118 protein-coding genes and 1 pseudogene (1 of these 119 cut by a window edge) are annotated in these 109,583 nt (G+C 63.9%); 67 read left to right on the top strand and 52 right to left on the bottom strand.

Annotated elements, in window-relative coordinates; all coding sequences use genetic code 11:
- Positions 1-296: the beginning of an EAL domain-containing protein gene (locus P9273_RS13775; RefSeq protein ID WP_278049397.1), read on the bottom strand. It extends 565 nt beyond the left edge of the window; only the first 296 of its 861 coding nucleotides appear in the window; the start codon lies at positions 294-296; the stop codon falls past the left edge of the window.
- Entirely contained in the window at positions 293-1,192 is a 900-nt protein-coding gene (locus P9273_RS13770; RefSeq protein ID WP_278049396.1) for an EAL domain-containing protein, read from the bottom strand. The genes P9273_RS13775 and P9273_RS13770 overlap by 4 nt, the downstream gene beginning before the upstream one ends.
- Before the next feature lie 219 nt (positions 1,193-1,411).
- Here P9273_RS13770 and P9273_RS13765 point away from each other — a divergent pair, with 219 nt between their 5' ends.
- Positions 1,412-2,614 (top strand): pyridoxal phosphate-dependent aminotransferase, encoded by a 1,203-nt coding sequence (locus P9273_RS13765; protein ID WP_278049395.1) that lies wholly within the window; start codon positions 1,412-1,414, stop codon positions 2,612-2,614.
- Positions 2,615-2,671: 57 nt separating this feature from the next.
- Here P9273_RS13765 and P9273_RS13760 read toward each other — a convergent pair whose 3' ends face one another.
- Complete coding sequence (locus tag P9273_RS13760; RefSeq protein ID WP_040996759.1) at positions 2,672-3,067, bottom strand: (R)-mandelonitrile lyase; 396 nt, start codon at positions 3,065-3,067, stop codon at positions 2,672-2,674.
- A gap of 292 nt (positions 3,068-3,359) precedes the next feature.
- Between P9273_RS13760 and P9273_RS13755 the strand changes: the two genes are divergently transcribed.
- The 3 genes and pseudogenes from P9273_RS13755 (at position 3,360) to P9273_RS13745 (ending at position 8,347) form a co-directional block, all read left to right on the top strand.
- Positions 3,360-4,889 carry a putative bifunctional diguanylate cyclase/phosphodiesterase gene (locus tag P9273_RS13755; protein WP_278049394.1) on the top strand — a complete coding sequence of 510 codons (1,530 nt, stop codon included), beginning with the start codon at positions 3,360-3,362 and terminating at the stop codon, positions 4,887-4,889.
- A 220-nt stretch (positions 4,890-5,109) separates the two neighbouring features.
- Positions 5,110-7,158, top strand: a complete 2,049-nt coding sequence (locus tag P9273_RS13750; protein WP_278049393.1) for an elongation factor G — start codon at positions 5,110-5,112, stop codon at positions 7,156-7,158.
- Positions 7,159-7,847: 689 nt separating this feature from the next.
- A pseudogene (locus P9273_RS13745) lies at positions 7,848-8,347 on the top strand (methyltransferase family protein).
- 28 nt (positions 8,348-8,375) lie between these two features.
- On the opposite strand, the gene P9273_RS13740 reads toward P9273_RS13745, so the two are convergent.
- Positions 8,376-9,272, bottom strand: coding sequence for a LysR family transcriptional regulator (locus tag P9273_RS13740; RefSeq protein WP_040996765.1), 897 nt, complete (start codon positions 9,270-9,272; stop codon positions 8,376-8,378).
- Between the two features lie 72 nt (positions 9,273-9,344).
- Positions 9,345-10,319: a thioredoxin-disulfide reductase gene (gene trxB / locus P9273_RS13735; protein ID WP_278049392.1), complete on the bottom strand. Its 975-nt coding sequence runs from the start codon at positions 10,317-10,319 to the stop codon at positions 9,345-9,347.
- A gap of 274 nt (positions 10,320-10,593) precedes the next feature.
- Between trxB and P9273_RS13730 the strand changes: the two genes are divergently transcribed.
- Positions 10,594-11,070 carry an Lrp/AsnC family transcriptional regulator gene (locus tag P9273_RS13730; RefSeq protein WP_278049391.1) on the top strand — a complete coding sequence of 159 codons (477 nt, stop codon included), beginning with the start codon at positions 10,594-10,596 and terminating at the stop codon, positions 11,068-11,070.
- A 68-nt stretch (positions 11,071-11,138) separates the two neighbouring features.
- On the opposite strand, the gene P9273_RS13725 is transcribed toward P9273_RS13730, so the two are convergent.
- The 3 genes from P9273_RS13725 to rfaE1 are packed head-to-tail and all read right to left on the bottom strand — an operon-like array spanning position 11,139 to position 13,825.
- Positions 11,139-11,768, bottom strand: coding sequence for a D-glycero-alpha-D-manno-heptose-1,7-bisphosphate 7-phosphatase (locus P9273_RS13725; protein WP_278049390.1), 630 nt, complete (start codon positions 11,766-11,768; stop codon positions 11,139-11,141).
- Complete coding sequence (locus P9273_RS13720; protein WP_040996773.1) at positions 11,761-12,333, bottom strand: D-sedoheptulose-7-phosphate isomerase; 573 nt, start codon at positions 12,331-12,333, stop codon at positions 11,761-11,763. Before P9273_RS13720 ends, P9273_RS13725 begins: the two co-directional genes overlap by 8 nt.
- A gap of 7 nt (positions 12,334-12,340) precedes the next feature.
- Positions 12,341-13,825 carry a D-glycero-beta-D-manno-heptose-7-phosphate kinase gene (gene rfaE1, locus P9273_RS13715; RefSeq protein ID WP_278049389.1) on the bottom strand — a complete coding sequence of 495 codons (1,485 nt, stop codon included), beginning with the start codon at positions 13,823-13,825 and terminating at the stop codon, positions 12,341-12,343.
- Between the two features lie 263 nt (positions 13,826-14,088).
- Here rfaE1 and rfaD point away from each other — a divergent pair, with 263 nt between their 5' ends.
- From rfaD to waaC, 3 genes are read left to right on the top strand one after another with little or no spacing between them, the layout of a single operon-like run.
- Positions 14,089-15,039 carry an ADP-glyceromanno-heptose 6-epimerase gene (rfaD, locus tag P9273_RS13710; RefSeq protein WP_278049388.1) on the top strand — a complete coding sequence of 317 codons (951 nt, stop codon included), beginning with the start codon at positions 14,089-14,091 and terminating at the stop codon, positions 15,037-15,039.
- Entirely contained in the window at positions 15,012-16,019 is a 1,008-nt protein-coding gene (gene waaF, locus P9273_RS13705; protein ID WP_278049387.1) for a lipopolysaccharide heptosyltransferase II, read from the top strand. Before rfaD ends, waaF begins: the two co-directional genes overlap by 28 nt.
- Entirely contained in the window at positions 16,016-17,011 is a 996-nt protein-coding gene (waaC, locus tag P9273_RS13700) for a lipopolysaccharide heptosyltransferase I (protein WP_278049386.1), read from the top strand. Before waaF ends, waaC begins: the two co-directional genes overlap by 4 nt.
- On the opposite strand, the gene greA is transcribed toward waaC, so the two are convergent.
- Positions 17,004-17,477: a transcription elongation factor GreA gene (gene greA / locus P9273_RS13695; RefSeq protein WP_040996779.1), complete on the bottom strand. Its 474-nt coding sequence runs from the start codon at positions 17,475-17,477 to the stop codon at positions 17,004-17,006. The two genes, waaC and greA, sit on opposite strands and share 8 nt — an antisense overlap.
- Before the next feature lie 258 nt (positions 17,478-17,735).
- Positions 17,736-18,272, bottom strand: coding sequence for a tetratricopeptide repeat protein (locus P9273_RS13690; protein WP_278049385.1), 537 nt, complete (start codon positions 18,270-18,272; stop codon positions 17,736-17,738).
- A gap of 180 nt (positions 18,273-18,452) precedes the next feature.
- On the opposite strand from P9273_RS13690, the gene P9273_RS13685 reads away from it, so the two are divergent.
- The 4 genes from P9273_RS13685 to P9273_RS13670 all read left to right on the top strand — a co-directional run bounded on the left by P9273_RS13685 (position 18,453) and on the right by P9273_RS13670 (position 21,795).
- Positions 18,453-18,878, top strand: a complete 426-nt coding sequence (locus P9273_RS13685) for a DUF3775 domain-containing protein (RefSeq protein WP_278049384.1) — start codon at positions 18,453-18,455, stop codon at positions 18,876-18,878.
- Positions 18,879-18,953: 75 nt separating this feature from the next.
- Positions 18,954-20,000 carry an extensin-like domain-containing protein gene (locus P9273_RS13680; protein WP_278049383.1) on the top strand — a complete coding sequence of 349 codons (1,047 nt, stop codon included), beginning with the start codon at positions 18,954-18,956 and terminating at the stop codon, positions 19,998-20,000.
- A gap of 138 nt (positions 20,001-20,138) precedes the next feature.
- The gene (locus P9273_RS13675) at positions 20,139-20,966 is read left to right on the top strand and encodes an extensin-like domain-containing protein (protein ID WP_278049382.1); all 828 of its coding nucleotides are present in this window, start codon (positions 20,139-20,141) and stop codon (positions 20,964-20,966) included.
- A 121-nt stretch (positions 20,967-21,087) separates the two neighbouring features.
- Positions 21,088-21,795: an LssY C-terminal domain-containing protein gene (locus P9273_RS13670; RefSeq protein ID WP_278049381.1), complete on the top strand. Its 708-nt coding sequence runs from the start codon at positions 21,088-21,090 to the stop codon at positions 21,793-21,795.
- 15 nt (positions 21,796-21,810) lie between these two features.
- On the opposite strand, the gene P9273_RS13665 is transcribed toward P9273_RS13670, so the two are convergent.
- Entirely contained in the window at positions 21,811-22,347 is a 537-nt protein-coding gene (locus P9273_RS13665) for a zinc-dependent alcohol dehydrogenase family protein (RefSeq protein WP_278049380.1), read from the bottom strand.
- Between the two features lie 51 nt (positions 22,348-22,398).
- On the opposite strand from P9273_RS13665, the gene P9273_RS13660 reads away from it, so the two are divergent.
- Both P9273_RS13660 and P9273_RS13655 read left to right on the top strand, forming a co-directional pair.
- Positions 22,399-22,875, top strand: coding sequence for a LysR substrate-binding domain-containing protein (locus P9273_RS13660; RefSeq protein ID WP_278049379.1), 477 nt, complete (start codon positions 22,399-22,401; stop codon positions 22,873-22,875).
- A gap of 75 nt (positions 22,876-22,950) precedes the next feature.
- Complete coding sequence (locus P9273_RS13655; protein WP_040996788.1) at positions 22,951-24,261, top strand: hemolysin family protein; 1,311 nt, start codon at positions 22,951-22,953, stop codon at positions 24,259-24,261.
- A 46-nt stretch (positions 24,262-24,307) separates the two neighbouring features.
- On the opposite strand, the gene P9273_RS13650 is transcribed toward P9273_RS13655, so the two are convergent.
- Entirely contained in the window at positions 24,308-24,736 is a 429-nt protein-coding gene (locus tag P9273_RS13650) for a GNAT family N-acetyltransferase (RefSeq protein WP_278049378.1), read from the bottom strand.
- 24 nt (positions 24,737-24,760) lie between these two features.
- On the opposite strand from P9273_RS13650, the gene P9273_RS13645 reads away from it, so the two are divergent.
- The 3 genes from P9273_RS13645 (at position 24,761) to P9273_RS13635 (ending at position 25,770) form a co-directional block, all read left to right on the top strand.
- Complete coding sequence (locus P9273_RS13645) at positions 24,761-25,225, top strand: gamma-glutamylcyclotransferase family protein (RefSeq protein WP_278049377.1); 465 nt, start codon at positions 24,761-24,763, stop codon at positions 25,223-25,225.
- A 49-nt stretch (positions 25,226-25,274) separates the two neighbouring features.
- The gene (locus tag P9273_RS13640; protein ID WP_278049376.1) at positions 25,275-25,448 is read left to right on the top strand and encodes a hypothetical protein; all 174 of its coding nucleotides are present in this window, start codon (positions 25,275-25,277) and stop codon (positions 25,446-25,448) included.
- A gap of 127 nt (positions 25,449-25,575) precedes the next feature.
- On the top strand, positions 25,576-25,770 hold the full coding sequence (locus tag P9273_RS13635; protein WP_278049375.1) for a hypothetical protein: 195 nt from the start codon (positions 25,576-25,578) through the stop codon (positions 25,768-25,770).
- A gap of 722 nt (positions 25,771-26,492) precedes the next feature.
- Here P9273_RS13635 and P9273_RS32280 read toward each other — a convergent pair.
- The 3 genes from P9273_RS32280 to P9273_RS13620 all read right to left on the bottom strand — a co-directional run bounded on the left by P9273_RS32280 (position 26,493) and on the right by P9273_RS13620 (position 28,108).
- Positions 26,493-26,825 carry a hypothetical protein gene (locus P9273_RS32280; protein ID WP_336619388.1) on the bottom strand — a complete coding sequence of 111 codons (333 nt, stop codon included), beginning with the start codon at positions 26,823-26,825 and terminating at the stop codon, positions 26,493-26,495.
- A gap of 81 nt (positions 26,826-26,906) precedes the next feature.
- Positions 26,907-27,308 carry an avidin/streptavidin family protein gene (locus P9273_RS13625; RefSeq protein WP_278049373.1) on the bottom strand — a complete coding sequence of 134 codons (402 nt, stop codon included), beginning with the start codon at positions 27,306-27,308 and terminating at the stop codon, positions 26,907-26,909.
- 194 nt (positions 27,309-27,502) lie between these two features.
- The gene (locus tag P9273_RS13620) at positions 27,503-28,108 is read right to left on the bottom strand and encodes an NADPH-dependent FMN reductase (protein ID WP_278049372.1); all 606 of its coding nucleotides are present in this window, start codon (positions 28,106-28,108) and stop codon (positions 27,503-27,505) included.
- 90 nt (positions 28,109-28,198) lie between these two features.
- Here P9273_RS13620 and P9273_RS13615 point away from each other — a divergent pair, with 90 nt between their 5' ends.
- A complete protein-coding gene (locus P9273_RS13615) occupies positions 28,199-28,567 on the top strand; it encodes a winged helix-turn-helix transcriptional regulator (protein ID WP_040996799.1) in 369 nt (122 codons plus the stop codon).
- A 169-nt stretch (positions 28,568-28,736) separates the two neighbouring features.
- Here P9273_RS13615 and P9273_RS13610 read toward each other — a convergent pair whose 3' ends face one another.
- Both P9273_RS13610 and P9273_RS13605 read right to left on the bottom strand, forming a co-directional pair.
- Entirely contained in the window at positions 28,737-28,940 is a 204-nt protein-coding gene (locus P9273_RS13610) for a hypothetical protein (protein ID WP_278049371.1), read from the bottom strand.
- Between the two features lie 113 nt (positions 28,941-29,053).
- A complete protein-coding gene (locus P9273_RS13605; protein ID WP_040996801.1) occupies positions 29,054-29,449 on the bottom strand; it encodes an acyl-CoA thioesterase in 396 nt (131 codons plus the stop codon).
- Between the two features lie 189 nt (positions 29,450-29,638).
- On the opposite strand from P9273_RS13605, the gene P9273_RS13600 reads away from it, so the two are divergent.
- From P9273_RS13600 to P9273_RS13590, 3 genes are read left to right on the top strand one after another with little or no spacing between them, the layout of a single operon-like run.
- Entirely contained in the window at positions 29,639-31,255 is a 1,617-nt protein-coding gene (locus tag P9273_RS13600) for a GMC family oxidoreductase (protein ID WP_278049370.1), read from the top strand.
- Entirely contained in the window at positions 31,252-32,463 is a 1,212-nt protein-coding gene (locus P9273_RS13595; RefSeq protein WP_278049369.1) for a mandelate racemase/muconate lactonizing enzyme family protein, read from the top strand. Before P9273_RS13600 ends, P9273_RS13595 begins: the two co-directional genes overlap by 4 nt.
- Positions 32,460-33,383, top strand: coding sequence for an NAD(P)-dependent oxidoreductase (locus P9273_RS13590; protein ID WP_278049368.1), 924 nt, complete (start codon positions 32,460-32,462; stop codon positions 33,381-33,383). The genes P9273_RS13595 and P9273_RS13590 overlap by 4 nt, the downstream gene beginning before the upstream one ends.
- A gap of 72 nt (positions 33,384-33,455) precedes the next feature.
- Here the strand turns inward: P9273_RS13590 and P9273_RS13585 are convergent, their stop codons facing one another.
- Entirely contained in the window at positions 33,456-34,394 is a 939-nt protein-coding gene (locus tag P9273_RS13585; RefSeq protein ID WP_278049367.1) for a diacylglycerol/lipid kinase family protein, read from the bottom strand.
- A gap of 840 nt (positions 34,395-35,234) precedes the next feature.
- On the opposite strand from P9273_RS13585, the gene P9273_RS13580 reads away from it, so the two are divergent.
- Positions 35,235-35,750: a hypothetical protein gene (locus P9273_RS13580; RefSeq protein ID WP_278049366.1), complete on the top strand. Its 516-nt coding sequence runs from the start codon at positions 35,235-35,237 to the stop codon at positions 35,748-35,750.
- 168 nt (positions 35,751-35,918) lie between these two features.
- Positions 35,919-36,401: a YegJ family protein gene (locus tag P9273_RS13575; protein WP_278049365.1), complete on the top strand. Its 483-nt coding sequence runs from the start codon at positions 35,919-35,921 to the stop codon at positions 36,399-36,401.
- Between the two features lie 3 nt (positions 36,402-36,404).
- Here the strand turns inward: P9273_RS13575 and P9273_RS13570 are convergent, their stop codons facing one another.
- Both P9273_RS13570 and P9273_RS13565 read right to left on the bottom strand, forming a co-directional pair.
- A complete protein-coding gene (locus P9273_RS13570; RefSeq protein ID WP_278049364.1) occupies positions 36,405-37,376 on the bottom strand; it encodes a DUF3137 domain-containing protein in 972 nt (323 codons plus the stop codon).
- Between the two features lie 44 nt (positions 37,377-37,420).
- Positions 37,421-38,500: a CapA family protein gene (locus P9273_RS13565; protein WP_278049363.1), complete on the bottom strand. Its 1,080-nt coding sequence runs from the start codon at positions 38,498-38,500 to the stop codon at positions 37,421-37,423.
- A gap of 138 nt (positions 38,501-38,638) precedes the next feature.
- Here P9273_RS13565 and P9273_RS13560 point away from each other — a divergent pair, with 138 nt between their 5' ends.
- On the top strand, positions 38,639-39,889 hold the full coding sequence (locus tag P9273_RS13560) for a hypothetical protein (RefSeq protein ID WP_442920220.1): 1,251 nt from the start codon (positions 38,639-38,641) through the stop codon (positions 39,887-39,889).
- Positions 39,890-39,904: 15 nt separating this feature from the next.
- Here P9273_RS13560 and P9273_RS13555 read toward each other — a convergent pair whose 3' ends face one another.
- Positions 39,905-41,059 carry a clavaminate synthase family protein gene (locus P9273_RS13555; protein ID WP_278049361.1) on the bottom strand — a complete coding sequence of 385 codons (1,155 nt, stop codon included), beginning with the start codon at positions 41,057-41,059 and terminating at the stop codon, positions 39,905-39,907.
- Between the two features lie 173 nt (positions 41,060-41,232).
- On the opposite strand from P9273_RS13555, the gene P9273_RS13550 reads away from it, so the two are divergent.
- Positions 41,233-42,159, top strand: coding sequence for a LysR substrate-binding domain-containing protein (locus tag P9273_RS13550; RefSeq protein ID WP_278049360.1), 927 nt, complete (start codon positions 41,233-41,235; stop codon positions 42,157-42,159).
- 99 nt (positions 42,160-42,258) lie between these two features.
- Positions 42,259-45,372, top strand: a complete 3,114-nt coding sequence (uvrB, locus tag P9273_RS13545; protein WP_278049359.1) for an excinuclease ABC subunit UvrB — start codon at positions 42,259-42,261, stop codon at positions 45,370-45,372.
- 96 nt (positions 45,373-45,468) lie between these two features.
- Here the strand turns inward: uvrB and P9273_RS13540 are convergent, their stop codons facing one another.
- On the bottom strand, positions 45,469-46,056 hold the full coding sequence (locus P9273_RS13540; protein ID WP_278049358.1) for a TRADD-N-associated membrane domain-containing protein: 588 nt from the start codon (positions 46,054-46,056) through the stop codon (positions 45,469-45,471).
- Positions 46,057-46,108: 52 nt separating this feature from the next.
- On the opposite strand from P9273_RS13540, the gene P9273_RS13535 reads away from it, so the two are divergent.
- The 5 genes from P9273_RS13535 (at position 46,109) to P9273_RS13515 (ending at position 48,044) form a co-directional block, all read left to right on the top strand.
- Positions 46,109-46,264 carry a hypothetical protein gene (locus tag P9273_RS13535; protein WP_278049540.1) on the top strand — a complete coding sequence of 52 codons (156 nt, stop codon included), beginning with the start codon at positions 46,109-46,111 and terminating at the stop codon, positions 46,262-46,264.
- A 100-nt stretch (positions 46,265-46,364) separates the two neighbouring features.
- Positions 46,365-46,754: a nuclear transport factor 2 family protein gene (locus P9273_RS13530; RefSeq protein WP_278049357.1), complete on the top strand. Its 390-nt coding sequence runs from the start codon at positions 46,365-46,367 to the stop codon at positions 46,752-46,754.
- A gap of 91 nt (positions 46,755-46,845) precedes the next feature.
- The gene (locus tag P9273_RS13525; protein ID WP_040996825.1) at positions 46,846-47,028 is read left to right on the top strand and encodes a hypothetical protein; all 183 of its coding nucleotides are present in this window, start codon (positions 46,846-46,848) and stop codon (positions 47,026-47,028) included.
- A gap of 146 nt (positions 47,029-47,174) precedes the next feature.
- Complete coding sequence (locus P9273_RS13520; protein WP_071034680.1) at positions 47,175-47,591, top strand: VOC family protein; 417 nt, start codon at positions 47,175-47,177, stop codon at positions 47,589-47,591.
- A gap of 99 nt (positions 47,592-47,690) precedes the next feature.
- The gene (locus P9273_RS13515) at positions 47,691-48,044 is read left to right on the top strand and encodes a DUF1428 domain-containing protein (protein ID WP_278049356.1); all 354 of its coding nucleotides are present in this window, start codon (positions 47,691-47,693) and stop codon (positions 48,042-48,044) included.
- A gap of 145 nt (positions 48,045-48,189) precedes the next feature.
- Here P9273_RS13515 and P9273_RS13510 read toward each other — a convergent pair whose 3' ends face one another.
- Together P9273_RS13510 and P9273_RS13505 are read right to left on the bottom strand one after the other, a co-directional pair.
- Positions 48,190-49,824 carry a tetratricopeptide repeat-containing sulfotransferase family protein gene (locus P9273_RS13510; protein ID WP_278049355.1) on the bottom strand — a complete coding sequence of 545 codons (1,635 nt, stop codon included), beginning with the start codon at positions 49,822-49,824 and terminating at the stop codon, positions 48,190-48,192.
- A gap of 191 nt (positions 49,825-50,015) precedes the next feature.
- Complete coding sequence (locus P9273_RS13505) at positions 50,016-50,408, bottom strand: Kazal-type serine protease inhibitor domain-containing protein (protein WP_278049354.1); 393 nt, start codon at positions 50,406-50,408, stop codon at positions 50,016-50,018.
- Between the two features lie 452 nt (positions 50,409-50,860).
- Here P9273_RS13505 and P9273_RS13500 point away from each other — a divergent pair, with 452 nt between their 5' ends.
- The 3 genes from P9273_RS13500 to P9273_RS13490 all read left to right on the top strand — a co-directional run bounded on the left by P9273_RS13500 (position 50,861) and on the right by P9273_RS13490 (position 52,163).
- Positions 50,861-51,073, top strand: coding sequence for a cold-shock protein (locus P9273_RS13500; protein WP_006202520.1), 213 nt, complete (start codon positions 50,861-50,863; stop codon positions 51,071-51,073).
- A 234-nt stretch (positions 51,074-51,307) separates the two neighbouring features.
- Positions 51,308-51,520 carry a cold-shock protein gene (locus tag P9273_RS13495; RefSeq protein ID WP_006202521.1) on the top strand — a complete coding sequence of 71 codons (213 nt, stop codon included), beginning with the start codon at positions 51,308-51,310 and terminating at the stop codon, positions 51,518-51,520.
- Positions 51,521-51,752: 232 nt separating this feature from the next.
- Entirely contained in the window at positions 51,753-52,163 is a 411-nt protein-coding gene (locus P9273_RS13490) for a BA14K family protein (protein WP_278049353.1), read from the top strand.
- 63 nt (positions 52,164-52,226) lie between these two features.
- On the opposite strand, the gene P9273_RS13485 is transcribed toward P9273_RS13490, so the two are convergent.
- The 3 genes from P9273_RS13485 to P9273_RS13475 all read right to left on the bottom strand — a co-directional run bounded on the left by P9273_RS13485 (position 52,227) and on the right by P9273_RS13475 (position 54,348).
- Positions 52,227-52,868 (bottom strand): MBL fold metallo-hydrolase, encoded by a 642-nt coding sequence (locus P9273_RS13485; protein WP_278049352.1) that lies wholly within the window; start codon positions 52,866-52,868, stop codon positions 52,227-52,229.
- A gap of 130 nt (positions 52,869-52,998) precedes the next feature.
- Positions 52,999-53,307, bottom strand: a complete 309-nt coding sequence (locus P9273_RS13480) for a hypothetical protein (RefSeq protein WP_278049351.1) — start codon at positions 53,305-53,307, stop codon at positions 52,999-53,001.
- A gap of 147 nt (positions 53,308-53,454) precedes the next feature.
- Entirely contained in the window at positions 53,455-54,348 is an 894-nt protein-coding gene (locus P9273_RS13475) for a branched-chain amino acid aminotransferase (RefSeq protein WP_278049350.1), read from the bottom strand.
- 261 nt (positions 54,349-54,609) lie between these two features.
- On the opposite strand from P9273_RS13475, the gene P9273_RS13470 reads away from it, so the two are divergent.
- From P9273_RS13470 to P9273_RS13455, 4 genes are all read left to right on the top strand, one after another.
- The gene (locus tag P9273_RS13470) at positions 54,610-55,143 is read left to right on the top strand and encodes a MarR family winged helix-turn-helix transcriptional regulator (RefSeq protein WP_040997650.1); all 534 of its coding nucleotides are present in this window, start codon (positions 54,610-54,612) and stop codon (positions 55,141-55,143) included.
- Positions 55,130-55,849 carry a response regulator gene (locus tag P9273_RS13465; RefSeq protein WP_278049349.1) on the top strand — a complete coding sequence of 240 codons (720 nt, stop codon included), beginning with the start codon at positions 55,130-55,132 and terminating at the stop codon, positions 55,847-55,849. The genes P9273_RS13470 and P9273_RS13465 overlap by 14 nt, the downstream gene beginning before the upstream one ends.
- 51 nt (positions 55,850-55,900) lie before the next feature.
- Positions 55,901-57,316: an ATP-binding protein gene (locus P9273_RS13460; RefSeq protein ID WP_278049348.1), complete on the top strand. Its 1,416-nt coding sequence runs from the start codon at positions 55,901-55,903 to the stop codon at positions 57,314-57,316.
- 287 nt (positions 57,317-57,603) lie between these two features.
- Entirely contained in the window at positions 57,604-58,626 is a 1,023-nt protein-coding gene (locus P9273_RS13455; protein WP_278049527.1) for a glycosyltransferase family 4 protein, read from the top strand.
- Between the two features lie 156 nt (positions 58,627-58,782).
- On the opposite strand, the gene P9273_RS13450 is transcribed toward P9273_RS13455, so the two are convergent.
- From P9273_RS13450 to P9273_RS13440, 3 genes are all read right to left on the bottom strand, one after another.
- Positions 58,783-59,142 carry a tRNA-binding protein gene (locus tag P9273_RS13450; RefSeq protein WP_278049347.1) on the bottom strand — a complete coding sequence of 120 codons (360 nt, stop codon included), beginning with the start codon at positions 59,140-59,142 and terminating at the stop codon, positions 58,783-58,785.
- Positions 59,143-59,151: 9 nt separating this feature from the next.
- Entirely contained in the window at positions 59,152-59,652 is a 501-nt protein-coding gene (locus tag P9273_RS13445) for a YbjN domain-containing protein (protein ID WP_040989643.1), read from the bottom strand.
- Between the two features lie 312 nt (positions 59,653-59,964).
- Entirely contained in the window at positions 59,965-60,267 is a 303-nt protein-coding gene (locus P9273_RS13440) for an accessory factor UbiK family protein (protein ID WP_040996844.1), read from the bottom strand.
- A gap of 131 nt (positions 60,268-60,398) precedes the next feature.
- On the opposite strand from P9273_RS13440, the gene lgt reads away from it, so the two are divergent.
- The 6 genes from lgt to P9273_RS13410 all read left to right on the top strand — a co-directional run bounded on the left by lgt (position 60,399) and on the right by P9273_RS13410 (position 66,144).
- Complete coding sequence (gene lgt, locus P9273_RS13435; RefSeq protein WP_278049346.1) at positions 60,399-61,253, top strand: prolipoprotein diacylglyceryl transferase; 855 nt, start codon at positions 60,399-60,401, stop codon at positions 61,251-61,253.
- Positions 61,250-62,317, top strand: a complete 1,068-nt coding sequence (locus tag P9273_RS13430) for a class I SAM-dependent methyltransferase (RefSeq protein WP_278049345.1) — start codon at positions 61,250-61,252, stop codon at positions 62,315-62,317. Before lgt ends, P9273_RS13430 begins: the two co-directional genes overlap by 4 nt.
- 88 nt (positions 62,318-62,405) lie before the next feature.
- On the top strand, positions 62,406-63,194 hold the full coding sequence (gene pgeF / locus P9273_RS13425; protein WP_278049344.1) for a peptidoglycan editing factor PgeF: 789 nt from the start codon (positions 62,406-62,408) through the stop codon (positions 63,192-63,194).
- Positions 63,194-64,345, top strand: coding sequence for a M24 family metallopeptidase (locus P9273_RS13420; RefSeq protein WP_040989654.1), 1,152 nt, complete (start codon positions 63,194-63,196; stop codon positions 64,343-64,345). The genes pgeF and P9273_RS13420 overlap by 1 nt, the downstream gene beginning before the upstream one ends.
- A 55-nt stretch (positions 64,346-64,400) precedes the next feature.
- Positions 64,401-65,024: a hypothetical protein gene (locus tag P9273_RS13415; protein ID WP_278049343.1), complete on the top strand. Its 624-nt coding sequence runs from the start codon at positions 64,401-64,403 to the stop codon at positions 65,022-65,024.
- A 184-nt stretch (positions 65,025-65,208) separates the two neighbouring features.
- Positions 65,209-66,144: a ribose-phosphate pyrophosphokinase gene (locus P9273_RS13410; protein ID WP_040989656.1), complete on the top strand. Its 936-nt coding sequence runs from the start codon at positions 65,209-65,211 to the stop codon at positions 66,142-66,144.
- On the opposite strand, the gene P9273_RS13405 is transcribed toward P9273_RS13410, so the two are convergent.
- The gene (locus P9273_RS13405; protein ID WP_278049342.1) at positions 66,141-67,025 is read right to left on the bottom strand and encodes an AraC family transcriptional regulator; all 885 of its coding nucleotides are present in this window, start codon (positions 67,023-67,025) and stop codon (positions 66,141-66,143) included. The genes P9273_RS13410 and P9273_RS13405 overlap by 4 nt on opposite strands.
- 163 nt (positions 67,026-67,188) lie before the next feature.
- Between P9273_RS13405 and P9273_RS13400 the strand changes: the two genes are divergently transcribed.
- A complete protein-coding gene (locus tag P9273_RS13400) occupies positions 67,189-68,418 on the top strand; it encodes an MFS transporter (RefSeq protein WP_278049341.1) in 1,230 nt (409 codons plus the stop codon).
- A gap of 79 nt (positions 68,419-68,497) precedes the next feature.
- Here the strand turns inward: P9273_RS13400 and P9273_RS13395 are convergent, their stop codons facing one another.
- Positions 68,498-69,355 (bottom strand): alpha/beta fold hydrolase, encoded by an 858-nt coding sequence (locus tag P9273_RS13395; RefSeq protein ID WP_278049340.1) that lies wholly within the window; start codon positions 69,353-69,355, stop codon positions 68,498-68,500.
- 149 nt (positions 69,356-69,504) lie between these two features.
- Here P9273_RS13395 and P9273_RS13390 point away from each other — a divergent pair, with 149 nt between their 5' ends.
- A complete protein-coding gene (locus tag P9273_RS13390; RefSeq protein WP_278049339.1) occupies positions 69,505-69,945 on the top strand; it encodes a MarR family winged helix-turn-helix transcriptional regulator in 441 nt (146 codons plus the stop codon).
- Positions 69,946-69,997: 52 nt separating this feature from the next.
- Here P9273_RS13390 and P9273_RS13385 read toward each other — a convergent pair whose 3' ends face one another.
- Positions 69,998-70,642 carry a glutathione S-transferase family protein gene (locus P9273_RS13385; RefSeq protein ID WP_278049338.1) on the bottom strand — a complete coding sequence of 215 codons (645 nt, stop codon included), beginning with the start codon at positions 70,640-70,642 and terminating at the stop codon, positions 69,998-70,000.
- 324 nt (positions 70,643-70,966) lie between these two features.
- On the opposite strand from P9273_RS13385, the gene P9273_RS13380 reads away from it, so the two are divergent.
- The 5 genes from P9273_RS13380 to P9273_RS13360 all read left to right on the top strand — a co-directional run bounded on the left by P9273_RS13380 (position 70,967) and on the right by P9273_RS13360 (position 74,795).
- Positions 70,967-71,611: a 50S ribosomal protein L25/general stress protein Ctc gene (locus P9273_RS13380; protein ID WP_278049337.1), complete on the top strand. Its 645-nt coding sequence runs from the start codon at positions 70,967-70,969 to the stop codon at positions 71,609-71,611.
- Between the two features lie 111 nt (positions 71,612-71,722).
- On the top strand, positions 71,723-72,445 hold the full coding sequence (gene pth / locus P9273_RS13375) for an aminoacyl-tRNA hydrolase (protein ID WP_278049336.1): 723 nt from the start codon (positions 71,723-71,725) through the stop codon (positions 72,443-72,445).
- A gap of 230 nt (positions 72,446-72,675) precedes the next feature.
- Positions 72,676-73,779 (top strand): redox-regulated ATPase YchF, encoded by a 1,104-nt coding sequence (ychF, locus tag P9273_RS13370; protein WP_278049335.1) that lies wholly within the window; start codon positions 72,676-72,678, stop codon positions 73,777-73,779.
- A 78-nt stretch (positions 73,780-73,857) separates the two neighbouring features.
- Positions 73,858-74,328, top strand: a complete 471-nt coding sequence (locus P9273_RS13365; RefSeq protein ID WP_278049526.1) for a MaoC family dehydratase — start codon at positions 73,858-73,860, stop codon at positions 74,326-74,328.
- The gene (locus tag P9273_RS13360) at positions 74,325-74,795 is read left to right on the top strand and encodes a MaoC family dehydratase (protein WP_040996866.1); all 471 of its coding nucleotides are present in this window, start codon (positions 74,325-74,327) and stop codon (positions 74,793-74,795) included. Before P9273_RS13365 ends, P9273_RS13360 begins: the two co-directional genes overlap by 4 nt.
- A 46-nt stretch (positions 74,796-74,841) precedes the next feature.
- On the opposite strand, the gene P9273_RS13355 is transcribed toward P9273_RS13360, so the two are convergent.
- The 4 genes from P9273_RS13355 to petA form a co-directional block, all read right to left on the bottom strand.
- On the bottom strand, positions 74,842-75,387 hold the full coding sequence (locus P9273_RS13355) for an adenine phosphoribosyltransferase (protein WP_040996869.1): 546 nt from the start codon (positions 75,385-75,387) through the stop codon (positions 74,842-74,844).
- 97 nt (positions 75,388-75,484) lie between these two features.
- On the bottom strand, positions 75,485-76,342 hold the full coding sequence (locus tag P9273_RS13350; protein ID WP_040996871.1) for a cytochrome c1: 858 nt from the start codon (positions 76,340-76,342) through the stop codon (positions 75,485-75,487).
- A gap of 19 nt (positions 76,343-76,361) precedes the next feature.
- Positions 76,362-77,666: a cytochrome b gene (locus P9273_RS13345; RefSeq protein WP_278049334.1), complete on the bottom strand. Its 1,305-nt coding sequence runs from the start codon at positions 77,664-77,666 to the stop codon at positions 76,362-76,364.
- A gap of 16 nt (positions 77,667-77,682) precedes the next feature.
- On the bottom strand, positions 77,683-78,243 hold the full coding sequence (gene petA / locus P9273_RS13340; protein ID WP_040996875.1) for a ubiquinol-cytochrome c reductase iron-sulfur subunit: 561 nt from the start codon (positions 78,241-78,243) through the stop codon (positions 77,683-77,685).
- A gap of 314 nt (positions 78,244-78,557) precedes the next feature.
- Between petA and P9273_RS13335 the strand changes: the two genes are divergently transcribed.
- Positions 78,558-78,902, top strand: a complete 345-nt coding sequence (locus tag P9273_RS13335) for a cupin domain-containing protein (RefSeq protein WP_278049333.1) — start codon at positions 78,558-78,560, stop codon at positions 78,900-78,902.
- 116 nt (positions 78,903-79,018) lie between these two features.
- Here P9273_RS13335 and P9273_RS13330 read toward each other — a convergent pair whose 3' ends face one another.
- The 5 genes from P9273_RS13330 to P9273_RS13310 all read right to left on the bottom strand — a co-directional run bounded on the left by P9273_RS13330 (position 79,019) and on the right by P9273_RS13310 (position 85,662).
- Entirely contained in the window at positions 79,019-79,330 is a 312-nt protein-coding gene (locus P9273_RS13330) for a DUF6665 family protein (protein WP_040996880.1), read from the bottom strand.
- A 10-nt stretch (positions 79,331-79,340) separates the two neighbouring features.
- Positions 79,341-81,224, bottom strand: coding sequence for an ABC transporter ATP-binding protein (locus tag P9273_RS13325; protein WP_278049332.1), 1,884 nt, complete (start codon positions 81,222-81,224; stop codon positions 79,341-79,343).
- Complete coding sequence (locus P9273_RS13320) at positions 81,221-83,113, bottom strand: ABC transporter ATP-binding protein (RefSeq protein ID WP_278049331.1); 1,893 nt, start codon at positions 83,111-83,113, stop codon at positions 81,221-81,223. Before P9273_RS13320 ends, P9273_RS13325 begins: the two co-directional genes overlap by 4 nt.
- A 230-nt stretch (positions 83,114-83,343) precedes the next feature.
- The gene (locus P9273_RS13315; RefSeq protein WP_278049330.1) at positions 83,344-85,218 is read right to left on the bottom strand and encodes an ABC transporter ATP-binding protein; all 1,875 of its coding nucleotides are present in this window, start codon (positions 85,216-85,218) and stop codon (positions 83,344-83,346) included.
- 9 nt (positions 85,219-85,227) lie between these two features.
- Positions 85,228-85,662 carry a hypothetical protein gene (locus P9273_RS13310; RefSeq protein ID WP_278049329.1) on the bottom strand — a complete coding sequence of 145 codons (435 nt, stop codon included), beginning with the start codon at positions 85,660-85,662 and terminating at the stop codon, positions 85,228-85,230.
- Between the two features lie 467 nt (positions 85,663-86,129).
- Here P9273_RS13310 and P9273_RS13305 point away from each other — a divergent pair, with 467 nt between their 5' ends.
- Both P9273_RS13305 and soxR read left to right on the top strand, forming a co-directional pair.
- Positions 86,130-86,591, top strand: coding sequence for a tRNA (cytidine(34)-2'-O)-methyltransferase (locus tag P9273_RS13305; protein WP_278049328.1), 462 nt, complete (start codon positions 86,130-86,132; stop codon positions 86,589-86,591).
- Between the two features lie 146 nt (positions 86,592-86,737).
- Positions 86,738-87,181: a redox-sensitive transcriptional activator SoxR gene (gene soxR, locus P9273_RS13300; RefSeq protein ID WP_040996889.1), complete on the top strand. Its 444-nt coding sequence runs from the start codon at positions 86,738-86,740 to the stop codon at positions 87,179-87,181.
- Between the two features lie 186 nt (positions 87,182-87,367).
- Here the strand turns inward: soxR and P9273_RS13295 are convergent, their stop codons facing one another.
- Positions 87,368-87,625: a hypothetical protein gene (locus tag P9273_RS13295; protein ID WP_040996891.1), complete on the bottom strand. Its 258-nt coding sequence runs from the start codon at positions 87,623-87,625 to the stop codon at positions 87,368-87,370.
- Positions 87,626-87,745: 120 nt separating this feature from the next.
- Between P9273_RS13295 and hemF the strand changes: the two genes are divergently transcribed.
- From hemF to P9273_RS13270, 5 genes are all read left to right on the top strand, one after another.
- The gene (gene hemF / locus P9273_RS13290) at positions 87,746-88,660 is read left to right on the top strand and encodes an oxygen-dependent coproporphyrinogen oxidase (protein WP_278049327.1); all 915 of its coding nucleotides are present in this window, start codon (positions 87,746-87,748) and stop codon (positions 88,658-88,660) included.
- Positions 88,661-88,918: 258 nt separating this feature from the next.
- A complete protein-coding gene (locus tag P9273_RS13285; RefSeq protein ID WP_040996896.1) occupies positions 88,919-89,179 on the top strand; it encodes a DUF1344 domain-containing protein in 261 nt (86 codons plus the stop codon).
- Positions 89,180-89,533: 354 nt separating this feature from the next.
- The gene (locus P9273_RS13280; protein WP_040989704.1) at positions 89,534-89,719 is read left to right on the top strand and encodes a DUF1059 domain-containing protein; all 186 of its coding nucleotides are present in this window, start codon (positions 89,534-89,536) and stop codon (positions 89,717-89,719) included.
- Between the two features lie 275 nt (positions 89,720-89,994).
- Complete coding sequence (locus P9273_RS13275; RefSeq protein ID WP_278049325.1) at positions 89,995-90,573, top strand: hypothetical protein; 579 nt, start codon at positions 89,995-89,997, stop codon at positions 90,571-90,573.
- Between the two features lie 78 nt (positions 90,574-90,651).
- The gene (locus P9273_RS13270) at positions 90,652-91,611 is read left to right on the top strand and encodes a S8/S53 family peptidase (protein ID WP_442920212.1); all 960 of its coding nucleotides are present in this window, start codon (positions 90,652-90,654) and stop codon (positions 91,609-91,611) included.
- 89 nt (positions 91,612-91,700) lie between these two features.
- On the opposite strand, the gene P9273_RS13265 is transcribed toward P9273_RS13270, so the two are convergent.
- From P9273_RS13265 to P9273_RS13255, 3 genes are read right to left on the bottom strand one after another with little or no spacing between them, the layout of a single operon-like run.
- Complete coding sequence (locus tag P9273_RS13265; RefSeq protein ID WP_278049324.1) at positions 91,701-92,969, bottom strand: CCA tRNA nucleotidyltransferase; 1,269 nt, start codon at positions 92,967-92,969, stop codon at positions 91,701-91,703.
- Positions 92,966-93,598 carry a CoA pyrophosphatase gene (locus tag P9273_RS13260; RefSeq protein WP_278049322.1) on the bottom strand — a complete coding sequence of 211 codons (633 nt, stop codon included), beginning with the start codon at positions 93,596-93,598 and terminating at the stop codon, positions 92,966-92,968. The genes P9273_RS13265 and P9273_RS13260 overlap by 4 nt, the downstream gene beginning before the upstream one ends.
- A 7-nt stretch (positions 93,599-93,605) precedes the next feature.
- Positions 93,606-94,256: a DUF1285 domain-containing protein gene (locus tag P9273_RS13255; protein WP_278049524.1), complete on the bottom strand. Its 651-nt coding sequence runs from the start codon at positions 94,254-94,256 to the stop codon at positions 93,606-93,608.
- A 154-nt stretch (positions 94,257-94,410) separates the two neighbouring features.
- On the opposite strand from P9273_RS13255, the gene P9273_RS13250 reads away from it, so the two are divergent.
- The 4 genes from P9273_RS13250 to P9273_RS13235 are packed head-to-tail and all read left to right on the top strand — an operon-like array spanning position 94,411 to position 101,239.
- Positions 94,411-95,415, top strand: a complete 1,005-nt coding sequence (locus P9273_RS13250; protein WP_278049321.1) for an AAA family ATPase — start codon at positions 94,411-94,413, stop codon at positions 95,413-95,415.
- Positions 95,415-96,329: a DUF58 domain-containing protein gene (locus tag P9273_RS13245; RefSeq protein ID WP_278049320.1), complete on the top strand. Its 915-nt coding sequence runs from the start codon at positions 95,415-95,417 to the stop codon at positions 96,327-96,329. Before P9273_RS13250 ends, P9273_RS13245 begins: the two co-directional genes overlap by 1 nt.
- The gene (locus tag P9273_RS13240; protein ID WP_278049319.1) at positions 96,326-99,148 is read left to right on the top strand and encodes a DUF4159 domain-containing protein; all 2,823 of its coding nucleotides are present in this window, start codon (positions 96,326-96,328) and stop codon (positions 99,146-99,148) included. The genes P9273_RS13245 and P9273_RS13240 overlap by 4 nt, the downstream gene beginning before the upstream one ends.
- A 3-nt stretch (positions 99,149-99,151) precedes the next feature.
- Positions 99,152-101,239 (top strand): hypothetical protein, encoded by a 2,088-nt coding sequence (locus tag P9273_RS13235; protein WP_278049318.1) that lies wholly within the window; start codon positions 99,152-99,154, stop codon positions 101,237-101,239.
- A 48-nt stretch (positions 101,240-101,287) separates the two neighbouring features.
- Here the strand turns inward: P9273_RS13235 and clpS are convergent, their stop codons facing one another.
- From clpS to P9273_RS13215, 4 genes are all read right to left on the bottom strand, one after another.
- Complete coding sequence (clpS, locus tag P9273_RS13230) at positions 101,288-101,593, bottom strand: ATP-dependent Clp protease adapter ClpS (RefSeq protein ID WP_040996915.1); 306 nt, start codon at positions 101,591-101,593, stop codon at positions 101,288-101,290.
- A 129-nt stretch (positions 101,594-101,722) separates the two neighbouring features.
- Positions 101,723-102,037, bottom strand: coding sequence for a hypothetical protein (locus P9273_RS13225; RefSeq protein ID WP_278049317.1), 315 nt, complete (start codon positions 102,035-102,037; stop codon positions 101,723-101,725).
- A 148-nt stretch (positions 102,038-102,185) separates the two neighbouring features.
- Positions 102,186-102,428 carry a hypothetical protein gene (locus P9273_RS13220; RefSeq protein WP_278049316.1) on the bottom strand — a complete coding sequence of 81 codons (243 nt, stop codon included), beginning with the start codon at positions 102,426-102,428 and terminating at the stop codon, positions 102,186-102,188.
- A 37-nt stretch (positions 102,429-102,465) separates the two neighbouring features.
- Positions 102,466-102,768, bottom strand: coding sequence for a hypothetical protein (locus tag P9273_RS13215; RefSeq protein WP_140746126.1), 303 nt, complete (start codon positions 102,766-102,768; stop codon positions 102,466-102,468).
- Between the two features lie 241 nt (positions 102,769-103,009).
- Here P9273_RS13215 and P9273_RS13210 point away from each other — a divergent pair, with 241 nt between their 5' ends.
- The 3 genes from P9273_RS13210 (at position 103,010) to P9273_RS13200 (ending at position 105,597) form a co-directional block, all read left to right on the top strand.
- On the top strand, positions 103,010-103,726 hold the full coding sequence (locus tag P9273_RS13210) for a response regulator (RefSeq protein WP_040996921.1): 717 nt from the start codon (positions 103,010-103,012) through the stop codon (positions 103,724-103,726).
- On the top strand, positions 103,723-105,132 hold the full coding sequence (locus P9273_RS13205) for an ATP-binding protein (protein ID WP_278049315.1): 1,410 nt from the start codon (positions 103,723-103,725) through the stop codon (positions 105,130-105,132). Before P9273_RS13210 ends, P9273_RS13205 begins: the two co-directional genes overlap by 4 nt.
- Before the next feature lie 96 nt (positions 105,133-105,228).
- Positions 105,229-105,597, top strand: coding sequence for a YciI family protein (locus tag P9273_RS13200; protein WP_278049314.1), 369 nt, complete (start codon positions 105,229-105,231; stop codon positions 105,595-105,597).
- A gap of 21 nt (positions 105,598-105,618) precedes the next feature.
- Here P9273_RS13200 and P9273_RS13195 read toward each other — a convergent pair whose 3' ends face one another.
- Positions 105,619-105,855: a hypothetical protein gene (locus P9273_RS13195; RefSeq protein ID WP_040996927.1), complete on the bottom strand. Its 237-nt coding sequence runs from the start codon at positions 105,853-105,855 to the stop codon at positions 105,619-105,621.
- A 160-nt stretch (positions 105,856-106,015) separates the two neighbouring features.
- On the opposite strand from P9273_RS13195, the gene P9273_RS13190 reads away from it, so the two are divergent.
- On the top strand, positions 106,016-108,022 hold the full coding sequence (locus P9273_RS13190; RefSeq protein WP_278049312.1) for a BTAD domain-containing putative transcriptional regulator: 2,007 nt from the start codon (positions 106,016-106,018) through the stop codon (positions 108,020-108,022).
- A 19-nt stretch (positions 108,023-108,041) separates the two neighbouring features.
- On the opposite strand, the gene P9273_RS13185 is transcribed toward P9273_RS13190, so the two are convergent.
- Positions 108,042-109,523 (bottom strand): pyridoxal phosphate-dependent decarboxylase family protein, encoded by a 1,482-nt coding sequence (locus P9273_RS13185; protein ID WP_040996931.1) that lies wholly within the window; start codon positions 109,521-109,523, stop codon positions 108,042-108,044.
- Positions 109,524-109,583 lie beyond the last annotated feature (60 nt).

Here is a 109,583-nt window from a genome sequence, read left to right as displayed (position 1 = left end):
GCGCCGATGTTGCGATAATTGCCGAGATGCAGCATCCGGCACATCGTTTCGACAAACAGCCGGTCGGACGCGGGAACGCGGTCGAAGAACATTGAGGGGGCCATGGGCTCCGCGACACGCCGCGGCTCGATCAGCCCCTCGACGGCAATCGCCCTGAGCGCCTTGCCCTCCGGCGCGAAGATCGGCTGATAGGCGCTCCACAGCCGGAACTCGCCATAGACGCCGAACTGAAGGCCGATCTCGTCGGCGAAGATCGCCTCGGCGACGTTGCGCCGCCTGTCTGGTTGTTGGCTCATGGCGCGACCTTGCGCCCGAACACTCTTGCCGGCCGCCCCTGCGGCGCCGGGGCCGGGCTTGCGGCGGCTTGCGCCTTGCTTTCTTCGGCCGAAGACTGCTGCGCGACCTTGCCGAAGAGGCGAAAGCTGGTGGGGGCAAGTTCCGGCCGGGCAAGCACATAACCTTGCACCATGGAGGCACCTGACCTCTCGGCAAGCTCCAACTGCCAGCCTTCCTCGATACCTTCGAAGACGGTGCGGATGCCCTGGTTCTCGAAGCTTTGCACCATCGCCGTCAGCAGCGCGAAGCCAGCGCCGGACTCCATCAGATGAGTGATCCAATGGGCATCGAATTTGACGATGTCGGGCTTGAGTTCCTTGATCCGGTTGATGTCTGAATCATCGGCGCCGTAGTCATCCACCGCAATGCGGAAGCCATTGGCTTTCAGCGCCTCGACGAAGGCGTAAAGCGTTTCCTGCGAAGCCGATTTCTGCTCGGTGACCTCGCAGACGATACGGCGCGGATCGATGCCGGCTTCGTGCAGCACCAGCCGCATGTCGCGCAGCGCCTTGTCGGCGATGTGGCGATCGGTGAAGACCGAGGGGTCGAAATTGACGAAGATGGACGCCTCTTCCGGCAGGCACGCGCCGGCGTTCAGAAGATGCAGCGTGCGCGTCAGCGCCTCGATATGTAGCCGGTCGGCCGCCGGGCAAGTGCCGAAAAACGTCGCCGGTGACTGCGGCTCGCCATCGCGGAACGGCCGGATCAGCCCCTCGAAAGCGGCGACCGAAAGCTTGCCCTCCCTGAAGGCGAAGATCGGCTGGAACGCGCTCTGGAGCGTATAGATGCCCCAGACACCCGTCGAGGTGCCGTCGTCATGACGGATGATGTGGGTAAGCCCGATGCTGCGCGACAAGGTTTCTCGCTCCGCGAATAGCGCAATCCGATCTGCGATCCTGCCAGCCAAGGGTTTACCGGCCGTTGATGAATTTAGCGTTGCCGCTCACGCAGGCTTGACCTTGGTCACGCCTCCTTGACCTCTGGCTCATCGCACAATGCTTGCGCTCCGCGCCATGATGCGACATGAGAGGCGCCGCGGCCGCTCCTGGCCGCCTTTCCTAGGAGACGTTTTGTCATGGCCTTTCTCGCCGACGCCCTGTCCCGCGTTAAGCCTTCCGCGACCATCGCGGTGACGCAGAAAGCGCGCGAGCTGAAAAATGCCGGCCGTGATGTGATCGGCCTCGGCGCCGGGGAGCCGGATTTCGATACGCCCGACAACATCAAGAACGCGGCGATCGAGGCGATCCGCCGTGGCGAGACCAAATATCCGCCGGTCTCCGGCATCGCGCCGCTGCGCGAGGCGATCGCGAAGAAATTCAAGCGCGAGAACAATCTCGACTACCGGCCGGAGCAGACCATCGTCGGCACCGGCGGCAAGCAGATCCTGTTCAACGCCTTCATGGCGACGCTGAACCCGGGCGACGAGGTCATCATTCCCCGCCCCTACTGGGTGAGCTACCCGGAAATGGTGGCGATCTGCGGCGGCACGTCGGTCTTCGCCGACACCTCGATCGAGAACGGCTTCAAGCTGACGGCGGAAGTGCTGGAGAAGGCGATCACGCCGAAGACCAAATGGCTGTTGATGAACTCGCCGTCAAATCCGTCGGGCGCGGCCTACACCGAAGCCGAGCTGCGGGCGCTGGCCGACGTGCTGCTCAAGCATCCGCATGTCTGGACGCTGACCGACGACATGTATGAGCACCTGACCTATGGCGACTTCGTCTTCAAGACCATCGCCGAGGTCGAGCCCAACCTCTATGAGCGCACGCTGACCATGAACGGCGTGTCGAAAGCCTATGCCATGACCGGCTGGCGCATCGGCTACGCCGCCGGCCCGGTGCCGCTCATCAAGGCGATGGACATGATCCAGGGCCAGCAGACCTCGGGCGCCTGCACCATCGCGCAATGGGCTTCCGTCGAGGCGCTCAACGGCCCGCAGGACTTCATCGCCAAGAACAAGGCGCTCTTCCAGGGCCGGCGCGACCTCGTTGTCTCGATGCTCAACCAGGCGCGAGGCATCACTTGCCCCTCGCCCGAAGGCGCCTTCTACGTCTATCCGTCCTGCGCTGAGCTGATCGGCAAGAAGACCAAAACGGGCAAGGTGATCGACAATGACGAGGCCTTCTGCTCCGAGCTGTTGGAAGCCGAAGGGGTCGCGGTGGTGTTCGGCTCGGCCTTCGGCCTCGGACCGAACTTCCGCATCTCCTATGCCACGTCGGATGCCTTGCTGGAGGAAGCCTGCACGCGCATCCAGCGCTTCACCGCTTCACTGACCTGATCGGCGCAAGCCAAACGAGAAAACCCGGCTTCGAGCCGGGTTTTTGTTGAGCGCTAATCAGCCGCCATATTGCTCGTCGGAAACTTGCTCCAGCCAGTCGGCGTGGACGCCGTCCAGCGCCTCCTGCATGGCGATGTGGGTCATGGCTGTTTTCCGTCCGGCGCCATGCCAGTGTTTTTCGCCCGGTGCGAAGGAAACGACATCCCCTGCCCTGATCTCCTGCACAGCGCCGCCCCAGCTTTGCGCCAGACCCGCGCCGGCGGTGACATAGAGCGTCTGTCCGAGCGGATGGGTATGCCAATGCGTGCGCGCGCCGGGCTCGAAGCTGACCAGCGTGGCTCTCAGCCGCGCCGGCGCTTCCTTCTCGATGATCGGCGTCTGCAGCACCCGCCCCGTGAAATAGGTCTGAGGCGCAACGATCGTCGGCACGCCTCCGCACGCAATGATCTTCATCGTTCAGATCCTCGTCTAGTTCAAACGTCTGCTGCTAGCGCGGCATTGTCCAACGCAGTTTCATCCTCGCATCGCGAAAGCGCAACCGGCTTTGCAATTGTCGACGAACGCAGGAGCGCGCGTTTGAAAGGCCCTCTTCAGGGTGTCAGAAAACTGTCATAAATCGTTGCTTTTTAACCATAAAATCCGAGCAGGCAGCCAAGCTTTGTCGAATGCGGCGCGGCAGCGGTCGCACTCAGTGTTTTTTAACGGCTGAGGTCCTAGCCATGGCGCGTGCTGTGGGGGCGCGGACATGAGCATCTTGGCGACAATCAAGGATCACAGCGGCCGTATATATCGCGGCATCCAGGCTTTGCTCGCAACGAGCATCGCCGCCACTGGCCTTGCCGCCTTCGCGCTGACGGAGAACACCTCCCGCACCGGCGCGCTGGCGGTGTCGGTGACGTCGACCTTAATGGCGCTTCTGGTGCTGATGTATATGCGCTCGAGCGTTGTCCAGCGCCTGCAATCGGCGGCGGACGCCGAGGCCGAGAAGCATCGCTTCCTTACTGTCGATGCCATGACAGGAGCCACGGCCCGGCGCTATTTCATCGAAGCGTTGGGCGACTGGTTGGGCGGCTTGCGCAACCGTCGCCAGGCGAGCCTGCTTTTGATCGACCTCGATCATTTCAAGCAGCTCAACGACACGTTCGGGCACCAGTTCGGCGATCTGGCGCTGGCCCATCTGGTCGCGGAAGCGCGGCGCATTTTCGAGGACGGCGTCGTCGGACGGCTCGGCGGCGACGAGTTCGGCGTCATGGTTCCGCATGGCGACATCGCCCTCATCAACCGGGACGCGCGCCGGCTGCTGGATGCCATGCGCGCCGGCAAGAGGCATGAAGGCAAGATCGTCCCGCTGTCGATCTCGGTGGGCGTCGCGCTTGCGCCGTTGCATGCTTCGAATGCAACCGAATTGATGCTTCTGGCCGACCTCGCGCTCTACGAAAGCAAGGCCGGCGGCCGCGGCCGCGTCACCGTCTTCGACGAGGAGATGCTGTCGGACAAACGTTATCGCCGGCTGGTGGAACGCGAGCTGCGCGCCGCGATCTATCTCGGCGAGCTGGAACTGCACTATCAGCCGATCGTCGATCCCGACGGCTCGGTCGAGGCGCTGGAAGGATTGATCCGCTGGCGCCATCCCGTGCGCGGCCTGATCTCGCCCGCGGAATTCATTCCGATCGCCGAGCGCTCGACGCTGATCGATATGATCGGCGAGTGGGTCTTCAAGCGGGCCTGCGCCGATATCGGGCATTTTCCCGGACGGCGCATCTCGATCAACGTCTCCGGCGAACAGCTGAAGCGCGACGAGATCGTGACGATGTGCGACCGGATCCTGCGCGAGACCGGCCGGTCGGCATCGCAATTCATCATCGAGATCACCGAAACGGTGGCGACGGCCGCGACGCCCGAGGTGCTGAGGCGCCTGGAGGCGCTGCGCGGCCTCGGCTTCCACATCGCGCTCGACGACTTCGGCACCGGCCATTGCGGCTTCAACTATCTGAAGTCGCTGCCCATCGACAGCGTCAAGATCGACCGCTCCTATATCCGCAGTCTCGCCCATGACCAGGTGGCGCAGATCTTCGTTTCCGCGCTTGCCCAGATCGCCCGCATCCAGGAAATCTCCATCGTCGCCGAGGGCGTCGAAACCGCGCAGGAATTCGCCCTCGCCCGGACGACCGGCTGCAGCCGTTTCCAGGGCTATTTCTTCGGCAAGCCCGCGCCGCGCGACAAGGCAAGCGCGCTGTGTGTCGCTGCCCGCGAGCCGCTCGCCCTTACAGGCTGACGAACAGGAAATGGCGGCCTGCCGAACCAAGCCGGCGAACATCCTATTTTTCTTGCCCTCCCGGCAAACCCGTGTGACGATGGTTTTGGGAAGAGGTGAAAACCCGCCCGCGACGGCCGAACAGGCCGGCCGCCGCTCTGCATAGGGTGCGATCGGACGCAAACCGGTTTCCACTTTTGCTGATCGCTCTCTTGGGAAACGCCTGAGTGGAGGTTCAGCCATGGGTACTCGCGCCGGAGGACGACGCACGGGACCGAAATGCATCGCCATAGTCGGTCCCTTTGCAAGCGGTAAGACGACACTTCTCGAAGCAATTCTCGCCCGCACGGGCGCCATTCCCCGCCAGAACCCCGTTTCATCGGGCAACACCGTTTCCGATCATTCGCCAGAGGCCCGCGCCCACGCCATGAGCGTCGAGGCGACCTTCGCCACCACCGATTTCATGGGCGAGCAGTTCACCTTCGTGGACTGCCCCGGTTCGATCGAATTCGCCTTCGAGGCCGAACCCGTGCTTGCCGCCTGCGACCTCGCGGTCGTCGTCGCCGAGGCCGACGAGAAGAAGATCCCGGCGCTCCAGCTCATCATGCGCAAGCTCGACGATCTCGCCATTCCCCGCATTCTGTTCCTCAACAAGGTCGACAAGGCGACCGTGGGCGTGCGCGAGACGCTGAAGATGCTGCAGCCGACAAGCTCGGTACCGCTGCTGCTTCGCCAGATTCCGGTGCGCAAGGACGGTATCGTCATCGGCTCGATCGATCTGGCGCTGGAACGCGCCTACATCTATCGCGAATACGCCGAAAGCCAGGTCACCGAGATCGCGAACGACGACAAGGCGCGCGAGCTGGAAGCGCGTTTCTCCATGCTGGAGACGCTCGCCGATCACGACGATCACCTGATGGAGCAGCTGCTGGAGGAGATCGAACCGCCGAAGGACGCGATCTTCGACGATCTCTCGGCCGACCTGCGCGCCGGCGCGGTGACGCCGGTGCTGATCGGCGCGGCCGAGAAGGGCAATGGCGTGCTGCGCCTGTTGAAAGCCATCCGCCATGATGCACCCGATGTCGAGGCGACGAGGAAGCGCCTTGGCGCGCCGGACGGCCAGACGGTGGTGCAGGTGATGAAGACCATCCACACCGCTCATGGCGGCAAGCTTTCGGTGTCGCGCGTGCTTTCTGGTCAATTGGCCGACGCGGCCGAGCTTTTCCTCTCCAACGGCGACACGGCGAAAGTCTCAGGCATCTACAGGATGCTGGGCAAAGACCAGATCAAGCAGACATCGGCCAAGGCCGGCGACACGGTCGCGCTCGGCAAGCTCGACAACGTCAAGACCTGCCAGACGCTGAGCTCGGCCAAGGGCGGCATCCGACCACTGGTCACGCTGGAGCCGCCGCAGCCCGTCTTTGCCTTCGCGCTTCGTCCCAAGGAGCGCAAGGACGAGGTAAAGATGTCGGCTGCGATCCAGCGCCTTGCCGAGGAAGATCCATCGCTCAGCCTGCGCCACAACCAGGACTCCGCCGAAACCGTCCTGTCTGGTCATGGCGAAATGCATCTGCGCGTTGTGCGTGAGCGCCTTGAGGGCAAGAACCAGATTCCGATCGAGGGCCATGCTCCGGCGGTGCCTTACCGGGAGACGATCCGCAAATCGGCGCAGCAGCGCGGCCGCCACAAAAAGCAGTCCGGCGGCCACGGCCAATTCGGCGACGTGGTGATCGAGATCAAGCCGCTGCCGCGCGGTTCCGGCTTCCAGTTCTCCGATACCATCACCGGCGGCGTAGTGCCGAAAACCTATATCCAGTCGGTGGAAACCGGCATTCGGGACTATCTGAAGACAGGCCCGCTCGGCTTTCCGGTCGTCGATGTCGCCGTCAACCTGTCGGACGGCTCCTACCATGCGGTCGATTCCTCCGACATGGCCTTCCAGATGGCGGCGAAGCTCGCGATGAAGGAAGGCATGGCCGCCTGTTCGCCGGTCCTGCTGGAGCCGATCATGAAGGTCGAGATTGTCACGCCCTCCGACGCGACCTCGAGGATCATCGCCCTGATCCCGCAGCGGCGTGGCCAGATCCTCGGCTATGACGCAAGGCCCGGCTGGCCGGGCTGGGACGTTGTCGAGGCGACCATGCCGCAGGCCGAAATCGGTGACCTGATCATCGAGCTGCGCTCCGCGACCGCCGGCGTCGCCAGCTACAAGGCCACCTTCGACCATATGGCCGAGCTCACCGGCCGGCTGGCCGACGAGGCAATGAACGCCAACGGCAAGGCCGCCTGAGCAGGTCGGCCTGCTTGACAGACTTTCTGTTGAAAATATGAAAACGGCGTCCGGATGATCCGGACGCCGTTCCTATTGCGGACCGTTTTCCTGGGAGGCAACGGCTGGTCCGCCGCATCCGGAAAAATGGTTCGGACGCGGTAGCTGCCTGAGCCCGGTCTTCCGAGTGATGCCCCCATCTCCCGAACCGACCAACCGCGTCCTATTATCTACTTAAACCATAGACTGCGTGTGTGACATGTTACCCGATGTTACATGTCACTGTTACGTGGTGGATGCAGTCGTTTTTTTGCCGGCTCGAAGGCGCGCGGGCAACAAAAAAGCCGGATCAATAAAGATCCGGCTGAGTTTGATTGGAAGTGCCGATTAGGGCTAACCTCCAGAGGGGAACACTCGAGGGCGCTAATGGGAGGAGAACGCGCCCTGGAGATGCCACTATATATGTGCTCATCATGCCCAAGAAACAAGCATCTATTTTGCAACACACGCATGCAAAAAGACGCAGGCTGTGGTCCAACCTATTCCTTGAACCCATAGGACCAGAAAAATCGCCGCTTCCGATGCGTTTCCGGTCTTGAAGCGACTGCTTAAATGCAAAATCGAACCGGTTTTTGCTCGAAAACAGGCGAGTCGGCGAAATGATGTCGATTTCGGCAAGCCGAGTTTATTTTAGTGGCAGGAGACCGATGATGCGAACTTTTTCAGCAATCGCCGGCAGCGCGCTGTTCCTGGTCGCGGCACCCGGCATTGTCGCCGGATTGGCGCCCTGGCTTTTGACCGACCATTATCGCAAACCTCTGTCGGCGCTGCCGGGCTTCGTGCCTGCGGGCTCGATTCTCGTGATCGCGGCGGCCGCCATCCTGCTTCATGCCTTCGCCCGCTTTGCCCTCGAGGGCCTGGGCACCCCCGCTCCCGTGGCGCCGACCAAGAAACTGGTCGTCGGCGGCATCTACCGCCACGTGCGCAACCCTGTGTATGTGGCCGTGCTGGCGATCATCCTGGCCAGGTTCTCATCTTTTCGAGCTGGCCGGTGCTGTTTTACGGCCTCATCACCGCGGCGGCAATGATCTCCTTCGTCAAGCTCTACGAAGAGCCGACACTCGCCAGCCGTTATGGCGAGGAATACGAAGTCTACCGGCGCGCCGTGCCCGGCTGGCTACCTCGGCTGACGCCTTGGCGCGGGCAGTAGTCTCGGCCAGCCATTTCAGCCGGCCATTTCAATAGGACCAGCTCCGCGCCTTGGCGATGATGAAGTCGCGGAAAACGTGCAGCTTCGCCTGGTTCTTCATCGCGTCGGGATAGGCGAAATAGGTGTCGAAGGACGGCACCTCGGTTTCCGGCAGCAGCTGCACCAGGTTCGTGTCCTTGTTGATCACATAGTCGGGCAGCATGGCGATGCCGGCGCCGCCCTGCACCGCGCGCTTGATCGACAGGATGTCGTTGATCTGCAACGTCGGCACACGCTGCGCGCCTTCGAAATCGCCCACCGTCTCAAGCCAGTTCAGCTCCGACAGATGCGATGGCACCGGCACGCCGAAAGTGACGATGCGGTGGTTCCTAAGCTCGGCGATCGAGGCCGGCTTGCCGAATTTGGCGATATAGGACGGCGCGGCATAGAGATGGAAATGCACCGTGAACAGCCGGCGCTGGATAAGGTCCGGCTGTTGCGGCTGGCGCAGCCGGATCGCGCAATCGGCTTGGCGCATGGTGAGGTCGAGTTCCTCATTGGCCAGGATCAGCTGCAGGCTGATCTCGGGATAGAGCTCGATGAATTCCTGCACGCGTTCGGTCAGCCAGCCGGCGCCAAGGCCCACCGTGGTCGTCACCCTGAGCACGCCCGAGGGCCGGTCCTTGGTTTCGGTGAGCCGCGTCTTGATGGTTTCCAGCTTCATCAGCACGTCATGCGCCGTGCGGAACAGCATCTCGCCCTGCTCGGTCAGCACCAGACCGCGGGCATGACGGTGGAACAGCGCGACGCCGACATCATGCTCCAGCGCGCTGACCTGCCGCGAAATGGCCGATTGCGACAGATGCAGCGTCTCGGCGGCATGGGTGAACGACCCAGCCTCCGCCGCTGCGTGAAATACGCGTAATTTGTCCCAGTCCAGCGCCATGATTCCCCTCGCGTTGCCTTTGGCGTCTGAATGAAAAATCAGGCTTTTAAACGGCTTTTTTCAGCCGATCTGTCATTCCGCCGCTTCGCGGTGAGCCTCGATGCCCGCCAGATATTTTTCCGCCTCGAGCGCTGCCATGCAGCCCAGCCCGGCCGCCGTCACCGCCTGGCGGTAGATGTCGTCGGTGACGTCGCCGGCGGCGAACACGCCGGGCACGTCGGTGCGCGTCGAATCCGGCGCCGTCCACAGATAGCCGTTCGGCTTCTGCTTCAGCTTGCCGACGAAGAGCTCGACCGCAGGCGCATGGCCGATCGCCACGAACACGCCGTCGACCGGCAGCTTCGATTCCTGGCCGGTTACGACGTTGCGCAGCGTCAGGCCTTCGACGGAAGGCGGCAGCGGCGCCTTGCCGGGGCGTCCGGTGATCTCGTCCACCACCGTGTCCCAGATGACGCGGACATTGTCCTTCGCAAGCAGCCGCTCGCGCAGGATCCGCTCGGCGCGGAAATCGCCGCGCCGGTGGATCACGGTGACGCTCTTGGCGAGGTTGGACAGATAGAGCGCTTCCTCGACCGCGGAATTGCCACCGCCGATAACCGCGACGTCCTTGCCGCGATAGAAGAAGCCGTCGCAAGTGGCGCAGGCCGACACGCCGAAGCCCATGAAGGTCTGCTCCGACGGGATGCCCAGCCACTTGGCCTGCGCGCCCGTGGCGACGATCAGCGCATCGGCGGTGTAGACCGTGCCGGAATCGCCGGTGGCGCGGAACGGCCGCACGTTGAGGTCGACCTCAGTGATGATGTCGTTGATGACGTCGGTGCCGACATGCTCGGCCTGCGCCAGCATCTGGCTCATCAGCCAGGGGCCTTGGATCGGATCGGCGAAGCCCGGATAGTTTTCGACGTCGGTGGTGATCATCAATTGGCCGCCCTGCTGCAGGCCGGCGACCAGCATCGGCTTCAGCATAGCGCGGGCGGCATAGATCGCCGCCGTGTAGCCGGCCGGGCCGGAACCGATGATAAGAACAGGCGCATGTTTGGTGTTCATGAAAGTCCCCTGCGGCGCACAGCCGTGGTTTGTCGCGCGTAATGTAAGTGTTGCCCGTAGGACCAGCAAGGCAAGTTGGCCTTCGTCCCCGGAAAGCTTCGTCCCTGCATATCAGGCCATATCGCCGCCCGTCACCAATGCATGTCGCTCAGAGGCGTGCGCGGCACTGCGATCACGGCATGCGTCAAACAAGGAGAAAATCATCCCAAAGGGATGGCCTCCCGGGCGAAACCAAATTACAAAATCGTGAAAGATTCTTGCGCGAAAGCCCCTCATGCCGCTCAAAGCCGATCTTGACGCCATCGACTGGAAGATCCTGCGCGAACTTCAGGGCGACGGCCGCATGACCAATGTCGAATTGTCCAACCGGGTCGGCATCTCGGCGCCGCCTTGCCTGCGCCGTGTCCGGCGGCTGGAAGAGGCCGGCATCATCCGCGGATACCGCGCGCTGCTGAATGCGCCGGCGCTCGGCATGGATGTCGTCGCCTTCTGCCTGATCGGCCTGCACCATCAGGCCGATGCCGAGCTGAAGACCTTCGCCGAACGCACGCGCGGCTGGCCGATCGTGCGCGACGCCTGGATGGTCTCGGGCGAATCCGATTTCCTGCTGCATTGCGTGGCAAGCGACCTCGGCACCTTCCAGACCTTCGTCATCGAGGAACTGGCTTCGGCACCGAATGTGGACACCGTGCGGACCGCCTTGACGATCCGCCGCGTCAAGGACGAAGGCTTGGTAGCCTTTCAAACTTAATGTGCCGGCTTCCGAAAATTTGCCAGCTCAAACAAAAGTTTGGCACCAGCTTTTGAATCAATCCGCGATCAAAGCGACCGTATCGCGGCAAGCAACTCCTCAAGGTCTGTGGGGTCGCGCAACGGCGAAACCGAAAGCCCGCTTATCGTCGAGGCTTCGCGGTCGACAAGCCAACCCCGCGCAAGGCCGGCGCGCTGGCCGGCTTCCATATCGGCGGCCTTGTCGCCGACTATCAGTGATCGCTTCAAGTCGAGGCCGAGCCGGCGACCAGCCTCCAGCAGCATGCCCGGATTGGGCTTGCGCATCGGGTGATCGGCAACCGCCAGCGGACCCTTGCCGGCTTGGTGATAGGCGCAGGCAAGCACCATGTCGACAAACGCGTTTTGTTCAGCCAGCAGCTCAAGCACGCGCCCGTTGACCCGCGCGAACGCATCCCAGCCGAAATAGCCGCGCGCGATGCCGGACTGGTTGGTGACGATAACGACCGGAATGCCGCGTTGGTTCGCAGCCTCGATGATCGGCGCGATGCCGTCACGCAGCACGACCTCCGCCGGATCGCCGGGATAGCCGGTATCGACATTGATCGTGCCGTCACGGTCGAGGAACAGCGCCGGCCGGCCGGCTGGAAACTCCGTGGAGCGAACCCGCTCGAGCCAAAGGCCGGGCTCGGCCAGCGGAAAGCCTTCGGTCTCAGCCATTGCTGAGACGCGCTTCGACCGCCTCGCACAAATGGTGATAGAGGCACAGATGCCCCTGCTGGATGATCGGCGTCGAGGTCGACGGCACGTTGAGCAGGATGTCGGTCAGCGGCTTGAGCTTGCCGCCGGTCTCGCCGGTCAGGCTGATCACCGTCATGCCCATCGCCCGCGCCTGCTCGGCGGCAGCAAGGATGCTCGGCGAATTGCCGCTGGTCGAAATCGCCAGCAGCACCGCGCCTTTCGATCCATGCGCCTCGACCTGGCGCGAGAAGACGGTGTCGAAGCCGTAATCGTTGCCCCAGGCGGTCAGCACCGCGGCGTTGGCCGGCAGCGCGATGACGTTGTAGGCCTTGCGCTCCTTCAGGAAGCGGCCGACCAGCTCGCCGGCGATGTGGATGGCGTCGCTGGCCGAGCCGCCATTGCCGCAGATCAGCAGCGCTTTGCCTTGCGAGAGCGCCGTCACAACCGTGCTCACCGCGCGTTCCATCTCGCCGGTCAGGTCGCGCTCGACCATCGCCGATATCGCCGCCGCGGAGCGGACCAGGTAGTCGTTCAAATCGGACATGACACCCTCAGTTTGCGGCACGCAGCTTGCCGATCATATTCGTCGTGCTCTTGCCGGCGACGAGATCGACCAGCACCACGCGCCCGCCCGCCTTCTGCACCACATCGGCGCCGACCACGGACTCGATCGTGTAATCCGCGCCTTTGACCAGGATGTCTGGCAGCAGCGCCTCGATGAGTTGGAGCGGCGTATCCTCCTCAAAGACGACGACGGCATCGACCGAGGCAAGTGCTGCGAGCACGCAGGCGCGATCATGCTGGTTGTTGACCGGCCGCCCCGGCCCTTTCAGCCGGCGCACCGAGTCATCGCTGTTGAGGCCGAGCACCAGCCGGTCGCACTGGCTGCGCGCGGCATGCAGCAGGCTGACATGGCCGGCATGCAGGATATCGAAGCAGCCATTGGTGAAGCCGACGGTCAGTCCCTCTTCCTTCCAGGCCGCCACCATCCTGGCCGCGCCATTGAAATCAAGGATGGCATCCTGGTGACCGGTCGGCCCATGCGAGCGGAACAACGCGCCGGACAGTTCTTCGACATTCAGCCGCGCCGTGCCGCGTTTTCCCACCACGACGCCGCCGGCCGCATTGGCGATGACGGCGGCATGCACCCGGTCGGCGCCGGCGGCGAGCGACAGCGCGAAGCTTGCGATGACCGTGTCGCCGGCACCGGAAACGTCGAACACCTCGCGCGCCTGGGTGGAGATATGGCGGGCATCCTCGGCGGAGATGACGCTCATGCCTTTCTCGCTGCGTGTAGCGACGATGAACTCGAAATCGTGAGCGGCGATTAGGTCGCGCGCCGCGGCGACGATCTCGTCGTCGCCGAACACCTTGCGCCCGACCGCCTCGCCAAGCTCCTTGCGGTTCGGCGTCACCGCGGTCGCGCCGGCATAGCGCGCATAATCGCGCCCCTTCGGATCGATCAGCACCGGCTTGCCGGCGTCGCGGCAGATCGCGATCAGTTCTCCGGCGACGCCGTCGAGCAGGATGCCCTTGCCGTAATCGGAGAGGATGACGATGTCGGCGCGGCCAAGCGCGGCCTGGAAATGGTCGATGAGCTTCGCCCGCTCGGCGGAGGTGAGCGGCTTGATCTCTTCCTCGTCGAAACGCAGCACCTGCTGGTTGAGCGCGCTGAAGCGGCTTTTCGACGAGGTCATGCGGTCCCGGCGCTGCAGGAGCCCGTCGGTATCGACGCCGATCTCGCTGAGCATGCGCATCAGATTGTCGCCGGCCTGATCGGCGCCGATTACCGACACGGGAATGGCCGCAGCGCCCAGCGAAACGACATTGGAGACGACATTGCCGGCGCCGCCCATGTTCAGCGTCTCGCCACGTCCATGCAGCACCGGGATCGGGGCTTCCGGCGAGATGCGCTCGATCACGCCGCTGACGAACCGGTCGAGGATGAAATCGCCCACCACCAGCACGGTGACGTCGCCGAACCGGGCGATGGTGCGGTGCAAAGGTTCCGGAGAAGGCGGATTGTGCTTGATCATCTCACTGGCGCGCCTAAGGCGGATCTGGTCGGTTGAAGCGCCGAAATTGCAGCGCCTGTCATATTTGCGATGCCGATATACCGCAATTCGGGCTTGCGCAACGGCAGGCTGCGAACCGTGGCGGCGGAACGGGCGCGAGTGAAGCGGGAGCTTTGCGGCGCGACTATGGCCAAGCACTGCCGGCTTTGCCTTCGAACGAGCTTTATCGACACTCCCGCCCGCCTCCCCTATAAGAGCCGGAATCGTAAGCAGCAGAGGCCTTCATGATCATCGTCACGGGCGGCGCCGGCATGATCGGCTCCAACATCGTCGCCGCACTGAATGCCGAAGGCCATGACGACATCATGGTCGTCGACGATCTCACCGACGGCCGCAAGATAGCCAACCTCGCCGACCTTCGCATCGCCGACTATCTCGACAAGGACGATTTTCTCGCGCGGCTCGAGGATGGCGGGCTCGGCCGCATCGAGGCCGTCTTCCATCAGGGCGCCTGCTCGACCACCACCGAATGGAACGGCAAGTTCATGATGGAGGTGAACTATGCCTATTCGAAGCAGCTCTTGCATGCCTGCCTGAAGCTGCGTGTGCCCTTCCTCTATGCCTCGTCGGCTTCGGTCTATGGCGGCGGCAGCGAGTTCCGCGAGGAGCCGGACTTCGAGCGCCCGCTCAACGTCTACGCCTATTCGAAGAAGCTGTTTGACGATTATGTCCGCCGCAACGTGTTCGATACCGATCATTCGCAGGTGGCGGGACTGCGCTATTTCAACGTCTACGGCCCGCGCGAGGCGCATAAAGGCACCATGGCCTCGGTCGCCTTTCATCTGTTCAACCAGGTCGAGCGCGGCGAGAATCCGAAACTCTTCGGCGCTTACGGCGACTTCGGCCCAGGCGAGCAGAGCCGCGACTTCATCCATGTCGGCGACGTCGCCGAAGTCAATCTGTGGCTCTGGAAACGCGGCCTGAGCGGCATCTTCAACTGCGGCACCGGCCGCGCCCAGCCGTTTCGGGCGATCGCCGAGACGGTGATCGACACGCTCGGCAAGGGGGAGATTGAATTCATCCCCTTCCCCGACCATCTCAAGGGCAGCTACCAGAGTTTCACGCAGGCTGATATGTCCCGCTTGCGCGCGGCCGGCTACAATGGACAATTCCGCACAGTCGAAACCGGCGTCAGGGACTATGTCGAATGGCTGAAGGCCCAACGATCCTCGTGATCGGCCCACGCTGGGTGGGCGACATGGTCATGGCGCAGTGCCTGTTTGCGGCGCTGAAGGAAAAACATCCGAATGCGGTGATCGACGTGCTGGCGCCGGCCTGGGCGGCGCCCTTGGTCAGGCGCATGCCCGAGATACGCAGCCAGATCGACTTTCCGTTGATGCCGGGAGCGCTCGAATTCCGCAGCCGCAGGCGCTTCGGCCGCCTGCTGCGCGGCCGCTACGATATGGCCTATGTGCTGCCGGGAAGCTGGAAATCGGCGCTGATCCCGTTCTTCGCCCGCATCCCGCGCCGCGTCGGCAATTTGCGCGAGATGCGCTACGGCCTGCTGACCGACATCGTGCCGCTGCCCGAAACCCTGAAGCGGCGCACGGCGCGCGCCTATTTCGGCCTCGCGCGCGGTGGCACGTTTCGCGCCCCGAGGCTCACCGTCGACGACGCCAATCAAGCCGATCTGCTGGCGCGGTTCGGGCTGACCGGCCGGAAATTCGTGGCGCTCATGCCTGGCGCCGAATTCGGCCCGGCAAAACGCTGGCCGAGCGATCACTATGCCGGGCTTGCCCGCGACATGATGGCCAGGGGTCTGGGCGTCGCCCTGCTCGGCTCGAAGAACGATGCCGACGTGACCGGTGAGATCGCAGCACTTGCGCCGGGCGCCATCGACCTCGCCGGCAAGACGCGGCTGGAGGACGTCATCGACCTGATCGCCGCGGCAAAGCTTGCAGTGTCGAACGACAGTGGGTTGATGCATGTCGCGGCCGCCGTCGGCACGCCGATCGTCGGCGTCTACGGTTCGACCTCGCCGGAAAACACGCCGCCTCTCAGCGAGCGCTCCGAGCTGATCTGGCTGCATCTGTCCTGCTCGCCCTGTCACAAGAAGGTTTGCCCGCTCGGCCATCTCAACTGCCTGAAGACGCTCGATGTCGCCCGCGTCACCGCCGCGGCCGACCGTTTGCTCGAGGTTCCGGCAGCGGCATGAAGGTGCTCATCGTCAAGACATCGTCGATGGGCGATGTTATCCACACATTTCCGGCCGTCGAGGACGCGCTGCGCAATCGCCCCGACGTCACCTTCGACTGGTGCGTGGAGGAGCCGTTTGCCGGCATCGTGGCGCTGCATCCGGCGATCGGCACCATCCACAAAGTGGCTGTGCGGCGTTGGCGCAAGAGGCTTTTCCATGGCGAAACCTGGCGCGAGATGGCGGGACTGCGCAGAGCGCTCCGCGCCTGTCGCTACGATCTTGTCATCGACGCGCAAGGGCTGTTGAAGTCGGCCCTGGTCGCCATTCAGGCCGGCGCGCCGATTGCCGGATTCGACCGGGCGACCGCCCGCGAACCTTCGGCAACGCTGCTCTATCAAAGCAAATACGCCGTGCCGCGCGACCTGCACGCCATCGAGCGCACCAGGCGATTGTTCGGACTGGCCCTGGGCTACCAGCCTGACCTGTCGACGCTGGAGTCCGGCATCGTGCCGCCGGCGGGCAATCTGCCCGGCATTGAAGGCAGAGCCGCTTTCCTGCTGCACGGCACCAGCCGCGAGGACAAGAAATGGCCGGTCGAGGATTGGATCGAAACCGCGCGCGGACTGGCCGACCGGCACTTCACGCCGGTTGCCACCTGGTCGAATGATGCCGAAAGGAAAGTGGCGCAAGCCATTGCCGCGGCCGTACCAAGGACGGTGCTGGTTCCAAAATCGCCGCTCGCCGATATCGCCGCGATCCTCGGCCGTTCGACGCTCGTCATCGGCGCCGACACCGGCCTCACCCATCTTGCCAGCGCCTTCGGCCTGCCGACGGTCGCCATCTTCCTGGCGACGGAACCAGGTCTCACCGGCCCGCGCGCACCGCTCGCATCGACCTTGCTTGCGCCAGCCGGTCGCAAGGTCGCGCCGGCTGAAGTGATAGCCGAGGCCGAGAGGCTGCTGGGACAGCGTGCTATCTCCCCCACAAAGGGGGAGACAAAAGCTAGATAAACTGCACCTCGACGATCTCGTAGCCGCGAGCACCGCCCGGGGCGTTGACCTCGATGGCGTCGCCGACTTCCTTGCCGATCAGCGCACGCGCGATCGGCGAAGAGATCGAGATGCGGCCGGACTTCACGTCCGCTTCCTGGTCGCCGACGATCTGATAGGTCTTCTTTTCCTCGGTGTCCTCGTCGACGAGCACCACCGTCGCGCCGAACTTCACCTTGTCGCCCGACAGCTTGGACACGTCGATGACCTCGGCGCGCGCGATCAGATCCTCAAGCTCGTTGATGCGGCCTTCATTGTGGCTCTGCGACTCCTTCGCCGCGTGATATTCGGCATTTTCCGACAGGTCGCCATGCGAGCGCGCTTCGGAGATCGCCTCGATAATACGAGGACGTTCCTCCTGCTGGCGCCAGCGGAGCTCTTCCTTCAATGACGCGAACCCCTCGCCTGTCATCGGGACCTTGATCATCTGCCTGACCTTTCCTGCCGCCGCCCCCGTCTTCGGGGGTGGCCTTGTCGATAGGTACAAAAAGAAAACGGTCCGGCAGCCTCGGGCTAACGGAACCGTCTCACCACAATTTCCCTGAATATAGCAATCTTCGCGCGATTTTCACGCCCAAAAATGAAATTCGGCAAAATGATCACCGCTTTCGCGGGTACACGGCCCGGCAAACGAAAAACCGGCCGCGATTGCCCGCAGCCGGTTCGAGGAGCCTCGAAGCCCTGTTCAGCTCCTCAGGAAATGATCGATCTGCTCGGACAGCATGCCGTATTCGCGCGAGCCCTTGCCGGTCCGCTTTTCGATTTCCTGGAGCTGCTGCTGCGCGCCGGCAAGATCGCCGATCTGCAGATGCGCCTCGCCCAGATATTCGCGCACCAGCGTGTAGTTCGGGTCGATGCGCAGCGCTTCCTCGTAATAGCCGAGGCCGACCGCGATGCGGCCCGAATGGCGATGCGAATAGCCGAGATAGTTGAGGATGCGCGGATCCTGCTTGTTGGCGGCAAGCGTCAGCACCGAGATCGCCTCGTCATAGCGCCCGGCCATCGCCAGGTCGTGGCCGGCCTCATAAATGCTGTCGTCGTCCAGCATGCCATATTGCGGCACGACGCATTTCTTCTTCTTCTTGTCCCAGACCTCGCCTTTCTTGCAGGTGGTGGTCGTCTGGCCACCGCTGCTGCCACCTTCACCAGCCGTATAAGCCGGCGCAACGAACAGCGGCAGCGCCGCAACAGCCATGACCTGAACAAGCAAACGTCTGCGCATCGAAGCCTCCATGAGCGTGACAATGGCAGATTAACGCCGCTCCGGCGCGGTTTCATCCCGAAATGCGGGCGGCTGCCGAACTATTTTCGACAGCCGGAAAGAAGCATTTACCTGCGGACGTGACGCACGCTTTAATTCCGCTATCATCGGGGCCAAGCGCATCACGTGGGAGAAAGGCCAGTGCAGCAGCGCGTCGAGAAGGAGTGGGATCTTTCGATCGATCCGGACACGGTGCGCCTGTTCATCCTCAAGGCGAAAGCGCTGAGCGCCGCCGTCAACGAGGACTATGACGATGGCGCCGAGCATGAGGTCGAGTTCGACGGCGACACGCATGCCAGCCACCACCATGACGGCCTTGTCGAGGAAGCCTCGGAAAACCTCACCGAGGAGGAATTCCGCGAGCTGATCAACGATCTCAACATCGACGAAGCGGCCGAGTTGATCGCGCTCGCCTGGGTCGGGCGCGGCGATTATGATGCATCCGAATGGGCGGATGCGGTAGCCGCCGCCAGGGAGCGCCCCAGGAAGCGCACGGCCAAATATCTGCTTGGCCTGCCGATGCTTGCCGACTGGCTGGAGGAAGGCCTTGAGGCCATCGGCGCGTAACGCGCCGGTAACCGATTGTGATCGGCAAGGCTGCCGACGCAGGCAACTTCGCAACGCGACTGCCGTTTCGGGGCGATGGCAACGCTGAGCCTTTCACGACTTTGCAGACTGGCGCTGCCTGTGGCGGCCGCGATCCTGCTGGTTTCGCCGGCCCTGGCCAAGCATCACCACCGGCACAAAAGCCCCGTCCCGCCGGCCAGCCAAAGCGCCGCTCCGGCACCGGAAACGCCTCCGGCAACCCCGGTTCCGGGAACGCGGCCGCAGGATATGGAGAACGGCGCCGACAAGTCCGGGCAAGACAAAAGCCCCCTCGACGGCAATGACGACTTCCTCAACCAGGAGAAGTCGCATCCGAAATGGGACGCCCGTCCGCCGCGCTCGAAGGGCGCTCGATCCGAGTCTCGGACGGCCTCCGAGCCTGAGACGCCGGACGTCGTGCCGACGCCGCCGCAGAAGCCCGCCGAACTGGAGCCGGAGCCGCCGGAAACCGCGCCGCAACCGCCGGAAAAGCCCGAACCGCCGGGCGAGGAAAAGATGCTTCCCGATCCGCGCTCGGCCGAAATGCCCGCCGACAAGATGCCTGCGGAAGAAACCGCATGCCGGGAGCGGCTGAAGGCGCTGGGCGTCGAGTTCGAGGAGCACAAGGCCGAGCACGATGCGGAAATCGGCTGCTCGATTCCCTATCCGATAATTTTGAAGACGCTCGGCAAATCCATCGGCATCAGTCCCGGCGCCGAGCTCAACTGTCCGATGGCCGAAGCGGCCGCGCGCTTTATGGCCGATGTCGTCCAGCCGGCGGCAAAGGCCGAACTCGGCGCCGACCTGAAATCGGTCAACCAGGCCTCGGCCTTTATCTGCCGCCCCCGCAACGGCACCCGCAAACTGTCGGAACACGCCTTCGGCAACGCGCTCGACATCGCCGGCTTCACCCTATCGGACGGGAGGCGGATCGAGATCGGGCCGGCGCCGCTTGACAAGGACGCGAAGTTCCTCGACGCAGTGCGCAAGGCTGCCTGTGGGCCGTTCAAGACGGTGCTTGGGCCGGGTGCCGACCCCGACCACGAACTGCATTTCCACCTCGACCTCGAACCGCGCCGGCACGGCGGCACCTTCTGCCAGTAGGCACGATCTCGAAAGTTTCGGGTTACGTTCCGGCAAGAACAGCGCCGCAATTCCGCCCCATGCATGAATGTCGGCGCTGATCTTTCCTTTACTGTTGAGGGTTAACCTTGTGCCATTCGGGGACAAGGACGCCTCTCAATGGCTGGAAGACTTGGCGCTGTACTGGTGGCGGCGCAACGGAACAAGTGCGCACGGATCGCGATTGCCGGGCTGGCCGCGGGCGCCATCACAACGATATCGGCCTGTACGACCGGTGACGTCTTTGCGCTGCAGCCGGCCGTCGATGTCGGCAGCCAGACGGCGGCCGTGCCGCAGCCCGACGCGCCGCAATATTCCGGCATGCAGCGGCTCGTTCCGTCCAACCCCTATATGACCCAGGCCGCCTATCCGCGCATGGATGAGCCGATGTCGCCTCTCGAGCAGATACCCGCCAGCGAGATCGACTGCCGCAACGAGCTGAAGCGGATGCGCGTCGTCTATCAGGACATCCAGCCGATCCATGAAGGCCAGTGCGGCATCGACTATCCGGTGAAGGTGACGGCGATCGGCAGCGTCGCCATGAAGCCGGCGGCGACGCTGACCTGCAACATGGCCGCCACCTTTGCCGCCTGGACGAAGAACGAGTTGCAGCCGGCCGCCCGCTGGCGCTATTTCTCCGGCGTCAAGGCGATCCACCAGGGCTCCAGCTATTCCTGCCGCAACATCGCCGGCGAAGGTGTTTTGTCCGAGCACGGCAAGGGCAACGCCCTCGACGTCATGAGCATCGAGCTCAACAACGGCGACGACATCGACGTGCGCAAGCCCGGCCTGTTCGCTTTCCGCACGCGCGGCTTCCTCAACAATGTGCGCGCCGACGGTTGCGAGTATTTCACCACCGTGCTCGGTCCGGGCTACAATTACGATCATCGCAACCATTTCCATTTCGACATCAAGAACCGCAAAAGCGGTTACCGCGCCTGCCGCTGATTGAGGCGATCACCGAGGCAACCCGCTTCGTCCTCATGTCGCCAGCCTGGCTCCACAGGCCTTTGCCCCAAACGGCCAACACCGCATAAAATGGTCGCGCGAGGATTGGGAGCGATTTGTCGTGGGTGAACGAAGCCTGAGGCGGCGCGCGGCGATCTGGCTGGCGGCCATCTGCGCCTTCTATTTGGCGCTCGCCTATGTCGCCGCGCCGGAATTCTGGACCTGGCGGGAGCGCGGCTTCCGCACCCGCCCCTTCGAGATGGTGACGCATACGCCGCAGGGCATTCCCGGCGATCCGATCAATGTCGGCCTTATCGGCACCGAGAAGGAAGTCGTCCATGCCTTCGCGGTCGCGGGCTGGGACACGGCCGATGCCGTGACGCTCAGGACCGCGATCGACATCGGTGAAAGTGTTTTGTTTTCCCGCCCCTACCCCGATGCGCCGATGAGCCGCCTTTTGTTCGAGGGTCGCGGCCAGGACCTTGCTTTCGAGAAACCGGTCGGCGGCAGTGCCGACCGGCGCCATCACGTCCGCTTCTGGCAGACGGACACCGTCGGCGACGACGGCCGCCCGCTCTGGTTGGGCGCCGCGAGCTTCGATCGCGGCGTCGGCTTCAGCCACGACACGGGCGCCGTCACCCATCATATCGGCCCCGACATCGACGCCGAGCGCGACTTTCTGATCGGCGACCTGAAGGCCGCCGATCAGCTCACATCCACCAGCGAGATACCGGGAATCGGCGCCACCAAGACGGGACGCAACGGCGGTGGCGATCCCTATTTCACCGACGGCATGGCCGTGATCGGCGTGTTGAAGACGCTGCGGTGAACTCACCACGCGCCCTCAGGTCGTGGTGATCACGATCTTGCCGAACGGCCCCTGTTCCAGATGCTGGAGCGCCTGGCGCACCTCGTCGAAGCCGTAGACCTTGTCGATGACCGGCCGGATGCCGAGCGCCTCTATCGCCTGGTTCATGCGCTCGAAGGAGCGGCGGTGGCCGATGGACAGGCCTTGCACCGTGATGCGGTTGCGCATGAGAGGCAGGATCGGAAAGCTGATCTCCATGGCGCCGAGCAGGCCGATGACGGACAGCCGGCCATCGGCGGCAAGGGCGTTGAGCGACCGGCGCGCATTGTCGCCGCCGACCATTTCCAGCACATGGTTCACGCCAAGCCCGTCCGTCATGGCGCGAGCGGCCTCGTCCCATGCCGGCTGGGCGCGGTAGTTGATCGTCCGCCACGCGCCGAGATCCTTGGCACGCTTCAGCTTCTCGTCGCTGCTCGAAGTGACGATGGCGCGCAGGCCGAAGGCGGCGGCGAATTGCAGCGCAAACAGCGACACGCCGCCAGTGCCCTGGATAAGGATGGTCTGGCCCGGCACCGGCCTTGTCGCCTCCGCCATCGCGAACCAGGCGGTCAGCGCCGCGATCGTATGGGCGAGCTCGACGATTCTTCGTCGCTTGCCGCACGCCGCATCTATGCCCAGCGCTCGGCGATCTGCGCCTCTCCCGCTTATCTTGAACGGCATGGCCGCCCGCAATCCGTGGACGATCTCGCCCGGCACAGCGTCATCGGTTACGGACGTGAAGGCGTCGTCCGGCCCTGGGCGATACGCGACGGCGCCGGTCACCTCACCACTTTCGTGCCCAAGGCGCGGCTTGTGCTCGGCCATGGCGAGCCGATGCTGGACGCCGCGCTCGCCGGCTGCGGCATCGCCTTCCTGCCTACCTGGCTTGCCGGCCAGAGCCTGAGGCGCGACGCGCTCGAAATGGTTCTGTCGGATCATCTGGTGGAGCACATCGCCGTCCATGCCGTGTGGCCCCTCGCACGCGCGCTGACGCCGAAGGTTCGCGTGGTCATCGACGCGCTTGTCGGGCATTTTTCGGCGCCGATTTGGGATGCCGCCTGAACACGACGCCTGCCATCTGCCAAAAATACCGGCAGGCTATTTTCGAATGCACTGCAGCAATGCTATTGACCGCCGATGCTTTACGTTGAAATCGCCGTCGTTGCCGTCCTCATCTTGGTGAACGGCCTTTTGTCGATGTCGGAGCTTGCCATCGTCTCGTCGCGGCCCGCCCGCCTCAAGGCGATGATCGACCGCAACGTCAAGGGCGCCGGCCGTGCGCTGGCGCTGGGCTCGAACCCTGGCAAATTCCTGTCATCGGTGCAGATCGGCATCACGCTCGTCGGCGTCCTGTCGGGCGCCTTCTCGGGCGCGACGCTCGGCGAAAGGCTGGCGCAATATCTGGCCTCGGCCGGCATCCGCGAAAACATCGCCGACCCCATCGGCGTCGGCATTGTCGTCGCTTTGATCACCTACGCCTCGCTGATCGTCGGCGAATTGGTGCCGAAGCAGATCGCGCTGCGCGATCCCGAGCGCGTCGCTGTCCGCGCCGCGCCGGCAATGACCATCCTTGCCACCGTCTCGGCGCCGCTCGTCTTCCTGCTCGACGTTTCCGGCCGCGCCGTGCTGTGGCTGCTCGGCCAGGCCGGCGAGGCGGAAGAGAAGGTCACCGACGAGGAGATCAAGATGCTCGTTGCCGAGGCCGAGCATCACGGCACCATCGAATCCGACGAGCGCCGCATGATCGCCGGCGTCATGCGCCTTGGCGACCGCGCTGTGCGTGCCGTGATGACGCCGCGCACCGAGGTCGACTGGCTCAACCTGCAATCCGACGAAGCCGCGGCTCGAAAGCTCTTGATGGAAACCCAGCACTCGCGGCTGCCGGTCGGCGACGGCAATGTCGATGCCATGGTCGGCGTCATTCAGACGCGCGACGTGCTGGCCGCCCTTCTCGCCGGCAGGGTGCTTGATCCGCGCCAGCATGTACGCGCCGCCCCCATTGTGCATGACCAAGCCGACGCGCTCGACGTCCTGCAGAGGCTCCGCGAGTCCGACGTGCCTATGGCGCTGGTCCATGACGAATACGGCCATTTCGAAGGCATCGTCACGCCGGCCGACATCCTCGAAGCCATCACCGGCGTGTTCCGGTCCGACCTCGAGGCCGGCGAGGAGGAGAACGCCGTCAAGCGCGAGGACGGCTCCTGGCTGCTCGCCGGCTATATGCAGGCCGACGAGATGGCCGAAGTGCTCGGCATCGACCTGCCGGAGAACCGCGACTACGAGACCGTCGCAGGCTATGTGCTATCGCATCTCCATCATCTGCCGACGACCGGCGAATGCGTCGACGCGCAAGGCTGGCGTTTCGAGGTTGTCGACCTCGACGGCCGCCGCATCGACAAGCTGATCGCCACCCGCCTGCCCGACGGGCATCGCCAGGTCGTGCGCTGAGGCCGCCTCCCCGATTCTCGATGCGTCTGGACCGCTATCGCCCGCCTCAGGCAAGCTGCTTGCGAAAAAAGACGCGCGCCTGTCCGTCGATTGCGAAAGGAATGCGGCCGAATTCGGCGTAACCATGCCGGGCATAGAAGCCGGGGGCTTGAAAGCTGCTCGTCTCGACGACCGCGCCCCTGCAGCCGCGCCTTCTTGCTGCTTCCTCCACGGCTGCAAGCAGCCGCGCGCCGAAGGATCGGCCGCGTAGATGCGCCGGCACGAACAACATGTCGAGGAAAAGCAGGCCGAGTTCGGTTCGTCCCCAAAGCCCACCGATCGCCTTGCCGGAGCCGTCGCACAGCACCGCGCCGACAGGCGCGCGGTCATCCACGCCGGTGGCAGCGACGTTATAGCGATAGAGTGCAGCTGCCGCCTCGGCCTTGGCGGCCTCGTCAGCCGACGCCACAATTCTCAAATCCGGGGTCTCGTTCATGTCCGCCCAGTTCCGAACAACGGCATGGACAATGAACTTCCGACGTCGGCCAACGTTCCTTCTCATGGTCTGGAAAGTCTTTGTATTCGGCACTTTGAAGATGGGCTTCCCCTTCACGAGCAGGGTCTGAGCGGGGCGGCGTTTCGTGGCAACTGTCGCACGCATGAGCGCTTTCCAATGCTGATTGCCGGGCCTCGCTTTGCCCCGATGATGTTCAAAGAACCGGGTGTCGGCTTGCAGGTCGCCGGCGAACTTTACGGGATCGACGATCGCGCCCTCTTGCGCCTCGACAGAATTGAATCCGTCGGCGTGCCCGGCAATTGGCGTGTGCCGATCGAGGTTGAGCCGCTCGAGGGCGGGCCGTCGACTATGGCGCAGGTTTATATGAAATCTCGGCGTCTGGCAGATCCTATCCATTCCGGATATCTCGCATGTTACAACGACCGGCGCTTTGTGCTTCCCGACGGGCATCGGCAGGTCGTGCGCTGAGCGGAACTTTGATCGCCTGCTTGTAGTTTCAGGGCATGGGGAAAAATCCATGGCCGAAGACAAGCAAGAACGCGACGCGCGACTGACGGCGGAGAAGGAATTCCGGGTCCGGTTTCTCGTGAAGGAGACCGGCATCACCGAGGCCCAGGCCCGCGACCTTGTCGACATGATCGGCATCGATGCCGGTTCGCTTCTTCGTGAGGCGCGGCTCTTGAAGAAATAGCGAGGCTGTGAATTGACTCGCAACGGTCACATTTCGAGCATACTATTGTCCGTCGTCCGGACCGGACAGAGGCAAACGGACGTCTGAAAGCGGCATTATGCTTTCGCCCTGTCCAGGGAGGCAAGCGTTGTCAGCGTACGGCGTGGCGGATCCGGCCCAGCTCGATATTCTCGCAAAAGCCTTGAACGATTACTGCGCAAGGCACCACGTTGCCAACAAGGATGAACGCGAACGGATCGCAGTCAAGGTAATGGCGCTCTTCGGACAGGGCGTTTCCGACCCTATCCGGCTTTCGGCGGAGCTTGAACGCGGTTCCGCCTGATTGGCTTCGGCGCGTACGCGGGCTATCGCGTGCGCGGATTATCGGTTGTCAATGTTAGCCGCCAGGGGCGAAGCTAACGATGTGTTGCCCTGGTCGGCCAAGCCGCGGGGCAAGGTCCGGCCCGCAAATCCTGTGTCACCATGATAAGCGGGCCGGACCGCCTGGGTTCCGCTCGCCCTTCCCACCCGCGGCTGCCGTCCTTCCCGGCTGCATGCTTAAGTCAAATATATGTATTTCTCCAACTTATGTTTAAGGTACTAACGTCTCTTTAAAGTAGCGGCAAGAAAAATCAGTAACCAACAAATCAACCTCAAGACAGGAATCAAACGCCAGCTTAATCTATCGACGGTTTGTTTCGGCGTGCGCTGTCCACATCGCATGACTGGAGGCAGCGGGGCATAGGCTTATGAGAGTGAGCGGCGGCACGATTGGGCGCATTCGCGGGGGACGCTGCCGGCGGGGGTCAGTTGCCTCGCGCTGGCTTGCCTGCTCTCGGGCACGGCCTCGGCCATGACCTATTTCGTCAGCAGCGAGACGGACCTGCGTAACGCCATCACCCTGGCCAATGGCGACGGCGATCCCAGCCGGCGACGATAGATCGAAAAAGGCAACCAGCGGTCGCTGGTAACCATCCGACATCCATAGGAATTTAGTCTTGGATGGGGCGATTCTCGCAGGAGGTCGCGGTGGTTCGGCGCAACAAGGCAAAGCAATTATCTGAGTCAGAGCTGGAGCGGTTCATCATCGCGGCGGGAGCGCTGCACAGGAGCATCGTGGACCCGCTGATATCGACACAGTGCGATCATTACCGCTCCATGCAGACCTTGCATCGAGCGCTGTTGAAAGCGGTGAAGGACGTCACTGGGAAGGATGCCGCTTTTATCCGCTGGTTTGGGGCGGGGTCGCAGTAGACTGCTTCGCCGCAGCACTTCCGGTCTGCTCAATGCGCATCCGGCGGCGGCGCCTTCGGCGTCACGTTGCGCGGGAAATGGCACCAGCGCGGTGACAATGACGAAAGCCACCATCATGATCAGGAACGCGTCGGCACAGGCCATGGCGGAAGTCTCGCGATAGGCAATTTGCCAGAGCTGCTTCAGCGATGCGGCATGGCCTCGTGGACGGCGCCGTTGCTGCCGTCAAAGGCGAAAGGCCCTCGGTGCCTGCTGGCTTGGCTGTTCCTTGATGAAGGTGTCAAGACTGGTGCCGAAGGCACGCCAAGTTCCTACCTGCTTGCGGGAAGCGGTTTCGCCTTCCTTGCCAGTGATGGTGCTGCCCGCCACGGTCAGCCACATCGTCTCTAGTTTGCCGTCCCGCAATATGCCGGTGTAGCTCACCGCGGCGGGCCCGGCCGTACCCTCGCCGGCGGCTGTGACTCCAATCACGTCGCCATGCGCGATGCCGGATATCGGCACCGTCTGTCCATAGAAGCTGCTGTCTTCGAGTGCCGTGCGAAACGTGCCTTCGATCCGGCCGCCGTCCTCGCCGGTTATGTCGAGGACGGACCCATACTGATTACGCCATCTGCCAAGCCAAGGCATTCCGCTCCTCCACGACTATACCTCTTCGTCTTCGGCGGATTCGGGCCTGCATCTAACGCGCCGTTCTGGGCGGTCAAGTCACCGCCAAGATGTGGTCGGGACCAAGCAAGGCAGCCAGCTTGGGTCCGCAAATTGAAAAGGGGCGGCGCTGGCGCCGCCCCTTTCCCCCTGGGAGGATAAACTCTATCGACCGTTCAAGCGGCCTGCGCTTCGCCGGCGATGGCGTCGGCGGCACGGGCTGCCTTCAGCACTTTCGCCCACCAGGCGACGTCGTTGATCAGCGCCGCGGCAGCCTGGTTCAGATGCTCGATGTCCTCGAGCTTCTTCTCGCCTTGGCGAACCGCAAGGAAATCGCCCCAGGCGATATGCACGGCCGACTTGACCGGCGCCATCTGCAGCTCGACGGCGATCAGGCGGAGCTGCTCGACCGCGCGCGCGCCGCCGACCGAGCCATAGCCGACAAAGCCGGCCGGCTTCTTGTTCCATTCATTGGCGGCGTAATCGATGGCGTTCTTCAGGACACCAGTCGGCGCGTGATTGTATTCGGCGGCGGTGAAGATGAAGCCGTCGAATTCGGCGACCTTCTTCTGCCAGCGCTGCGCCACTTCGTTCTGCGACGGCGCCCAGGCGGAGGACGCGACTTCGTCGAAGAAGGGCAGCGGCCAGTCGCGCAGGTCGACGATCTCGACGTCGATATCGGCATGGGTCTTGGCGATCTTGGCGATCCACTGCGTCGGCACGTCGGCGAAGCGGGCGGCGCGCGTCGAACCGACGACAATGGCTATTTTCGGCTTGGACATAAGGGGCTCTCCTTGCGGGAATTTCTGGTATCGTTTGGATACCGGCGCTATATGTGATACTGACAAATCGGCGCGCAAGGAGGCACATTTTTGTTACTGAGGCACCCGCATATCACCGAGGACTGCCGAGCTGTGTCGGAAATCCTGCAGCGGGTCGGCGACAAATGGACCGTGCTCGTGGTCGGCAAGCTGGGTGACGGTGCGATGCGCTTCAACGAATTGCGCGCCGCCGTCGGCGGCATTTCGCAGAAGATGCTGACCACCACCTTGCGCGGTCTGGAGCGCGACGGCTTCGTCACGCGTAAGGTGTTTCCGACCATTCCGCCACGTGTCGATTACGAGCTGACCGAGCTCGGCCACGAGCTGCTCGTGCCGGTCGGCGCGCTCGGCGAATGGGCCCGCAAGAACACCAATCGGGTCCGTGAGGCGCGCGCGAAATTCGACAGCCGGCAGACCTGAAACCCTTATAGTTCAAAGGTTTCTGAACCATTGGATAAACCCTGCGGCCCGGCGCCGGGCCCGTGGTACCTTCCGGCTTTGACCGGATCCGCTGCCGCCCGCAGCCAGCCTCGCTGGGGTATCCGCGCAACCGTCTCCACAAGGATGACTGTCTTTAGCCGGCCACCGATCAAGCGCTTGGGATGGTGCTGCCGCAGCACGTCGTCGAGCAGTTCTCCGGCTGCGAGGCCTTCTTGTCGATCGCCTTCGGGCCCCTCATACAGGCGATGCGTGGAAGGTCTTTGCTGACCTCCGTATAGGCCGTTATGCCGAGCAGGCAGACCAGAGCAATAAGGGCTGCCACGAGCCAGCCGTTCAGCATGTGTTGACGCATTGTTTCTCCTCGCGCCCTCAAACTGAGGCGCGAAGGCAACCATTGGATGTCGCGGAGCGCATCTTCCGCGCGGGTGTTGTTACAAAACGGTAGCTTGGGAGAATCGGAGCCCGTCAGCTGTCTGCCGGAACCGGCTTCGGCTTGCCTTCGCCGTCGAGCGCCACCATGACGAAATCGGCATGGGTGACCTTTTCCATCAGGTCGGAAAGATAGCGCTGCGCCCAGGCCTCGACCTTGAGCACCATCGAGGTGCGGCCAACGCGCTCGACATGGGTGTAGATGCAGAGCGTGTCGCCGATCTTCATTGGCTTGGCGAAAGACATCTCCTTCACAGCCGCCGTCACGACGCGGCCCTTGGCGCGCTCGGCCGCGCGGATGCCGCAGGCAAGGTCCATCTGCGCCATCACCCAGCCGCCGAAAATATCGCCGGCGGCATTGGCGTCGGACGGCATGGCGAGCGTCCTCAAAGTGAGATCGCCGAGCGGCTTTCCGTCCGCGTAATGCACCATGGAGAAGTCCTTCAGCCGCTGTTCTCCTGAACCCGTACCAATGCGGTTGCGATGTCGCAAGCTCTGCTGTCAGCGAAAACCAAGCGCGCGGCGCGGTCGCTTTTTTCACAAGCCATGCCGGAAGCCACGGCGACGCCGCTAGCCGGCAATGTCTAGGGTAAGCCCACATTGCGGAGCCGCCCTTCCACCATGCAGACTTATGATTTCATTATCGTCGGCTCGGGTTCGGCCGGTTCGGTCGTTGCCGACAAACTGTCGGCTTCGGGCCGCTTCTCGGTGCTGGTGCTGGAGGCCGGCGGAACCGACCGGCGCTTCTACGTCCAGATGCCGCTCGGCTATGGCAAGACCTTCTTCGACCCGGCCGCCAACTGGAACTACAAGACCGAGCCCGATCCTGGCCTCGCGGGCAATGCCGACCACTGGCCGCGCGGCAAGCTGCTCGGCGGCTCCAGCTCTATCAACGCTATGGTCTTCATTCGCGGCGCGCGCGAGGATTTCGATGCCTGGGCCGCCGCCGGCAATCCCGGCTGGGCCTATGACGATCTTCTGCCCTCCTTCAAGGCGATGGAGGACAATGCGGCCGGCGCCGACCAATGGCGCGGCGTCGGCGGCCCCTTGCATGTCACCGACTGTTCGCGCGCCGTGCACCCGCTGACCAAGCGCTATCTCGCCGCTGCCCAGCAAGCCGGCCTGCCGCTCAACCCAGACTTCAACGGCGCCTCCCAGGAAGGCGTCGGCGTCTACCAGATCACGACCAAGAACGGTCGCCGCATGTCGGCCGCCCGCGCCTTCCTGCGGCCGGCGATGAAGCGCGGCAACGTCCGCGTCGAAACCAACGCGCTGGCAACAAAAATCCTGTTTGAGGGCAAGCGCGCCGTCGGCGTCGAGTATGAGCAGAACGGCAAGAAGAAGACGGTACGCGCCGGCCGCGAGGTGATCCTGTCGGGCGGCTCGGTCAACTCGCCGCAGCTGCTGCAGCTCTCCGGCGTCGGCCCCTCGGCGCTGCTGACCGGCCTCGGCATCCCGGTCGTCCACGCCAACGACAATGTCGGCGCCAATCTGCAGGACCATGTCGGCATCAACTACACTTTCAAGGGCAAGCTGCCGACGCTCAACCAGATCCTGCGGCCGTGGTGGGGCAAGCTGCTGGTCGGCATGCAATATATCCTCTTGCGCTCCGGTCCGCTGTCGCTGTCGATGAACAATGCCGGCGGCTTCTTCCGCACCGACCCGTCGATAGCGCGGCCGAACATGCAGCTTTATTTCCAGGCCTTCTCGACCGTCATCCCGAAGAGCGGCGAGCGTCCGATCCTGACGCCCGACCCATGGCCGGGTTTTTCCATCGGCCTTTCCAACTGCCGCCCGTCGAGCCGCGGCGAGATCATGATCCGCTCGAATAATCCGCGCAACTATCCAAGGATCACGGCCAACGCCTATTCGACCAATGCCGATGTCGACGAGATGCTGGCGGCGGTGAAGTTCGTGCGCAGGATCGCCGCAATGCCGGCGATGGCGGAGATCATCGAGGAAGAGGTTCTGCCTGGACCGTCGATCCAGTCGGACGCCGACCTCATCCAGGACTTCAGGAAACGCTCGGGCACCGTCTATCATCCCGTCTCGACCTGCCGCATGGGGCCGGACGCCGCGCGCGCCGTCGTCGATCCGCGGCTGAAGGTTCATGGGCTGGAAGGTTTGCGCGTCATCGACGCTTCGATTTTCCCCGACAACATCACGGGCAACACCAACGCCGCCTCGATCCTGACCGGATGGAAAGGCGCCGACCTGGTTCTGGAGGATCAGAAATGAAAGTCACCGACGTCAAGACCTGGGTTGTCGGCAATCCGCCGCCCGGCATCGGCGGCAAATATTTCATCTTCGTCAAGCTCACCACCGATGGCGGGGTGGTCGGCTATGGCGAGGCCTACAACGCCACCTTCTCGGCACATGTCACGGCCAAGATGATCGAGGACATGGCCGAGCGCTATCTCGTCGGCCGCGATCCGCACGACATCGAGAATCTGTTCCGGCGTATCTATTCCTCCGGCTTCACCCAGCGCCCCGACGTTTCCGGCATGGGCTGCTTCTCGGCGCTCGAAATGGCCTGCTGGGACATCATCGGCAAGGAAGCCGGCAAGCCTGTCTACAAGCTGCTGGGCGGCCAGGTGCATGAGACGCTGCGCTCCTACACCTATCTCTATCCGCACACCGGCAGCGTCCATTCGGAAGATGCGCGCGGCCAGAATGTCTACAACGACCCCGATATGGCCGCCGCCTGCGCGCTCGAATATGTCGAGCAGGGCTTCAACGCCGTGAAGCTCGACCCGGCCGGCCCCTACACCGCCTATGACGGCCACCAGCCACGCTTGATCGACATCGACCTCTCGGCGCGCATGATCAAGGCGATCCGCGAGGCGGTAGGAACGCGCGCCGACATCCTGTTCGGCACGCATGGCCAGTTCACCGCATCCGGCGCGCTGCGCATGGCGCGCGCCATCGAGCCTTACGATCCGCTCTGGTTCGAGGAACCGGTGCCGCCGGATATGCCCGAGGTGATGGCGCAGGTCGCCCGCGGCACCTCCATTCCCGTCGCCACCGGCGAGCGGCTGACCACCAAGTCCGAATTCGCCCGCGTCATCGAGAATCGCGCCGCGACCATCCTGCAGCCGGATCTCGGCCGCTCCGGCGGCATCCTGGAGACCAAGAAGATTGCCGCCATGGCCGAGGCCTACCACATCCAGGTGGCGCCCCATTGCTATTGCGGCCCGATCGTCGGCGCCGCCAACATCCAGCTTGCCGTCACGCTGCCCAATTTCCTGATCTTGGAATCGCTGAAGCAATGGGATGGCTTTCACGCCACGTTGCTCAAGAGGAAGATCGAATGGCAGGACGGCAACGTCATCCCCTCGAAGGAGCCCGGCCTCGGCGTCGAGCTCAATGAGGACGTCTGCGACGCGCATCCCTATAGCGGCAAGGACCTGCATCTGCAGATGATGCAGACGCCGCTGATGCCGTGAGCGCGCCCCCCGCCTACGCCTTCGTCGGCCTTGGCCATCTCGGCGGCAACCTTGCCGCCAGCCTGCTGCGCCACGGCTTCGCCGTCACCGTCGTCGACCGCGACCCGGCGGCGGTCGAGCGTTTTGTCGCGCTCGGCGCCACGGCGGCAAATAATCCCGCCGAGGCTGCTTCCCGCGCCGGCAACGCGATCACCTGCCTGCCCTCGCCGAAGGTCAGCGAGATGGTGCTCGCCGGCCCAGACGGATTGCTCCAGGGCCTGCCCGCGGGCGGCACCTGGATCGAGATGTCGACCAATGGCCGCGACGAGATATTGCGGCTTGCCGCGCTTGCTTCGGCAAAAGGAATCGAGACGCTGGAATGTCCGGTAACTGGCGGCGTGCACCTGGCCGCGGTGGGCAAGATCACCGCTCTCGTGGGCGGCGACGCTGCGCTTTACGAGCGGCATCGGCCGGCCATCGAGGCGATGTGCGCAAAATCCTTTCTGATGGGACCGGTCGGGTCGGCGGCGGTGATCAAGGTCATCACCAATATGCTGGCCTTCATCCATCTCGTAGCCGCCGGCGAGGCACTGATGCTCGCCAAGCAGGGCGGGCTCGACCTTGCGCAAGCCTATCACGCCATCGTCGCTTCGTCCGGCAACAGCTTCGTCCACGAGACCGAAAGCCAGCTCGTGCTCAACGGCTCCTACGACATCGGCTTCACCATGGACCTGGCGCTGAAGGACCTCGGCTTCGCGCTGGCGATGGGCAGGGATTTCGGCGTGCCGCTCGACCTGGCGACACGCGTCAGCGCGATCTTCGAGGAGGGCAAGCGCGCCTATGGCGGCGACGCTTGGTCGACCAAGATCGTCAAGCTGCTCGAGGACGCGGTAGGCGTGGAGCTTCGCGCGCCGGGCTTCCCGGCCAGACTCGAACTGTAACCCCGCAAATATTTAGCCAGCTGTCTCAAGCGTCTGGCGGTACCGGCTGAATCAAACTCTCAGCCGGTTGATTCAACCTCTCAAGGTCAGCGCGCCGGGCAGGATCTCGAAAGTCGCCGGAATCCGCCCCGGCGACTCGCCGTCTATATCGACCAGCGCTCCGTTCTTCTCCGCATCGCCAAGCGGCTCGACCAGCACCTTGCGGCCGCGCAGGATGGTGATGGCCGGATGATTGCGGTGACGCCCGCCATAAAGCAGCCGGATGTCGCGGATCAGCCCGAGCTTGTTCGTCGCCCCCACGATGACGATGTCGAACTGCCCGTCGGCGAGCTCGGCGTCGGGCGCGATCATCATGCCGCCGCCGAAGAACTTGCCGTTGGCGACCGCCACCAGCGCCATGCGCGCCTCGACCGGCTCGCCATCGTCTATGGTGATCCTGACATCCTGGAAGCGGTAGCGGAGGAACTCCACCACCGTGCGCCAGAAGAACAGCGCCTTGACCGAGATCCGACCCTTGCGCTTGTCGGCATTGACGGCGCGATCCGTTTCTCCGGACAGGCCAAGGCTGGCGATGTTGATGAAGTGGCGGCTGGCCAGCTTGCCCTGGTCGTCGATGTAGCAGATGCGACCGGCGTCGATCTTGCGGCCCTTGGCATCCGCCATATGCTTGACCGAGGCGTCTATGGAGCGCGGCATGCCGAGCCCGCGCGCGAAGTCGATGCCGGTGCCGCAGGGCAGAAGTCCAAGCGCGCTTTCGTGGCCGGTTTCGGATTGCGCCTGCAGCAGCCCGTCGGCCACCTCGCTGGCGGTGCCGTCCCCGCCGGCCGCGATCACCAGCCCGCATCCGCCGGCTGCGAGATCGATCGCCAATCGTTCCGCATCGCCGCCGGCTTGCGTCTCGCGCAGCTCGAAATCGCCGAAACTCGCCTTGAGCGATGCCGCCGCCTCTGGCCAATGCCGCTTGAGCCTGCCGCCGCCGGCTATCGGATTGAGAACCACCCCGACCTTCAAGCCGACCTCCCCCGAGGCACGTCGCGTAAATGCGCGGTGAAGTCCGCGCCGGCCCAAAGTCTTTGCCGGCCCAAACTCTTTTGCCGACATTGAAACGCGGACCGGGCAGCGGAGCAAGGCTCTAACATCCAAGGTCGCTAAAAAAGCGGGGGCAGGCTGTCTAAGAGGTTCGGCCGCCGAATTCCGAGGCTATTGCCTTTGGTCCCCGATAACCCCGCTATCCACAGGCGCCCCGTTATTCCCTGAATCCCTTACCCGGCGTACATTCAACCCATCTCAGGCGGCTACCGAACGCCCCAGCCGAAAGGCAAAAGCGCAAGGCGGATTTCCTGAGGCCCGTACGGCCCAGAACGAGAGCAGGTTTCGCCTGTTGGAGGGACGGATGCCGAGACCTACGGGTGCCGCGGAAAGCGTGCCAACGCCGACGGCGGACCGATGCTGCCATGAAGGCCGGAAAAGACCTTCGATGGCACGCTGGGCGAAGCCCGCAAGGGTGGAGGTCGGCGTGGTCTGGAACGGGCGCTGCCTTCGGGTGGTGACTGGCAGGACCGTCAAAATCAAGGCCGGCCTGGCGCGACGACTTTACGGAAGTTGCTGCCTTAACCGGTTCCTGATCTGACAGGGAGGCGCTGGGAGAAACCCCAGCGCCGACTGTCTTTTTGGGCTGTGCACCGCACCTGCCCGGCGTCGGCTACTGAAGCTTTCCGGCCACAGTCGCCGGTGGAGCAACCTTCGGAAACGTCCCGTCATCCACATTTCACAATCGCGGCCAAATCCCGCCTTGTTCGGCGCGGATTGATGCAGGCGGGTGAAGAGGGGCAATTTCGAAGGGACGAGACCGTGATCAAGACCGCCCTTGTCGCCATGACCATCGTCGGCTGCGACTGCGACGCCAAGCTGTGCGAATATATCGGTGAGACGCCGGCCAAATGGGCGACGATCGCCGACTGCGAAGCGGCAATGAAGAGCCAGATGCTGCACCAGCGCAATTTCAACTATCCGCTGGTTTCAGGCATCTGCCGCGTCAAGGGCTCGGCCTGTACCTCCGAGCTTGCCGCGAAAGCCTCCAGGCCGGATCTGAAGCCCAGGAACCGCGTCATCGAAACCATCGCCCCGCTGCCGCCCGAACTCGACCATCGCCCGAGCGTGCCGGTCGGCGCAACGGTGACCGCCAGCGAAACGGAATCGGCGAAGCCGGTTGCCTTCGACAGGTCGGTCGATGGCGGCCGCGCAGTGCTTTACCGCACCAAGGCCGGCTATGCCGTGGTCAAGACCGACCTCAGCCGCGCGGCCACCGCAACCGTGGACGCGGCCAAGCGGTCGGCGAGCTGGCTGGCGGGACTGACCGGGCTATAAGCCAGTCCGGGGTGTTTCGATGTTCAGGTGGGCCGGCCTCACCTGAATACCGTCGCAATGGCAAGCGTGCGCCGGCGACTTTGGTGGCTTGGTGACGAGCCGGGCTTCGATTGATAATGCCGACATAGTACAGGAAGATAGTGGCCTGGACCGGGGTTGGGGGGTGTCATGACAATTGCCGTTCGTATCGCGCTATGCCTGTTGCTGGCGCTCGCTCCCTTGCATGCCAGAGCAGAAGGCGACGACAAGGCCATGGTGATCGCCTCCGACGACGCCGAGATGGCGGCGGCGATCGAGAAGGCGCGATCCAGCCTGGATGAATTCCTGGCCTTGTCCGACACGCCGCCGCCGGCAACCGACAAGTTCAAGCTGAAGGTGATGATCACCGATGGGAATGCGACCGAGCATTTCTGGGTGATCCCCTTCAGGCGGACCGAGACCGGCTTCGTCGGCATATTGGCGAACGAGCCGGAAATCGTTCAAAACGTCGTCCTCGGCCAGAACATCGAATTCACCAGGGACGATATTTCCGACTGGGGCTACACCAGGAACGGCCGCCAGGTCGGCAGCGTTACCGTCTGCGTGATGCTCAAGAAGATGTCGAAGGAAGAGGCCGAGTACATGCGTACCCAATACGGCTTCGACTGCTGAGGTCTATACGCCCACTCCATCCCTCGCGCCGATCTTGCGCACCAGCGCAGCGGTGGCCAGCATGGCGCCGAGATCGGTGATCATCGGCGCGACATGCCTGTTGTAGTCGATCGGCTCGGAGATATCCGGAAGCTCAAAGAAGTTCTTCGAGCGCGGCATCAACAGAAAGCCGTCGCTGCCGCTGAGCGCCACTCGCGCCTGGTCGTAGGGCCATGTCTCGCGCAGCCAGGTCAGCGCCTGCGCCATCCGGCCGGTCACCAGCGGCCGCGCCGCCTCGATATTGTCGGTGCGGAATTCATAGGTATTATCGAGGTCGTCGACGCCGCATGACAGCTCCTGCATCTTGCCAGCGAACATGCCGCGGAAGAAATGCACCACCTTGCCGGCCTTGCGCGCCGCGACCAACGTTCCCGGGAACGGCTCGATGGTCTCGAAGGCGATGATGATGCCCTTGAAGGCGATCGTCTCGCTTTTGCCGGAGCCTTCCCAGAGCCTTGCCTCGTAGAGCTCGAAGGGGAAATCCTCGTAGCGCCCGGAAATAATGTCGTCGAAGCTTTGGCGGCTGAAAGCGCCGACCGTTTCGCGCGGCATCCTGTCGAAGGAGTTCGGCCGCGTGCCATGCTGGTAGCGCACGTCCCGCACGAAGCCGAAGATCATCGGCAGCAGCGTGTCGCGGAAAGATCGCTGCAGCCGGGCCGCCGGCCTCAGCGCTCGGAAATAGGCAAGCACCGCGACGGCGAGGCCGCCGATATAGAGAAAGACATGCGGCGTCGAGAGCCACTGTTCGTGAGGATCGGCGGCGGCGTTGAACAGCCAGGCTATCAGCGCGACGAAGACGACGACCAGGCCGACGAACACCGGCACCCGCCAGCGGACCTGTCTCCGGGCTGACGCCCGTTTCGCCTCATATTCCTCGATGCCGCGCCTGATGCCCGCGATCACCGCCTCGCTCGGCATGAAATCCGCTGCTTCCATGGCCACCCCCGGCCGCCGCTGAGATGCGGCCATGATAGCGGCTTTTACGTGAAAGTCGCCTGCGCTCGATGCGGTCGGGAGCTAGCTGTCCGAAGCGGGAAAATCGCCTCCAGCCGGGCTGCGACCTGTTGCTTGAGCCGGCCGTCCAGAGCCTCGACCGGGACCAGCCGCTCATGGCCTTTATCGGCGAGGCGCATGAAGAAATGCTGCCCGTAGCCGGCGATCAGGCCGCGTGTGCCGGCATCGGCGCTGACATCGACAATAAGGATGGAGCCGATGCGCCCGGGCCATGGCTGTGTGGCCAGGGCGGTTCCGAGGAAGTCGCCAAGGCCATAGGCAATCACGCTGCCGCCGATGCGCTCGATAGGTTGCACGACATGCGCGTGATGCCCGGCGATCAGCCGGACGCCGTGATCCGCCAGCCGCCTCGCCAGCGCCCGGGTCTGCGGCCTCGGAAAGTGCCGGAACTCCCAGTCCCAATGCGGCACGGCGCAAGTGAGATCGATGCCGGGAACAGCCTCGCGCGGCCATTCGGCGGCTCGCATCGAGATGCGTTCCTCGAAGGGCATGGCGTCCGTGTTGCGCCAGAGCGTGAAGGCCGCGAAGCCGATCGTCAGCGATCCGGCTGCATGATTCTGGACAGGCCCGCCGGCAACCGTGCCGATGGTTCCGATCCCGAGCCGTTTCAAGGCCGCCAGCGTTTCCTCGAAGCCGGCAATCCCCTGGTCGAGCACATGGTTGTTGGCCAGGGATAGAACGAGCCTGTCGCGCGCGATACCGGCGGCTGCGAGCGCATCGGCCAGGAAACGCTCACTCATAGCGTGATGCGTGCCGAGCCATGTGCCCATGATCGCGCGTGGCCGCTCGACGATCGGGCTTTCGCAATTGCCGACCACGAGGTCGGCGGATGAAAGCAGCGTCGCGATTGTCGGATCGCATTCCGGCGTGTCGCGATTGGCGACCGCAGAGATGTCGCCGACGAAGGCCAACCGCACCGTCTGGAGCGGCAGCGGGTCGATGAGCACCGCCGCAGACGCCGCGAAACCGTTCCTGTCGCCGGCAAGCGACGGTCTCAGCAGGCGCGGCAGCCACGACAGTTTGTAGGCAAGCGGATAGTTCGACACGGGCCCATCCATTTTCGCCCTGTGTAGACTGTATGACGGACCGGTTGAAGCGGGTCGCCGGCGATCTTGCGGGCAGGCATCTCGGCCTGATCGAAATACGTGTATGCTCGCCTTGTCATGAAGTGGAGGGCGATGACGATGCTTAGAGCGATCCTCGCAGCGGTCTTGTTTGCAGTGCTGCCGGCGTCCTTCGCCTGGGCGGAGATGCCGGACGCAGCCAAGTCCATGTTCGAGGCAAAGAGCGTGGCCGACCGGAACACGGCACTGTCGACTTTGGAGGCGGCAGCGGCCAGGGACCCGGCCTCGGCCTTTGCGGCCGGCGCCGGCGAATTCTTCACCGCGCTCGAGCTCCTCGCCGGCGGCCTGCATCGCCACGGTTTCGAGAGCCCGAAATCCTTCATGCTGCCGCTGATGCAGTTGCCCGTGCCCGACAATCCCAACCCGCAGCCGCTGACCTACGAAGAATTCCGCGCCATCCTGGTCGCCTTCCGTGACCGGCTCGAAAAATCCGCCGCCACGCTCGGCTCGGTCCCGGCCAATGCCGACATCGGCATGGTGGTCGATCTCACCCGTCTCGGCATCGATCTCAACGAAGACGGCGCCATTGCGCAGGACGAAAGCTTCGCCGCCATCATGGCGTCGCTCTCGCGCGGCGGCATCGACACGAGCAATGCCGCGCCTTCGCTTACCTTTCGCTTCGACCGCGCCGACGGTTTCTGGCTGCAAGGCTACGCCGAGTTCCTGATGGCGCAGGCCGATTTCTGGCTGGCGCATGATTTCCGCAACGCCTTCGATGGCTCCTTCCACATGCTGTTCCCGCGCGCCAAACTGCCGCTGCAGGACGCGCTGGTGCCGCTGGACGGCGGCATGAGCGGCAACATATTCGCCTCGGAATGGCGCTTCGCCGACTTCGTCTCGCTGGTGCATCTCGTCAACTGGCCGGTGATCGAGCCGGAACGCCGCCAAGCCGCGCGACGCCACCTGCTGGAGATGATCCGGCTGTCGCGCGAAGACTGGAAGTCGATCCTGACCGAGACCGACAATGATCGGGAATGGCTGCCGGGACCGCAGCAGAAGGGCGTCAACCCGCTGACCGGCCTCGAGGTCGGCGAGGAACAGGTGCAGGCCTGGCTCGCCACGCTGACGGTGGCCGAGGATCTTCTCGAAGGCCGCGTGCTGCTGCCGCATTTCCGCATCACCGGCAAGGGCATCAACATGAAGCGCTTCTTCGACGAACCGAAACCTTTTGACCTCGTCCTGTCGATCACCGGCCCCGGCATTGCGCCCTATCTCGAAAGCGGCAAGATCCTCACCAGCGACGATTTCGACCAGATCCAGCGCGAGTTCGGCGGCGCCGGCTTCTTGACGTTTGCGCTGTGGTTCAATTGAGGACCTATCCCACAGCTAAAGAATAGCTCCCTGATAAAGCACCGCTTCCGCCTCCTCCGGCGCGAAGCGCCGCGCCAAAGTGCGAAAGGCGCTGTGGACGCCATCGCGGTCGAGGTTGCAGCTTCTGAGATGGCGGATGGCCAGCGTCGGATCGAATTCGGTGCGTCCGTGCAGGACCCGCTGATTGTCGAAGACTAGCACCTCGCCGGGCTGCAACTGGTGCTGGAACTGGTTCGCTGGATCGCAGATCAGCCGCGTCAGTTCGGCAAGCGCCGCGATCAGGCCATCGACCTTATCGCTGGGTCCGGCCTGCGGGGCCAGGCAGCGGTCATTGTAGCGTATGCCGGTGACCGCGCCGCTGGCGTCGAGGCTGATGACATGCGCCTCGGCGCTGAAGAACACTTCACCGGCATGCTCGCGATGGAAGGTGACGCCATGACGGGTCAGCAGGTCGAAGAGCTCCGGTCTGTTCCTGCGCATCCGCTCGGCGACTTGGAAACCATCGACCATCAGCGACGTGCCGCCGCTGCCAGCGCCGGTTCTGATGGCGTGGAAGAAGATGAAGCCCGGCGGGGAATAGCGGAACGGCTCGTCGGTATGCGGGATCTGCGCGCGCGCCGTCTCTCCGGCTACCCGCGCGTCCGGCCGTGAGATGAGATCGAACACCTTGCCGTAGCTGGTCTCGCGCACGGGGCCGTAGCGGCCGGCGACACGCAGCGTCGCCTCCGGCTCAGCCGGAACGCCCGTCAGCATGGCGATGCCGTGATCGCGCAAAGCGCGCAGGGATTGGAACAGCACCTCGTCGTCCTCAACCACCGCGTCGAAGGCGAAACGGCGGAGCCGAGCCGCGAGGTCGCTGCTCCATAGGTCTGGCCGAAAGCGTGGTGCGCCAAGGCCTGCGGCCTGCCCGGCATGAGCGGCCAGAAACTCCGCCGCGAAGCGCGAGACATGACTGTCCTGCCAAACCACGTCCATCGTCCCGTCGGACGAAATTTCGATCGACGTTGCCCGGATATCGGCGGGAACGTCCGCCGGCGTCAGCCAGCGCTTGCCCGAGGCGGTATCGCCGCATATCCCGCATTCGCAGGCAAGCCGCAGCCACCGCATCGACAGCCGGCCGGCGCTGCCGTCGTCGAATTCCACCGCGATGCGTGTTCCTTCGTTGCGCATCGCTCGCAAGGAGCGCGGTGTCCCAAAAGCCCGACCGGCTGGGGCAGACTGCGTTTGCATATCGAGCATCGTAATGGCTTTCCTGGATTGAGTTGCCTTCAACAACGCTAGGCCGCGGCCGACTTTTTCTGCAAACGAGTTTGCTTTCCCAAGTTTTGAGTTAAGCTCAATCCATGACGCTTCTTCGCGACCTTCCGCTGTCGGCTTTGCGCGCGCTGGCCGCTGCCGCGCGCACCGGCAGTCTCACCCGCGCCGCCGAGGAGCTTGGCGTCACGCCGGGGGCTGTCGGCCATCAGTTGCGGCAGCTGGAGGATCGTCTCGGCATCAAGCTGGTCAGGCGCGAGGGCAACGGCATTGCGCTCACGCGCATTGCCGAGGCGGCGCTGCCCGACATCGACCGCGGCTTCGACGCGCTGGCCTCCGGCTTGCGGCGGCTGCGTTTCGAGCGCCGTGCCGATACGTTCACCATCGCGGCCGATCCCTCCTTTTCCTCACTATGGCTGGCGCCGCGACTTGACCGCGTCCGCGCGGCGCTCGGCAAGCTGGACGTGCGCATCGTCGTGTCGATCGCCTTGGACTCGATGCTGGAGGAAGGTGTCGACCTCGCCATCAGCTACCGGAACAGCTCGGCAAGGCATCTCGCATCGGCCGACCTCTTCACCGAAAGGGTGATCCCGGCCTGCGCCCCGGCGCTGATCCGCAACCGCGCCGATCAGGACGGCGCCGAACTGCTCGACCGCCTGTCCCTCCTCCACATAGACCAGACGATGGGCGACGACGTTTACCCCACATGGGCAAACTGGTTCGCCGCCGCCGGCCGCCGGCGCAAGAACATCGACCACGGACCCCGGTTCCCCTTGACTGTCCTGGCCGCGCAGGCGGCGATCTCCGGCATGGGCGCGCTGCTTGCCAGCGAACTGGTGCTGAGGGAGCATCTCGGCTCCGGGCAGCTCGTCGAGATAGCCCGCGAGATTCCGGCATTGACCATCAAGCGCCGTCTGGTCTGGCCGATGGACGGACCGAAGGCCCGCCGCGCCAGCGCCGTCGCCGCGGCGCTCGCCAATGCGGACGCGGACAGTCTCAGGCGCATCGAGTCATGACGCCTCTCCTGACAGCCTTCTGTCAGCAGCGTCCATGCCCGGCCGGAGCCCTCTCACTCGGCTCTTTCCATTTCGGCCGAGTCCACCCATATTCGGGCCATGGCCAGACATCCTGACAAGAAGACGCCTTCGCAAGACGGCGCGCCGAAGCGGCGCAGTCCGCTCACCGAATTCCTCGATGCCGCCGAGCCGTTGAAGCCCGGTGGCTTCGCCGAGGCGCCGCAGGCCGAGTTTTCGGGCGCGCCGCTGACCGGCTCGATCTCCGATTGGGCCGGACAGATCGAGCGGGAGGCGGAAAGGCAGCCGAAGGCGAAAGCCCCGAAGAAGATCCCCGAACGCTCGTCGGCGCCCGGGCGCACCGCTCGCGGCACCTCGATGGGCGGCGCCGCTTCGGCGAAGGAGCGCGCGGCCGCCGGCCTCAACCCGGTGGCCGGCCTCGACATCAGCCTGGAAGATGCCGAGTCGGTTTCGTCCAGCGGCGTCACGGCGACCGTCGCCGCGCTGTCGAAACTGATCGAATCCGGCAATCCGCTGCACAAGGACGGCCAGCTCTGGACGCCGCATCGTCCGGCCCGGCCGGAAAAGTCCGAAGGCGGCATTGCCATCAAGATGGTGTCGGATTTCGAGCCCGCCGGCGACCAGCCGACCGCCATCAAGGACCTCGTCGAAGGCGTCGAGCAGAACGACCGCACCCAGGTGCTGCTCGGCGTCACCGGCTCGGGCAAGACCTTCACCATGGCCAAGGTGATCGAGGAGACGCAGCGCCCTGCCCTGATCCTGGCGCCCAACAAGACGCTGGCCGCGCAGCTCTATGCCGAGTTCAAGAAGTTCTTCCCCGAGAACGCGGTCGAGTATTTCGTCTCCTACTACGACTATTACCAGCCGGAGGCCTACGTCCCGCGCACCGACACCTATATCGAGAAGGAATCCTCCATCAACGAGCAGATCGACCGGATGCGCCACTCGGCGACGCGCTCGCTGCTCGAACGCGACGACGTCATCATCGTCGCCTCGGTCTCCTGTATTTACGGTATCGGCTCGGTCGAGACCTATACGGCGATGACCTTCCAGATGCAGGTCGGCGACCGGCTCGACCAGCGCTCGCTTCTCGCCGACCTCGTCGCCCAGCAGTACAAGCGCCAGGACGTCAACTTCGTGCGCGGCTCTTTTCGCGTGCGCGGCGACACGATCGAGATCTTCCCGGCCCACCTTGAGGACCGCGCCTGGCGCATATCGATGTTCGGCGACGAGATCGAGGCGATCACCGAATTCGATCCGCTGACCGGCCAGAAGACCGGCGAGCTGAAGAGCGTCAAGATCTACGCCAACTCGCATTATGTGACGCCGCGGCCGACCTTGAATCAGGCTATCAAGTCGATCAAGGAAGAATTGCAGCATCGCCTGCAAGAGCTTGAAAAGGCTGGTCGTTTGCTGGAAGCGCAGCGGTTGGAGCAGCGCACGCGCTTCGATCTCGAGATGCTGGAGGCGACAGGCTCCTGCGCCGGCATCGAGAACTATTCGCGCTATCTCACCGGACGCCGGCCGGGCGAGCCGCCGCCGACCTTGTTCGAATATGTGCCGGACAATGCGCTGATCTTCATCGACGAGAGCCACGTCACGATTCCGCAGATAGGCGGCATGTATCGCGGCGACTTCCGCCGCAAGGCGACCCTGGCGGAGTACGGTTTCCGCCTGCCCTCCTGCATGGACAACCGGCCGCTGCGCTTCGAGGAATGGGATGCCATGCGTCCTCTCTCCGTCGCGGTTTCGGCGACGCCCGGGGCCTGGGAACTCGAGCAGTCCGGCGGCGTCTTCGCCGAGCAGGTCATCCGCCCGACCGGTCTGATCGACCCGCCGGTCGAGGTGCGCCCGGCCAAGAGCCAGGTCGACGATGTCGTCGGCGAAATCCGCGAGACCACCAGGCTGGGCTACCGCACGCTGGTCACCGTTCTCACCAAGCGCATGGCCGAGGACCTCACCGAATATCTGCACGAGAACGGCATCCGCGTCCGCTACATGCACTCCGACATCGACACGCTGGAGCGCATCGAGATCCTGCGCGACCTGCGCCTCGGCGCCTTCGACGTGCTGGTCGGCATCAACCTGCTGCGCGAAGGCCTCGATATCCCCGAATGCGGCTTCGTCGCCATCCTCGATGCCGACAAGGAAGGTTTCTTGCGCTCGGAGACCTCGCTGATCCAGACCATCGGCCGCGCCGCCCGCAATGTCGACGGCAAGGTCATCCTCTATGCCGACCAGATCACCGGCTCGATGGAACGCGCGATGGCGGAGACCAACCGCCGCCGCGAGAAGCAGATGGAGTGGAACGCCGCCAACGGCATCACGCCGGAATCCGTCAAATCGCGCATCGCCGACATTCTCGACTCGGTCTACGAGAAGGACCATGTCCGTGCCGATATCTCGGATTTCACCGACAATGCCGGCGCCATGATCGGCAACAATCTGAAGACCCACCTCGAGGCGCTCGACAAGCAGATGCGCGATGCCGCCGCCAATCTCGACTTCGAGAAGGCCGCCCGCATCCGCGACGAGATCAAGCGGCTGCGCGAAATGGAGCTTGCCATCTCCGACGATCCGCTGGCGCGTGAGGTGGAAAGCCAGAGCCCCGCATCGGGCCGCGAGAAGGGCAAGCACAACAAAGGCGTGGCCAGACATCGCACGGCCGAGGAACAGGAGCGTTTCCGCCGGCTCGACGAAGCGCGCGCCGCCGAGGAGGCGGCCAGGGCGTCCCGGCCCAACATGTTCCGCAAGCCGCATCTGGACGAGATGGGCGCCGACGGCGCCGTGCCGGTGAAGAAGCCGCTCTTCGCCAAGCCCTCGCTCGACGACATGGGCCCCGGCACGGATATGGCGACGCCCGCCGGCGCGGTGTCGCGCTCGCTGTTCAAGAAGCAGACGGCGCAGGAAGCGCACGGTTCCGATTTCGGCATTCCCGGCGACCGGACCAAGCCCTTGTTCCGGAAGAACTCGCTCGACGAGATGACGGTGCGCCGCACGGAAAAACCCGTTGAAGGAAAAATGCCGACGAAGCCAAGGCCAATCTCGGGAGTTGGCGAGGCGGACCGGGGCACGAAAGAACGCGACGACAAGCCAATTGTCCGCCAACGCTCAGGCATCGGCTCCTACGAGGACCCGGCCGACGAGCGCCGTCAAAAGCGTCGGCCGGGCAAGACCGGACGGCCGGGGCGATAGGCCCAGCGGGCTCTGAACTTTTGAGGAATGGTGGACTGTCTTTGCTTCAGCCACTGCCGCTTAAACGGGCGGCGGGTATTTGAATTCGAATTCACATCACGAATTGCCGACGACAAACTTATCGATGCCGGCATACTTGATGACGAGCTGAGCCCTTAATTGGTCGCGGCGCTCAACATTTTCCATCTCGGTGATCATCTCTCGAGCAACGGAACTGGCTCGATCCAACCGTAACTTCTCAAAGAATTCGCTCATCGACTTCTGGGCGCTGGTTGATTGAACAAAAAACAATCCCGAAACAGCATCGATAACTGTGCCGCTTACGATCTTCAAGATGGTTCCCGCCAAGTCATTTACATCGTGGGTAACGAACGCAAAAATAATGACTAAGAATCCAACTGATGCGAAAATGAGACTGAACCAGAAACTTATTTTCGATCGAGCCAGTGCCTGATTGTAGTAGCTGGCGAGGGCTTCAGTCTCGAAGGGTCGCTCGACTGAAGGGATATCTCTCTGCCTCGCAACTTGCGATGAGGTGATTCCGCCTTCAATGGACAAAGGTCCAAGCGTGATGGCCTTAATCACGCCGGATCGTAGAGCGGCCGCCACGGCAACGGCTACTGCGACCGAAGCTAAACCAATCGCCCCATAGCCGAGATAGGTCGATACTGTTTCGATCGACATGGTGCCCCGCCCCCTTTGAAAAGCAATCAAACCCCGTGGCAAGAAATCAAATATGACCCCTGGTGGCAATAGCTGCCTGCTCGCCTCGCATGACCGCTCCTTCATCCGCGCCGTCGGCAACCGTTCCTGGCTGATCGAGAAGCGCCGGCTGACCGAGGTCGATGACCCGGAGGCCTTCTTCCGCTCGATTGCCGAAACACCGAGCTGAGACGATGCATCTGCCGGGCCGGCACCGTCGGCGCGGCAATACTTTTCGATCTGCTAAAAAAAGCGCATGCTGAATTGCTCAGCCATGGAGGGAACGGGCCATGCGTGCAGTGGACATCGTCAACAATCTCTACCAGGCCTATGCGGACCGCGACATCGAGGGCGCCCTGGCACGGTGCTCCGAGGATGTCGTGTTCCGCTGGATTGCCGATCCACGGCAATCGCGCCACGCCGGCACCGCGCATGGCAAACAGGAATTCCTCACCAGATTGCTGGCGCTGGACGACGACTTCGAATACCGGCACTTTGTCCCGGTCGAGATTATCGACGGCGGCGACAAGGTCGCCGCGCAGGTCGAGATCCATATGACGCGCCGCGCCACCGGCGAGGAGTTCATCATGCGCACCGCCAATTTCTGGACGGTCCGCGACGGCGAGATCATCGAGATGGTGGAATATTACGATACCGCGCTGGCGGCGTCGGTGCTCTGAAAAAGATTGAGGCGATCTGTCGGATCGCCGATTGCCGCCTCGTCCTTGGGATGCCGACACGATGATGCCGGCATCAACAGGGAGAAGCAACATGTCGGTACTGTCATCCATCGGCCGCCTAGCCAACCGGTATGCGCAGGCGCGCGCCCGCCACCGCAGCGAGCGCATCCTGCTTTCGCTACCGTCCGAACTGCGCAAGGACATCGGCTTTCCGGAGATTTTCGAAACGCGGGAAAGCCGCCGCGCCACCACCTTCTCCGCGAAGGTCATATAAAATGGCGCTTTCAATGCGATTGTTTCCCGGTCGCCCGGCTCGGGGGCCGGCGCTTTAAGTTTTTTTCGGGGGCCATGTCGGATCGCCGCTGCTTCATCCGTCCTTTGGCTCGCAAGCCAGATCAACCTGTGAAGAGGAACACGAGCATGAACGACCAGACCCCGCCCCGCGCCAAGGTCCTTGGCGGATTGACCCCCTATCTGCAGGTCGACGGCGCCATCAAGGCCGCCGAATTCTACAAGAAGGCCTTCGGCGCGGAGGAAGTGTTCGCCTATCCGCCGGACGACAAGGGCCGCACCATGCATATCCATCTCTATGTCAACGGCTCGACGCTGATGCTGGGCGACGCCTATCCCGAACACGGCCATCCCCACCAGGCGGCGCAGGGCTACACGCTGCAGCTCCATCTCGGCAGCGACGATATCGACGCCTGGTGGAAACGCGCGGTCGATGCCGGCTGCGAAATCGTCACCCCGCTGCAGGTGATGTTCTGGGGCGATCGCTGGGGCCAGGTGAAAGACCCCTTCGGCGTCGCGTGGGCGATGAACGCGCCTGTGAAGTGATTTCCTAGCGAGCAGGCGGCGTCCCGCGGGATGACGCTCACTCGCGCTGGGTCGTTCCCCCGCCGACCCGGCGCTCGTTTTCAGCAAAGGAGTTTCATCATGTCCTATGTCGATGGTTTCGTGCTCGCCGTGCCGAAGGCAAATCTCGATGCGTACAAGAAAATGGCTGAGAACGGCGGCGCCGTCTGGATGGAGCATGGCGCGCTCGCCTATGTCGAATGCGTCGGCGACGACGTGCCCTATGGCGAGCTGACTTCGTTCCCGCGCGCCGTTCAGGCGAAGGACGACGAGGTCGTCATCTTCTCCTGGGTCGTCTATGAATCCAGGCAGAGCCGCGACGCGGTCATGGCCAAGGTGATGGCCGACGAGCGTCTCAAGATGGACTGGTCTGCCATGCCGTTTGACGGCAAGCGCATGATCTTCGGTGGCTTCCAGCCGTTCTTGGAGCTTTGAGGAACTCGGCCCCAAGCTAGGTTGAGATTGAGGTCAGGCCGAGTCGAGAATGGTGGTTCCCGAGAACCGGAGCGGAGCGTACTTGAAGTACGTGAGCACCGGAAGCGCAGGGAACCGCCGTTCGCAGGCCGGCCTCACCTCAATATCAGCCTAGCTTGTCCAGCAGCGGCTTCAGCCGGTCGCCATACCGCTTCCACAAATCGACCGAGCCCTGATACATCGGCTGGCGCACCTGCGCGGCCGATGCGGTGCGCACCGGCCGGTCCGTCTCGTGGAACGACAGCACCTTGTCGTCCCAGGGCAGGCCGAGATAGGCCATCAGCGCTCGCGTCTGCCCTTCCTGCTCGGCGACGAAATCCTCATAGCGCACATCGTGGACGACGCCCGGCAGCACCTTGTGCCAATGCGCCATGATGTCGGTATAGAGGTTATGGAAATCGGCGAGCTCGCCGAGGTCGTAGCCGTAGCGGTGGCTGTCGCCGCGGAAATGCACTTTGAAGATCGACAGGCACGTGGCCGCCGCATCGCGCGCGCAATGGACGATCTTGGCCTTGGGCAGCATCATGTGCAGGAAGCCGACCAGAAGGAAGTTGCCCGGCATCTTGTCGGTAACATGGCGGTAGCCCGGATAGCGGGTATGCAGCATGTCGAGATAGGCCTGGCCCGCCTCGGCAAATGCCTTGTCCGGCATGTCGGCGATACCGGCGGGGAAGCCGCCCGGCATGCTCATCGGAAACTGTTTGCCGACGGCCGTCTTCAGGATATTCAACTCGCCGGCCCCAAGGACCTGTGGATGGCTGGCGATGATCTGCTCGACCAGCGTGGTGCCGGAGCGTGGCATGCCGACGACGAAGATCGGCGTATCGTCGGAAATGCCGCTTGGCCTGTGCTTCTCGAAGAAGGCCGCGTCAAAGGTCGCCTTCATCGCCTCGAACTCGCCGCGCGTGCGCACGGGATCGTAGACGATCGCCTTGCGGCGGATGGCATTGCCCTCGGCGAAATAGTCGAAGGCACGGCCATAATCCTTGAGGTCGTCATTGACCTTGCCCAAGCCGAAGGAGAGCTGCATGCGCGCGAGGCTGCCCTGCGGCGCCTTGGCATGCTCGGCCTCCATGCCGGCAAGCTCCTTGTCGCGCTCGGTCTGGCGTTTGACCTGCGTGAGCAGCAGCCAGGCCTTGGCCATGTTCGGGGCGATCGCCAGCGCCTGGCGGGCGAGATCGGCCGCCTCGTCGAGCTTACCCTTCTCCATCATCGCCACGCCCAGCCCGTAGAGGAGCTCGGCGTCCTTCGGCCGGATCGACAGCGCCTCGCGGAACAGCTTGATTGCCTCGTCCAGCCGTCCGGCCTCCTGGAGCGTCTCGGCAAGGCCGATGCGCGCACGGACATGGAAGGGGTTGCGGCCGATCGTGCCGCGATAGATCTCCTCGGCCGCGTCGAACTGGCCGAGCTGCGTGAGCGACGAACCGAGATTGTCGCGTGCGGCCAGTTGGTCGGGCCGGATATCCACCGCGCCGCGGAAGAAATCGATCGCGGCGGCGACGCGCCCGAGGTCACGCATGACCGTGCCCATATTGTTGAGGAAGTCGGCATTCTCGGGCTGCAAGGTCACCGACTGCTCGAGGAGATCGAGCCCCTCCTCGCTCCTGCCGGTCTGGTGCATCAACAGCCCTAGGAAATGCAGCGCCGCGGCATGGTTCGGCTGCTGCCCCAGGACCTGCCGGTAGAGTCCCTCGGCCTCTTGGCGGCGGCCAGCCTGGTGCAGTTGCAGCGCCTTTTGCACATACGGGTCGAGCGGGCTCGCCGAACCACCTGGCCTGCCGGCGGCGTTTGCCGCTCTTCTGTGATCTCTGTTAATGGGAAACCTGCCGTATTTGTTGGTCCGCCGGACCTACGCCATGCGGGCAAGAGATTCAAGACAAAGCGTCGACGCGCGTCGCGGTCTCCATTGTGCAGATGGACACCGCCGTCCTTTCAGCAGGGTCCGTCGCCGACGATGCGATAGTCCGCCGCGCGCGCCTCGCATGCGTTGGGGAAGGTGCGCATTTGGCCGTGGCGCCTCGCGCAGACGGGAGCGTATTCGCGCGTGCAGAATGTCTGCTCTCCACCACCGCCGCCGCCGTCGCGGCAAGGACCGTCGCGCACGATACGGTACCCTTCCCGTTCAGCCAGGCAGGCATTGGCGAAGGTCTGGCGATCGCCGCCGCGCCGGGCGCAGACCGGTTGGTACTGCATGGTGCAGAGCTGCGGATGCGGCCTGGGCGGCCGCGGCCGGGCCCCATCGTCGACGACCACCGTGCAGGCCGCCAGCAGCGCGGACAGGATGAAAGTGACGACGCCCTGACGTGCGACCGCAAGAAATCGCATATGTCCCTCCTCCGCCCAGGCGCGTGATGCCGGCTCGCGGCATCCTCGCATGCTACGCGGCAAACGCAACCACTGTTTGTGGAGGCGCGAGACCCGCGGTCACCACCCTCGTTCTGGCCTATGCTTGGCCAGTCTCTGGCCGATGACCGGTGATGGAGCCGGGTCTATCGAGGCCCCAGCGTTGGACGCGCCGCGGGCCGCCCGCGACCGTCGTCTTGCAACTATCACGTTTCCGTGTAATAAAAATCACGTTCGGGCATTTGCGACCCGGAGAGCGGCACGTTTTGGACGACCTTTCCCCGACAAGTGTGAATCTCTGACAACCCCGTTTTTCGGCGGGGGGTTCGACCATGCGCAAATGCATGACCGCCGAAGCAACCACCGGGATTTGCCCAAGGCGCGAGGCAGCGGGGCAAACCACAAGACTGACACGGGTGAAGGAGTTTTCCCCAATGGCCCAGACCGGTACCGTAAAGTTCTTCAATGCCACCAAAGGCTTCGGCTTCATCACGCCGGACGGCGGCGCCAAGGACGTGTTCGTCCACATCTCCGCGATCGAGGCTTCCGGCCTGCGCACGTTGGTTGACGGCCAGAAGGTCACCTTCGATGTCGAGCCCGACCGCATGGGCAAGGGCCCGAAGGCGGTCAACCTGCGCGCCGCCTGATCGTCAAGCGCCTGTCCTTGCGGATGCAGTGGTGCGGCAGGATCATAAAGCGGCTTGCAGGCAGGCCCAAAATTGCGAAGGCGCGACAGAACCGTCGCGCCTTTTTCGTATGCAAATGCTTGGATCGGCAGGCGAAAACTTTCTCTTGCCGATAGCGCTAAAATAAAGGACAAATTTCCTCTCGGGCAGTTTGCCGGCCCGAGACTTGACTTGATGGGATCAAAGGAGTTTCCCATGCCGCAGACCGGCACCGTCAAATTCTTCAACCATGCGAAAGGCTTCGGCTTCATCACGCCCGACGATGGCGCGAAGGATGTCTTCGTCCACATTTCGGCCGTGCAGGCGTCTGGCCTTCCCGGTCTTGAGGATGGGCAGAAAGTGACATTCGACACCGAGCCGGACAAGCGCGGCAAGGGTCCGAAGGCCGTCAATCTGTCGATCGGCTAGGCCGGCTTACGACGGATCCGACGGAGGCTATATGAGGCGGGGACCGCTCCCGCCCGGCATTGGGTTGTGCCCAAGCCTCGAAATCGCCAAGCCACGAAAAATCGCCAGCTTCAAAAAATCGCTTGAGCCGATTCCGTTCAGCCTCCGTTCAGCCACGGTCTTCTATTAACCTTTGCTAAAGTCGGTCCGTATCCCCTGAAAAATGCGCGGGCCGGCGCGAAGGAGACCGAAAATGAACCGTTTTCTCAAGACCGCCATCCTGAGCGTTGGCATTGCCGCGACCACCTTGGCCACCTTCTCGGCGGCCAATGCCGACGACTGGCGCTGGCACCATCATCGCCATCATGGCGGCGACGCCCTCGCCGCCGGCGTTGTCGGCCTTGCGGCCGGCGCCCTGATCGGCAGCGCGCTCAGCAACCCCGGCCCGCGCTATTACGAACCGGCCTATGGTGACGACTACTATGTCGACCGGCCGGTGCGTCGCTATTACGTGCAGCCCCGCGTCGTCTATGCCGACCGCTATGCCGAGCCGTGGACCCGGGCCTGGTACGAATATTGCTCGGATCGCTACCGCACCTTCAATTCACGCACCGGCACCTTTACCGGCAGCGATGGAGATCAGCATTTCTGCGTCGCCAACTAACCAGACCCAAGCTTCCCTGCCCAAAAGCGCCGCCTCCAGCGGCGCTTTTTCTTTGCATGCGGATCAGGTGAGAAAGGGGTTGGTCCGCCGCTCGTCGCCGAAACGGCTGCCTGGCCCGTGGCCGCAGATGAAACCGATGTCGTCGCCAAGCGGCAGGAGCTTGCACTTGATCGAGGCGATCAGCGCGGCGTGGTCGCCGCCGGACAGATCGGTGCGCCCGATCGAGCCGCGAAACAGCACGTCGCCGACATGCGCGAATTTGGCCGCGCGGTTGTAGTAGACGACATGGCCCGGCGCATGCCCCGGGCAATGCAGCACCTCGAAATGATGATTACCGAACGACACCGTCTCGCCTTCGGTCAGAAAACGGTCGGGCAGGCAATTGCGCACCGGATCGGTGAGCCCGAAACGCTTGGCCTGGTTCTCGAGATTGGCAAGCAGCGGCTTGTCGGCCTCGTGCGGGCCGATAATCTCGATGCCCAGCGCGTCCTTCAGTTCCATCGCGCCGCCGGCATGGTCGATATGACCATGTGTGATCCAGATCGCGCCGGCGGTGATGCCATTGTCCTTCAGCACCGACAGTATCTTGTCGACATCGCCGCCGGGATCGACGACGACGCCCGTCTTGTCGTCCATATCGAACAATATGGTGCAGTTCTGCTGGAATGGCGTGACCGGCACGATACCGGCATTGAGCTGACCCATAACGTTCCTTTCCAAGTTTCGCACTGATGTAGACAGGTGTGCTAAGCGCGTCCACTGCCCCCGGACAAATATCCTGGAAACGAAAATGGGCGGCCGAAGCCGCCCAGTTGGAAGCTTGAAGCGGAAGGCCTCACTTCTTCATCGCGTTCATGACCGCGCCGACGATGCCGGTCAGGATGGCACCGCCGCCCACGCCGCCGAGAAGGTTCTTCAGGTCGAGCGCGCTGCCGATTCCAGCCGCCGCTGCCGCCGCGTCGACTCCACCGCCACCGAGCAGACTGCCAAGGATGGCGGCACCGCCGACGCCGCCGATGGCGCCGCTAAGGATTTTGGTAAGCTGGCCCATCGCCGCCTGCTTCAGCGCCGCGCCAACCGCCTGACCACCGATAACGCCGGCAATTACCTGTACAACGATCTGAATAATCGTGTTGCTGTCCATGTAACTAGTCCCTCCATAGCCGCCTGCCTCCAAGGGCCGACACCATCATGAGACGCCGAACCGTTCGAAAGTCAAATGCGTGAAAGCTTAAATAAAAAGGGCGGCCCGAAAACCGCCCCTATTGCACAAAAAAAGCTGTGACTATCGCTATTCTGCGGCAATCGCATGCTTTGGCTGCACCGCAGCCGAATAGTCATTCATCAACGTCTTGGCTATCTCGCCGACCTCGAATCGGTACGGACCGATCTCCGAAACCGGCGTGACCTCGGCCGCCGTCCCGGTGAGGAAGCACTGCTCGAAACCTTCGAGTTCCTCAGGTATGATGGCGCGCTCGACCAGTTCGAAACCGCGGTCTTTCGCCAGGCCAATCACCGTGCGGCGGGTTATGCCGTCGAGGAAGCAGTCGGGCGTCGGTGTGTGGATCTTGCCATCCTTGACGAAGAAGATGTTGGCGCCTGTGGCTTCCGCCACCTGGCCACGCCAATCGAGCATCATGGCGTCGGCATAGCCCTTGGCCTCTGCGGCATGCTTGGACAGCGTGCAGATCATATAGAGGCCCGCGGCCTTCGACTTTGACGGCGCGGTGCGCGGATCGGGCCGGCGCCACTCGGCGATATCGAGGCGGATGCCCTTGAGCTTCTGCGCGGGGTCGAAATAGCTCGGCCACTGCCAGATGGCGATGGCGCAGTTGATGCGGTTGTTCTGCGCCGAGACGCCCATCTGCTCGCTGCCGCGCCAGGCGATCGGACGCACATAGGCGTCCTGGAAACCCTGTTTCTTCAAAAGCGTACGGCAGGCCTCGTCGATCTCGGCGACCGGATAGGGGATACTAAAGCCGAGCAGGCGCGCCGATTCATGCAGGCGCTCATTATGCTCGGTCAGCTTGAAGATCTGGCCGCCATAGGCGCGCTCGCCTTCAAAGACGGCGCTGGCATAGTGCAGGCCATGGGTCAGCACGTGGATCTTGGCGTCGGCCCATTTGACGAACTCGCCGTTCATCCAGATGAAGCCGTCCAATTGATCGAAGGGAACGGATGCCATGGAAACCTCCCGCGGGCGGGCGCCCGCAAATCGTTGTGTCTTAAAGCCTTTCATATCGGCTCCGTCACGGGATCCGAAACGCCGGCCAATGCTTGAAAGCGTAGGCGGATATTCAATTCGTGGCAAACTCAGGAAGTTCCGGAAAAACGGCTTCCGCTTGCCTTTTCGTTCGCAATCCGCCGAAAAGCTTGTCAAAAATTATCATTGCCCGGAAATTACGTCAATAGTACTGACATAATTCCCGCCTTGCATGGAGAAATGATGACGGATCAAAGCCCCGCAGCCGGAAAACCGATCAGGACGGCGATTGCCGACGAGGACGGCATCGACTTCGCCATCATCGAACTATTTTTCTTCGCCTATCGCGATTTCACCTCCGATCCGGACCAGATCCTCGCGGAATACGGCTTCGGCCGCGCCCATCATCGCGTGCTGCACTTCGTCAACCGCAGGCCCGGGCTCACCGTCGCCGAATTGCTTGATGTGCTGAAGATCACCAAGCAGAGCCTGGCGCGGGTCTTGAAGCAGTTGATCGATACCGACCATATCGTCCAGGTGCAGGGTCCGCGCGACCGCCGGCAGCGCGAACTCTACCCGACCGCCAAGGGTCGCGCGCTGGCCTTGGCGTTGGCGCGGCCACAGTCGCGCCGCATCCGTGCGGCATTGGAGGATTCCGGAGCGACCGAACGCGCCACGATCGAGCGATTCCTGGAAGCGATGGTCAATCCGGAACTAAGAGCGCAGATCGACATTGTGCCTGCGCAAACATCGGGGAAAAACCATGGAGATCATTGAGAAGGTTGATCATCCGGCCGCGCCCGACGATGACGCGCCGCACCTCTTGGTTGTCGATGACGACACGCGTATCCGCAACCTGCTCAAGCAGTATCTGTCCGAGAACGGTTTTCGCGTCACCGTCGCCGGCAATTCCGGCGAGGCCAGACGCAAGCTTGCCGGCCTCGACTTCGACCTTCTGGTGCTCGACGTCATGATGCCGGGCGAGACCGGGGTCGACCTCACCAAGGCGCTGCGGGCCGAGAAGAACGTGCCGATCCTAATGCTGACGGCGCTGTCGGAGACCGACAGCCGCATCACCGGGCTGGAGGCCGGCGCCGATGATTACCTGCCGAAGCCGTTCGATCCGCGCGAGCTCATCCTGCGCATCAACAACATCCTGCGCCGCGGCGGCCCGGCGGCGACGCCGAAGGTCGAACAGCTGGTATTCGGACCCTACACGTTCCAGATCGCCAAGCGCGAATTGAAGCGCGGCGGCGAGGCGCTTAAGCTGACAGACCGCGAGCAGGAGATCCTCGCGATCTTCGCCGCGCGGGCAGGCGAGACCATACCGCGCCATGAACTGGTGGGCGACGAATCGGATGTCGGCGAGCGCACCATCGACGTGCAGATCAACCGGCTGCGCCGCAAGATCGAGCGCGACCCGTCCAATCCGGTGTGGCTGCAGACGGTGCGCGGTATTGGGTATCGGCTCAGCGTCGAATAAATTACCGTGGAAGGCCCTTTGCTGAACGGCCATCGACGAGCGGAAGGGCGAATGGCGACCACGCAACTGGAAAAGCCGAAGGGAGGCGGCCTCGGCGATTTCGCATCGCGGACGCTGAGGGCGATGCCACGCGCCTGGAACCGGTTCTGGCGCCTGGTCGCGCTCTATATGCCGAAGCGGCTCTATGCCCGCTCGCTGATCATCGTCATCGCGCCGATGATCCTTTTGCAGTCGGTGGTCGCCTTCGTCTTCATGGAACGCCACTGGCAGACCGTCACCCAGCGCCTGTCGCAGGCGACAATCTCGGACATAGCGGCCGTCATCGACATGATGGAGACCTATCCGCACGACGCCGACTACGCCAACATCATCCGCATCGCCCAGGATCGCATGCAGCTGAAGGTCGACCTTTTGCCGCCCGATCCGCTGCCGCCGCCCGGGCCGAAGCCGTTCTTCTCGATCCTCGACGAGGCGCTGTCGTCCGAGATCACTAGGCAGATCAACCGTCCATTCTGGATCGACACGGTCGGCAACTCCAACGTCGTCGAGGTTCGCGTCCAGCTGGAAGGCAAGGTGCTGCGTGTCTTCGTACGGCGCAGCCAGGCCTATGCCTCGAACACTCATATCTTCCTGATCTGGATGGTCGGCACCTCGCTGGTGCTGTTGATGATCGCCATTCCGTTCCTGCGCAATCAGATCAGGCCGATCCTCACGCTCGCCGAGGCCGCCGAGAGTTTCGGCAAGGGCCGGCCGATGCCGCGCGATTTCCGCCCGCGCGGCGCGGAGGAGGTCCGCCGCGCCGGCTTCGCCTTCATCCAGATGCGTGAGCGCATCGAGCGCCAGATCGAGCAGCGCACCGCCATGCTGACCGGCGTCAGCCACGATCTCAGGACCATCCTCACCCGATTCAAGCTGCAATTGGCGTTGGCCGGCGGCAAGTCCGAGACCAAGGCAGCGCTCAACCAGGACATCGATGACATGCAGTCGATGCTGGAGGGCTATCTCTCCTTCGCCCGCGGCGAGGCGGCGGAGGATACCGGCCGTTTCGACCTCAACGCCTATTTCCAGAAGCTCGGCGAGGAAGCGCAATTGCGCGGCTGCAAACTCACGACGACGCTGACCGGCGATCCGGCCGTGCATGTGCGGCCGAACGCTTTCGCCCGGCTGCTGTCGAACGTCATCGGCAATGCTTTTCGCTATGCCAAAACCGTCGAGGTCCATGCCAACCATGGCCGTGGCTCGCTCATCGTCACCATCGACGACGACGGGCCGGGCATCGCTCCCGACAAGCGCGAAGAGGTGTTCAAGCCTTTCCTGCGCCTCGACGAGGCGCGCAACCTGGACGCCAGCGGCACCGGACTTGGCCTGTCGATCGCCCGCGACATCGCCCGCAGCCATGGCGGCGACATCAGCCTCGAGGACAGCCCGCTCGGCGGCTTGCGTGCCGTCATCAAGGTCCCTGCCTAGCCAGAGCATGATCCCGAACCGACCTCCGGTTCGGATAAGTTCATGCTCAATCAAAAACAGCTTCATCCGCCCGTCATGAAATCATGATCAAGAGCGCGCATGAAGCGCGCGACCTTCGTTGATTCGGCCCCGACGCCCCGCTTCGATCCGGTGCCCGCCCGGGTGCGCTGGAGCGAGGCGCGGGCTGCTGCCTGGTTGCCGTTCCGGCACGGCGCCGGCGCGCCCAGGACTTACCGCAGCGAAGGACCGTCAGGCGCATCGGGATCGCCATGCGTATCGGGATCGCCATGCGTATCCTGATGATCACCGACGCATGGCGACCGCAGGTCAACGGCGTGGTGCACACGCTGGAACGCCTGACCGAGGCGCTGAAGCCCTTCGACGTCAGGCTCGATTTCCTGACCCCGAACCTGTTTCGCACTTTGCCGATGCCGACCTATCCCGACATCCGGCTCGCCCTGACGACGCCGGGTCATGTCGCGCGTCTGATCGAGGCCGCCAAGGCCGACCATATCCACATCGTCACCGAGGGTCCGCTCGGCATCATGGCACGCCACCATTGCCGAAAGGTGGGCCGCCCCTTCACCACCAGCTATCACACGCGCTTTCCCGAGTATCTCAGCGCCCGCCTGCCGGTGCCGGAGAGCTGGGCCTATAACTGGCTGCGCGATTTCCACAATTCCGGACAGGGCACGCTTGTCGCCACGCAATCTCTGGCGGACGATCTCGCGGCGCGCGGCTTCAACAAGCTGAGGCCCTGGACGCGCGGCGTCGACACCGACCATTTCCGGCCCGACAAGCGCAAGGAAACCAGGTTTCCCCGCCCGGTTTTCCTCTGCGTCGGCCGCGTCGCGATCGAAAAGAACCTGACCGCCTTCCTCGACCTCGACCTGCCGGGCAGCAAGGTTATCGTCGGCGAAGGGCCGGAACTGGCAAAGCTCAAGGCGCGCTATCCCGACGCGCATTTCCTCGGCCACCGACCGAACGACGAATTGGCCGAGATCTACGCGTCGGCCGATGTCTTCGTCTTCCCAAGCCGCACCGACACCTTCGGCAACGTTATCATCGAGGCGCTGGCCAGCGGAACGCCCGTCGCCGCCTATCCGGTGACCGGACCGATCGACATTGTCGGCGACGGTGTCGGCGGAGCCGTGTCGAACGATCTGGGCGAGGCGGCGCTGAAGGCGCTTCACGTCGATCGCGCCGAAGCGCGCCAGCGCGCCATGCGCTACAGTTGGCAGGCCTGCGCCGAAATGTTCCTCGACGCGGTGGAGGAAGCGCTGGGCATGCCGCGCAAATTGGCAGCTTGATAAATGCAGCGATTGGGATGCGCCGAGATTCAGGTCAGGCCGAGCCGAGAATGGCGGGTTCCGAGAACCGGAGAGGAGCGTACTTGAAGTACGTGAGCACCGGAAGCGCAGGAGACCGCCATTCGCAAGCGGGCCTCACCTGAATCTCGGCGCATGCTAGAATAGGCGCCCGCCGTCTGGCACCTTGCGCTCTATGGCGCCGAGCACCACGGCGCCTTCTTCGTCCGGAAAGCCGAGCGTCAGCACTTCCGACATGAAAGGACCGATCTGTCGCGGTGGGAAATTGACCACCGCGAAGACCTGGCGGCCGATCAGCGTCTCCGGCGTATAATATTTGGTGATCTGCGCCGACGACTTCTTCACGCCGATCGCCGGACCGAAATCGATCTTCAGCTTGATCGCCGGCTTGCGCGCCTCCGGAAACGGCTCGGCCTCGACGATCGTACCGGCACGGATGTCGACACGGTCGAAATCGGCAAAGCTGATCTCGGGCTTGCGCTCGCTGCTGGAACTCATCGGTTTGGTTCAGGCGTTACCGTGGGTCTCGAAGAGCACGCTGGAGAGCGCGTCCTTGGCCGATGTACCCGACCAGACAACGAACTGGAAGGCCTGGAAATAGCATTCGCAGGCCTCGAGCGCCGAAGACAGCAGCACCTCGACCTGCTGGCTCGACGGCTCGACGCCGCCGGCAAGCAGCAGCGACTGCCTGAACATAATAGCGCCTTCCTGTTCCCACAGATCGAAATGCCCGAACAGCATCTGCTCGTTGATCAGCGACAACAGCCGCATCACTTCCAGCGCGCGTGTTTCCGGCACCTTGATGTCGAAGGCGCAGGCCAGATGCAACGCCTCGAAATCCTCCATCCAGGAAAAGGAGACGTGATAGTCGGTCCAGCTGCCGGCGACCGAAATCGAAATCTCATCGTCGCCGGCGCGTTCGAAAGACCAGTCGTTGTTGTGGGCCACCTGCTCGATGACGTCCACCGGGTGGATTTCGCGGGAGAATTCGAGTTCGAGGAGTTCCATGAATGCTTCCTGTGTTCAGGGGAGCGCCACACGCTCCGCGGGGCACACACGACGAACAATCTTGTCTAGAACTCGGACGGTCAGGACTTTCCAACGCAAAGACCCAACCGGACCCCACCGCCCGGCGCACGACCCTGCTCGAATCATGCAACAAATTCAGTCTATTGATCGGGAGTCGCGTGAACAGCCCAATTTTTCGCGCTGCGTCATCCGCATGTGGAAAGGTGGCTGTGAGGAAGATTCATGCAATGCCGGTAAGCGATTCACGGCAAAGCGATTTTTCGGATCGCGCTATGTGGAAAAGTTTAACGATTATTTTTTTGCGCGGGGCTTCGCAGCACCCGCAGGTGCGGCCTGTCCGGTCAGTTCGGCGAGCTTGGCCTCGAGCGCCTCGAGGCGCGTTGCCAGCTGGATGTTGTCTTCCCGCGCCTTGACCGCCATCTCGCGCACGGCCTCGAACTCCTCGCGCTGCACCACATCCATGGAGTTCAGCATGCGCTCGGCCTGCGCCCGGAACGCGGTCTCCACCTCGCGCCGCACGCCCTGCGCGGCGCCAGCGGCGTCGGTCATGATCTTTGCGAATTCGTCGAGAATGCGGTTCGGTCCGGTCGCCATGGCAGATCCTCGCTTTGTCGTTTTGACGTAGTGGCGCGCGGCGCGGAATGCAAGCGAAGCCTTGCCTTGACCGCGCCAAAAGCCTGCCGCATGGTCCGCGCCCGATCGTGACCGTCACCGGGGACCCCGTTTTGAGCGAATATTTCCTGCTGCCGCTGGCCTCCCTGCCCTTCCCCAACATCGATCCGGTCATCGTGCATGTCGGGCCGCTGGCGGTGCATTGGTACGGCGTCGGCTACATCGTCGGCATCCTTTTTGCCTGGTGGTACGCCAAGCGTCTGGTCACCAACGCCAGTCTCTGGCCGGATGGCAAGCTGCCGATGAAGCCCGAGGACCTCGACGACTTCATCGTCTGGGCGGCGATCGGCGTCGTGCTCGGCGGACGCACCGGCTACGTGCTTTTCTACGACCTGCCGCGCTATATCTCGCATCCGCTCGACATCTTCGCGGTCTGGCAGGGCGGCATGTCGTTCCATGGCGGCCTGCTCGGCGTGATCCTTGCCATGACGCTGTTTTCGCTCAAGCGCCGCATTCCTACCTGGACATTGTTCGATGTGGTGTCGGCCGGCGTGCCGGTCGGGCTCGGCCTTGTGCGTGTCGCCAACTTCATCAATTCGGAGCTCTGGGGCCGGCCCTCGGACGTACCCTGGGCGATCGAATTCCCCAATGGCGGGCCGTTCACCCGCCACCCCAGCCAACTCTACGAGGCCTTGCTCGAAGGCCTGGTGCTGTTCCTGACGCTGCGCTTCCTCACCCATTCGCGGCTGAAACTGAAGACGCCGCGCTTCGTCGGCGGCGCCTTCATCTGCGGCTACGGCCTGTCGCGCATCTTCGTCGAGTTTTTCCGCGAGCCCGACCAGCAGCTCGGCTACCTGCTCGGCACCAATTGGCTGACCATGGGCATGATCCTGTCCACGCCGATGGTGCTCGCCGGCATCTGGGCGATGGCGACGGCGAAGCCGGCGCCTGAGCCGCGGGCGGCATGACTGGGCTGAAGCAGCGCATCATAGGCCTGATCGGCGCAGCGGGGCCGATCCCGGTCAGCGAATATATGGCGCTCTGCCTGTTCGATCCCGACGCGGGCTATTACACTACGCGCGAGCCCTTCGGCGCCGCCGGCGACTTCATCACCGCGCCCGAGATCAGCCAGATCTTCGGCGAGCTCGTCGCCGTCTGGCTTTACCAGGCCTGGCAGGCTGCCGACCGGCCTCTGCCCGCGATCTTCGCCGAGATCGGTCCCGGCCGCGGCACCTTGATGAAGGACATGCTGCGCACCTGGTCGCGGCTCGACCCGGCGCTCGTCGCCGGCGCCTCCTTTGCCATGGTCGAGACCAGCCCGCGCCTGACTGAAATCCAGAAGCAGACCCTCGCCGGCCGGAGCGCGGCGCTTGCCTGGCACCAGACGATCGACACGCTGCCGCGGCAGCCGCTCTTCATCGTCGGCAACGAATTGTTCGACGCGGTGCCGATCCGGCAGTTCGTCTATGTCGGCACGGGCTGGCGCGAGCGCGTTGTCGGCCTCGACGGGGCCGATGAGCTGCATTTCTTCGCCGGCGCGGGGTCAGTCGACCCGGCGCTGCTGCCGGCAGCCGCCGCCGATCCGCCGCAAGGCGCCATCGTCGAAGTGGCGCCTGCCCGTTCGGCGCTGATGTCGCGGATCGCTGAACGCATAGCCGCCCGGGGCGGCGCCGGCCTCTTCATCGACTACGGCCATCTGCAACCGGGCATGGGCGACACTTTCCAGGCGCTGCGCCGGCACCAGCGCGAAGACGTTTTGGCCAATCCGGGCGAAGCCGACCTCACCGCCCATGTCGATTTCGCCGCTCTTGCCGAGATAGTGCGCGCGCACGGTCTTGGCGTGCAATTGTCGACCCAGGGCGAATTCCTGCTTGGCATGGGCTTGCTTGAGCGCGCCGGCACGCTCGGCGCCGATGCCGATCCCGAAACACGTCAAGCCATTTCAGACGCGGTCGAACGCCTGGCCGGTCCCGGCGCGATGGGCGAGCTGTTCAAGGTCATGAAGGTCCTGCCGGCGGCAGAACCCGCCTGAGATCGGCGAGCGGCCTCGCCCGCTGGTCCGCTTCGTTCTCCGAACTTCGCCTTGACGAACCTGCCCTGCGCGGACGACAAACCCAACCATGCTGAATCAGACCAGACCCGATCCAGTACGCTCGCCGCTGCTTGAAAAGGCTGAAGGCATGCGACACGGCTACTTCACCCGCGTCGGCGGCGTCTCCGACGGCATCTATCGCGGGCTCAACATCGGCACGGGCTCCAGTGACGATCAGACACTGGTCGCCGAGAACCGGCGGCGCGTTGCCGACTGGATGGGCGTGCCGGCGGATCATCTGTTGACCGCGCACCAGATCCATTCGCCGGATGTCATTGTCGCCAGGGAGCCATTCGCCGGTCCTCGCCCGAAAGCCGACGCCATCGTCACCGACCGTCCCGGCATCGCCATCGGTGCCTCGACCGCCGATTGCGGCCCGGTTCTCTTCGCGGATGCCGGGGCGCGCGTCATCGGCGCCGCGCATGCCGGCTGGAAGGGTGCCTTTACCGGCGTGCTCGAAAACACCGTCGCCGCGATGGAAGCCCTCGGCGCCCGCCGCGAGCGCATCGTCGCCGTGCTTGGCCCCTCGATCGGCCCCGACAATTATGAGGTCGGGCCGGAATTCGTCGCCCGCTTCATCGAAGCGGACGCCGGCAATCACTGCTATTTCAGGCCCTCGAAGACGGCCGGCCACTCGATGTTCGATCTCAACCGATATACGGTCGACCGGCTGCGCAAGGCCGGCGTGACCGCCGAGAGCCTTGGCCGCTGCACTTACGCGGAAGAAGAGCTGTTCTATTCCTACCGGCGCACCACACACCGCAAGGAAGCGGATTACGGGCGCCAGGTTTCGGCAATCGTTCTGGAGAAAGAGTAATGGCGCTGCATTTCGAACGTTCGGAATTCGACGCGCGACGCGACCGGCTGCTGATCGAAATGGCCGAGAAGAAGCTCGACGCCGTGTTGCTGTTCGCGCAGGAGAGCATGTACTGGCTGACCGGCTACGACACCTTCGGCTTCTGCTTCTTCCAGTGCCTGGTGGTGAAGGCCGACGGCTCGATGGTGCTGCTCACCCGTTCGGCCGATCTCAGGCAAGCGCGCCATACTTCGACCATCGAAAACATCGTGCTGTGGACCGATCGTCAGGGCGCCAACCCGGCGATCGATCTGCGCAACCTGCTTAACGATCTAGATCTGCTCGGCGCCCGCATCGGTGTCGAATACGACACCCATGGCCTGACCGCCTATAACGGCCGCCGCCTGGACGAGCAGTTGCAGACCTTCGGCCAGATCGCCGATGCTTCCGGCATCGTCGGCCGGCTGCGTCTGTTCAAGAGCCCGGCCGAGATCGCCAAGGCGGAAAAGGCCGCCAATCTCTCCGACGACGCACTGGATGCGGCGCTGCCGCTGATCAAGCAGGGCGGCGACGAAGGGCTCATTCTCGCAGCCATGCAGGGCGCGGTCTTTGCCGGCGGCGGCGACTATCCCGCCAACGAGTACATCATCGGCTCCGGCGCCGATGCCTTGCTCTGTCGCTACAAGGCCGGCCGCCGCAAGCTCACCAAGAACGACCAGCTGACGCTCGAATGGGCCGGCGTCTTCCACCATTATCATGCTCCGATGATGCGCACTGTTCTGACCGGCAAGGTGTCGAAACGTCACCAGGAATTGTTCGACGCTTCCCGTGCCGCCCTGCTCGCGGTCGAGAAGGCGATGACGCCGGGCAACACCTTCGGCGATGTCTTCGACGCGCATGCCCGCACGCTCGAAGCGCACAATCTGACCAAGCACCGGCTGAACGCCTGCGGCTATTCGGTCGGCGCCCGCTTCACGCCGTCCTGGATGGACATGCCGATGTTCTACCAAGGCAATCCGGAGCCGATCGCGCCCAATATGACGCTGTTCGCGCATATGATCATCATGGACTCGGAGACCGAGACCGCGATGACGCTCGGCCGCACCTACCTCACCACGGAATCGGCGCCGAAGCCGCTGTCGCGCCATGATCTCGACTTGATCGTGCAGTGAATCCATAATGGTTGGTCCACGCGGGGGCGTTCGCCAGCAGGGAGTTTTCAGGCAAATGAGACGATCGCAGGTGACGACCGTGTCATTGCTTGCGGCGCTGGCGCTTGGCGCCTGCACCAACGCCAAGGACGTGCTCGAGCCTTCGGCGATCACCCCGCCGGCGAGCTCGGTCCAGTCTTCGGCCGCCCCGCAGGCCACATCGACAACGGCCACATCTGCGACCACAACCGCGCCGGCTCCTTCGCCCGCTCCCGCGACGACGGCATCCGCAAAACCCGCAACGCCGGCGCAAACCGCCGCCCTCGCCAAGACGCGGCTGCAGGTGGCGCCGATCGTCGGCGCGTCGGTGGACGCGGCGGCACCGTTGACGGCGGAGCTGCAGACCCGTGCCAAACAGCGCGGCCTGACGCTTGTCGGCAGCACGGACCAGACGGCGACGCATGTGCTGAAGGGCTATTTTTCGACGATGTCGGAGGGCAAGGACACGACCGTCATCTATGTCTGGGACATTTACGATCCCTCCGGCAACCGCCTCCACCGCATCAATGGCCAGCAGAAGGCGCCTTCCGTCGGCAGCGGCGAAGGCTGGCCCACGGTAGCGCCCGCCACCATGCAGGCCATCGCCGACCAGACGATCGACCAGTTCGCCGCCTGGCTCGGCAGCGGCGGCGCCGGTTGATCGGATCGGCCGAACTGTTGCCAGCCAAACTGTTGCCAGGTTGCGATGTTTTCGCGCTGTTTGTTGCGGTCGCCGCAAGGATTCCCCACAACGAGCTTGCAATACCGGCGCGGGCCGCTAAAAGCCCGCATAAAAGGCTTATGAGAGTCTCTCCGGCCTCTCCATCCTTCACCAGGAACGGTGCATGAAGCTTTTCGCGGGCAATTCCAACCGGGTGCTGGCCGAGGCGGTCGCTCGCTATCTCAACATCCCGCTGGGGAAGGCCAGCGTCAGGCGCTTCGCCGACCAGGAAATCTTCGTCGAGATCCAGGAAAACGTGCGCGGCGAGGATGTGTTCATCCTGCAGTCTACCTCTTATCCGACCAACGACCATCTGATGGAACTGCTCATCATGATGGACGCCTTCATGCGTTCCTCGGCGCGGCGCATCACGGCGGTCATCCCCTATTTCGGCTATGCGAGGCAGGACCGCCGCGCCTCCGGCCGCACGCCGATCTCGGCCAAGCTGGTCGCCAACATGATCACCCGCGCCGGCGCCAACCGCGTGCTGACGCTCGACCTGCATGCCGGCCAAATCCAGGGCTTCTTCGACATCCCGACCGACAATCTGTTCTCGGTGCCGGTGATGGCCCGCGACGTGAAGGCGAAATACAAACAGCTCGGCAATGTCGTGGTCGTGTCGCCCGACATCGGCGGCGTGGTGCGGGCGCGCGCTTTGGCCAAGCGTTTCGACGCGCAGCTTGCCATCGTCGACAAGCGCCGCGAGCGCCCTGGCGAATCGGAAGTTATGAACATCATCGGTGCCGTCGCCGGCAAGGACTGCCTCCTGATCGACGACATCGTCGATTCCGGCGGCACGCTTTGCAATGCGGCCGACGCGCTGCTCGCCAACGGCGCGACCTCCGTCACCGCCTACATCACGCATGGCGTGCTCTCCGGCGGCGCCGTCGCCCGTATCGCTGGCTCGAAGCTGCAGGAACTGGTGATCACCGATTCCATCCAGCCGACGCAGGGCGTGCTCGACGCGCCGAACATCCGCGTCATTTCGATCGCCGACCTGATGGGCGAAGCGATCTCGCGCACGGCGACGGAAGAATCCGTGTCGAGCCTGTTCGACTAAGCTAAGCTGCTGCTGGCCTGAGCAGGCCCGGTCATCCGTTTCGTCCCTTCGCCCGCCTCGCGCGCGCCGCGCATATAGCCGCGCGGCGAGGTGCCGAGCATGCGTTTGAACATGGTCGTGAAGGCCGGCACGCTGTCATAGCCGAGATCGAGCGCCACCCTGGTGATCGGCTCGCCGTCGGCGAGCCTGGGCAGCGCCGCGAACAGACACGCCTGCTGGCGCCAGGTCGACAGCGACAGCCCGGTCTGGCGATGGAAGGCACGGGTGAAGGAGCGCCGGCTCATACCCGCGGCATTCGCCCATTCGTCGATCGTCGCATGCGGCGACGGGGCTGCCACGAAGCGCCGGCAGAGCGCTGCGAGCTTCGGATCGGACGGGAAAGGCAGGCCGAGCGGCCGTTCCGGCAGGTTCGGGATCTCGTGCAGCAGAAGTCCCATGACGAGCGCGGCACGCCCCTCGAGCTCACTCCCCTGCGGCAGCTTCTCCGATTCGACGATCAGGCTGTGCATCAATTCCGTGATGCCGACGACGCGCAAACCCTTGGGCAAGCCGGCGATGGCGTCCGGCATGACATAGACCGAGCGCATCGAGACATCGCCCAGCATCTCGACGGAGTGCTCGGTGCCGGCCGGTATCCACATCGCATGGTCGGGCGGCACCATCCATCGCCCGTGCTTGGTCGTCACCAGGACCACGCCGACCAGCGCGTGCAGCAACTGGCTGCGGCTGTGGCGGTGCTGCGGCACGTGGTAGCCGTCCGGGTATTCCGTGGGCAGTGCCACGGCCGGCCCGACGGCCTGTTCCAGCCATTGCCAGCGGCTTTCATGCAGCCGGCCGAGCTCGGCGGCGTCACCCTTGAATATCTCCTTGCCATGCGGCATCGATGTGGCCCACTTGCGAAACTATTGGACCAAACCACGAAAGAAGTCCCGTGGCAACCGGCCTATAAGGCCGGCTGCGGTTCGCCGCCTAGAGCATGATCCCGAAAAGTGGGAACCGGTTTTCGGAAAAGATTATGCTCCAACAAGACTACGGAGCATTGCCTTGACTGATACGACCGCCACCTCCGTCGCCGCACCGGCGCCGGCAAGCAATATCTCGGCGCAAGCGACGGCCTTCACCGTCATTCTTGCGGTGAGCTTCTGTCACTGTGTCAACGACATCATGCAGTCGCTGCTTTCCGCGATCTATCCGCTGCTCAAGGACAATTACGGCCTCGATTTCTGGCAGATCGGCCTTCTGACCTTCACCTTCCAGGTGACGGCTTCGCTGCTGCAGCCGGTCATCGGCATGATCACCGACAAGAAGCCGATGCCCTACTCCTTGCCCTGGGGCATGGCTTCTTCGCTGGTGGGGCTGGTGGTGCTCGCTCATGCCGGCCATTACTGGCTGCTGTTGATGGGCGCGTCGCTGATCGGCATCGGCTCGGCGATCTTCCATCCGGAATCCTCGCGCATCGCCCGCTTCGCGTCTGGCGGCCGCTTCGGTCTGGCGCAGTCGCTGTTCCAGGTGGGCGGCAATTTCGGCCAGGCCATGGGACCGTTGCTCGCCGCCTTCATCGTCGTGCCGTTCGGCCAGACCAGCATTTCCTGGTTCGCCGTCGGCTCGCTGATCGGCATCGTCGTTTTGTGGCAGGTCGGCGGCTGGTACAGCCGGCTGCGCGCCTCGATGGCCACCCGCAAGCAGGCTGCCCATGTCTCGCCCTTTGCGCGCAAGAAGGTCATGTGGGCGCTGGTTGTGCTGACGCTGCTGGTGCTGACCAAGAACGCCTATATCGCCTCGCTCTCCAGCTACTACACCTTCTACGCCATCCATAAGTTCGGCGTTTCCGTGCAGATGAGCCAGGTGATGCTGTTCCTGTTCCTCGGCGCCTCGGCGCTGGGCATCCTGCTCGGCGGCCCGTTCGGCGACCGCTATGGACAGAAGGCGATGATCTGGTTCTCGATCGTCGGCGTGCTGCCCTTCACGCTGGCACTGCCCTACGCCAATCTGGAATGGACGATGGTGCTCACCGTGCTGATCGGCCTGATCCTGTCGTCGGCCTTCTCCAACATCGTCGTCTTCGCGCAGGAACTGGTTCCGGGCCGCGTCGGCATGATCGCCGGCATCTTCTTCGGCTTCGCCTTCGGCATGGGCGGCATCGCCGCTGCCGTGCTCGGCGTCGTCGCCGACATGAAGGGCATCGACTTCGTCTACCAGGTCTGCTCGTACCTGCCCTTCCTCGGCCTGCTGACGGTATTCCTGCCCAACATGAAGGAGGCGCGGAAGGCCTGATTGCGCGGCCACTTCGAATGGCTTCCGAGGATCAAAGCACCCGCCGTAGGGCGGGTGCTTTCGTGTTTGGCGACCTGCCTCAGGCCTTGAAGAAGGCCACGAGGTCGGCGTTGATGACGTCCGCATGGGTCGTCGCCATGCCGTGCGGAAAGCCCTTGTACACCTTGAGCTCGCCCTTCTTGAGCAGCTTGATCGCAAGCAGCGCGGAGTCCGCGATCGGCACGATCTGGTCGTCGTCGCCATGCATGACCAGCACCGGCACGTCGATGGTCTTCAGGTCTTCGGTGAAGTCCGTTTCCGAGAAGGCCTTGATGCAGTCGTAATGCGCCTTGGCGCCGCCCATCATGCCCTGGCGCCACCAATTGTCGATGACGCCCTGGGAAACCTGCGCGCCCGGGCGGTTGAAGCCGTAGAACGGCCCGGCCGGAACGTCGTGGAAGAACTGGGCGCGGTTGGCCGCCAGCGCCGCACGGAAACCGTCGAACACCTCGATCGGCAGGCCGCCCGGATTGGCGGGCGTCTTCAGCATGATCGGCGGCACCGCGCCGATCAGCACGGCCTTGGCGACACGGCCCGCGCCGCCATATTGCGCGACGTAGCGCGCCACCTCACCGCCGCCCGTCGAATGACCGACATGGATGGCGTCCTTGAGATCGAGGTGCGCGGCGAGCGCCGCCACGTCGGCGGCGTAGGTGTCCATCTCATTGCCGGTGTCGGTCTGGCTGGAACGGCCATGGCCGCGCCGGTCATGCGCGATGACGCGGTAACCTTTTGACAGGAAGAACAGCATCTGGGCGTCCCAGTCGTCGCTGCTCAGCGGCCAGCCATGATGGAAGACGATCGGCTGGCCAGTCCCCCAATCCTTGTAAAAGATCTGCGTTCCGTCCTTGGTGGTGATCGTGCCGCTGCCCGAACCTGACTTGTTCTGCGAGGTCATCTCAATCTCCTTTGGTTGCTGTCGCGATAAACAATATCGCGATAACAATCTGTCTACCGGAGTTTCGGGCTCTTGTCCACGAAAATATGTATCGCAATATCTTTTTTCGTGGTATAGAGCAGATGCTCAGTCGGCAAAAGGAATGCGCCGTGCCTCTCCCGTTGGACAATCAGCTCTGCTTCACGCTCTATGCGACCAGCATGGCGATCAACCGCACCTACAAGCCGATGCTGGACGAGATGGGAATCACCTATCCGCAATATCTCGTGCTCAACGCATTGGGAGAGGCGGACGGCATGTCGGTAGGGAGCATCGCGCATCGGCTCGCTCTGGAATCGAGCACCATCACCCCGCTGGTGAAAAGAATGGAGCAGGCCGGCCTTGTCACCCGCCAGCGCAGCCAGACCGACGAGCGTCAGGTGCAGGTCGACCTGACCCCAAGAGGACGGGCCTTGCTCGTCCAGTGCAATTGCCTCAACGAGACGCTGGTCGAGCGCTCAGGCATGAAGCTGGCCGAGCTCGATGCCCTGAACCGGCAAATCCAAAAATTGCGCGATGCGCTGAATGGCGGCCAGGCGGACGACGCCTAGCGCAATTCCAGGAAGAGTGTGAGCGGTTTCCGTTCGGAATCGCGAGCCGCCGTCACGCCTCGATCTTCACCGGCGGCAGTGGCGGCGCTTCCAGCCCCTGGAACGGGTCGCGCCAGGCGTCGATCGTTTCCAACCGGCCGTACCAGCGGCGGATCGACGGATAATCATCGAGCGGCAACCCGGCAACGTCATTAAACGGCAGGAACGTCGCCATGCGAAAGTCCGCATAGGAGATCGAATTGCCGACCAGCCACTCCCGTCTGGAAAGCTCAGGCTCGAGGACCGCCGCAGCTCTGTGGAACTGCCTCAGCCCCTCATCGACCAGCGCCTGATCGATGGACCCAAGGCCATATCGCTGCTTGGTGCCGCGCTCGAAATGCACCATGTCGCAAGCGAAGGCGAACCGTTCCTTGCCCCAACTGATCCAGCGGATCATGTCCGGCTCGTCCCCCTCGCTGCGCCAGAAATCCGAGCGAACCTCGCGCGAAAGCCGGCAGGCGATGGCGTCCGCCTCCCATAAGCTCCATCCCTGTCCGATCAGGATCGGCAACGTCAGATTGGGGTTGAGCGCCTGGTAGCGCTCGGCCTGCCCCGGTGCCATGGGCGATGCGAATTCAAACGCGATCTTAGCCTCGAGATGGCGCGCCGTCGCGACCGCGAGGCGCGGATTGGGATTGCGGCTGAACAGAAGTTTCATGTTGATCTCCAAAATCCTTCGAATGCCTGTTATAGGACGATCGAGAACTGCCCGATGCTACATGACGAGGGTAAGGAACCTGGCGCCGCCAAGGCTTCCGGTTCAACGGCTTGCGCCTCAGGCTGCCTTCCGCTATAGAGCCGCCACCCGCGTAGACACCCTTGGAGGCAACGCGGAGGAAGGCTGGCCAGGCCTCGCATGATCCCCAAAGCATTTGGACAGCCAAAAGCGTTTGGACCGACTGTGCAAGGCCGACGGCTTTCGACGTTTACGGTTGGCCTCGTGCTTGCCGCAAGCGCTCCATAACACGCGAAAGGAAATGCCATGAGCCACGATACTTACGAGCTCAAGGCCGAAGCGCGCGAACAGGTCGGTAAGGGGTCCGCCCGTGCAGTTCGCCGCAACGGTAAAGTGCCTGCAGTCATCTATGGCGACAAGCAGCCTCCCCTGGCTATTGCGCTGAACTACAAGGACATCTTCTACAAGATCCATGGCGGCGGGTTCCTGACCACGATCGCCACGATCGATGTCGACGGCAAGAAGATCCAGGTCCTGCCGAAGGACTTCCAGCTCGACCCGGTCAAGGATTTCCCTGTCCATGTCGACTTCCTGCGCATCGGCAAGGACACCGAGGTCAATGTCGACGTGCCTGTCCACTTCATCAATGAGGACAAGTCGCCCGGCATCAAGCGCGGCGGCGTGCTCAACATCGTTCGCCACGAAGTCGAGTTCCACTGCCCGGCCAACGCGATCCCGGAATTCATCACCGTCGACCTCGCCGGCACCGACATCGGCGACTCGATCCACATCTCGGCGGTCAAGCTGCCGGCCGGCGTCAAGCCGGTCATCTCCGATCGCGACTTCACCATCGCGACCATTGCCGGCTCGTCGGCGATGAAGCCGGAGGCGGAAGTCACCACCGAGGCGGCGGCGACCGAGACGGCGGCCCCGGCGGCCGAAGAGAAGTAATTCTCCGAGCCGGATGATTTCATCCGGCTCTAAATCAAAGAAACAGAGCATGATGTTTTCCGAAAACCGCTTCACACTTTTCGGCATCATGCTCTAACGCCGGAGGCGACGATGCTTGTTTTTGCAGGCCTCGGCAATCCGGGCGCGAAATACGAGAACAACCGGCACAATGTCGGCTTCATGGCGGCGGACGCGATAGCCCGCCGCCATTCCTTTTCGCCCTGGTCAAGAAAATTCCAGGGCCTGATCTGCGAAGGCACGCTCGGCGGCGAGAAAATCCTGCTGATCAAGCCGCAAACCTTCATGAACCTGTCCGGACAGTCGGTCGGCGAAGCGCTGCGCTTCTATAAGCTCGAACCGGCTGCCCTCACCGTCTTCTATGACGAGATCGACCTTGCCGCCGGCAAACTCAGGGTCAAGGTTGGCGGCGGCTCAGGCGGCCACAACGGCATCCGCTCGCTCGACCAGCATGTCGGCAACGCCTATCGCCGGGTGCGCATCGGGGTCGGCCATCCCGGCGTCAAGGAGATGGTGCACGGTCATGTGCTTGGCGATTTCGCCAAGGCGGACCGCGAATGGCTCGATGTCCTGCTGGACGCCATCGCCGACGACGCCGCGCTGCTCGCCAGGGGCGACGACAGCTCGTTCATGAACCGCGTCACGCTCACCCTGCGCGACAAGCTCGTGCCGACCGGCGATGAAGACCGCCCGCCGCCCAAACCGCCGAAGCAGCAAAGCCATGTCCGCCAGGCGCGCCCGCAGCAGCCGGCGGCAAAACTGCCCGAGAGCGGTCCCATGGCCGCCATGCTGAAGAAGCTGTTCGGAAAAGACTAAAAGCGGCGCCGCCCGCGCGAGGACCGCTCAGCGGCAATTCACATCGGTCGGCGCAGGCCTTCGTTCGCAGCGAACCGGTGCGTCTCGCCACACTTCGCCGGCTTGCACGATGATCCCGCGCTAACCAGATTAGCGGCCATGAGGCCGCCCGGCCGATCGGGACTTGACGTTCGTCACCCCTATCGCCCATAGCCCTCACCAAAATCGAATTCCGACAGGACTGGACGAACATGGGTTTCAAATGTGGCATCGTTGGCTTGCCCAACGTCGGCAAGTCGACGCTGTTCAACGCGCTGACCAGGACGGCCGCCGCGCAGGCCGCCAACTATCCTTTCTGCACCATCGAGCCGAACACCGGCGAGGTGGCTGTGCCGGATCCGCGGCTGCAAAAGATCGCGGCGATCGGTAAGTCGAAGGAGATCATCCCGACCCGCATCTCCTTCGTCGACATAGCCGGCCTGGTGCGCGGCGCCTCCAAGGGCGAAGGGCTGGGCAACCAGTTCCTCGCCAACATCCGCGAGGTCGACGCCATCGTGCATGTGCTGCGCTGCTTCGAGGATGACGACATCACCCATGTCGAGGGCCGCATCGATCCGGTGGCCGATGCCGAGACGGTCGAGACCGAGCTGATGCTCGCGGACCTCGAAAGCCTCGAACGCCGCATCGTCCAGATCCGCAAGCGCGCCGCCGGCAAGGACAAGGAAGCGATGGCCGTGCTGCCGATGATGGAGGCCGCGCTCGAATTGCTGCAGGCCGGCAAGCCGACGCGCTTTCTGCTCAACGGCATCGCGCCGGAGGACCTGCGCATCCTGCAAGGGCTTAACCTGCTCACCTCGCATCCCGTCCTCTATGTCTGCAACGTCGCCGAGGCGGATGCCGCCACCGGCAATGAGCACACCAAGGCGGTGGAGAAGATGGCGGCCGCGCAGGGCGCCGGCACGGTGGTGATCTCGGCGGCGATCGAGGCGGAAGTCGCCCAGCTTTCCGACGAGGAAGAAATGGAGTTCCTGGCCTCGATCGGCCTCGACGAGCCGGGCCTCAACAAGGTGATCCGCGCCGGCTACGAGCTCCTGCATCTGATCACCTACTTCACCGTCGGGCCGAAGGAGACGCGCGCCTGGACGATCCACAAGGGCGATAAGGCGCCGCAGGCCGCCGGCGTCATCCACACCGACTTCGAGCGCGGCTTCATCCGCGCCCAGACGATTTCCTACAACGACTTCGTTACGCTGGGCGGCGAAGTCGCGGCTAAGGAGGCCGGCAAGGCCCGCGACGAAGGCAAGGAATATGTCGTCCAGGACGGCGACATCATGCTGTTCAAGTTCAACACCTGAGTGCCTGACTGGCTTACCAGAAATCACTTGACCAAATCGTCCCACCACCAGGATCTAAGGATGAACCGGGCTGCCGACATGACGGGAAAGACTTGGGCCTATGAGGATTTCGTCGAGGGCTCCTCGCTGGACCTCGGCAGCAAGACTGTAAGCGCTGCCGAGATCATCGAATTCGCCTCGGAGTTCGATGCCCAGCCGATGCATCTCGACGAGGAAGCCGGCAAGGCCAGCATCCTCGGCGGGCTTTCGGCTTCGGGCTGGCATACCTGCGCGATGTTCATGCGCATGCTCTGCGACGCCTTCCTGCTCGATTCGACCTCTCAAGGGTCGCCCGGCATCGAGCATGTGAAATGGAAGAAGCCGGTTCTGGCCGGCGACACCCTGCGCGGCACGGTCACGATCCTGTCCAAGCGCCAGTCCAAATCGCGGCCCCAGCTCGGCTTGATCACCATGCGCAGCGAGCTGGTCAACCAGCGCGGCGAGAGCGTCTTCGAGCTGGAGAACACCGGCATGTTCCTCGCGCGTGATGCCGCACGGGGCCTATCATGACTTTGGACGAATTCTTCCTGATCGGTCAGACCGTGACCCTCGGCTCGCACAAGTTCGAGGCCGACGAGATCAAGGCGTTCGCCAGGAAATATGATCCGCAGATCTTCCATGTCGACGAAGAGGCGGCGAAGAAGAGCGTGCTCGGCGGGCTCTGCGCCTCGGGCTGGCACACCGCCGCCACCTGGATGAAATACAATCTCGAAAAGCGCATGGAGACCGAGGGCGTGCGTTGGACCGGCCCCGGCCCGCAGCCGGAATTCGGCCCCTCGCCGGGCTTCCGCAATTTGAAATGGCTGAAGCCGGTCTATGCCGGCGAGACGGTGACCTTCACGCGCACAGCGCTGGCGCACCGCCCGCTCGCCGGGCGCCCGGGCTGGAACTTGCTCACGCTGCGATCGGAAGGCTTTGATTCGACCGGCGACAAGGTGATCGAGTTCGACAGCGCGGTGCTGGTGAAGGTGGAGTAGGGCCACCTCCCCCTTCCCCCCTTCTTGTGGGAGAAGGAAGAGGCGCTCAATGCCCCTCGAACCCAATCAGCGTCCTGACCGGCACGCCGAGCGCTTCCAGCTTCTGACGGCCGCCGAGGTCCGGCAGGTCGATGACGAAGCAGGCGGCGACGATGTCGGCGCCGATCTGCCTGAGCAACTTCACCGCCGCTTCCGCCGTGCCGCCCGTGGCGATCAGGTCGTCGACTAGGATCACCTTCTCGCCCGGCGAGACGCCGTCCTTATGCATCTCCATCTCGTCCAGCCCGTATTCGAGGCTGTAGGCTACGCGCACCGTCTCGTAAGGCAGCTTGCCCTTCTTGCGGATCGGCACGAAGCCGGCCGAAAGCTGGTGCGCCACGGCGCCGCCGAGGATGAAGCCACGCGCCTCGATGCCGGCGATCTTGTCGATCTTCAGCCCGGCATAGGGATGCACCAGCTCGTCTATGGCGCGGCGGAAGGCGCGCGCATCACCGAGCAGCGTGGTGATGTCGCGAAACAGGATACCGGGCTTCGGATAGTCCGGAATGGTGCGGATGGCCGCAAGCAGCGTGTCTTCGAGGGAGGGTTTCATAAGCGGTTGATCCGTTGCCGCACAGTTTTGCCGGCAAGCGGCCGAAAAGAAAAGGGCACCTTTCGGCGCCCTTGCATTTTTCTGGAAGCCGGCCCGCTCAGTGCGCGACGTCGGCCCACACCCTGCGCTTGGTCATGTAAACCAGCGCGCCGAAGAGCAGCAGGAAGACCATGACGCGGAAACCGGTCTTCTTGCGGTCCTCCAAATGCGGCTCGGCGACGAACATCAGGAAGGCCGAGACGTCGCGGGCATACTGGTCGACGGTCTGCGGCGAGCCGTCGTCATAGGTCACCTGGCCGTCCGAAAGCGGCTTCGGCATCTTCAGCGACACGCCGGACAGGAAGTACGGATTGTAGTGTGTGCCTTCCGGGATCACCATGCCGGCCGGCGGCGTCTGGTCGTAGCCGGTGAGCAGCGAGTGGATGTAATCCGGGCCGCCCTGCGCATACTGGGTGAAGATATCGAAGATGAATCGCGGGAAGCCGCGCTCGACGCCGCGCGCCTTGGCGAGCAGCGACATGTCCGGCGGGGCGGCGCCGCCATTGGCGGCCGCGGCCGCCTGCTCGTTCGGGAACGGCGCCGGGAAATGATCCGACGGCTTGCCGGGGCGGTCGAACATGTCGCCGGCATCGTTCGGGCCGTCATGGATGGTGTATTCGGCGGCCAGTGTCTTGATCTGCGCGTCCGAGTAGCCGAGGCCTTCCAAGGTGCGGAACGCCACCAGGTTCATCGAATGGCAGGCCGAGCAGACTTCCTTGTAGACCTTGAGGCCGCGCTGCAGTTGCGCCTTGTCATAGGTGCCGAACGGCCCGGCGAAGCTCCAGCTCATTTCCTTCGGTTCGTTGATCGGGAAATGTGTCGGGGCGGCCGCGTTGTGTTCCTCTTCGGCGGCGATGGCAGCGGTGCCCGCGACCACCAGGCCAAGCAGCGCCAGCGAGGTGAGAATCTTCTTCATGCCAAATCCCCTCAGATTCTCAGCCCTTGGTTTCCGGCGCGCTAACCGCGCCTGCCGGATGTCCGCCGGCGCCCTTGTTCTTCTTTTCCAGCACCGCTTCGGTGATCGAATTGGGCAAGCGCCGTGGCGTCTCGATCAGGCCGAGCACCGGCATGATGACCAGGAAGAAGGCGAAGTAGAACAAAGTCGCCATCTGTGCCATGAACACGTAAGAGCCTTCCGCCGGCTGCGAGCCCAGCCACCCAAGCAGAATGGCGTCGGCGACGAACAGCCAGAAGAACAGCTTGTACCAAGGACGGTAGACCGCCGAGCGCACCTTGGAGGTGTCCAGCCACGGCACCAGGAACAGCATGGCGATGGCGCCGAACATGCACAGCACGCCGCCGAGCTTGGAGTTGATCGGGCCGATATTGAAGGTGATGGCGCGCAGGATCGCGTAGAACGGCAGGAAGTACCATTCCGGAACGATATGGGCCGGCGTCTTCAGCGGGTTGGCGACCGTGTAGTTGTCCGGGTGGCCGAGATAGTTCGGCAGGTAGAAGACGAAATAGGCGAAGAAGAACAGGAACACGATCATGCCGAACGCGTCCTTGATGGTGGCGTAAGGCGTGAAGGCGACCGTGTCGGTCTTGGACTTGACCTCGATGCCGGTCGGGTTCGACTGGCCAACGACATGCAGCGCCCAGATGTGCAGCACGACGACGCCGGCGATCATGAACGGCAACAGATAGTGGAGGGCGAAGAAGCGGTTCAGCGTCGGATTGTCCACGGCGAAGCCGCCCAGCAGCAATTCCTGGATCCAGTTGCCGACCAGCGGAATGGCGCTGAAGAAGCCGGTGATGACGGTGGCGCCCCAGAAGCTCATCTGGCCCCAGGGCAGCACATAGCCCATGAAGCCGGTGGCCATCATCAAAAGGTAGATGATGCAGCCGAGAATCCACAGCAGCTCGCGCGGCGCCTTGTAGGAGCCGTAGAACAGCCCGCGGAAGATGTGGATGTAGACGGCGACGAAGAAGAACGAGGCGCCGTTGGAATGGAGATAGCGCAGCAGCCATCCCGAATTGACGTCGCGCATGATCTTCTCGACCGAATCGAAGGCGAGATTGGTGTCGGACGTGTAATGCATGGCCAGCACGATGCCGGTCAGGATCTGCGAGGCGAGCATGATCGACAGGATGCCGCCGAACGTCCACATGTAGTTAAGGTTGCGCGGCACCGGATAGGCCACGAAGCTGTCATAGATCAGCCGCGGCAGCGGCATGCGCGCATCGAACCAGCGCTCGATACCGGTCTTGGGCGTATAGGTCGAGTGTCCCTCGCTCATCGAAATGTCCCCTGCCTCAACCGATAAGGATCTTGGTATCGGAAATGAACTTGAATACCGGGATCGCCATGTTCTCCGGCGCCGGACCTTTGCGGATGCGGCCGGCGGTGTCGTATTGCGAACCGTGGCATGGGCAGAACCAGCCGCCGAAATCGCCTTCCTGACCGAGCGGGATGCAGCCGAGATGGGTGCAGACCTGCACCATCACCATCCAGGCTTCCTTGCCGGGCGTGGTGCGGTTGGCGTCGGTCGCCGGCGCGTCGGCCGGCAGGTTGGCGTTGCGCGCAATCGGGTCCTTGAGATCGGCGAGGTTGACCGCTTCGCCGTCCTTCATTTCCTTTTCGGTGCGGTTGCGCACCACCACCGGCTTGCCGCGCCATTTGACGACCAGCGAGCTGCCGGGCTGCAGCGACGAGACATCGACCTCGACCGAAGCCAGCGCCAGCGTCGAGGCGTCGGGGCGCATCTGGTCGATGAACGGCCACGCGACGGCTCCAGCGCCGACAACGGCGGCCATGCCGGTGGCTACGTAGAGAAAATCGCGACGGTTGGGATCGTGGATGTCGGTTGCGCTCACGGGTGCCTGATCCTTTCGCCTCTTCCTAACCGGAGGCCGAGCCTTGTCCCCGCTCAATCGCACCTGCCCGACAGCGCATGGCGAACAGGCTAGCGAATTCCTCCGGCATTTGGAGGTTCGGTTTATGCGTGAAGCCCGTTTTTGTCCAGCGGGGTGAGGGCACAAGGGCAGATTGTCGCGGGCACGTGCCGCGGCCTGCGCCACGGCTTGATCATCGGGCCGCCGAACAGCGCCAAACAGCACTGAATTCAATGATAAAATCGGGGGCTCCGCTTGCCTCGACAGCGGCTGCTGGCCCGGTCTATTGTCGGGCCATGGCGCATGTCATCGACCGCGACAGATGGGCGGCAGCACCCGACCGCTGGCAGGGCGAGTTGCAATGCGGGCCGTTCGGCTCCAACTCCTGCCTTATCTTCAATTATCAGCCCGAGGTCGGCGGTGGTCCGCGCCTGCACAAGCATCCTTATGCGGAGATCTTCATCATCCGTTCCGGCACCGGCCTGTTCACGGTCGGCGAGCAGCAGATAACGGCGACCGCGGGCCAGATTCTGATCGTGCCGCCGGACACGCCGCACAAATTCACCAATCTCGGCCCGGGTCCGCTCGAGACCACCGACATCCACGAGAACGGCAGCTTCCTCACCGAATGGCTGGAGTGATCCCGGCTGCGCGAGAGGCAGGCCCTGTTTCCCTTCACCGATCCCCGCCTAGTTCTATCGTCCTTGTTTCTTCGCAATTCCGAACGGGGACTGTGCACACATTTTCTGGAATTGCTTTAGCTTGCGCCCAGCCTGACCAGCACGGCCCGCGGGATGTTGTATTCGCGGATTACGGCATCGTGCTTGCGCAGCCCGCAGAGCTCGCGCTGGATGAAGTAGGCGTGGACGGCGGCGGCCGCTTCCTTGAGCAGCCGATTGCGATGCTCGCCCTCACCATGGTCGCGCAGCTTCGCCAGGGTTTCCTCCACGCGCTCGCCGGCGCGGCCGAGCGCCGCGGCCTTCTCGGCGAGGATTTCGTGGCCGAGCAGGTCGAGCGCGCTTTCCTGCGCGCCGGACCGTCCGAAATTACTGGGCATTCTGACCGACATATCTCTCGTTCTACTCCGCCGGGCGCGTCTCTTCCAGCACGCTTTCCTCGTTGAACAGGAAGCCGCCGGACTGCCGTTTCCAGAGCCGCGCGTAGAGGCCGTCGAGCGCCACCAGTTCGTCATGCGTGCCCTGTTCGACGATGCGGCCGCCGTCGAGCACCACCAGCCGGTCAAGTGCTGCGATCGTCGAGAGTCGGTGCGCGATGGCGATCACGGTCTTGTTCTCCATCAGCCTGGTCAGGTTCTCCTGGATCGCCGCCTCGATATCCGAATCGAGCGCCGAGGTCGCTTCATCGAGGATGAGGATAGGCGCATCCTTGAGGAAGACGCGCGCGATCGCCACGCGCTGCCGCTGCCCGCCGGAGAGTTTGACGCCGCGCTCTCCGACATAAGCCTCGTAGCCGACGCGACCTCTGGTGTCGCGCAGTCCCAGGATGAAGTCATGCGCCTCGGCTCTTCGGGCTGCGGCGATCACCTGCGCATCGGTGGCGTCCGGCATGCCGAGCTTGATGTTGTCGCGCAGCGAGCGGTGGAACAGCGCGGTGTCCTGGCTGACCACGCCGATATTGCCGCGCAGCGAGTTCTGCGTGACCTCGGCGATATCCTGGCCGTCGATCAGGATCTGGCCGCCTTCGAGGTCGTAGAGGCGCAGGATCAGATTGGCCAAGGTCGTCTTGCCGGCGCCTGACGGGCCGACCAGGCCGACCTTCTCGCCCGGACGCACGACGAGGTCTATGCCGTCCAAGACCCCTCCCCCCTTGCCGTAATGGAAGGTGACGTTGCTGACGTCGATGCGACCGCCGGTGACGACCAGTTCCTTGGCGTCCGGCGTGTCGGTCAGGCCGAGCGGCTGCGAGATTAGCGCCTTGGAATTCTCCAGCACGCCGAGATTCCTCAAAATGCCGTTGAGCTGCATCATCAGGCGGCCGAGCAGCATGTTGAGCCGCAGCACCAGCGACAGGGTGAAGGCGACGGCGCCGACCGTGATCGTGCCTTCGACCCAAAGATAGATGGCAAAGGCGGCGATCGCGGTGATCATGACGCCGGAGAGCATGGTCAGCGCCATGCGCACGCCGGTCAGCCGGCGCGTGAAGGGCCGCAGCGCGTCGAGATAGATGTCGAAGCCGCTGCGGATATAGCGGTCGTCGCCATCGGCCGAGAACAACTTCAGCGTCTGCACGTTGGAATAGGAATCGACGATGCGGCCGGTGATCATTGAGCCCGCCTCGGCGGTCGCTTCGGCATGCTTGCGGATCGCCGGCAGATAGAGTTTCGCCAGCCAGCCGAAGGCGGCGATCCAGACCGCCACCATGACCGCCAGCCGCCAATCCAGCCCGGCTACCAGCGCCAGCGTGGTGACCGTATAGACGATCATGAACCAGACCACCTCGATGAAGCTCTCCATCAGGTCGCCCGTCGCCTGCCCCGCCTGCCAGACTTTGGTGGCGATGCGGCCGGCGAAGTCGTTCTGGAAGAAAGCGTAGGACTGGCGCGACACATGCCGATGCGCCTGCCAGCGCACCAGATTGTAGAAGCCCGGCGTGATCGTCTGCTCGTCGACCAGCGCCGAAAGGCCGACGACGGCCGTGCGGATGACGAGCACCACCGCGCCCATGAACAAGAGCTCGGGACCGGCCGCGGTCCAAAGCGCGTGCCCGCTGCGCTCGCCCGGCAACTGGTCGAGGATATCGACCAGCCTTCCGACGAAATAGAACAGCCCCGCCTCCACCAGCGGGGCGATGCCGCCGATGATCAGCATGGCGAAGAAGGCGAGCTTTGCCTGCCCGACATAGTGCCACAGGAAGCCGCCGACGCTGGCGGGCGGCCGCAGATTCGCGGGCTCGCGGAACGGGTAGACCCAGCGCTCGAACCAGCGGTAGATGGCATGCATCATTCGGCGGCTTCACCTTTCGTCGCCGGATCGTCGGCCGCCTGCTTTTCCTCGAGCAGGAAGCCGCCCGATTGGCGCCGCCAAAGCTGGGCGTAGAGGCCGCCCTTGGCGATCAAGGCCTCATGCGAGCCTTCCTCGACGATGCGGCCCTTGTCCATGACCACGTGCCGATCCATCGCCGCGATGGTCGACAGGCGGTGGGCGATGGCGATGACGGTCTTGCCCTGCATGAGCTTGTAGAGGTTCTCCTGGATGGCCGCTTCCACTTCCGAATCGAGCGCGGACGTCGCCTCGTCGAGGATGAGGATCGGCGCGTCCTTCAGCATAACGCGGGCGATTGCGATGCGTTGCCGCTGTCCGCCGGACAGCTTCACGCCGCGTTCGCCGACAAGCGCCTCATAGCCGCTTTGCCCATGCGGATCTGTCAGCCCCGCGATCACATCGTCGATCTGGGCGGCTTTGGCGGCGCTGAACATCGCCTCGTCGCTGGCCGACTGGCATCCATATTTGAGGTTCTCGCGAACGGATCGATGCAAGAGCGACGTGTCCTGATTGACGAAGCCGATCGCCGCGCGGACGCTCTCCTGCGACACGTTGCGGATGTCCTGCCCGTCGATCAGTACCTTGCCGTCCTGCACATCGAACAGCCGCAGCACGAGATTGACCAGCGTCGACTTGCCGGCTCCTGAACGCCCGATCAGGCCGACCCGCTCGCCCGGCGCGATCTTCAGCGACAGATTGTCGATGACGCCGCCTTTGCCGTCCTTGCGCCAGTAGTTGAAGTTCACCCGGTCGAACTCGATGCCGCCGGCGGTCACCACGAGGGCCGGTGCGTCGGGCTGGTCCTTCATGACGATCGGCCGGGCGATCGTCGTCATCGAGTTGCTGGCGACGCCGATCTGGCGGAAGACGTTGGCGCCGACATCGAGGATCCTGCCGGAGATGTTGGCGATCTGCAGCGCGAACGGTATCGCGGTCGCCACGGCCGCGGTGGTCATGGCGCCGGCGTTCCAGCCGGCGAGCGCCAGCCAGCTCACGGCGATAAGCAGCGCCGCGTTGAGGATGAACAAGGCCGACCACATCAGCGTGAAAACGCGCATCAGCCGGTAGAACGTGTGGGCGTGCTCGACCACGGCCTGCGAGACATATTTGTCTTCGTGCTCGCCGGTCGAGAATGTCTTGAGTGTCAGGATGTTGGTGTAGCTGTCGACCATTCGGCCACTCACCTGCGACCACCGCTCCGACAGTTGGGACGAGCGTTGCGTGATCCTCGGCATCGCGGACCAGAAGATCAGGCAGTAGAACACAAGCCATACCGCCACCACAGCCAGCAACAGCGGGTCGAGTCGCGCCAGCACCACGATGGCGACAGCGACGAAGACCAGCGCATACCAGACGGCATCGACGGTGAGGTTGACGCTCATCTCCATCGAATCGCCGCTCTGCATGACCTTGGTTCCAATGCGGCCGGCAAAGTCGTTCTGGAAGAACGACCAGTCCTGGCGCACGACATACCAATGACTTTGCCAGCGGATGAGGTCGATGAGGTTCGGCGCGATGGCGTGGTTGCGGATGAGCGCGTCGATAACCATCGACAGCGGACGCAGCAGCACCACGAAGGCCATCAGCGCGAGCAGCGGCCCATGCGCGGCAAAGAAATCGCCCGGCTTGGTGCTGGAGAGCAGGCCCACGATCAGACCGACGAAAATCGGCAGCATCGCGTCCACGACAGCGGCGACGGCAACGATGATGATGCGCAGCCAGTAGGCGGCGCGAAACTGCCTTATGAAATACCAGTAGAACCGCCAAAGTCCCATTGGCGGCTGCCGGTCTTCGGCCAGCGCCACCGGCGAATAACGGCTTTCGAACCAGGTGAAGATGCGGTCGAACATTTTTCTCTCGCAGAGGCCGGAAACCTGCGGTGCCCGATCTGGTCGCCGGCAGGCCTCTGACCAAGTCGTGGTACGCCCGGGAACGATTCCCGGCAATCGCCGTAACCTTGATGCCGGAGCGGCTCGACGGCTCGCAGAACCATCGGACCGCTCCAAGTCTTTGTTTTTGCGCAACTCCGGACGAAAAACCGCTAGGCACTTTTCCTGGAATCGCTGCGATCGCGATCGCGTTACTCCGCCGCCAGCTCGGGTTGAGGCGCCTTGGCGTCGGCCGGCGCATCGTCGAGCAGGAAGCCGCCGGACTGGCGTTGCCAGAGCTGGGCATAGAGCCCGCCCTTGGCGACGAGGTCCTCATGCGAGCCTTCCTCGATGATGCGGCCCTTGTCCATGACGACGAGCCTGTCCATCGCTGCGATCGTCGACAGCCGATGCGCGATGGCAATCACGGTCTTGCCCTGCATCAGCTTGTAGAGGTTCTCCTGGATCGCCGCCTCGGCTTCCGAATCGAGCGCCGAGGTCGCCTCGTCGAGGATCAGGATCGGCGCGTCCTTCAGCATGACGCGGGCAATCGCGATGCGCTGCCGCTGACCGCCGGACAGTTTGACGCCGCGGTCGCCGACATGGGCGTCGAATCCCTTGCGGCCGTTATGGTCCGAAAGCCCGCCGATGAAATCGAGCGCCTCCGCCCGCCGCGCCGCCTCGATGAGCATCCCGTCGGTCGCGTCCGGCCGGCCGTAGAGGATGTTCTCCTTCACCGAGCGGTGCAGCAGCGAGGTGTCCTGCGTCACCATGCCGATCTGAGCGCGCAGCGAATCCTGCGTCACCGTCGCGATCTCCTGGCCGTCGACCAAGATCCTGCCGCTTTCCAGGTCGTAGAAACGCAGCAACAGGTTGACCAGCGTCGACTTGCCGGCGCCCGAGCGGCCGACAATGCCGACCTTCTCGCCGGGCCTCACGGTGAGCGACAGGTTCTCGATGACACCCTTCTGCTTGCCGTAGTGGAAGCGGATGTCCTCGAAGCGGATTTCACCCTGGCTGACGGTGATGTCCTTGGCGCCCGGGCGGTCTTCGACCAGGCGCGGCAGCGAGATCGATTGGATGCCGTCCTGCACCGTGCCGACATTCTCGAACAGGCTTGACATCTCCCACATGATCCACTGCGACATGCCCCACATGCGCAGCACCAGGCCGATGACTACGGCTACCGCGCCGATCGTCACCGCCTCGCCCAGCCACAGCCAGAGCGAGATTGCCGTCACCGAGAACAGAAGCAGCGAGTTCAGGATGTAGAGCATGCCGTAGAGCTGCGTCACCAGCCGCATCGAGCGGTAGACGGTATCGAGGAAGCTCGCCATGCCTTCCCTGGCGAAAGCAGCCTCGCGGCGGGCGTGCGAAAAAAGCTTCACCGTCTGGATGTTGGTGTAGCTGTCGACGACGCGGCCGGTCATAGTGGAGCGCGCATTGGCCTGTTCCTCGCCGACCTTGCCCAGCCGCGGGATGAAAAAGCGCAGCAGCGCGATGTAGCCGACCAGCCATCCGGCCAAGGGCGCCGCCAGGCGCAAGTCGGCCGAGCCGACGATGAACAGCATGCCGAGGAAGTAGACGATGACGTAGTTCAGGACGTCGATCAGCTTGATCACGCATTCGCGCACGGCGAGCGCCGTCTGCATCAGCTTGGTGGCGATGCGGCCGGCGAATTCGTCCTGATAGAAGGCCATCGACTGCTTGAGCAGATAGCGATGGACCTGCCAGCGGATACGCATCGGGTAGTTGCCCATCAGCGTCTGCTGGTTGAGAAGCGAATGCAGCCACACCGTGCCGGGCAGCGCGAACAGCACGACGAAAGCCATGCCGGCGAGCTTCCAGTGCTCCGTCTGCAGGAAGGTTTCGCGGTTCTGCGCCGACAGCCAGTCGACGATGCGCCCCATGAAGCCGAACATCCACACTTCGGTGAAGGCGATCGCCGTCACCAGCACCGCATCGAGGATGATATAGGGCCAGGCGCCGCGCGTATAATGCACGCAGAAAGCGATCAGCGTCTTCGGCGGCTCGACCGGCTCCGCGGCCGGAAACGGATTGAGCCTGTTTTCAAACCAGCGGAACATTCCGGGCACTCACAATGCTATGCGCGCTCGCGCGACGCGGGATTGATGGGCAAGGCCTTTCGGCCGCGCGGCGCGACGGGCCGGCGATACGGAATCGTCCGTCTCACCGGCCCTGCTTCGCGCAATATAGGATGTCCCAGGCTTTTCGCCGACAGCATCGCACGACGATCCTGACGGCCCCGAACTCGCCGGCGAAAAGCCCGAGCCTGCCCGGTTCCTGTCGCCCGGCCGGATCAGGCGGATGATCCGCCGCACCAGCGTGGGTCGGCTGTGGTCGGGCACCGCGCGCGAGAAATCGACGTCCGGCAGCATGCCGCGATGCGGCCTGCGCCGTTCCTCGGCATGCACCGCCGATGAATACGTCTCGCCGATCAGCAACGCCCAGGTGGCCACCTTGCGCTCGTGCAGGCTTCTTGACCCCGGTATTTTGTAGGGATCGAACATTGGTCCGTCCTCCATATGCAAATGCGTTAAAAAGGGTGATGCGGCCTCGACCACCGGCATTCGACCGACGGCGCGGATCGAATCGGTCGGAACGGGACGGCAAGCGTCGATTGGGACGCGACGAGCGTCGGCCTCGACACGTTCAGCTGGGGCGCGGCGCCCCTTTGGCAGTTTGAAAAACATCGCAAGATTCCTTCGAAGGCCGAAAACTGGGTTCGGCGGGAATCGGTGCGATGAGGATTTAAAGTGTCAGAAGAATCGTCGTACCGAAACCGCCGGCGGGCAGAGGTGAGCCCCGGATGGGAGCTGGATGCGCATGGTCATCATGTGTTCCCCTCCATTCGGTTCGGGTTGACGATGGTGGGGGTATACTCGAGTTCGCAGAAAATGGCCACCCGCCAGTCCAGAAATTGCCGAAAGCCGGAGAAGCCTGTGGCCGATCTGCCACTTATTAGCAGGATGCGAAAATGAACGATCGTCTCCGCATCGCGCTCTACCAGCCGGATATTGCCGGAAATACCGGGACAATCCTGCGCTTCGCCGCCTGCGTCGACGTCGGTGTCGATATCATCGAGCCGGCTGGTTTCCCCCTCTCCGACCGGGCGCTGAAACGGGCCGGCATGGACTACCTCGAAATGGCGGCGCTCTCCCGCCATGCCGACTGGCACGCCTTCGAGGAATGGCGAAAGGCGCATACGCACCGCCTGGTGCTGCTCACCACCAAGGCCGTGACCGCCTATACGGACTTTGCTTTCGCCTCCGGCGACATTCTTCTGTTCGGCCGCGAATCCGCCGGCGTGACGGAAGAAGTCCACCAGGCGGCGGATGCGCGGCTGACCATTCCGATGCGGCCGGGCGCGCGCAGCATCAATGTCGCGCTGTCGGTCGCCATGGTCGCGGGCGAGGCGCTCCGCCAGCTCGGAAAATAGCTTTCGCGCTTCCGCGCTGCCCCGAACCGCCATCCCTTCCGCCGTCATTCCTGCCCAGGCGCACATCGCCCTTCTCCTGCAATTGCCCTATCGATACTTCTTGGCTACAAGCTCAACTTAACTTGAGGTCAAGCGGGAATTTGGAAATGGCGCCGGTGAAGGAATTGACGGTCGGCCAAGTGGCGATGCGCAGCGGCGTCGCGGTATCGGCGCTGCATTTTTACGAGGCGCGCGGGCTGATCCGCAGCCACCGCACGTCCGGCAATCAGCGGCGCTACGGCCGAGATGTGCTGCGCCGCGTGGCGATCATCCGCGTCGCCCAGGAGGTCGGCATTTCGCTGGCCGAGATCGCCCAGGCGTTCCAGTCCCTGCCTGAAGAGCGCACGCCGAACCGCGAGGACTGGAACCTGCTTTCGACAGCCTGGCGCGACGCGCTCGACCATAAGATCAGCCAATTGAAGAAGTTGCGCGATGGCCTGACCGACTGCATCGGCTGCGGCTGCATGTCGATCGACAAGTGCCCCCTGAGGAACAAGGAAGACCGGCTGGCCCGAGAGGGTACGGGGGCGAGAAGGCTGGCGGTGCGCTGACGGTCTGGCGCCAAGGTGCATTGAGATTCAGGTCAGGCCGAGTCGAAACGGTGGCTTCCGAGAACCGGCCTACGCCGGCCGTAGCTTTAATTTAGCTGCCGCGTCACTCAGAAGTGCTTCGGCCGGCGAAGGCCGGAACCGCAGGAAGCCGCCGTTTGCAGGCCGGCCTCACCTGAATAATGCACCTTAATCCGCCCCTGGCAGCCGGCGCATGGTGAATTCGATCACGTCGCCCGGGCGTTCGAACCAGCTTTCGATCTCGGTCCAGTAGGCCTGCTTGGGGAAACGTTCGAACCATTCCTTCGCCTTGAGGCGCGCGGCGGCCCTGGGCAGCACGAAGGTCTCACGCAGGAAGCCGTCACGCGGCTGGTTAGCGCGCTCGGCCCGCGAGCGTTCCAGACTCTTCTTCAAACCATCCAGCGGCGGTCTTGCCGGGGTGCGCACGAAGGAACTCCTTTGCACCTGGATCAGACAGGGCTTGACCCTTGCCTTTAAGAGATTAGGGATCGCGCGCAGAAAAAACGAGTCATTTGTCAGGCAAGCGGCCTGTGACTGGAGACGGATTTGGAACGACCTGACCTTCCGGTGGGCCTGCCGGCTGACATCGAACAGAAGAAGATGAAGGCCCGCCTCTGGTTCGAAGCGCTGCGCGAGCGCATCTGCGCCACCTTCGAGCAGCTCGAGCAGGAACTCACCGGCCCGCAAGCGTCATGGTCGCCCGGCCATTTCGAGAAGACGCCTTGGGAGCGCGACGAGGGCCGTGGTGGCGGCGGCACCATGTCGATGATGCGCGGCCGCGTCTTCGAAAAGGTCGGCGTGCACACTTCGACGGTCCATGGCGAATTCTCCCCCGAATTCAGGAAGCAGATTCCCGGCGCCGAGGAAGACCCGCGCTTCTGGGCGAGCGGCATTTCGCTGATCGCCCATCCGTGGAATCCCAACGTGCCGGCCGTGCACATGAACACGCGCATGGTCGTCACCACGCGCCAGTGGTTCGGCGGCGGCGCCGACCTGACGCCGGTGCTCGACCGTCGCCGCACCCAGGACGACCCCGACACGATCGCCTTCCATCGGGCCATGCAGTTCGCTTGCGAGAAGAACGCCGCCGTCGCCGATTATCCCAAATTCAAAGCCTGGTGCGACGAGTATTTCTTCCTGCCGCACCGCAACGAGCCGCGCGGCATCGGCGGCATCTTCTTCGACTGGCTGCATTCGGACGAGGACAAGGGCGGCTGGGACGCCGATCTCAATTTCGTCCAGGACGTCGGCCGCTCTTTCCTCGTCGTCTATGCCCATCTGGTGCGGGGCAACTTCAACCGGAACTGGACCGACGCCGAGCGCGACGAACAGCTCATCCGGCGCGGCCGCTACGTCGAATTCAACTTGCTTCACGATCGCGGCACCATCTTCGGCCTGAAGACCGGCGGCAATGTCGCCTCGATCCTGTCCAGCCTGCCGCCCGAGGTAAAATGGCCGTAACGATCCGGTGAGCGCGGCGATGGCCGCATTGCTGTCCCATTCGCCGAATCTTGGCGGGTAATGTGGCAGGGACAATATCTTTTTCGTCTAATATCCTTTTGAAAAAATTGAGCTATTTAAGATCGCCGGGTCGGGAAGCGCCGGCGGTCGAAGCGGAGATCCCTTGTCTCCCGCCGGCCGTGACCCGACGCGACTTGACGGCCCTGACCAATGACGGTGCCTTGCCAAATGGGCACCCGCATTCCAGGAGAGCATGCCATGCGCAAGCTTATCGTGACGGCGGCAGCGGCCGCCTTTCTCGCCTCCGGTGGCGCCGCGTTCGCGGCGGTCAAGCACACCACGGGAACCGTGAAGAGCTTTGACGGAACGGCCATGAGCCTTGTTCTGGATGATGGATCGACATTCAAGCTGTCCAAGGCCTTCAAGGATCCCGGCATTCAGGCCGGCGAGAAAGTCCGCGTGTCCTGGGACATGAGCGGCAAGAACAAGATTGCCGAGGCCGTCAAGATCATGAAGTAACGGCTGGCCCCGGCAGAGCAGGCTCAGGCAGCACGAAAGGCGGAGCACCAGTGCTCCGCCTTTCGGTTTTGGGTGTTTGCCGCGCCGACCGACCTTAGTGCAATTCCAGCAAAAGTGTGAGCGGTTTCCGCCCGGAATTGCGTAAAAACAAATAGTTAGGGCGTTTCACTGTTTCCACGAAACGGTGAAACGCACTAGCTATTCTTCATGCAACCGAAAACGGCGGCACGTGTTATTGTTATCCATCCGGGCAATCCTGTTAAAACGCGCGCAACGGCTTCCGACGGGATTGCATAAAAACAAATGGCTGGAGCGGCCGGCTTGGTGGCTCCGGAGCGAGGAAAGGAGACCCCGATGAAGGAATTTCAATGCGGATCGCTGGTTCCCGGCTGTGACTGGCACACGCGCGCCGAGGAGGAAGCGGAGGTCATGCGCCGCGCCGTCGAGCATATGCGCGAGACGCATGGCGAGACCATCATCCGCGAGACGATGATCGAGGCGATCCGCTCGCGCATCCAGAAGGTTCGCGACGCCGCCTGAGGGGCCAAATTCCAGAATTCGACCACATCGGCCAACACGCAAAGGCGGAACGCCGCTTACGCCTGTGCCAAACGTTCTGCCGGCGATCTCCCGGGGTCCCCGGCAGAAACATTTTCCGCAGATTCCAAACAATTCTTATATTCGTAGCGGCTTGGATAACCTTGCAGTAACGGTGCGCGTGCGATTCTCCGATCCATGATCCGGCCGGCGGGGCTGCCCGAGGAGCCTTCGCCATCAAGGCGCTGTCCGGAATGGTGGGGCGAGGTACTTCGCGCATGCGCGAGCGGTCCAACATCGGAGTCGGTCTCTGCGCGGCGGCGCTCCTGTCGTGCGCCCTCCTCTTTGCGTCCGCGGCAACGGCCCAGGAATGGACGACCTCGCTCGTCGATATCCATCAGGGTTCCCCACTCAGCGATCGCGCCAGGGGCCTCGGCAATGGCGGCTACGAGCTGCAGAGCGGAAGCTGGGTGTCGTTCACCCGTTGGTACCATGCAAGCTGGGTCGATATGCATGTGGACCTGCTTACCCAGATCACACCTGATACCGGCATTCTCTGGGGATTTGGCACAGGCGAGCAAGCCGAGAAATACCGCATCGAGCCCAGCCTGAAGCTTGGCTTTCTCACCCAGATCCATCCCAACCCGAACAGCACGCTGTCGCTTTCGGTCACCTCGACCATCGGCGGCGGCCTCAATGAAAAGCCTTGCGAAGCCGACTATGGCGACCTTGGCACCTACAGCGTCAATTGCCGGCTCGCGGCGGGCATGACCGCGCCGGAGGAAACCTTGAAATATCTGGTCAGCGCCAAGCCGGAGACCATGCATCTCTGGTTGAACTACCGTCTCACTTTCTGATCGCGGGAGCCCCAAATGAACATCATCTCATGCCCGAAGTCGCGCCCATCCCGGTTCCCGTTGAACTGGGGAATGAGGTTGGGCGCTGCAGTCGCTTTTGCAATCCTTTGGGCGCCGATGGCCTCGGCGCAGGAGGTTCTCAGCGCGGATGAGACGGCTGCGCTCTGCCATGGCGGCGGCTCCATCTGCGTGAGCGCAAGGATCCCGGTCGCGCGGACGACGCAAACGGTACAGAACTGGATGAGCCCCGACGTCGGCGCCGCTTGGGCAGCCGGCTACAAGGGCAAGGGCGTCACCATCACCATGGTCGACGACTTCAGCAGTTCATCGCGCTTTTACGGCAATTTCGGCATCGGCATCCAATACCAGCGGCATGGCGAATGGACGCGCGAAGAAGCAAGCATGATCGCCCCCGCCGCGACCATACGCTCTAAGGATTTCTCGACGGGTACGGCCGTTTCGCTGGCGCGCGGTCTCAACGTGCTCAACCTGAGCTACGGCATGTACACCACCGCGGGCTACAGCACGAACCAGATCGGGTGGGCTCCAGAGGAGTCCTCGATCATCTCCTATGCCACCAAGGGTTCGGCCATCGTCTCGAAGGCGGCCGGCAACGACTCGGTCGCTGTCGGCGGTGTCACCGGTGGCCAGCAGGACTATCTCGACCTTGCCCTGATCGGCAAACCGACGGCGATCTTCGTCGGCGCGCTGTCGACGAACGGCACTACGGCCAACAAGGCCCAGCTCGCCTGGTATTCCAATTATGCCGGCTCCGACCCGGCCGTGCAGAGCCACTTCCTGGTGGTCGGCGTCGAGGGCGACAAGACCGGTCTCTACGGAACCTCTTTCGCCGCGCCGATCATCTCGGGCTATGCTGCTATCATCGGCAGCAAGTTCACCAAGGCGACGCCGGTGCAGATCACCAATGACCTGCTCAATACGGCCCGCACCGACACGCTGGTGAACTACGACCCGTCCGTCTACGGCAAGGGCGAGGCAAGCCTTTCCCGCGCGCTCGCCCCTCTTGCGATCCATTGACGGGCGCCTAGAGCAATTCCAGGAAAAGTGTGAGCGGTTTTCCGTCCGGAATTGCGTAAAAACAAAGGGATAGAGCGGTCCTGATCTTTTTAGATTTCCAGGGCCTGCGCGGCGCGTCTCATGAGCGCGCCGCGTTCCAGGGTGAAGCCCGACTCGACCCATTCCTTCTCGAGGTTCTTCAGCGTGGCGCCGAGCTTCGGCCCCGGCGAGCCACCAAGCGCGGTCAGGTCGGCGCCCTTGATCGGAAACACCGGCTTTTGCCATTTCAGCGTGAAATTGAGCAGGCGTGAAAAGCCGCCGGCTTCCATCATCGCCTGATTGTCCTCCGCGGCGCGCGTCCGCGCCGCGGCAAGCGCCAGCCGGATGCGGTCGAGATAGCCGACGCGATCGCCATAGTAGAGCTTCTTGGCCAGTTCGGTCTCGGTCGCCTTCGCATCCGGCGCAACGGTCAGCGCCCAATGCCGCAGACGATCGGCCTCTTCATTTGACAATCGCAGCCGCTCGCCAAGCGTCTTCATGCGCACGGCATCGGGCGGGACGATCGCCTCCAGCCTCAGCATCGGATCGGCGGGCCAGCCGAGATCTTTTCCAGCCTTGACCAAGCCATGAATGGCGTCGATGCCCCATTTCTCGCTCTCCGGCAGCACGGCGGAGAGCACGCCGGCCTGGCGCATCCACAGCAGCGCGCGTGAGGGATCCGGAGCCGACAACAGCTTCTTCAGTTCGGACCAGACGCGCTCGGCTGAAAGCTGGGCAAGCCCGTCCTTCAGCCTGGCGCAGGCCTTCAGCCCTTCCGCGTCCGGCCGTCCCTCGCCATACCAGGCAAAGAACCGGAAGAAGCGCAGGATGCGCAGATAATCCTCGCGGATGCGCGCTTCCGCGTCGCCGATGAAGCGCAGCCGCCGCGCCTCGATATCGGCTATGCCGCCGACGAGGTCGACGATCGTGCCGTCGGCTTCGGCATAGAGCGCGTTGATGGTGAAGTCGCGCCGCTCGGCGTCCGCTTTCCAGTCACGCCCGAAGATCACTTTTGCCCGCCGCCCGTCGGTCTCGACATCGGCCCTGAGCGTCGTCACCTCATAAGGCTTGCCGCCGGCGATCACCGTGATCGTGCCATGCTCGATGCCCGTCGGCACCGTCTTGAAGCCGGCCGCCGCGGCGCGCCGGATCGTTTCCTCCGGCACGGTGGTCGCGGCGATGTCGATGTCGGCGACCGGCTGGCCGATCAGCGCATTGCGCACCGCGCCGCCGGCGACACGCGCTTCCTCTGCGCCCTGCTTCAGCGCCGCAAGAAGCTTCTGCAGGTGCTTGTCGGCCAGCCAATCGGCCCTGCCTGAGAGTGACGCCTCAGCGCTCAACCATAAAGCCTTTCATAGAGCGTGCGGATGATGCCGGCGGTGACGCCCCAGATGCGCTGGCCGCCATAGGGCATCTCGTAGAAGAACCATTCGAGCTCGTTCCACATGCGGCTGTCGCGCGCGTGGTTGGCAGGATCCATAAGGAAGCTCAAGGGCACCTCAAAAGCTGCGTCGACCTCGTCGGCGTTGAGCGCCAGCGAAAAACCCGGCCGCACAATGGCAAGCACCGGGACGATGCGATAGCCGCTGCCGGAGACATAATCCGGCATGCGGCCGATGATCTCGATATGGCCGCGATCGAGGCCGATCTCCTCGAAGGTCTCGCGCAAAGCGGTGGCCTCGGGGCTTGGATCGGTCGCGTCGATGGTGCCGCCCGGAAAAGCCACCTGTCCGGAATGGCTGCGCAGCTTCTCGGCTCGCCTGGTGAGCAGCACCATGGCGCCCTCGGCACGGTCGATCACCGGGATCAGCACCGCCGCGTCGCGCAGCGGCTTGATGTGCTTGAGCCTGGGATGGCCGGGATTGAAGCGATGGTCGCCGAAATCGTCGCCAGGGCTGGGCACGGCCTGCGCGGCGATGCGCGCCCGGAAGTCCGCGATCGAAAACGGCGCCGGCGTCACCTGGTCCATCACGCGCTCAGCCGTTCAGCTTCTCGGCAGGCATGATCGGATAGGCTTCGCCACCCGAGCGGACGGCGAACATCGCCCTGCCGTCGATGTCGATCTCCTCGCCATGCTCGACCAGTTCGTACATCACCGGCCGCGCAACCAGCGCTTCCAGCCGTCCGCGCACCAGCACATAGGGCTTCAACCCTCCGGTTTCGTCCTCGTCGACGAAACGCAGCGGATGGCCGGGACCGGCGGCGACGACGTCGCCGACATTGGTGCGGAAGGTGATGACCTGATCGTCCCCGTTGCCGGACACGTTCATTTCGACGGCGATGAAGGGTGCGTCGGCGACGCGTATGCCGACCCGCTCGACCGGCGTCACCAGATAGGTCTTGCCGTCGGCATCCTTGCGCAGCACGCTGGAAAAAAGCTGTACCAGCGGCATGCGGCCGATCGGCGTGCCGAGATAGAACCAGGTGCCGTCCGCCTTGATCTCCATGTCGAGGTCGCCGCAGAAGTCCGGATTCCAGCGTTCGACCGGCGCCGGCCCCTTGCCGGCCCGCGCCGCGCGCGAGATCAGCGCCTCCAGGCCCCGCGCCTCGGTGGCGCCAGTCAGACTCTGTTTGCCCAGACTCTGCTCGCTCGGGCTTTGTTCACGATGTTCGCTGCGTTCGGCCATGGTCACGAAATAGTCACTGTTGTCCCGATTGTCAGCCTTGTCCGCCCGAGTCTGTGATTTAAGTTCAATTACAGGCGCTGGGTGAGGCCGAATCGCGGCATTCTGCGGCCTTGAGAATGCAGGCCGGTATCTCCAACCACAAGGATCGAGCGGCATGAGCGTGATGATCAAGGAAAGCCCGATCAGCGAAAAAGCGATGATCGAGGAAGCCGAAAAGGCGCTGGCCGACATCTCCAGGGTCCGCGACGCGGTCGGCCGGGTGATCTTCGGCCAGGAAGCCGTCGTCGAGCGCACGCTGGTGGCGCTGCTGGCGGGCGGCCATGCGCTTCTGGTCGGCGTGCCGGGCCTCGCCAAGACCAAGCTGGTCGAGACGTTGGGCATCGTGCTCGGCCTCGATTCGCGCCGCGTCCAGTTCACGCCCGACCTGATGCCCTCGGACATCCTTGGCTCCGAGGTGATGGAGCAGGACGAGTTCGGCAAGCGCTCCTTCCGCTTCCTTTCCGGGCCGATCTTCACGCAATTGCTGATGGCGGACGAGATCAACCGCGCCTCGCCGCGCACGCAGTCGGCGCTGCTGCAGGCAATGCAGGAATATCACGTCACCATCGCGGGCGCCCGCCACGACCTGCCCTCGCCCTTCCATGTGCTAGCGACGCAAAACCCGCTGGAGCAGGAAGGCACCTATCCCCTCCCCGAGGCCCAACTCGACCGCTTCCTGATGCAGGTCGATATCCTCTATCCGGAGATCGAGGCGGAGCGTCGCATCCTGCTCGAAACGACCGGCGTCGACGAGGCAAAGGCCGACAATGTGCTGCAGCCGGCCAGGCTGAGGGAAATCCAGACGCTGATCCGCCGCATGCCGGTGCCGGAAAGCGTCGTCGCGGCGATCCTCAAGCTGGTGCGGTCGGCCCGGCCGGGCCAGGGCAATGCCGAGACCGACAAGCATGTCGCATGGGGGCCGGGCCCGCGCGCCAGCCAGGCGCTGACCCTGTGCGCCCGCGCCCGCGCCCTATATGATGGCAGGTTGGCGCCTTCGGTCGACGACGTCCGCGCTTTGGCCGAACCCGTGCTGCAGCATCGCATGGCGCTGACTTTCGCCGCCCGCGCCGAAGGCACTTCCGTGCGTGACGTGGTGGCGAAGCTGGCAAAAGGCATCTGATGGGTCGAATAGGCGAGGTCCAGGCACCGGTTGCGACGCGCGACGCGCTCGCCCGCGGCCGGTTGCGGGCTTCATTGGTGCCGGACCTGCTGGTCGAGGCGCGCCGTATCGTCAACACGGTGATCGCCGGCTGGCACGGCCGCCGCAAGCGCGGCATCGGCGAGAATTTCTGGCAGTTCCGGCCCTATGTCGAGGGCGATTCCTCGCGTATCGACTGGCGCCGCTCGGCGCGAGACGACCATACCTATGTGCGCGACCGCGAATGGGAAGCCGCGCATACCGTCTGGCTCTGGGCCGACCCCTCGCCTTCGATGCTCTACAAATCCGCCACGGCTAGCGTCTCCAAGGAATCACGGGCGCTGGTGCTGGCGCTCGCCCTGGCCGAGCTTTTGTCGCGCAGCGGCGAGCGCATCGCCTGGCCGGGTCTGACCGATCCGTTCACCGCCCGCAACGGCGCCGAGCGCATCGCCGCCCAACTGAGCCACGCCACCGCGCTGCCCGCCAAGCCGGATCTGTCGGCCATCCGCCGCTTCTGCGATATCGTGCTCGTCAGCGATTTCCTCGATCCGGTCGAGGAAACCAAGGCCTGGCTCGACGTGCTCGCCCGCCACGGCGTGCGTGCGCATCTGATCGAGGTTGCCGATCCGGCTGAGGAAACCTTCCCCTATGCCGGCCGCACCGAGTTCACAGATCCCGAGACCGGCGACAAGCTGACCGCCGGCCGCGCGGAGATGCTGGCCGAGGAATATCGGCTGCTTTACCGGGCCCGCCGCGAGGAACTGGCCGCCTGGTGCAAGCGTCTCGGCTGGAGCTACACCGTCAACCACACCGACCGCCTCGCCTCGGAGGCGCTGGTGCGCATCCATATGGCGATGACCGCCGACGGCACCGATTTCGCAAAGGCGGTCGCATGAGCTGGCTGCCGCTTTCCTTCGGGGCGCCCATGGTGCTGTGGGGCCTTCTGGCGCTGCCGGTGATCTGGTGGTTGCTGCGCCTCACTCCGCCCAGGCCGCAGACGGAAGTTTTCCCGCCGCTGAGAATCCTCGCCCGGGTGCTGAGGCGCGAAGAAACCCCGCAGCAAAGCCCGTGGTGGCTGACGCTGCTTCGGCTGCTGATGGCGGCGCTCGTCGTGATGGCGCTGGCCGAGCCGGTCTTCAATCCGCGCGAAAAATTGCCGGCGGAAGGTGCGGCCCTGGCGCTTGTCATCGACAATGGCTGGGCGAGCGCCGCCGACTGGAACAAGCGCGTGGCCACCGCCGAGCGGCTGATCGCCGATGCCGGTTCGAACGGCGTGCCGGTCGTGATTGCCTTCACCGCCGAGAAGCCCAATGCCGAGATCGGTCCTTTCGACGCCTCGGCCGCGCTCGATCACCTGCGTGCCGCCAAGCCGCGGCCGATTCCTACCGACAGGCCCGCCGTCTATGCCCGTGTCGCCGCCGCGTTGGAGCGCCTGCCGGGCGCCAGCGTCGCGGTGCTCGCCGATGGACTTGCCGCCAAAGGCGACGAGGCCGCTTTCAGGACGCTGCTCGAAAAGAACGCGAACCGGCTGGTCTGGGCCACATCCGACCGGCCGTCCGTGACCGGCCTGATCGGCGCCGACAACCAGGTCGACGGTTTCGCGCTGACCGCCATTCGCGCGCCCGGCAACCCAGCGCCGGGGCAGGTCACCGCGGGCGCCTTCGACGACAAGGGCCGCCGCATCGCCGATGCGACGCTGACCTTCGCGCCGGGCGAAGCCACCGCCACGGGTACGATGGCGGTTCCCTTCGAGCTGCGCAACGATTTCGCCTCGATCGCGCTCGACGGCGAGCACCAAGCCGGTGCCGTGCGCGTGCTGGACGAGAGCTCGAAACGGCGCCGCGTCGGCCTTCTGTCGCAGGCCGAGGCCGACCAGGCGCAGCCGCTTCTGTCGCCGCTCTACTATATCCGCCGCGCCCTGCAGCCCTTTGCCGACCTGGTCGAGCCGTCGACCGCCGACCTGGCGGACGCCATTCCGCAGCTTCTCGACCAGAAGCCGGCGATGATCATCATGGCCGACGTCGGCACCATTCCGGCGCAGGTCAAGCAGCGGCTGGTCGACTGGGTCGACAAGGGCGGCACGCTGGTGCGTTTTGCAGGTCCCCGCCTTGCCGCTGCCGGCAATGACGACGATCTTTTGCCGGTCAGGCTGCGCAGTGGAGAGCGCGCGCTGGGCGGCGCGCTGTCCTGGACGACGCCGCAGGCGGTGACCGAATTCCCGAAGAACGGTCCCTTCGCCGATCTTTCCCCGCCCTCCGATGTGACGGTCAGCCGGCAGGTTCTGGCCGAGCCGACGCCCGACATCGTCGAGCGCACCTGGGCCACGCTTGCCGACGGCACGCCGCTGGTGACCGGCATGAAGAAGGACAAGGGCACGCTCGTGCTCTTCCATGTCACGCCCGAGGCGACCTGGTCGAACCTGCCGATCTCCGGCAGCTTCGTCGAAATGCTGAGACGCATCGTGCAGCTGTCGCGCAACCAGGGCGCCGCGATCGCCAATGCCGAGGCCACCTCCGCATCGCTCGCGCCCTATCGGATGATCGGCGCCGACGGCATGCTGACGCCGCCCTCGCCGGATGCCCGGCCGCTGGTGCCCGGCGCCGGTCCGCTGCCGGTGACCTTGGAAAATCCGCCCGGCCTTTACGGCTCGGAGACGGGCGTCTTCGCGCATAATCTGCTCGACACGTCGAGCACGTTCGCGCCGCTTGTCCGCCCGCAGGTTTCGCTGCCGGTGACAGCCGTCCCTTACGCCTTCGATGAATCGGAGAACCTGAAGGGGCCGCTGGTCGCCATCGCGCTCCTGTTGATGGCGCTCGACACTTTGGCCGTGTTCTGGATGGGCGGCCTGCTGGCGCGCCGGCCGCGCCGCGCAGGCACGGCGGCGACCGCCGCGGCCGTTCTGGTGGTGCTGGGCGGCCTTTTCGGCCATGCCGATCTTGCCCGCGCCGACGATTCGAAGCCCGGCGACGGCCAGGCGATCGACGATATTTCGAAAACCCGCATCGCCTATGTCATCACCGGCGAGCCGGGCGTCGATTCGATCAGCCGCGCCGGCCTCGAGGGCCTCACGCGTTTCCTGATCGAGAAGACCGCGCTCGAACCCGGCCCGCCGGCCGGCGTCGACATCGCCAAGGACGAACTGTCCTTCTTCCCGCTGATCTACTGGCCGATCGACGCGACGGCGCCCATGCCGAGCCAAGCGGCGATCGCCCGCATCGATGCCTATATGCAGCAGGGCGGCACGGTTCTGTTTGACACGCGCGACCAGTTTTCGAACGGCATCGGCGCCGGCTCGGCGAGCCCTGCCACCGAGCGGCTGCGCGACATTCTGGGTAATCTCAACGTGCCGCCGCTGGAGCCGGTGCCGTCGGACCACGTGCTGACCAAATCCTTCTTCATCCTTCCGGAATTCCCCGGCCGCTTCAACGGCAGCCCGCTCTGGGTCGAGGCCTCGCTCGATGCCAGCAACACCGAGAACCGTCCCGTGCGCACTGGTGACGGCGTCTCGCCGATCATGATCACCGCCAATGATTTCGCCGGCGCCTGGGCGATCGACGAGAACGGCGATCCGATGCTGCCGACGGTGCCGCCGGACCCGATGCAACGCGTCTACGCGCTGCGCGCCGGGGTCAACATCATGATGTACATGCTGACCGGCAACTATAAATCCGACCAGGTGCATGTGCCGGTGCTGCTCGAACGGCTGGGGCAGTAGGTCATGAACTGGTCGATCTCCTTCGAACCGCTCGTCTCCTGGCCGCTCTTCGGCCTGCTCTTCGTGCCGTTGCTCTTGCTGGCGCTGGTCGGCCTGTGGTTCCGCCAGCGCGGCTCGGCATTACGCTTCGTCGCGCTGCTCGCGCTTGCCGCGGCTTTGCTCAATCCCGTTTTCCTCGCCGAGGAGCGCGAGGCGCTGAAGAGCGTCGTCGCCCTCATTGTCGACCGCAGCCAGAGCCAGGACATCGGCGACCGCACCAAGCAGACCGACGAGGCGCTGGCCGGCCTTGAGCAGCGTCTTGCCCGCTTCAAGCAGTTCGATGTCCGCGTCGTCGAGGCCGGCAAGTCCGAAGCCGCGGACGACCGTACCGAAACCAAGCTGTTCAGCGCTCTGGAGGGCGCCTTCCGCGACGTGCCGCCGTCGCGCATCGGCGGCGCCGTCATGATCACCGACGGCGAGGTGCACGATGCGCCTGCCGGCGCGCCGGAGTTCAACGCGCCGCTGCATGCGCTGATCACCGGCAACGAGCATGAGAAGGACCGCCGCATCCGTTTCGAGAATGCGCCGCGCTTCGGCCTGGTCGGCAAGCCGCTCGACATGACTTACCGCGTCATTTCGACGGAAGGCGACGGCGCGCCGGTGGACGTGCGCGTCTCGGTCAATGGCGAGCAGGTCTCGGTCGAGCACGCGACCATCGGCCAGCCCATGAAACTCTCGGTCACGATCCCCAATGCCGGCCGCAACATCGTCCAGCTCGGTATCGATCGGGAACTCGGCGAACTGACCGACGACAACAACCGGGCGATCGCCCTGGTCGACGGTATCCGCGAAAACCTGCGCGTGCTCCTGGTGTCCGGCGAGCCGCATGCCGGCGAGCGCACCTGGCGCAACCTTTTGAAGTCGGACGCTTCGGTCGATCTCGTCCACTTCACCATCCTTCGCCCGCCGGAAAAGCAGGACGGCACGCCGATCAACGAATTGTCGCTGATCGCCTTCCCGACGCGCGAGCTGTTCGTCGAGAAGATCAAGGATTTCGACCTGATCATCTTCGATCGCTACCAGCACCGCGACGTGCTGCCGATCCTCTATTACGACTACATCTCCGAATATGTCGAAAAGGGCGGCGCGCTGCTGATTGCCGCCGGTCCCGAATATGCCGGCGAAAACTCCATTGCCCGCACGCCGCTCAACGCCGCGCTGCCGGCCATGCCGACCGGCGAGGTGGTGGACAAGGCCTTCTATCCGCGTCTGACCGATCTCGGCCAGCGCCATCCGGTGACGCGCGGGCTCGACGGCTCGGCAAGCGAGCCGCCGCATTGGAGCCGCTGGTTCCGCACCATCGGCGTCAAGAACCCGGAAGGTGAAGTGGTGATGAAGGGTGCCGACAACCGGCCCCTGCTCCTGCTCGACCGCAAGGGCGAAGGCCGTGTCGGCATGCTCTTGTCGGACCAGGGCTGGCTGTGGGCGCGCGGCTTCGAAGGCGGCGGCCCGCATGTCCAGCTCTATCGCCGCATCGCCCACTGGCTGATGAAGGAGCCGGAGCTGGAAGAGGAACGGCTGACTGCCGACGGCCGCGGCATGGTACTCGAAATCCGCCGCCAGACGATGAGCGACGATCCGGGTCCCGCCCAGGTGATCACGCCGTCCGGCAAGACCGTGACGGTGAAGCTCGATAAAGCCGAGCCCGGCATCTTCACCGGCAGCCTGCGGACCAGCGAAATCGGCCTTTACCAGATCGGCAATGGCGATCTCACCGCGCTTGCCCATGTCGGCCCGATCAACGCGCCGGAATTCTCCGACGTGATTTCGACCGAGGACAGGCTGAAGGCGCCTGCCGAGGCGACCGGCGGCAGCGTGCGGCGGCTGGCGCCGTCATCGACGCTCGCCACTCTCGCCGGCGGCGTGGCCTTGCCGTCGATCGTGCCGGTCCGCTCCTCGGCCGCCGCCTCGGGCGACGATTGGATCGGCCTGCGCACGACAGACGACAGCACGCTCAAGGCCGTGTCGCGCGTGCCGCTGTTCGGCGGCTTCCTCGGCCTCGGCCTCTTGCTGCTCGCCATCGGCTCGATGTGGTATCGCGAAGGGCGGTAGCGCCACCTTCCCCTTCTTCCCTTGCGGAGACAGAGAGGCGCCCCACCCCTATTCTTCCGGCTCGGTCGTGAACAGCAGCGGATAGCCCTTGGCCTTGCCGGCATCGGTCGCGCGCGCCGCCTTGGTCTCGGCGACGTCGCGCGTGAACACGGCGACCACGCACACGCCGCGCGTATGCGCGGTGATCATGACGCGATGCGCCTGATCCTCGCTGAGCTTGAATTCACCCTTGAGCACCGTCACCACGAACTCGCGCGGCGTGAAATCGTCGTTGACGAGGATGACTTTGTAGAGCTTCGGCCGCTCGGTTTTCGGCCGCGTCTTGGTGCGGGGTTTGAGGACGGTTTCGGGCATCGGAATCCACCAGTGATGAACTGGGTATTCATTTCACTTTGTCACGCAGGGACGCGCACGTCCATTTGCCTGCGCAACGGCAACGGCCGAGGCGATGAAAACTTTATGTGGGAAAGCGTTGCCCGCCGGTCAACGGCCCTGCCGTCCAGCCGTGCGCGGCCTGCCGGGGCCGCCCGATCCGCGCTCCAGCAGCGCGAAGAGTATCCAGGCGACAAAGCCGATCGTCGTCGCACCCGTCAGCACGAGCAGAACCCAGGACTGCGCCGGCGTGATGTAGTCGAAGCTCGAAGAGATCAGCGGAGCGAACAGCTCGGGCTCGGTCCTGCCGCTGGCGGGATCCGGCACGGGGCTTGCGGTGAAGATGATCAACGATCGCGCGGCCGCGGTGACGATCAGGCCGCCGACTGTCAGCGAACGCATCAGGGACGAAAACCGCTTCTTCATGCGGATGTCCTACAGCACCGGCATTGCAATCAGGTTAAGGGCCGCAACAGGCATAGCGGAAACTGCCGGTTGAGAAGGCTTCCGTCGCGCATAAGCCGCCCCGGCCGAAATGGCCGGAACGGCTTTGCAGGATGTGCCGAAGCCTGGATCAGGTCTTCGGAGCGTCCTTCTTGTCGGTCTTCTTGACGACCTTCTTGGCAGCCTTCTTGTGCGCCTTGGCGGTCTTCTTGACGACTTTCTTCGCCGGCTTCGCGGTGCTGTCGGCCGGAGCGGTCGTGGTGGTCGCGGTCGAGGCAGCCGGAGCGGTGGTCGTCTGGGCGTTGCCGAGAGCCGGCATCGCGAAGGCGAGAGCAACACCGAGGCCGAGGGCGGAGAGGATGGACTTCTTCATGGCTTCATTTCCTTTTTCTTGCAGATCTGGATGAGCGTCACTGAGCGGGATCGATCGGCGTCACTCCAAGCAGCTTCAAAGCATTTGCGAGCATCCGGATTCCCTGTGCCTGTTTTTTGTTGGCGCAGAACCGGTTTCCCTTTCTTTGCAGTGCTTTCGCCGCGGTGACCTGCGTTGCCGCGGCATGGGTTTCGAGGGCTTCGTCAACCTGACGGCTCAGATTGGTGCAGCGCTCGGTCCGGGTAAGCGGGGCGACCTTTGCGGTGGAGGCGCCGGCTGCGGCTGTGATGAGCGATATGCTGAGCAAAGCACCCATCACGCTGATCCAGAACCTCTGCATTGGTCTTGCCCGTTACTCCGGAAACTTGCGTCGCAGCCGATGACCTGACCGCCACGGCACCGGTTATGATCTTGAAATTTTTCACCAGTTTTTCCCGACTGTAGAATTTTGTTTCTGGATTGTTTCTGGGGGAATCCGGCCGGCGCGGCGGTCGCGGCCACTGGCCAAGATGTGGCCCGAATTCTATCGTGTGGGTATTTCGCGACGAGATGTCCGGCCAAAATAGAATGATAGGTTTCGAGTGAAATCCGATGCGCACATACTGATCGTCGACGACGACAAGGGCATACGCGACCTGCTGCAGGAATTCTTCCAGAAGCGCGGCCTGCACACGACGGTGGCCGGCGACGGCACCGAGATGGAAGCGATCTTGCGCCGCACGCCGGTGGACCTGATCGTTCTCGACGTGATGCTGCCCGGCAAAAGCGGGCTTGAGCTTTGCCGCGAGATCCGCGCCAACTACACCACGCCGATCATCATGCTGACGGCAGTCACCGAAACGACCGATCGCGTCGTGGGCCTGGAAATGGGCGCCGACGACTACGTGCCGAAGCCCTTCGATCCGCGCGAGCTTCTGGCCCGCATCCGCGCTGTGCTCAGACGCAACGGCAGCGCCGAGCCGCGCCGCCCCGTCGCCAAGCAGATCTACCGCTTCGCCGGCTGGACCATGGATTGCGCGCGGCGCCGCCTGACGGCGCCCGACGACGTCCGGGTGGAGCTGACCATGGCGGAGTTCAACCTGCTGCAGACCTTCGTCAAGAGCGCTCAGCGCGTGCTTACCCGCGAACAGCTGATCGAGCTTTCCGGCGGCGACACCGGCTACAGTTTCGACCGCAGTGTCGACATCCTGGTGAGCCGCCTGCGCCGCAAGATGGAAGATGACCCGAAGACGCCCAAGCTGATCCTGACCGTGCGCAGCGGCGGCTATCAGTTCCTGCCCGAGACTACGTCGGAATGAGACGCTTCCTGCCGCAGACGCTGCCAGTCTGGGTGCTGCTCATCGTTATTGCCGGCCTGATGATCAGTCAGGTGGCGACGCTCTACATCGTGGCGCGCGACCGGGCCGCCGCCAACAGCATCGTCGATCTCTACCGGCTGAACGACCGCGCCTACTCGCTGGTGCAGCTGATGCATGACGCCACGCCCGAAGAACGCAAGGCGACCGCGTCGGGCCTGTTCAACTCGACCTATGCGCTGACGGTTTCAGACACGCCCGCCGTCACCTCTTCGATCGCCGGCGACGACGAACTGGCCGAGTTGGAGGACATCCTGGTCGGCCGCCTGTCGAAATTCGGCATCACCGACGCGCGCGTGCGGCGCGATCCGGCCACGCAGGAATCGGATGTGCCTGACGGCGAGGCGACGAACAAGGATGTCGGCCAGGTCGAGCGCGACCTTCTGGTCCTGGCAGCGGATTTCGCGCAAAGCGACAAGCTGACCGCCTCGCTGCGCTTTTCCGACGGGCAATGGCTGAATTTCACCGAGCCGATCACGCCGGCGGGACCGATTCTGAGCGTCGATAGCCTGCCGCTCTATTCGCTGATCGCCGGTTTGATCGTCATCATGTCGATCTGGTCGCTGCGCCGGCTGACCGCACCCTACCGGATGATGGAAACGGCGGTGACGCGCATCGGCAACGACCTGAAAAGTCCACCGATCGCCGAGAGCGGCAGCCGCGAGATCCGTGCCGCCGCGAAAGCGATCAATGCCATGCAGATGCGGCTGCGCGATTATGTCGAGGATCGCGAGCACCTCGCGGCGGCGTTGGCGCATGATCTGCGCACGCCCCTGACACGCATGCGCCTGCGCCTCGAACTGCTGCGCAAGTCGCCGGCGCGCGAGGCGCTCGCGCACGACCTCGCCGAGATCGAAAGCATCGCCAGCTCGGTCATCGACTTCGCCAAATTCGAGGTGACCGAAGAAAAGGCCGAGCGGATCGATTTCTGGTCGCTGGTGGAATCGGTGGCGGACTCCTTCGACGGCGCGTCCTTCGATGAAGACGTGGTTCCGTCGCGCGGCCTGATCTGCATCGCGCGACCGGTGGCGCTGCGCCGCTGCGTCACCAATCTCATCCAGAACGCCGTGACTTACGGCAAGAAGGCGCATCTCGGCGTGCGGCGATCGGGCGACACGATCACGCTGTCGATCCGCGACGAAGGCCCCGGCATTCCGCAGGCGAAGCTGGATGCGGTATTCGGCTCCTTCGTGCGGCTGGAGGAATCGCGCAACCGCACCACCGGCGGCCTCGGCCTCGGCCTCACCATCGCCCGCAACATCGCGCGCGGCGCCGGCGGCGAGGTCAATCTTTCCAACTACCCTGGCGGCGGGCTGCTGACGGAACTAAGCTTGCCGGTGGCAGCTTGAGTCAGCAGGCGGTCATCCCGCCGCATTGAGCCACTGGATCGGCCGCCCCTTCCTTTGTGATAGTGCGGCCCGCTTGGTTACGAGGGAAATCCACCCATGTTCTACGCCGTCCTTGCATATCACGTGGAAGACACCGTGCAGTCCTGGACGCCCGACGAGGATGCGGCGCTGATGAAAGACCTGCTCGAGGTCAACGACCGGCTGACGCGCGAGGGCAAGCTCGGGCCGGCGGCCAGGCTCGACGCGACGGCCAAGGCCGTGACGCTACGCGGTCCGGGGGACGGCATGGTCATCGACGGTCCCTTCGCCGAGACGAAGGAGCAGTTGCTCGGCCTCTATGTCCTCGATTGTGCAAACCAGGACGAGGCGATCGCCGCGGCGCGCGATCTCAAGCGCGTCAACCCCACTGCCGTCTACGAGATCCGGCCGATTGCGCTTTATCTGCCGGGCGCGCCGCTGGCCTGAATTCCGGGAGAAGCGACGGATTCACCGCAGCGGGCGGCGCCCGGCGGTGCGGCTGCGCGCCGCAGCATCCGCGGGGGCTTCATCGGCCGGATAGCCGAAATCCTTCAGCTCCGAAATGGACAGACCGGCCAAAGCCCTGCGCTGCATGGCGTCCTGATACCGGCGCTGGAACCCGGCGAAGATTAACGCGATCTTGGCGGCGAGCGTGCCGGCAACTCGGGTGCTCGGCTGGCAGGTTCTGATATTGATGTAGGTCATTGTCATTCTCCCTCGTTCGAACTCACGACGGCAGTGTCTCATCGGCGCGCTTTGGCAACGTTCGTCCAGGCGTGAAACCGCAGGAAAAAGCCCGCAAAATCGTCGTTAAGTCGGCGGCGGGACATGGTATTCTGCTTAACGCTGTTTCACGGGGCCCCGGATGCACATTCGATTGCTTGGCGGCATCGAGGTTGTCTCCGCAGGCGGGCAACCTCTGCACTTCGCGACGCGCAAGACGTCGCTGCTCTTTGCCGCGCTGGTTCTGGCCGGCCCGAAAGGGCTTCGCCGCGAGAAGGTGGCGGCGATGCTGTGGACCGGCAGCGGCGAGCAGCAGGCGCGAAACAGCCTGCGCCAAGCCCTGGTCGACATCAGGCGGCTGTTTCCGTCCACCGGCAACGAGGCCATTCGTATCGAAGGCAATGCCGGCACCATCTGGCTGGTGGCGAATGACAACGAGGCCGACATCTGGATTTTCGACCGGAACTGCCAGGCCGATGACGGCGCGAGCCTCGCGGCAGCTGCCGACCTGTACCGGGGTGACCTGCTCGACGGACTGCCATCCCCCGGCGAAATCGACGGATGGCTTGCGCCGCTTCGGGCGAACTACACCCGCAAGGCGTTGGACCTGGCCGAACGGCTGAGCCTCCTGCCGGAACTCGGTGAACGCGAGGAGCAGGCCTGCGAAAGACTGGCTGAGCGGCTAGTGACGTCCGACCCATGCGCCGAGCAGGCCCACCGCGCCCTGATCCGCGTCTTCCGCCGCCACGGCCGGACCAACGACGCCTTTCGTCAGTTCCTGGCCTGTAAGGAAGCGCTCAAGCGCGAGCTCGGTGTCGAGCCTGAGGAAGCGACGCGGGCGCTGATCGAACGCATCGAGGCGCCAATGGAGCTGAAGGGTTCGATAGCCGACTATGGCCAGCCCGAGGCCGAACTTTCCCGCCTGGAAGCGAAGGCGCCTCGCCCTGTCGTTTCGGTGCCGGCAAAGCCGTCGATCGCGGTCCTGCCGTTCCAGAACATGTACGCCGAGCAGGAATATTTCACTGACGGCGTTGTCGAGGAGATCACGACGGCGCTGTCGCATGTCAGCTGGCTGTTCGTGATCGCGCGGAATTCCGCCTTCGCCTACAAGGGCCAGGCGGTTGACGTCACCCGCGTGGCACGCGAGCTCGGGGTGCGCTATGTGCTGGAGGGCAGTGTCCGCAAGGCCGGCAGCCGGCTTCGGGTGGCAGGTCAGCTTATCGAGGCGTCGGCGGGAGTAAATCTGTGGGCCGACCGCTTCGAAGGCGATGTCTCGGAGGTGTTCGAACTGCAGGACCTCGTTGCCTCCAGTGTCATCGGCGCAATTTCACCCAGACTCGAACAGGCCGAGATGGCGCGCGCCAAGCGCAAGCCCACCGAGAGCCTCGACGCTTATGACCACTATCTGCGCGGCATGGCGAGCCTGTACCGCTGGACGAGAGAAGGGCTGGAGGAGGCGTTGCCACAGTTCTACAGGGCCATCCAGCTCGACACCGATTTTGCCGCCGCGGAAGGCGCTGCCGCCTGGTGCTATTTCTGGCGCATGGCGAATGGCTGGATGACCGACCGGCAGAAGGAAACAGCCGAGGTATCCAGGCTGGTCGGCGACGTGGCTATCGCCGGCAAGGACGATGCGATGGCGCTGGCTTTCAGCGGCCTGGCGCTGGGTTATGTCACCGGCGATTACGAGGCCGGATCGGCACTGGCTGACCGCGCGCTCGTGCTCAACCCGAACTGCGCAGCCGCCTGGAGCGCCAGCGGCTGCCTCAAGGCCTGCCATGACGACCCCGACATCGCAATCGAGCACATGTCGCGGGCAAGGCGGCTGAGCCCGTTCGATCCGCTGACCTTCTTCCTGCAGACCTTCACTGCCTTCGCTCACTTCGTGGCCGGCCGCTACGATGCCGCCTGGCCGCTCGCCGAGGCAGCGTCGCGCGCGCAGCCCTATTATCTCACCGGCCTGCGTGTGGCGGCCGCCAGCAACGCCATGGCCGGCAGGCGGGATGCCGCGAGCAGGCACATCGCGCGCTCGCTGGAGCTCGACCCGCAACTGAAGCTTTCCAACCTCAAGCACCGGGTGGGGCAGATCAGGCCAGAATATTTCGCCAAATATGTCGAAGCGCTACGGCTGGCCGGCCTGCCGGAATGACATATCTTGCGCAATCTCGTCAGTCTGGTAGCGCCGCGGCCTTGATTTCCGCTCCGATGCGCAGCGTCTCACGCAGCAGGAGGTCGAGCTCGTCGCGGCGGGTGCGGTGGTTGGTGATCGCGACCCGCAGGCAGTGCTGCCCGTGCACCGTGGTGTCGGACACGGCTGCAATGCCTTCTTCCTGCAGCCTGAGCATGATTTCGGTATTGAACGCCTTGAGCTGTTCCTCTGACGCGCCATCCAGCCGGTGGCGGAAGCTGACGATGTTGATGGTGGTCGGCGCCATCAGCTCGAACGACGGCTCCGCCTCGATCAGCTGGGTGAGGTAGCGGGCCTGGGCGATGTTCTGGTCGATCAGTCGGCCGAACTTTTCGACGCCATGCTCCTTCAGCGCCATCCAGATCTTCAACGCGCGGAAACCGCGCGATGTTTGTAGCCCGTAATCGTGCAGCCACTCTCCGGAGGCGAGGCCGCGCGGCCTCGATTCCAGATATTCCGGCGTGACGGCAAAGGTTTTGCGATGCTGGGATGCGTCCCGCACCAGCGCGCAGCCGGCTTCGAATGGCGCGTGCAGCCATTTGTGCGGATCGAGCGCGATCGAATCCGCCTGATCGATGCCTGCGACGAGCGATCTGTTTTCAGGTGCGATGGCGATCAGCGCGCCGATGCAGCCGTCGATATGGAACCAAAGGTCCTCCTCGGCAGCCAACACCGCCAGCGCCTGCAGGTCGTCGATCGCACCGGTGTTGACGGTGCCAGCCGTGCCGATCACGCAGGCCGGCTTGAAACCCGCCTCGCGATCCTCCGCGATTGCCGCTTTGAGCGCGGCGATATCGATGCGCAGACCGGCATCGGTCGGAATCCGCCGCAGCGCCCGATTGCCGAGCCCGAGCGCCTCCATCGCCTTGCGGTGACACGAATGGACCTGGTCCGAGGCGTAGTAGCGCAACGGCTTCGGCATGGCGCCGACGCCACGTTCGCGCACGTCGATGCCGGCCTTGACGTTGCGCGCCACGGTCAGACCGATGAGGTTGGCCATCGAGCCGCCGCTGACCAGCGTGCCGCTTGCCGAGGCCGGAAATCCGACCATCTCCTTCATCCAGTTGACGACCTGACCGTCCATCAAGCCAGCGGCATGGTTGCCGCCCCCGAGATTGGAACCCTGGATCGCGGCAAGGAAGTCGCCGAGCGCGCCGGTGAAGTTGCTGGCCCCCATATACCAGGACCAGAAACGCGGATGGATGTTGCCCATCGGATAAGGCATCACGTTGCGGGCGACATCGTCATAGACGTCGGCAATGAGCATCGGCTCGCGCGGCAGCGGCGCAGAAAAGAAGGTGCGGACATCGACCGGCATCTCGCGCCACACCGGACGGTCCCGGACATCCCTGAGATAAGCGACGGCGTCCTCGACGATCCGGTGCGAAAGGGCCTGCATATCGGCCCAATCTGGTGGATCGAGCGTTTCCTCCGCGACAACGGCTTCCTGCAGCGTGTCCATCAGTTTCTCCCCCGAGACATGCGAATCGGCCGCGGCGCCGCCGACCCGACGGGACGGCGG

Source organism: Mesorhizobium sp. WSM4935 (genome assembly GCF_029625735.1).
In the GTDB taxonomy this organism is placed as follows: Bacteria; Pseudomonadota; Alphaproteobacteria; order Rhizobiales; family Rhizobiaceae; genus Mesorhizobium.
This window is presented reverse-complemented; position numbering and strand designations above follow the sequence as displayed.

What these genes read in the sequence shown, in the direction of transcription:
- P9273_RS13765 (WP_278049395.1), top strand. Translation starts at nt 1,412, where the DNA reads ATGGCCTTTCTCGCCGACGCCCTGTCCCGCGTTAAGCCTTCCGCGACC.
- P9273_RS13760 (WP_040996759.1), bottom strand. Translation starts at nt 3,067, where the DNA reads ATGAAGATCATTGCGTGCGGAGGCGTGCCGACGATCGTTGCGCCTCAG.
- P9273_RS13755 (WP_278049394.1), top strand. Translation starts at nt 3,360, where the DNA reads ATGAGCATCTTGGCGACAATCAAGGATCACAGCGGCCGTATATATCGC.
- P9273_RS13750 (WP_278049393.1), top strand. Translation starts at nt 5,110, where the DNA reads ATGGGTACTCGCGCCGGAGGACGACGCACGGGACCGAAATGCATCGCC.
- P9273_RS13740 (WP_040996765.1), bottom strand. Translation starts at nt 9,272, where the DNA reads ATGGCGCTGGACTGGGACAAATTACGCGTATTTCACGCAGCGGCGGAG.
- trxB (WP_278049392.1), bottom strand. Translation starts at nt 10,319, where the DNA reads ATGAACACCAAACATGCGCCTGTTCTTATCATCGGTTCCGGCCCGGCC.
- P9273_RS13730 (WP_278049391.1), top strand. Translation starts at nt 10,594, where the DNA reads ATGCCGCTCAAAGCCGATCTTGACGCCATCGACTGGAAGATCCTGCGC.
- P9273_RS13725 (WP_278049390.1), bottom strand. Translation starts at nt 11,768, where the DNA reads ATGGCTGAGACCGAAGGCTTTCCGCTGGCCGAGCCCGGCCTTTGGCTC.
- P9273_RS13720 (WP_040996773.1), bottom strand. Translation starts at nt 12,333, where the DNA reads ATGTCCGATTTGAACGACTACCTGGTCCGCTCCGCGGCGGCGATATCG.
- rfaE1 (WP_278049389.1), bottom strand. Translation starts at nt 13,825, where the DNA reads ATGATCAAGCACAATCCGCCTTCTCCGGAACCTTTGCACCGCACCATC.
- rfaD (WP_278049388.1), top strand. Translation starts at nt 14,089, where the DNA reads ATGATCATCGTCACGGGCGGCGCCGGCATGATCGGCTCCAACATCGTC.
- waaF (WP_278049387.1), top strand. Translation starts at nt 15,012, where the DNA reads ATGGCTGAAGGCCCAACGATCCTCGTGATCGGCCCACGCTGGGTGGGC.
- waaC (WP_278049386.1), top strand. Translation starts at nt 16,016, where the DNA reads ATGAAGGTGCTCATCGTCAAGACATCGTCGATGGGCGATGTTATCCAC.
- greA (WP_040996779.1), bottom strand. Translation starts at nt 17,477, where the DNA reads ATGATCAAGGTCCCGATGACAGGCGAGGGGTTCGCGTCATTGAAGGAA.
- P9273_RS13690 (WP_278049385.1), bottom strand. Translation starts at nt 18,272, where the DNA reads ATGCGCAGACGTTTGCTTGTTCAGGTCATGGCTGTTGCGGCGCTGCCG.
- P9273_RS13680 (WP_278049383.1), top strand. Translation starts at nt 18,954, where the DNA reads ATGGCAACGCTGAGCCTTTCACGACTTTGCAGACTGGCGCTGCCTGTG.
- P9273_RS13675 (WP_278049382.1), top strand. Translation starts at nt 20,139, where the DNA reads ATGGCTGGAAGACTTGGCGCTGTACTGGTGGCGGCGCAACGGAACAAG.
- P9273_RS13660 (WP_278049379.1), top strand. Translation starts at nt 22,399, where the DNA reads ATGGGCGAGCTCGACGATTCTTCGTCGCTTGCCGCACGCCGCATCTAT.
- P9273_RS13655 (WP_040996788.1), top strand. Translation starts at nt 22,951, where the DNA reads ATGCTTTACGTTGAAATCGCCGTCGTTGCCGTCCTCATCTTGGTGAAC.
- P9273_RS13650 (WP_278049378.1), bottom strand. Translation starts at nt 24,736, where the DNA reads ATGAACGAGACCCCGGATTTGAGAATTGTGGCGTCGGCTGACGAGGCC.
- P9273_RS13645 (WP_278049377.1), top strand. Translation starts at nt 24,761, where the DNA reads ATGGACAATGAACTTCCGACGTCGGCCAACGTTCCTTCTCATGGTCTG.
- P9273_RS13640 (WP_278049376.1), top strand. Translation starts at nt 25,275, where the DNA reads ATGGCCGAAGACAAGCAAGAACGCGACGCGCGACTGACGGCGGAGAAG.
- P9273_RS32280 (WP_336619388.1), bottom strand. Translation starts at nt 26,825, where the DNA reads ATGGCCTGTGCCGACGCGTTCCTGATCATGATGGTGGCTTTCGTCATT.
- P9273_RS13625 (WP_278049373.1), bottom strand. Translation starts at nt 27,308, where the DNA reads ATGCCTTGGCTTGGCAGATGGCGTAATCAGTATGGGTCCGTCCTCGAC.
- P9273_RS13620 (WP_278049372.1), bottom strand. Translation starts at nt 28,108, where the DNA reads ATGTCCAAGCCGAAAATAGCCATTGTCGTCGGTTCGACGCGCGCCGCC.
- P9273_RS13610 (WP_278049371.1), bottom strand. Translation starts at nt 28,940, where the DNA reads ATGCGTCAACACATGCTGAACGGCTGGCTCGTGGCAGCCCTTATTGCT.
- P9273_RS13605 (WP_040996801.1), bottom strand. Translation starts at nt 29,449, where the DNA reads ATGGTGCATTACGCGGACGGAAAGCCGCTCGGCGATCTCACTTTGAGG.
- P9273_RS13600 (WP_278049370.1), top strand. Translation starts at nt 29,639, where the DNA reads ATGCAGACTTATGATTTCATTATCGTCGGCTCGGGTTCGGCCGGTTCG.
- P9273_RS13595 (WP_278049369.1), top strand. Translation starts at nt 31,252, where the DNA reads ATGAAAGTCACCGACGTCAAGACCTGGGTTGTCGGCAATCCGCCGCCC.
- P9273_RS13575 (WP_278049365.1), top strand. Translation starts at nt 35,919, where the DNA reads ATGACAATTGCCGTTCGTATCGCGCTATGCCTGTTGCTGGCGCTCGCT.
- P9273_RS13570 (WP_278049364.1), bottom strand. Translation starts at nt 37,376, where the DNA reads ATGGAAGCAGCGGATTTCATGCCGAGCGAGGCGGTGATCGCGGGCATC.
- P9273_RS13560 (WP_442920220.1), top strand. Translation starts at nt 38,639, where the DNA reads ATGCTTAGAGCGATCCTCGCAGCGGTCTTGTTTGCAGTGCTGCCGGCG.
- P9273_RS13555 (WP_278049361.1), bottom strand. Translation starts at nt 41,059, where the DNA reads ATGCGCAACGAAGGAACACGCATCGCGGTGGAATTCGACGACGGCAGC.
- P9273_RS13550 (WP_278049360.1), top strand. Translation starts at nt 41,233, where the DNA reads ATGACGCTTCTTCGCGACCTTCCGCTGTCGGCTTTGCGCGCGCTGGCC.
- uvrB (WP_278049359.1), top strand. Translation starts at nt 42,259, where the DNA reads ATGGCCAGACATCCTGACAAGAAGACGCCTTCGCAAGACGGCGCGCCG.
- P9273_RS13540 (WP_278049358.1), bottom strand. Translation starts at nt 46,056, where the DNA reads ATGTCGATCGAAACAGTATCGACCTATCTCGGCTATGGGGCGATTGGT.
- P9273_RS13535 (WP_278049540.1), top strand. Translation starts at nt 46,109, where the DNA reads ATGACCCCTGGTGGCAATAGCTGCCTGCTCGCCTCGCATGACCGCTCC.
- P9273_RS13530 (WP_278049357.1), top strand. Translation starts at nt 46,365, where the DNA reads ATGCGTGCAGTGGACATCGTCAACAATCTCTACCAGGCCTATGCGGAC.
- P9273_RS13525 (WP_040996825.1), top strand. Translation starts at nt 46,846, where the DNA reads ATGTCGGTACTGTCATCCATCGGCCGCCTAGCCAACCGGTATGCGCAG.
- P9273_RS13520 (WP_071034680.1), top strand. Translation starts at nt 47,175, where the DNA reads ATGAACGACCAGACCCCGCCCCGCGCCAAGGTCCTTGGCGGATTGACC.
- P9273_RS13515 (WP_278049356.1), top strand. Translation starts at nt 47,691, where the DNA reads ATGTCCTATGTCGATGGTTTCGTGCTCGCCGTGCCGAAGGCAAATCTC.
- P9273_RS13505 (WP_278049354.1), bottom strand. Translation starts at nt 50,408, where the DNA reads ATGCGATTTCTTGCGGTCGCACGTCAGGGCGTCGTCACTTTCATCCTG.
- P9273_RS13500 (WP_006202520.1), top strand. Translation starts at nt 50,861, where the DNA reads ATGGCCCAGACCGGTACCGTAAAGTTCTTCAATGCCACCAAAGGCTTC.
- P9273_RS13495 (WP_006202521.1), top strand. Translation starts at nt 51,308, where the DNA reads ATGCCGCAGACCGGCACCGTCAAATTCTTCAACCATGCGAAAGGCTTC.
- P9273_RS13490 (WP_278049353.1), top strand. Translation starts at nt 51,753, where the DNA reads ATGAACCGTTTTCTCAAGACCGCCATCCTGAGCGTTGGCATTGCCGCG.
- P9273_RS13485 (WP_278049352.1), bottom strand. Translation starts at nt 52,868, where the DNA reads ATGGGTCAGCTCAATGCCGGTATCGTGCCGGTCACGCCATTCCAGCAG.
- P9273_RS13480 (WP_278049351.1), bottom strand. Translation starts at nt 53,307, where the DNA reads ATGGACAGCAACACGATTATTCAGATCGTTGTACAGGTAATTGCCGGC.
- P9273_RS13475 (WP_278049350.1), bottom strand. Translation starts at nt 54,348, where the DNA reads ATGGCATCCGTTCCCTTCGATCAATTGGACGGCTTCATCTGGATGAAC.
- P9273_RS13470 (WP_040997650.1), top strand. Translation starts at nt 54,610, where the DNA reads ATGACGGATCAAAGCCCCGCAGCCGGAAAACCGATCAGGACGGCGATT.
- P9273_RS13465 (WP_278049349.1), top strand. Translation starts at nt 55,130, where the DNA reads ATGGAGATCATTGAGAAGGTTGATCATCCGGCCGCGCCCGACGATGAC.
- P9273_RS13460 (WP_278049348.1), top strand. Translation starts at nt 55,901, where the DNA reads ATGGCGACCACGCAACTGGAAAAGCCGAAGGGAGGCGGCCTCGGCGAT.
- P9273_RS13455 (WP_278049527.1), top strand. Translation starts at nt 57,604, where the DNA reads ATGCGTATCCTGATGATCACCGACGCATGGCGACCGCAGGTCAACGGC.
- P9273_RS13450 (WP_278049347.1), bottom strand. Translation starts at nt 59,142, where the DNA reads ATGAGTTCCAGCAGCGAGCGCAAGCCCGAGATCAGCTTTGCCGATTTC.
- P9273_RS13445 (WP_040989643.1), bottom strand. Translation starts at nt 59,652, where the DNA reads ATGGAACTCCTCGAACTCGAATTCTCCCGCGAAATCCACCCGGTGGAC.
- P9273_RS13440 (WP_040996844.1), bottom strand. Translation starts at nt 60,267, where the DNA reads ATGGCGACCGGACCGAACCGCATTCTCGACGAATTCGCAAAGATCATG.
- P9273_RS13430 (WP_278049345.1), top strand. Translation starts at nt 61,250, where the DNA reads ATGACTGGGCTGAAGCAGCGCATCATAGGCCTGATCGGCGCAGCGGGG.
- pgeF (WP_278049344.1), top strand. Translation starts at nt 62,406, where the DNA reads ATGCTGAATCAGACCAGACCCGATCCAGTACGCTCGCCGCTGCTTGAA.
- P9273_RS13420 (WP_040989654.1), top strand. Translation starts at nt 63,194, where the DNA reads ATGGCGCTGCATTTCGAACGTTCGGAATTCGACGCGCGACGCGACCGG.
- P9273_RS13415 (WP_278049343.1), top strand. Translation starts at nt 64,401, where the DNA reads ATGAGACGATCGCAGGTGACGACCGTGTCATTGCTTGCGGCGCTGGCG.
- P9273_RS13410 (WP_040989656.1), top strand. Translation starts at nt 65,209, where the DNA reads ATGAAGCTTTTCGCGGGCAATTCCAACCGGGTGCTGGCCGAGGCGGTC.
- P9273_RS13405 (WP_278049342.1), bottom strand. Translation starts at nt 67,025, where the DNA reads ATGCCGCATGGCAAGGAGATATTCAAGGGTGACGCCGCCGAGCTCGGC.
- P9273_RS13395 (WP_278049340.1), bottom strand. Translation starts at nt 69,355, where the DNA reads ATGACCTCGCAGAACAAGTCAGGTTCGGGCAGCGGCACGATCACCACC.
- P9273_RS13385 (WP_278049338.1), bottom strand. Translation starts at nt 70,642, where the DNA reads ATGAAACTTCTGTTCAGCCGCAATCCCAATCCGCGCCTCGCGGTCGCG.
- P9273_RS13380 (WP_278049337.1), top strand. Translation starts at nt 70,967, where the DNA reads ATGAGCCACGATACTTACGAGCTCAAGGCCGAAGCGCGCGAACAGGTC.
- pth (WP_278049336.1), top strand. Translation starts at nt 71,723, where the DNA reads ATGCTTGTTTTTGCAGGCCTCGGCAATCCGGGCGCGAAATACGAGAAC.
- ychF (WP_278049335.1), top strand. Translation starts at nt 72,676, where the DNA reads ATGGGTTTCAAATGTGGCATCGTTGGCTTGCCCAACGTCGGCAAGTCG.
- P9273_RS13365 (WP_278049526.1), top strand. Translation starts at nt 73,858, where the DNA reads ATGACGGGAAAGACTTGGGCCTATGAGGATTTCGTCGAGGGCTCCTCG.
- P9273_RS13360 (WP_040996866.1), top strand. Translation starts at nt 74,325, where the DNA reads ATGACTTTGGACGAATTCTTCCTGATCGGTCAGACCGTGACCCTCGGC.
- P9273_RS13355 (WP_040996869.1), bottom strand. Translation starts at nt 75,387, where the DNA reads ATGAAACCCTCCCTCGAAGACACGCTGCTTGCGGCCATCCGCACCATT.
- P9273_RS13350 (WP_040996871.1), bottom strand. Translation starts at nt 76,342, where the DNA reads ATGAAGAAGATTCTCACCTCGCTGGCGCTGCTTGGCCTGGTGGTCGCG.
- P9273_RS13345 (WP_278049334.1), bottom strand. Translation starts at nt 77,666, where the DNA reads ATGAGCGAGGGACACTCGACCTATACGCCCAAGACCGGTATCGAGCGC.
- P9273_RS13335 (WP_278049333.1), top strand. Translation starts at nt 78,558, where the DNA reads ATGGCGCATGTCATCGACCGCGACAGATGGGCGGCAGCACCCGACCGC.
- P9273_RS13330 (WP_040996880.1), bottom strand. Translation starts at nt 79,330, where the DNA reads ATGTCGGTCAGAATGCCCAGTAATTTCGGACGGTCCGGCGCGCAGGAA.
- P9273_RS13325 (WP_278049332.1), bottom strand. Translation starts at nt 81,224, where the DNA reads ATGATGCATGCCATCTACCGCTGGTTCGAGCGCTGGGTCTACCCGTTC.
- P9273_RS13320 (WP_278049331.1), bottom strand. Translation starts at nt 83,113, where the DNA reads ATGTTCGACCGCATCTTCACCTGGTTCGAAAGCCGTTATTCGCCGGTG.
- P9273_RS13315 (WP_278049330.1), bottom strand. Translation starts at nt 85,218, where the DNA reads ATGTTCCGCTGGTTTGAAAACAGGCTCAATCCGTTTCCGGCCGCGGAG.
- P9273_RS13310 (WP_278049329.1), bottom strand. Translation starts at nt 85,662, where the DNA reads ATGTTCGATCCCTACAAAATACCGGGGTCAAGAAGCCTGCACGAGCGC.
- P9273_RS13305 (WP_278049328.1), top strand. Translation starts at nt 86,130, where the DNA reads ATGAACGATCGTCTCCGCATCGCGCTCTACCAGCCGGATATTGCCGGA.
- soxR (WP_040996889.1), top strand. Translation starts at nt 86,738, where the DNA reads ATGGCGCCGGTGAAGGAATTGACGGTCGGCCAAGTGGCGATGCGCAGC.
- P9273_RS13285 (WP_040996896.1), top strand. Translation starts at nt 88,919, where the DNA reads ATGCGCAAGCTTATCGTGACGGCGGCAGCGGCCGCCTTTCTCGCCTCC.
- P9273_RS13280 (WP_040989704.1), top strand. Translation starts at nt 89,534, where the DNA reads ATGAAGGAATTTCAATGCGGATCGCTGGTTCCCGGCTGTGACTGGCAC.
- P9273_RS13275 (WP_278049325.1), top strand. Translation starts at nt 89,995, where the DNA reads ATGCGCGAGCGGTCCAACATCGGAGTCGGTCTCTGCGCGGCGGCGCTC.
- P9273_RS13260 (WP_278049322.1), bottom strand. Translation starts at nt 93,598, where the DNA reads ATGGACCAGGTGACGCCGGCGCCGTTTTCGATCGCGGACTTCCGGGCG.
- P9273_RS13255 (WP_278049524.1), bottom strand. Translation starts at nt 94,256, where the DNA reads ATGGCCGAACGCAGCGAACATCGTGAACAAAGCCCGAGCGAGCAGAGT.
- P9273_RS13250 (WP_278049321.1), top strand. Translation starts at nt 94,411, where the DNA reads ATGAGCGTGATGATCAAGGAAAGCCCGATCAGCGAAAAAGCGATGATC.
- P9273_RS13245 (WP_278049320.1), top strand. Translation starts at nt 95,415, where the DNA reads ATGGGTCGAATAGGCGAGGTCCAGGCACCGGTTGCGACGCGCGACGCG.
- P9273_RS13240 (WP_278049319.1), top strand. Translation starts at nt 96,326, where the DNA reads ATGAGCTGGCTGCCGCTTTCCTTCGGGGCGCCCATGGTGCTGTGGGGC.
- P9273_RS13235 (WP_278049318.1), top strand. Translation starts at nt 99,152, where the DNA reads ATGAACTGGTCGATCTCCTTCGAACCGCTCGTCTCCTGGCCGCTCTTC.
- clpS (WP_040996915.1), bottom strand. Translation starts at nt 101,593, where the DNA reads ATGCCCGAAACCGTCCTCAAACCCCGCACCAAGACGCGGCCGAAAACC.
- P9273_RS13225 (WP_278049317.1), bottom strand. Translation starts at nt 102,037, where the DNA reads ATGAAGAAGCGGTTTTCGTCCCTGATGCGTTCGCTGACAGTCGGCGGC.
- P9273_RS13220 (WP_278049316.1), bottom strand. Translation starts at nt 102,428, where the DNA reads ATGAAGAAGTCCATCCTCTCCGCCCTCGGCCTCGGTGTTGCTCTCGCC.
- P9273_RS13215 (WP_140746126.1), bottom strand. Translation starts at nt 102,768, where the DNA reads ATGCAGAGGTTCTGGATCAGCGTGATGGGTGCTTTGCTCAGCATATCG.
- P9273_RS13205 (WP_278049315.1), top strand. Translation starts at nt 103,723, where the DNA reads ATGAGACGCTTCCTGCCGCAGACGCTGCCAGTCTGGGTGCTGCTCATC.
- P9273_RS13200 (WP_278049314.1), top strand. Translation starts at nt 105,229, where the DNA reads ATGTTCTACGCCGTCCTTGCATATCACGTGGAAGACACCGTGCAGTCC.
- P9273_RS13195 (WP_040996927.1), bottom strand. Translation starts at nt 105,855, where the DNA reads ATGACCTACATCAATATCAGAACCTGCCAGCCGAGCACCCGAGTTGCC.
- P9273_RS13190 (WP_278049312.1), top strand. Translation starts at nt 106,016, where the DNA reads ATGCACATTCGATTGCTTGGCGGCATCGAGGTTGTCTCCGCAGGCGGG.
- P9273_RS13185 (WP_040996931.1), bottom strand. Translation starts at nt 109,523, where the DNA reads ATGGACACGCTGCAGGAAGCCGTTGTCGCGGAGGAAACGCTCGATCCA.